Below are 113,452 nucleotides of genomic sequence, written 5' to 3'. Positions count from 1 at the left end.
CGAGGTTAAGGCCCGATATCCGGTCGATGTCATCGCCTCTTGCCGTGAGCAGCAGCACCGGAACCTGGCTCAGCTTCCTGATCCTTTGCAGGACCTCGATCCCGTTCATTCGGGGCATCATGATATCGAGCACGATCAGGTCCGCCGCTTTGCGCGCGGCGGCGGCAATCGCCGTGCCGCCGTCCGTGCCTGTCGCCACGTCATACCCTTCTTCGACCAGGTATTCCTGCAGCAGCGTCGTCAACTCGACATCGTCGTCGATGAGGAGGACCTTGTTCATTCCATTCCGTCCGTCATTCATGCCGGCCCCTAAGGCACAAATGCGGGCGGGCGGCGGGATTTTAACCAACTTAACACAACTTGACTGCGTTTAACGTCCACCCGGCCAAGCATGGAGCGGCGACACGGGTCGCGTTCAACCACCGCTGCGGTTCGTCGGTTGCACGGCCGATGGCGTCGGCCTTGCCATGCCTGGCCAAAGGCCTGCAAGACGCCGCCATCTCACCCCACCGAACGTGCCGCTGCCCGGCCCGCGCTGCGGCCCGAGAAGATGCAGCCACCCAGGAACGTGCCTTCGAGCGCCGCGTAGCCGTGCACGCCGCCGCCGCCGAAACCGGCGGCTTCACCGACGGCATAGAGGCCCGGTACCGGCTGGCCGTCGGGACCCAGCACGCGGCTGTCGAGATCGGTCTGCAGGCCGCCCAGCGTCTTGCGGGTCAGGATGTTGAGGCGCACCGCGATCAGCGGTCCGTTCGCCGGGTCGAGCATCTTGTGCGGCTTTGCCGTGCGGATCAGCCGGTCGCCAAGATAGGCGCGCGCGCCGCGCAGCGCGGTGATCTGCATGTCCTTGGAGAACGGATTGTCGAGCTGCATGTCGCGGGCGCGGATCTCGCGCTCGACCCCTGCTACATCGAGCAGCGGTTCGCCGCCGGCCAGCGCGTTCATGCGCGCCACCAGCTTCGAAAGATCGGCCTCGACGATGAAATCCTCGCCCTTTTCCATGAACGCCTTGACGGGACCGGGGATGCCCGACGTGGCGCGGCCGAGCACCTGGCGCCAGCTTTTTCCCGTCAGATCGGGGTTCTGTTCCGAGCCCGACAGCGCGAATTCCTTCTGGATGATTTTCCTGGTCAGGATGAACCAGGAATAATCGAAGCCGGTACTCATGATGTGGCTGAGCGTGCCCAGCGTGTCGAACCCGGGATAAAGCGGCACCGGCAGGCGTTTTCCCCGGGCATCGAGCCACAGCGAGGACGGTCCGGGCAGGATGCGGATGGCATGATCGGTCCAGATCGGCGCCCAGTTCTTGATGCCCTCGACATAGTGCCACATACGGTCGCGGTTGATGATCGAGCCGCCGGCCTGTTCCGATATGGCCAGCATGCGGCCATCGACATGGTCGGGCACGCCCGTGATCATGCGCTTCGGTGCCGTGCCCAGCCGCTTGGGCCAATTCTCGCGGACAAGCTGATGGTTGGCGCCAATGCCGCCGGAGGCGACGATCACCGCCTGGGCATGCAGTTCGAAGTCGCCTGACACATCGCGCGAACTCTTGTGGCCACGCTCGACAGTGCTCGGCTGCAGGATGTCGCCACGCACGCCGGTCACGGCCGCACCCGTCCGCGTCAGCTCATTGACCCGATGGCGGAACCTGAAGTCGATCAATCCGCGCTTTTGCGCCTCGCGCACGCACTGGACGAACGGCTCTAGCACGCCGGGACCGGTACCCCAGGTGATGTGGAAGCGCGGCACCGAATTGCCATGGCCGATGGCATTGCCGCCGCCGCGTTCGGCCCAGCCGACGACAGGAAAGAATTTCAGGCCGCGCTGCAGGAGCCAGGAGCGCTTCTCGCCGGCGGCAAAGCCGACATAGGCCTCCGCCCATTTGCGCGGCCAGAAATCCTCCGGCCGGTCGAAAGCGGCGGTGCCCATCCAGTCCTCGAGCGCCAGATCATGGGAGTCGCGGATGCGCATGCGCCGCTGCTCCTGCGAATCGACCAGGAAAAGCCCGCCGAACGACCAGAACGCCTGGCCGCCCAGCGATTGCTCCGGCTCCTGGTCGACGATGATGATTTTCTTGCCGGCCTCGGCAAGCTCGGCGGCGGCAACCAGCCCGGCAAGGCCGGCGCCGACAATGATCACGTCCGCGTCGTCAGCCATTTGTTCCCCCCAGAATTAGCCGGTTAAGCAAGCAATTCCAGGAAAAGTGTGAGGCGGTTTTCCGTCCGGAATTGCGTCAAACAATGGCTCAGACGGTCTCCCAGCCGCCCTTGTTGTCGCCGGCGCGGAAGATGGCGTCGATGACTTTCTGGTTGAGCACGGATTCTTCCAGCGTGAAGACCCGCTCCTTGCCGCCCTGCGCCGCCCGCGCGAAGGTCTCGACCTCGAGCCTGTATTGCTGCGTGCCGGGAAAGCGGAACACCTGCGCCTCGGTGTGGTTCTGGTTGTGCAGTTCGACGCGGTGATGGTCGTACAGCCCGGCATTGAACGGCGAGAACACTTCGATGAAACCCTTCTCACCGTGGAACACCATCACCTGGCGTGCCGCCATCTGGGTCGACAGGTAGAAGGACAGTTCGAAATCGCCGAAATCGGCGCGGATCGAGGAATAGATGTCGGTGCCGAATGTCTTGTCGCGCTCGATCGTCGCCTGTACGCGCAGCGGCTCCTTGCCGGTCGAAAAGCGTGTCGACACGGTCGGGTAGACGCCGATGTCGGGCAGCGCGCCGCCGCCGAGATCGAGCTTGTTGCGCATGTTGTTGGGATCGACATTGTAGTAGGAGAAAGCGCCCTGCACATGGCGCAGCCGGCCGATGGCGCCGCTGGCGATGAGATCACGCACCTTGATCCATTGCGGATGGTAGATGACCATGAAGGCTTCGCAGACCAGCACCTTTTTGGCATCGCGCAGCTTGATCAGGGGCGCGATGTCCTTGGCGTCGAGCGCCAGCGGTTTTTCGACCAGCACATGCTTGCCGGCCTCGATGGCCTTGGCCGTCCATTCGACATGCTGCGAGGTCGGCAAGGGGATATAGACGCCGTCGACTTGGTCGGAAGCGAGCAGCTCCTCATAGGAGCCGAAGGCATGGCGCGCGCCGAAGCGGTCGCCCAATGCCTTGGCCTTCGACAGGTCGCGGCTGGCGATCGCCGACAGCACGCCGTTCTCCGCCTCGACGATTGCCGGCAACAACTGCTCGCGGCCGATCTTTGCCGTCGACAACACACCCCATCGGAACATCGCGCTTCTCCTTGTCGGTTACAGGCAAGGAGGTTTGCCCGAAATCGCCGGAAAAGCCAATGCGGGTGCTCTGTCCCCCGCCCCACGAAGCTGTGGCGAGGAAACAGGTCGCGCCTAGCCCCTTCTCCCAGTCAGCGTCATGTCGAAATCGACGACGTTGGAATAGAGCGGCGTGCCGACATCCATGCCGTAGTGCGAGCGCAGCACCTTGCCGGTGACATGGAATTTGATCGCCCCGCCCTTCAACCCGTCGAGCTCGGCGGTGAATTTTTCCGGAAACGTCTTGCCGCGCGCCGTCAGCCGACCGGTGACGAGCGCCGTCGTGTCACCGGTGCGGCTCACGCTTGTCGAGCGGAACTGGATTTCGGGACTGTTGGCCGCATCGAACACCGCATCGGAGCGCAGGAAGGCATCGATGCGGCCCTGGCCGGTGCCGACACTTTCGGGATAGATGGTGAGGTCGACTTTCGAGCGCCCGACATCATTGTTGTCGATGCGGATCGTGCCCTTGAAACGGGCAAAGGCGCCATCGAAGCCGCCGCCGCCGGCCTTGCCGATGGTGAAGCGGATCGCGGAACCAGCCTGGCTGATCGTATAGCTGCCGGCGGCATCGCCGAGTACGACTGCCGCATAGACGGGCATGGCAAGACAGGCGGCGGCAGCCGCCAATCCGAGGATTCGCGCACGCATTGGATTGTTCCTTGTTCGGAGGCAACGCTCTCTCGCGTCCTCACCCCACCAACGAGATCAAGGCCCGTTCTATTCCCCGGTTGACGAAGGCGTGATCATGCGTGTCAGCACGCTGTCGCGCAGCAGGAAATGATGGCGCAGGGCCGCGCAGACATGCAGCGCAACCAGTGCGATGCCGGCATAGGCGAGATACCAGTGCGCCGACGCCCAAAAACTTTCGGCGGCGTCGGATTCGGGTAGCGGCAGGTTGGGCATGACGAACAGGTTGAACGGCATGCTGGGGATTTCCAGCGTCGAGACCGAAACCAGCGCCCAGCCGGACAAGGCAGGGCCAGCTGGAAGACATAGAGCGCCAGATGCGCCAACGGCGCCGAGCGGCGCTCCAGGGCGCCGACAGAAGGCGGCAAGGGCGGTGCGGCGTTGCCGAGCCGCCAGGCGATACGCAGGATGATGAGCCCAAGCAGCAGAAAGCCCAGTGATTTGTGCAGCTGGATCAGCTCGAAGGCGGTACGCTGGCTCTGGGTCCTGACCATGACGAAGCCGAGTGTGAACTGGCCGATGAAGATGATCCCGATCAGCCAGTGGAGGACGATGGTTGCCCAGCCATAGCGGGTCGTGGTGTTGGTGATGGTCTGCATGGGAGGCGAACGTTGGCGCGGTCAGCTTTCTTCCCCTTGCCGCCAAGGGGCAGAGTTGCCTACCCGCTCACCCTGAAGAAATCGACGAAAGCCCTCAGCGCCGGCCGCATCTGACGGCGGCTGGGGTAATAGACGAAGAATCCCTCAAAGGGCGGGCACCAGTCCTCCAGCACGCGGATCAGCCGGCCGTCGGCGAGCGGCGCGCGGACATAGTCCTCGAAGACGAAGGCGAGCCCGGCGCCGTCGACCGCCGCCTGGGCGATCAGATGGTCCTCGTCGAGGATCAGCGGTCCTTGCGCGGCAATTTCGATCTCCTCGCCGTCCTTCTCGAATTCCCAGCGGTAGAGGACGCCGCTGGAGAAACGGAAGCGGATGCAGCGATGGTCGGCAAGCTCGCGCGGATGGCGAGGTTTCGGCATCTTCGCGAAATAGGACGGCGCGCCGACGACGGCGCCGCGAAGATCGGGCCCGATGCGCACCGCGATCATGTCGCGCTGCAGGCTTTCGCCGAGCCGCACGCCGGCGTCGAAACCGCCTTCGACCACGTCGGTGAAGCGGTCCTCGATGACGATCTCCAGCACGATCTCGGGATAGGCGGCGGCAAAGGCGCCGAGCCGCGGCGTCAGCGTCAGATGCGCAGCCGTGCGCGGGACGGTCAGCCGCAGATTGCCGGCAGGCCGGTCGCGCGCCTCGACGGCCGTTTCCAGCGCCAGGTCGATCTCGGACAGCGCCGGCCGCAACCGTTCAAGCAGCCGTGCGCCTTCCTCGGTCGGAGCGACGCTGCGCGTGCTGCGCGCCAAAAGTCGCACGCCAAGCCGTGCTTCCAGGCTGGAGACTGCGTGGCTGACCGCCGAAGGCGCGATCGCCAGTTCCCTGGCCGCGCCGCGAAAACTGCCGCATTGGGCAACGGTTGCCAGCACCGCAAGCTGTGAGAGATGCGCTCGGTTCATTGATCTATTTCTTGGAACGACCCGTACTAAGAAGAGCCGATTATCGAACGGACCGCAAGGCATTATTTCTGCCGCATCACAACAAGGAGACGCGTGATGAAAACCCGCAAACTCGGTACTGAACTTGAAGTCTTCCCGGTCGGCCTTGGTTGCATGGGCATGAGCTTTGCCTATGGCGGCCAGCCGGAAGCCGAGGCGATCGCCACCTTGCACCGCGCCGTCGAGATCGGTGTCACCTTCTTCGACACGGCGGAGGTCTACGGCCCCTTCGAGAACGAGATCCTGCTCGGCAAGGCGCTGAAATCGGTTCGCGGCAAGGTGACGATCGCGACCAAATTCGGCTTCAAGATCCTGGAGGAAGGCACCGGCATGGATCGCATGGCCGGTGTCGACAGCCGTCCCGAGCACGTCAAGGCTGTTGCCGAGGCGTCGCTGAAGCGGCTTGGCACCGATGTCATCGACCTCTACTACCAGCACCGTGTGGATCCGAACGTGCCGATCGAGGATACGGTCGGCGCCATGGCAGAGCTGGTGCGTGAGGGCAAGGTGCGGGCGCTGGGCCTGTCGGAGGCGAGCGCCGCCACCATCCGCCGGGCACACGCCGTACACCCGATCGCGGCCGTGCAGAGCGAATATTCGCTGTGGAGCCGCGACCCTGAAGACGATGTCTTCGCTGTCTGCCGCGAGTTGGGCATCGGCTTCGTGCCCTACAGCCCGCTCGGCCGCGGCCTGCTCACCGGCACCATCGCCAAGCCGGAGACCTTGAGCGACGATGACTGGCGCCGTGTCCTGCCGCGCTTCCAGGCCGATGCCATGGCCGCCAATGCCGAGGTGATCGCCACGCTGGAAAAGATGGCGGCCGACAAGGGCGTCACCTCGGCGCAACTGGCGCTGGCCTGGGTGCTGCACCAGGGCGACTTTATTGTCCCCATCCCTGGTGCACGAAAAATCCGCCATCTCGAGCAGAACACGGCGGCGGCCGCGATCGAGCTAAGTGCGGCCGAGGTGGCGGCGATCGGCGATGCGCTGTCACCGGATAAGGTGATGGGCAAGCGCTATACGGAGGAACTGCTGACGCTGGTGAATGGGTAGATTTTTCGGCATCCGCTAGCTTTCAGACGCTGGCGCGAGGCGCCCCCTCTGTCCTCCGGGACATCTCCCCCACCAGGGGGAGATTGGATGTCATTTCGGCCTTCGCCAATCGCCGACGTCGAAAGAGGGCGAGACCGCCAAGCTGCCGATCTCCCCCCAAGTGGGGGAGATGGCCGGCAGGCCAGAGGGGGGGCGCCTTGCGCCAGCGCCCTACCAAGGCACCACCGTAATCTCCGGCCAGTTCTCCTTTGCCCGCGCACCCTTCACTTCATGCGTCCGCTGGTTGTCCATCACCCGGTTCGGCGTGATGCGAAACGAGAAGAGATCGTCGAGTCCGAACGGCGCCACCAGCTCCAATTGCCCATCGGCGCCGTAGCGCACCCCGACCGCATGTGTCTTCGAGGCGAAATAGCTGACGGACTCACTGGAACTCGTATAACGCGGGCAGGGCTGTCCGAACTTCCGCGGATACCACAGATGCACGCGGGCCTGGTTGCGCACTTCGACCGGCAGCGGCAGTCCCTCGAAATACCGAGCCGCCCGGCGGATCACCGCGTCCTCTGCCTCATAGGACAGGTCGGAGTCGTCGAAATAGAAGAGGTCGACATCCCTGATGCCGTAGCCCGACGACTTGCCGGTCAGCTGGTTCCAGACGCTGTTGTAGAGCGCGCCGGAAACCACCAGCCAATCCGGCAAGGCAAACGCGCGCACTCGTGCCAGCGTTTCGACAAGCAGCGGATCAGCCTCGACGATGCCGAGAAACGCACTTCGTTGTTTCTCAAACGGGAGCCCGGAATGACGCAGATGGTTCATCACCCTTTGGAGGGCGATTCGCCATCTACCCGCAATCCTTTATCCCCGCAGCACGCCACCCGTTTGCTTGCCGACATTCTCGACGATGCGCTTGGCCAGCGCCTCGAAATCCTCGTCGGTCAGTGTCTTCTCGACCGGCTGGATAGACACTTCGACGGCAATCGATTTTTTGTCGGCTCCGAGCGACCCACCCTCGAAAATATCGAAGACCGAGACGCCGGTGATCAGCTTCTTGTCGGCGGCCAGTGCGGCGCGAACAAGCGTGCCCGCCTCGACCGCCTTGTCCACGACGAAAGCAAAATCGCGCTTCACCGCCTGGAAGGCGGAGAGTTCCAGCTTCGGCTTGGTCTTGGTCGGCTTTACCTTCGGCTCGGGCACGGCGTCGACGAACACTTCGAAGCCGCATAGCGGCCCGGAGACGTCGAGCCCTTCCAGCGTCTTCGGATGGAACTCACCGAACGTGCCGAGCACGGTCTTCGGACCGAGCTTGATCGTGCCGGAACGGCCGGGATGATACCAGGCCGGTCCGCCGGCCTCGATCTGCAGCCGTTCGACCGGCGCGCCGCAGGCTTCGAGTGCGGCGACCGCGTCGGCCTTGGCGTCGAACACCCCGACCGGACCGGAATTGCCGGCCCAGTTGCGGCCGGAGCCGTCGAGCTTGGCCGTGCCGCGGCGCACGCCGGCGGCGACGCGCCGCTGCTGGTCGGCGCCATCGCCCTCATAGGTGCCCGAGACCTCGAACAGCGCCACGTCGCCGATGCCCTTGTCGGCATTGCGCTGCGCAGCCGAAATCAGCCCCGGCAGCAGCGAGGGCCGCATGTCGGACATGTCGGCGGCGATCGGGTTGGCGAGTTTCAGCGCCGTCTGGCCGCCGCCGAACAGTTCGGCGTGTTTGGCCGGAATGAACGACCAGGTGACGGCCTCCATCATGCCGCGCACGGCAAGCGAACGCTTGGCGGCACGGGTGCGGATCTGCAGTGTCGTCAGGATCTTGCCGTTGACCACGTCATGCGCGCCGAGCGGCTGCGGCGCGATGTTGTCGACGCCATGGATGCGCATGACCTCCTCGACCAGATCGGCCTTGCCGTCGACATCGGGACGCCAGGAAGGCACGGTCACGTCGACGACGTCGCCCGATCCCTGCGCGTGGAAGCCGAGACGCGACAGGATGTCGAGGCTCTCCGCCTTTGGCACTTCGATGCCGGTCAGCCGCTTCACTTCCGACAGCGGAAGGGAAACGATCTTCGGCTGATGCCCGGCATAGCCGGCCACCTCGGTCTCCGTCGGTGTGCCGCCGCAGAAGTCGATCACCAGCTTGGTGGCCAGTTCGATGCCCGGAACCATGAATTCAGGATCGACGCCGCGCTCGAACCGGTAGCGCGCATCGGTGATGATGCCGAGCGTGCGCCCGGTGCGGGCCGTGGTGATCGGGTCCCACAGAGCGGATTCGATCAGCACGTCCGTCGTGGTCTCGTCACAGCCGGAATGCTCGCCGCCCATGATGCCGGCAATGGATTCGACGCCATTATCGTCGGCGATCACGCACATTTCCGGCGTCAGCGTGTACTCGCGCCCATCGAGCGCCTGCACCTTTTCGCCATCCCTGGCGCGGCGCACGACCAGATTGCCGGCGACCTTGGCGGCGTCGAAGACGTGCAGCGGTCGGCCGCGGTCGAAGGTGACGTAATTGGTAATGTCGACCAGCGCGCTGATCGGCCTCAGCCCGATGGCGATCAGCCGCTGCTGCAGCCATTTCGGCGACGGCCCGTTCTTGACGCCCTTGACCAGCCTGAGCGCGAAGCCCGGGCAAAGCTCCGGCGCCTCGATCGTCACCTTCACCGGGCACATGCCGCTGCCGACATGCGGCATGATCGCGCCGCCGACGAGGCGGCCGAGGCCGCTCGCCGCCAAATCCCGGGCGATGCCAAAGACGCTGGTGGCATCGGGCCGGTTCGGGGTCAGATTGATCTCGATGACCGGATCGTCGAGATGGGCATAGGACGCAAAGCTGGTGCCGACCGGCGCATCCTCGGGCAGGTCGATAATGCCATTATGTTCGTCGGACAGTTCCAGCTCGCGCTCGGAACACATCATGCCGTGGCTTTCGACGCCCCTGATCTTGCCGACCGTCAAAGTGACGTCGATGCCGGGCACATAGGTGCCGGGCGCGGCGAAGGCGCCGATCAGGCCGGCGCGAGCGTTGGGCGCGCCACAGACGACCTGCACCGGCGGCTTGCCGTCACCGGTATCGACGGTCAGCACCCGCAGCCGGTCGGCGTCGGGATGCTGCACTGCCGTCAGCACCTTGGCAATGACGAAGGGTTTCAGGCCTGCCTTGTCGTTGACATGCTCGACCTCGAGGCCGATCGAGGTCAGCCGCTCGACGATCTCGGCCAGCGTGGCGTCGGTTTCAAGGTGATCCTTGAGCCAGGAGAGGGTGAATTTCATTGGGCTGTTCCGTAATGGCTGGCGGCAGGAGTCTTCAGGGGTGTCACGCGCTCAAGCCTCCGAACAGCGTCGGCATGTCCAGCGGCCGGAAGCCGTAATGCGACAGCCAGCGCACATCCGCGTCGAAGAAGGCGCGCAGGTCCGGCATGCCGTATTTCAGCATGGCGATGCGGTCGATGCCCATGCCCCAGGCAAAGCCCTGGTATTCGTCGGGGTCGAGCCCGCCGGCCCTGAGCACATTGGGATGCACCATGCCGCAGCCGAGAATCTCCATCCAGTCGGAGCCTTCGCCGAAGCGCACCTCGCCTGGCCTTGAGCGGTCGCACTGGATGTCGACCTCGAGGCTCGGTTCGGTGAACGGGAAGAAGGACGGCCGGAAGCGCATCTTGACTTGCGGCACTTCAAAGAAGGCCTTGCAGAACTCTTCCAGCACCCACTTCATGTTGGCGACGTTGGCCGACTTGTCGATCACCAGCCCCTCGACCTGATGGAACATCGGCGAATGGGTGGCGTCGGAATCCTGGCGGTAGGTCTTGCCGGGAATGACGATGCGGATCGGCGGCTTCTGCTTCTCCATGGTGCGGATCTGCACTGGCGAGGTGTGGGTGCGCAACAGCTTGCGTTCGCCCTTCTCGTCCGGCTGGAAGAAGAAGGTGTCGTGCATCTCACGCGCCGGATGGCCCTCCGGGAAATTCAGCGCGGTGAAATTATAGTAGTCGGTCTCGATGTCGGGACCTTCGGCGATGGCGAAGCCGAGATCGCCGAAGATCGCCGCGATCTCGTCGATGACCTGGCTGATCGGATGGATGCGGCCGCGCTCGGCCGGCGACTGCCGCACCGGCAGCGTCACGTCGACCTTTTCGGCGGCCAGCCGGGCGGCGATCGCCACATCCTTCAGATCAGCCTTGCGGGCCGTCAGCGCCTCGGTGACGCGGTTCTTGAGGCCGTTGATGGCGGGGCCCTTGACTTGGCGCTCCTCGGCGGTCATGGCGCCAAGGGTTTTCAGCATCTCGGACACGGTGCCCTTCTTGCCGAAGGCAGCGATGCGCACGGCCTCGATGGCCGGCTCATCGGCGGCCGACGCGATCTCAGCCATCAGGGAATTTTCGAGCGTATCCAAGCCGGTAGTTGCGTCGTTCACGGTCAAACTCGCTACGTTGGAAGTCAGCTTTAAAGTGAAAGTCACTTCTAAGTTGAAAGTTCAGGCATCAGAGACAAAAGAACCCGCGCCAGCCGTGCCAGCGCGGGTTCCCCAAATCAGAATTGCGAATGCTTGGGAAGCGCTGGGCTCGGAGCCCGATCCCGAAAAGTTGCAGACTTTTCGGAAAAGATCGCGCTCCTCGCTAATTTCCCTGGAGCATGATGTTGTCCAAAAAGTCAGAAACTTTTTGGCATCATGCTCTAGGCGACAGCGCTTTCAAAAGCGTTCGGCGTGGTGTTCTTCAGGTATTCGAGCGCGACCTTGGCCTTGGCGACCAGGGCGGCGAAAGCCTGCGGCTCGTGGATGGCCATGTCGGACAGGATCTTGCGATCGATCTCGATGCCGGCCTTGTTCAAACCGTCGATGAAACGGCCATAGGTCAGGCCGTGCTCGTGGGTCGCGGCGTTGATGCGCTGGATCCACAGCGCGCGGAACGAGCGCTTGCGGTTCTTGCGGTCGCGATAAGCGTACTGCAGGGACTTTTCCACCGCCTGCTTGGCGATGCGGATGGTGTTCTTGCGACGGCCGTAAAAACCCTTGGCGGCTTTCAGGACCTTCTTGTGCTTGGCGTGCGAGGTGACGCCTCTTTTTACGCGTGCCATGTCATGATCTCCTTAAAACTTAAAGGCCGTTCGGAAGAAAATTCTTGATGACCTTCTTGCCATCCGGTTCAGCCAGAACCATCGTGCCGCGGGCATTTCGAATGAACTTGTTGGAACGCTTGATCATGCCGTGACGCTTGCCGGCCGCAGCCGACAGCACTTTACCCGTACCTGTGATCTTGAACCGCTTCTTGGCGGCCGATTTGGTCTTCATCTTGGGCATTTTGCTACTCCGTATTGTTGGCGCACGATCGCGCTTCTTGTTCGCTCCAGGCCGACCAAAGCCCGAAAAGCAAATGAAACCGCCACGGCATGCCCTGCCGGGCGGTTTTCTTGGAACGGCGGTGCTATAGATCAAAGATGGCGCGGGCGCAACACCTCAGGCCGTGCGACGCACTGTCCCCTCTCAGGGCAGCCTGAACCACACCGGCAGCACGCCCGACAGTTGCGCGCCGTCGATCAGTTCGAAAGCCGGCAGCGCAATGAGAAACACCAGCCCGTCGAGCAGTGTGGTCAAAAGCAGGCGCGGCTTGAAGCTGCCGGTGTCGCCTTCCTGGTAGAGCGAAAGCTTGGGGAAGAAGCGCGGCACGCGCGCCAGATAGTCCGCATAGGGTGCGCCGAGCGCCTCCTTGAGGAATTTCTCCTCGCGCAGGATGACGATATGGAAGGCACCGGCGCACAGAACCGCGAAAAGGATGATGCCGGAGAACGAGCCGATCTGCGCGCCGACGCCGGCGGCGGCGACGGTCGAGAACACGTAGAGCGGATTACGGGTGATCGAGTAGGGGCCGCCGGTCACCACCTCGGACGACTTGCGTCCGCCTATATAGAGCGTCGCCCACAGGCGCCCGACGATGCCGAGGAAAATCAAGAGCACGCCGAACATCTCGATCGATTCATGGACCGGCGTGTCCGGCGGGAAGGTCGACTGGCCGAAAAGCAATGCCAGAAACAGCACCACCACGAGCACGGCAAGCACCAGCCGGCGCATCTGCTGGTAGTTGCCCAGCCCGTGTTTGTATTCTGTGTCCAAGATTGGGATCCGATCGTCGAGGAGCCTGGCCGGCGATCGCAGCTCTAGCCAGGAATGGCGTCCCGCCGATCGCCGGGACGCCTCTGTAGCACAATTCAGGCGGATTTTGGCGCGATGACGAGGCCTGACGTCATCGTGATCCAAGCGGGTTCCGCAAAAGTGTCCACGGTTTTGCGGTGAGAATCCGCGACAACCATGGAAACTATGCAGACGACGCGTTGCGAAGCGAGCGGAGTCTGCTTAGCGCGGCGCCAGCACCATCATCATCTGGCGACCTTCGAGCTTCGGCTCGGCTTCCACCTTGGCGATGGTCGCCACTTCCTCGCGCACCTTGTTCAGAAGCTGCATGCCGAGTTCCATATGCGCCATCTCGCGGCCGCGGAAGCGCAGCGTCAGCTTGACCTTGTCGCCTTCCTCGAAGAAGCGGCGAACCGCCTTCATCTTGGTCTCGTAGTCATGGCTGTCGATGTTCGGGCGCATCTTGATCTCCTTGATCTCGATGACCTTCTGGTTCTTGCGCGCCTCGGCCGCCTTCTTCTGGTTGGCGTATTTCAATTTGCCGAGATCGAGGATTTTTACGACGGGGGGCACCGCGTTGGGCGATATTTCGACCAGATCGAGCCCGGCCTCTTCGGCGAGCAGCAATGCGTCGTTGATGGAAACATCGCCGCGGTTCTGGCCTTCGGCGTCGATAAGCTGGACCCGGGGAACCCGGATGTCACGGTTGGAGCGCGGCCCATCCTTGGTCGGCGCCGCTGCTTTGAAAGGTCTGCGAATGGTCGTGGTCTCCTTGGCCGTTTCGTTCAGGGTTCGCATGAATCTGTGTGCGGACGCGCCAATGTGGGAAGCGCGCGGCGCAAGTCAATAGCACAGCGTTCTCAAGAAATCACCTGATCACGAGCCTGTGCCAAGCAAAGAAACATCGCGAGCACTTTCCGTCTTGCCTTTGGCCGTGCCAAAAGCGACGCGTGAAAAAAACCGGGACCGCCCCACAGCCATGACCTCCGCTCCGACCTTTCTTGATGTTGATGGATCCGATATCGCCGTGCGCCATGCGGGTGGCTCGACGCCCGGCATCGTCTGGCTCGGCGGCTACAAGTCGGACATGCTGGGCACGAAGGCCGAGACGCTGTCGGACTGGGCGGCACGGGAAGGCCGGGCCTTCCTGCGCCACGACTATTCGGGCCATGGCGAATCCGGCGGCGCCTTCGCCGACGGTACGATCTCGAAATGGCTTGCGCAAAGCCTTGCGGTTTTCCGGCATTTCGCCAAGGGCGATCAGGTCCTGGTCGGCTCGTCGATGGGTGCCTGGATCGCGCTGCGCATGGTGCAGGAGTTGCGCAAGGCGGGCGATGCAAGCGTCGTCGGCCTGGTGTTGCTGGCGCCGGCACCCGATTTCACCAGCGACCTGATCGAGCCGGTGCTGACCGAGGCGCAGAAACGCGACCTCGCCGAAAAGGGGTTCTTCGCGGAGCCGTCGGACTATTCCGCCGAGCCTTACGTCTACACGCGCGCGCTGATCGACGACGGGCGCGAAAACCGGGTGATGACCGGGCCGATCGACACGCATTGCCCGGTTCACATCCTGCAGGGGCTGGCCGATGCGGACGTGCCATCGAGCCACGCGTTGAAGCTCGCCGCCCTGCTGCCGGCCGACGATGTCACGCTGTCGCTGATCCCCGACGGCGACCATCGCCTGTCGCGCCCGCAGGATCTCGACATGCTGGTGCGGGCGGTCGGCGACATCGCCGGACGAGGCAAGTGACGATGCGCCTTTCCATCCCGATCTCCGCTTTTGTCGCGGCAATCGTCGGTTTCGGCGGCACGCTGGCCATCGTCATCGCCGCCGCCAAGGCGGTCGGCGCGACGCAGGTCGAGACGGCGAGCGGTGTGACGGCGATCTGCCTGGCCATGACGGTCGAGTGCTTGTTGCTGTCATGGCGCACGAAAATGCCTGTCATCACTGCCTGGTCGACGCCGGGCCTGGCACTGGTCGCCGCCTCGAGCGGCTTTTCGATGGGCGAGGCCGTCGGCGCCTATATCGTCACGGGCGTGCTGTTGGTCGCGACCGGCCTGTTTGGGCCGCTGACCCGGCTGATATCGAGAATACCGGCTTCGGTCGCCTCAGGCATGCTGGCCGGCATCGTCGTCACCTTCGCCATCAATGCGATGAAAGCCATTCCGGCGGACCCCTGGCTCATCCTGCCGCTGATCGCGGCATTCTTTGTCATCCGGCTGTTCAATCCGGCGCTGTCGGTACTGGCGGTGCTGGTCGGCGGCGGCCTTGCCGCCTTCCTTACCGGCCGTGTCGGCGGCTTGCCCGCGCCCGAACTGTCGACGCTGACGTTTATTGCTCCCCATTTCACCGCCAAGGCGATTATCGGGCTGGCGCTGCCGCTTTATCTCGTCACCATGGCCTCGCAGAACCTGTCGGGGCTGGCGGTATTGCGGGCGGCCGGCTACCACCCTGAACCTGGGCCGCTGATCGGTATCACGGGCCTGTTTTCGCTGCTGTCGGCGCCGTTCGGGGCCGGAACCACCAATCTGGCGGCCATCTCGGCGGCCATTTGCACCGGACCTGACGTTCATCCCGACCCCGCCGAGCGCTGGAAGACGGGTCCGTTCTATGCGCTTGCCTATCTGATCTTCGCGATTTTCGGCGCTTCGCTGGTGGCGATCTTCGCCGTCCTGCCGCAGAGCCTGATCGTGCTGGTGGCGGGCCTGGCGCTGATGGCCTCGCTGGCCAACGCGCTGGCGATTGCGCTCAAGGACGAAGGCAACCGCATGGCCGCCACCGTCACCTTCGTCGTCACCGCCTCCGGGCTGACGCTGTTCGGCGTCGGCGCGGCTTTTTGGGGCCTTGTCGCCGGGCTGGTCGTGCTTTTCCTCGATATGCTCAAAAAGCGATAATCATTTCAGAACCTTGTCCGGTTTTGGCGGACATTGTCTTGAATCGCCGTTTTCGCCTTCCCATTTCGATTCCACGCAGCCGGTCCTGGCTGTCTCCAACCGAAGGAATGGGAGAAAATGAACACATCTGCATTGATCCGCCCGGCCTGGACGCCGGCGACCATCGCGTTGATGGTGATCGGCTTCATGGTGTTCTGGCCGCTCGGCTTCGCCATGCTCGCCTACATCATCTGGGGCGACCGGCTCGAGGGCTTCAAGCGTGACGTCAACCGTGCGACCGACGGCATCTTCGCCGGCTGCCGCCGTGGTTCCGACAAGGCCGCGCGCTGGGGCAATGGCTCCGCCCGCACCGGCAACGTCGCTTTCGACGATTGGCGCGAAAAGGAGCTTGAGCGTCTGAACGAAGAGCGCCGCAAGCTCGACGAGATGCTGACGCAGTTCGACGAATACGCTCGTGAATTGCGCCGCGCCAAGGATCAGGACGAGTTCGACCGGTTTATGGCTAACCGCAACAAGTCGACGGCTCCGGCGAAAACCGACCCGAGCACCGGAACGGCCCCCACCAAGCGTGGCAAAGGCTCGAACCTGCTCGACGACTGAGGCCCAGCGACAGGGCCAAGGTATGATGACGGCGTCGCGCGAGCGGCGCCGTTTCTTTTTTGTTCTATTCGTTTTCCTCGAATCGCGTATCGTCCGGCCATGACCATCGGGTTCTTCCGCAATCTGACGAAGCCCAAGCCCACGCCTGCCGTGGAACGGGAATACTGTGTCGCCGGGCGCACGCTGCCGCTCAAGATCGTCGAGAGCGCCAGGGCAAAGCGCCTGACGCTGCGTATCGATTCCGGCGGTCAGGGCCTGCGCATCACCGTGCCGCCGGGCCTGCGCCGCGGCGAGGTGGACAGGTTCCTCGACCGCCACCAGGACTGGCTGGAGCAGCGCCTGGCCAAGGTGCCGGCTCGTCCTCAAGTAAGACCAGGTATCAAGATCCCGGTGCGCGGCGTGCCGCACCGCATTGTCCACGAACCGTCAAAGCGCGGCACCGTCACCATATCGCGCGACGAGCGCGGCCCGCTGCTGATCGTGCATGGCGAGCGCATCCATCTGCCGCGCCGCATCGCCGATTTTTTGAAGCGCGAGGCCAAGAAGGATATCGAGAAGCTGGTGGTCAGGCATACGGAAGCGCTCGGCAAGCGCGCCAAGGCGATCCGCTACAAGGACACTTCCAGCCGCTGGGGCTCCTGCACCTCGGAAGGCAATCTGTCCTTCTCCTGGCGCATCATGATGGCGCCGCAGCCTGTCATAAACTACCTCGTCGCGCATGAAGTGGCGCATCTCAAGGAGATGAACCACGGCCCGAAATTCTGGAAATTGTGCGAAAAGCTCTGCCCCGACACGGACCGCTGCAAGGATTGGCTGAAGCGCAACGGCGGCGCCCTGCAGGCGATCGTTTTCGAATAGGGATAGCGGACGGCGGCGTTTCAGCTACCGGCCACGCACTCAATCGTCATTCGCCGCATTGAGCTCATCCGGCCGCAACCCTTCATCGCCATGATGCGGCCAGGGCAGAAAGTTGCGGTCGAAGGCATCGCCGCCAAAATAGTCCAGAGCCCGATGTGCTTCGGCGCCGTTGAAGGCGGCCTTGTCCATGAGATGCGCGATGACCTCGCGCGCCTGCGCGATCTTCTGCTTCAGTTCGGCAACGGTCTGGTCGGCCATGGCTGTGCTCCCGCCTTGCATGCTGTCCATCCATAGGTAGCGCCTTTGGCCTTGCCGGCAAACAGCATGCTTTTTCTCGACTCTTGGCGCTTTTCATGTCAATTCCCGCGCCATGGCGCTCGATATCAAGATCTGCGGCTTGAAGACCGACCAGGCAGTGGCTGCGGCCCTTGCCGGCGGCGCCAGCCATGTCGGGTTCATTTTCTTCGCCAAAAGCCCCCGCTATGTCGAACCGGCCGAAGCCGGCCGTCTGCGCGAAGCGGCGCGCGGCAAGGCCCTGGCGGTTGCCGTCACCGTCGACGCCAATGACGCCTTCCTCAATGAAATCGTGGAAAAGATGCGGCCCGACATGCTGCAATTGCACGGCTCCGAAACCCCCGAGCGAGTGGCCGAACTGAAAGCCCGCCATGGCCTGCCGGTGATGAAGGCGTTGCCGCTCAGCGAGGCTGCCGATCTCGAACGGATAAAGCCGTTCGTCGGCATCGCGGACCGCTTCCTGTTCGACGCCAAGCCGCCGAAGGGCTCGGAACTGCCGGGCGGCAATGGCGTCGCCTTCGACTGGCGTATCCTTGCCGGCCTTGACGCCGGGATCGATTACATGCTTTCCGGTGGGCTCAACGCCGCCAACATCGGCGATGCCCTTCGGCTTGCAAACCCGCCCGCAATAGACATTTCCTCGGGCGTGGAGAGCGCGCCGGGCGTCAAGGATCCGGCGCTGATCGAACAGTTTTTCCGGGCCGTCAGGGCCGCGCGGGACGACCGCGCCGCCTGAACAAATTTCGAACCCTGAGCATGTCCCGGAAAAGCGGGAACCCGGTTTTCCGACAGGGACATGCTCAAAGTACAGATCTAGGAGATCGGCGATGAACAAGCCGGCGACACCCAATTCCTTCCGTACTGGACCCGACGAGCAGGGCATGTTCGGCATTTTCGGCGGCCGTTTCGTTGCCGAAACGCTGATGCCCCTCATCCTCGACCTGGAGAAAAACTGGAACGAGGTCAAGAACGATCCGGATTTCAGGGCCGAGCTGACCGATCTGTCCACCCACTATGCCGGGCGGCCGTCAAAGCTGTATTTCGCTGAAGGCCTGACGAAGCATCTTCGTGACGTTTCCTCGGCGAAGGGCCTCGGGGGCGGCGCGAAAGTCTATTTCAAGCGCGAGGATTTGAACCACACCGGCTCGCACAAGATCAACAATTGCCTCGGCCAGATACTGCTGGCGAAGCGCATGGGCAAGAAGCGCATCATCGCCGAGACCGGCGCCGGCCAGCATGGCGTGGCGTCCGCGACCGTCGCCGCCCGCTTCGGCTTTCCCTGCGTCGTCTATATGGGCGCGACCGACGTTGCCCGCCAAAGCCCCAATGTCTTCCGCATGAAGCTGCTAGGCGCCGAAGTGCGGCCGGTGACCGCGGGCCACGGCACGCTGAAGGACGCCATGAACGAAGCCCTCCGCGATTGGGTGACCAATGTCGAGGACACCTACTACCTGATCGGTACCGCCGCCGGCCCGCATCCCTATCCGGAACTGGTGCGCGACTTCCAGTCGGTAATCGGCACCGAGGCACGCGCGCAGATCCTCGAACAGGAAGGCCGGCTGCCCGACACCATCATCGCCGCCGTCGGTGGCGGTTCCAATGCCATCGGCATGTTCCATCCCTTCCTCGATGACAGGCAAGTCCGCATCATCGGTATCGAGGCCGGCGGGCGCGGTCTCGACGGCATCGAGCATTGCGCCTCGATGAATGCCGGCTCTCCCGGCGTGCTGCACGGCAACCGCACCTATCTCCTGCAGAACGCCGACGGCCAGATCATGGACGGCCATTCGATCTCGGCCGGCCTCGATTATCCCGGCGTCGGTCCGGAGCATTCCTGGCTGCGCGATTCCGGCCGTGTCGAATACGTGCCGATCCTCGACGACGAGGCGCTCGAAGCCTTCAAGCTGACGACGCGCGTCGAAGGCATCATCCCGGCGCTGGAATCGGCGCACGCCATCGCCCATGCGGTCAAGATCGTACCCGCCATGGACAAGGACCAGATCGTCATCGTCAACCTGTCCGGCCGTGGCGACAAGGACGTGCACACGGTGGCCTCGATGCTGGGCATGGAGATCTAGGCCCTTTGGACAGTTTCGATTTGGGAGTTGATTATGAGCAAAATTCGTCCAAAGGGCCAGACATGACCACCCGCATCGACCGCCGCATGGCGAAGCTGAAGACCGAGGGCCGCCCGGCGCTCGTCACCTATTTCATGGGTGGCGACCCCGACTATGCAACCTCGCTGTCGATCATGAAGGCGCTGCCCAAGGCGGGCGCCGACGTGATCGAGATGGGGATGCCGTTCTCCGACCCGATGGCCGACGGCCCGGCGATTCAGGCCGCCGGCCTGCGCGCACTGAAGGGCGGCCAGACGTTGGTGAAGACGCTGAAATTGGCGTCCGACTTTCGCGCCGGCGATGACGAAACGCCTATCGTGCTGATGGGCTATTACAACCCGATCTACATCTACGGTGTCGATCGCTTCCTCGTCGACGCCAAGGCGAGCGGCATCGATGGGCTCATCGTCGTCGACCTGCCGCCGGAAATGGATGAGGAACTGTGCATTCCGGCGCTGAAGGCCGGCATCAACTTCATCCGGCTGGCGACGCCGACAACCGACGACAAGCGTCTGCCCAAGGTGCTGCAGAACACCTCCGGCTTCGTCTACTACGTCTCGATGACCGGCATCACCGGTGCGGCACTCGCCGACACCGGCAAGGTGGCGTCGGCGGTCAAGCGCATCAAGGGTCACACCGACCTGCCTGTCTGCGTTGGCTTCGGCGTCAAGACCGCCGAACAGGCGCGCGTCATCGGCGCCAACGCCGACGGCGTCGTCGTCGGCACGGCGATCGTCAACGCGGTCGCCAATGTGCTGGGGCCGAAGGGCGAAAAGACCGCCGATCCGGCCGAGGCCGTCGCCACGCTGGTCAGCGGCCTGGCGCAAGGCGTGCGCTCGGCCCGCCTTGCTGCTGCCGAATAGTTTTCCTACGTCTTTACCCAACTCTTCGTCAGGACAGGAGCCGAAGCGATGAACTGGATCACCAATTACGTTCGCCCGAAGATCAACTCGATGCTCGGCCGGCGTACCGACATGCCCGAGAATCTCTGGATCAAGGATCCCGAGACCGGCGAGATGGTGTTCCACAAGGATCTGGAATCCAACCAGTTCGTCATCCCGTCCTCCGGCCATCACATGAAGATCTCGGCCAAGGAGCGGCTGAAATTCTTCTTCGATGACGGCAAGTACGAGACCCTGGACAACCCCAAGGTCATGCAGGATCCGCTGAAATTCCGCGACGAGAAGCGCTATGTCGACCGGCTGAAGGACGCCAAGGCCAAGACCGGCCTGGAAGACGCCATCATCAATGCGCTGGGGACCGTCGAGGGCCTGCCGGTGGTGGTGACGGTGCAGGATTTCGCCTTCATGGGCGGCTCGCTCGGCATGGCGGCGGGTGATGCCATCGTACATGGCTTCGAGGTCGCCTTGCAGCGCAAGCGGCCGCTGATCCTGTTCGCCGCTTCAGGCGGCGCCCGCATGCAGGAAGGTATTTTGTCCCTCATGCAATTGCCGCGCACCACGGTCGGCGTCGACCGGCTGAAGGAAGCCGGCCTCCCTTATATCGTCGTGCTGACCAATCCGACCACCGGCGGCGTCACCGCCTCCTACGCCATGCTGGGCGACGTGCACATTGCCGAGCCCGGCGCGCTGATCGGTTTTGCCGGGCCGCGTGTCATCGAGCAGACCATCCGCGAGAAATTGCCGGACGGCTTCCAGCGCTCCGAATATCTGATGGAGCATGGCATGGTCGACATGGTGGTGTCCCGGCTGGAGATGCGCCAGACGATCGCGCGTCTGCTCAAGATGCTGCTCAAGATGCCGGAAGAGCAAAAGCCGCTGGAACCGGAAATCCTGCCGCCGGCCGTGCTTGCCGCCGAAGCCCGGCCACAGGCTTGACGCTACGATGGCCGGAGGTGACCCCGGCCTGGCGCGACATTGGCCGCCGCGAACAGCGATTGCGCGCCGCCCATGACGCGCTGTAGCCTTTTGATAGCCGTGGTCATTGCGGGAGCGATTCTGGCTCTCGGGCCATGCGCCGGGATTGTGCCATGACGACGCTTGCCGCCGACCGCGAAATCGAAGCCCTGATGGCGCTTCACCCGAAAGGCTTCGACCTTTCGCTCGATCGCATCACGCGGCTGCTGGAGCGGCTGGACAATCCGCAGGATTTGCTGCCGCCGGTCATCCACATTGCCGGCACCAACGGCAAGGGCTCCTGCGCCGCCTTCTCGCGGGCGCTGCTGGAAGCTTCCGGCCGCCTCGTCCACGTCCACACTTCGCCGCATCTGGTCAGCTGGCACGAGCGCTACAGGCTGGCCGCCGAGGGCGGCGGCAGGCTGGTCGACGATGACATCTTCGCCGAGGCTATCGCCCGCGTCGCCAAGGCCAATGCAGGCCAGAAGATTACCGTCTTCGAAATCCTCACCGCCGTCACCTTCATCCTGTTTTCGGAACATCCGGCCGATGCCGCCATCATCGAGGTCGGTCTTGGCGGCCGCTTCGACGCCACCAATGTCATCGCGCGGCCGGCCGTGTCGGTGATCATGCCGGTGTCGATGGACCATGAGGCCTATCTCGGCGACCGTGTCGAACTGATCGCCGCCGAAAAGGCCGGCATCATGAAACGCGGCTGTCCCGTGGTCATCGGCGCCCAGGAAAGCGAGACGGCGCTGCAGGTGCTGATCGACACCGCCGAGCGGCTGGAATGCCCGACCCTCGTCTATGGCCAGGATTTTCTCGCTTTCGAGGAAAACGGCCGCATGGTCTACCAGGACGATGATGGCTTGATGGACCTGCCCTCGCCGCGCCTGCCCGGTCGCCACCAGTTCGCCAATGCCGCCGCCGCGATCGCCGCGGTCAAGGCCGCCGGCTTCGAGATCAGCCACCGCGCCGCCGAGAAGGCGATGACCAGTGTCGCCTGGCCCGGCCGCATGCAGAAGCTGGGGCAGGGCAGGCTGGCGGAACTGGCGCCGAAGGGCGCCGACATCTGGCTCGATGGCGGCCACAATCCGGGCGCCGGCGTGGTCGTCGCCGAAGCGCTGGCCGAGCAGGAAGAAAAGAACCCGCGCCCGCTCTTCCTCATTTCGGGCATGATCAACACCAAGGACCAGAGCGGCTATTTCCGCGCCTTCAAGGGCTTGGTCAGGCATGTCTACACGGTGCCAGTGAGCCAGAGCGATGCCGGCGTGCCGAACGACGAACTGGCGGTCCGCGCCACGGAAGCCGGACTGACGGCCGAACCGGTAAGCTCCGTCGCCAGCGCGCTCATGCTGCTGCGCGACACCTGGGACGGCCCGCCGCCGCGCATCCTGATTGGCGGGTCCCTCTATCTGGCCGGTGCGGTGCTGGCCGAAAACGGCACGCCGCCGACTTGATAGGCTGACAATGTGCGCCTTGCCCGATTCAGAAGTCCCACGGCGAGATCATCTCGAGGCTGGTGGCACCAAAGTCGCTGGGATTGCGTGTCGCCAACCGGCCTCCATTCACGCGCGCTATCGCTGCGATCATGCCATCGGGCGCTGACATGTCGCGACCTTGGCGCGTCGCGGCTCCCATAATCTCGCCGTAAGCCAAGGCCGCCTCTTCCGTCAGCCCAAAAATCCGGTCGGCAAATCGATGGCGCCATCGTGAAAGTCCCTGCTCCAGCCGATCGGCTCGCTCATCGGGCCGTATCTTTTGAATGCCAAAGGCGATTTCCGCAATCGTCACCGTGGGAAGGGCCAGTTCGGCGTCGTTGCGGACGAGCCACGCCAGCACGGCCGGGTTCGGCGCCTTCTTGAAGGACTCCGAAATCACGTTGGTATCGACGAAAATCAAAGCTCAAGCCCTGAATGAACCTGGCGAGCTTCGTGAATAACTTCCTCCAGATCGATGTCGACGCCGGCGCTCGCGATCAGGCTGGCATAGAAGGTTGATGCGGGTTCGCGGCCCGCTTCACGGATTTCGTATGATTCAAGCGCACGTTCGACCACATCGGCTATCGAACGATTTTCGCGACGAGCAAGTCTGTGAGCCAGGTCGCGTGCTTTTGCGCTGCGGACTGAGAGCTGTGGTTCGGCCATGTCAAACTCCCGTTTGGAAAGAGATATAGACCGATCAGCACCTGCCATCAAGATGGCAGGGGATGGCATGCCAGCACATCGTGCCGATCAGTCGATGAATTTCCCGGTGTAAACTATCGGCGAGCGAATGGCCCTATTTCAGCTCGATCTCGATAAAAGCGTACTCGCCATCATTGGCGCTGATGACGTCGTGTTCGACGCCCTCCTTGCGGAAATAGGGGGAACCTTTCTTCATCTCGGCGAAGGTTTCGCCGTCCTTGGTCACCAGCTTCAGCTTGCCGTCCATCAGCGGCACCACGACATAGTCGTGGCCGTGGCGATGCCAGCCAGTGTTGTCGCCCGGCTGGAAGCGGTATTCGGTGACGATGACGCGCTCATTGTCGATGAAGACTGTGGCCTTGGCGGATCCGGTCATTTCTCTCTCCTGCTTCTGCCGCCAACAGAAGACATGGAAGCCCCCGACGTGAGTGCCAGAGAGGCGCACCGATGGCGCCAACAAAAAGCCCGGCGCGATGGCCGGGCTCAATGCTTCGAATTCAGATGGTATCAGGCGAGATTGCCATTGACCCAGTGCGACAGCGCGGTCTTGGGCGCGGCGCCAACCTTGATGTCGGCCACTTCGCCGCCCTTGAAGATCATCAGCGTCGGGATCGAGCGCACGCCAAACTGGGCGGCAAGCTCGGGATTCTCGTCGATGTTCAGCTTGGCGATCTTGACCTTGGCGCCGAGTTCGGTGGCGATGTCCTCAAGCGCCGGTGCGATCATCTTGCAGGGGCCGCACCACTCCGCCCAGAAATCGACCACGACCGGTACCTGGGCATTCAGCACATCGGTCTGGAAATTGTTCTTGTCGACCTTGACGGTGGTCATGCGGAAATCCTTTCGAAATTTGTCGTCGCACCAAATGTGGTGGTTGCCGCGCCCTTCTTCAAGCAGTTCTTGTGTCACGCTCCCGTGAGTCGGGCAAGGGCGTCGTCCATGGCCCGGGCCGGGAGCTCGATCAGCCTCGGCGCTTCGGTGAACAGGAGGGCCGCCTTGATTTCCCGCCCGGGATAAAGCGGCTGCAGCAGGGCGCGATAGAGCGCGAGCTGAAGCAGATAGGCCGGCGGGACTTCGGCCGGGGAGGCGGGTGCGGGCCTGTTGGTCTTGTAGTCGACGATCGAAACCGTATCCGCTGTCACCGCCAGCCGGTCGATCTTGCCGGAGATGGAGCGGATTTTGCCCTTGACCTCCAGGCTGCCCATGATCGCGACCTCCGCACGCGACGACGGCGCGAACAGTTGACCGAGGCCGGGATCGGCAAGGATGGCCATGACCGATGCCAGGGCCCTTTCGCGCTCGGCTTGCGGCCACCCCGCACCCGTTCGCGAGAGGTAACGCTCCGCCGCGCTTTGGCGGCCGCTCTCGGCAATGCCGGGCAGCATCTGCAGCAGTTTGTGCAAAGCGAGCCCGCGCATCACCGCAAAACCCGGCTCGGCATCGGCGTCCAGCACCGGCGAGGCCTTGTCGACAACCGCTTCCTTGCCTTCCTCGATCAGCGCCGAGGCGCCCGATGGCGACAACGGTCGCGGCAGGTCCTCGAAAGGCGGCAAGGGCCGGAACAGGGTCGCCGGCAGCGGGCCGAAAGCATCGGCTTGCCGCGCCTGTTCACTGACGTCTGGCGCGACCGGCGGCAAGTTGGTGACATGGAAACGATGCACCGGCTCGCCGCCGGCGGGGTGCGGACGCTGTTCGCTTTCCGGCGCACCGATCAGCGCGCGGCTGACGATCGAATGCCAGGTTCCGGTGTTCGGCGCCCGCTTGCCGTGATAACCGCAGACGATCAGCCGGTCCTCCGCGCGCGTCATGCCGACATAGAGCAGCCGGCGGTATTCATCGTCGGCGAGTTCGCGGGCGCGAGCAGCCGCCGTTTTCGAAAAGCCGTTGGCGACGTCGCTGGCCGAACGCCAGAGATAGCCCTTGCCGTCCCAATGCCTGCCCGATCCCTCGAAAGGCATCAGGCGCGGCAAATGCTGGTCGCTGAAGGGAGCGGAACCGCCGTCGACCAGGAACACCACCGGCGCCTCCAGGCCCTTGGCGGCGTGCACGGTCATGACCCGGACCTCGTCGCGGGTCTGATCCATCTCGCGCTTGATCTCGGGGCCGGCGTTTTCCAGCGTCGACAGGAAGGCTTCCAGCCCGGGCAGGCCGGTCCGCTCGTCCGCAAGGCAGAAGCTCAGGAACTCATCGAGAATATCGCCGGCTTCCGGCCCGAGCCGGGCGACCATCTTGCGGCGCACGCCATCGCGCGCCAGCAGGCCGGCATAGAACTCGAACACCGGCTTGAAGGCGGCCTCATCAGCCCAGAGGTCAAGCTGAGCGACGACCTTTGCGAGGGCTTCGTCGTCGCCGGCTTGCTGGCGCAGCGATGCCGCCAGCGACACGCCGGCCGGCCTCTGCGCGGCGAGCGTGAACAGCCTCTCCTCCGGCAGGTCGAAGATCGGGCTGCGCAGGACGGCGGCGAGCGACAGGTCATCCTGCGGCTGGATCAGCAGATGGCCGAGCGCGATCAGATCCTTGACCGCGATATGGCCGGGCAAGCTCAGCCGGTCGGCGCCGGCGACCGGAATGTCGCGACGCTTGAGCGCGCGGGTCAGCGCGTGGACGAAGCTGTCGCGCTTGCGCACCAGCACCAGCACGTCGCCCGGCTGCAGCCGCTTGCCACGGCCCTCGATGATTTCGCCCATGCCGATCCACCCGGCAATGGTGGCCGCGACATGCTCGGCGACGCGCACCGCCGGCGCATGGGCATGGTCGATCGCTTGCGTCCAGTCGTCGGGCTCGTCGACGGCCTCGGCACCGATCGACGGCCACACCTCGACATAGCCCGGCGCATCGGTGCGGATCGCCTTGTGGTCCAGCGGATCGGGGTCGTGGCTGATGCCGCGCCGCACGGTCGGATCGGCAAAGACGCGGTCGACGGCGGCCAGCACATCGTCCGTGGAGCGGAACGACCAGGTCAGCTTGAGGTCGGCGAAGGATGCATCGGCCTCGCGCACCCGCCCGGCGAACAACAGCCGGCTGTCGGCGAAGGAGTCCGGGGCGGCACCCTGGAAGGAATAAATCGACTGTTTCTCGTCGCCGACGGCAAAGACCGTGCGGTGCACCCGATCGCGCGCACCGAAGCCGGCAAAGAATTCTTCCGCCAGCCTCTTCACCACTTCCCATTGATCCGGGCTGGTGTCCTGCGCCTCGTCGAGCAGGATGTGGTCGATACCCTGGTCGAGCTTGTACTGCACCCATGGGCCGGCATCGGGCCGCGCCAGAAGGTTCACCGTGCGGGTGATCAGGTCGTTGAAGTCGAGAAAGCCGCGGCTGCGCTTCAGCACTTCGTAGCGCGCGATCAGCCAGTCGGCGATGGTGAGCGCCGCACGTGTGCCTTCCAGCATCCGGAACAGCGCCAGGCGGTCGACGGTCTCCACGATGGCGCCGGCCGCCGAGAGATAGCGCTCGGCAAGGTCCGGCAGCCGGTCGGCCAGCGCCTTCTTGAAGGCCTTTGCCGGATCATAGGGATCGCCATCGGTCTTGAGGAAGGCTCTTGCCAGGAGTTGCAGCCGACGAACGGGATCGCCCTCGGCGAAAGCCTGGCGCGCATAGGGCAGGATGTTGTTCAGCACCGATCTGGCGTCGGTGGCTTCGGCTGCCTGGACAAAGCCGGCAAAATAGTCCGGCAGGAAGCCGGGCAGCGGCCATATCGACGCCGCTATGCCTTCGGCGGTCTGGCCGGGGCGGAAATGGAACTCATCGAACAAGGGCTGGAAGCCGTCGCGCCCGACGGCATCGAGGAAATCGCGCAACCCGTCGCGCTTGCGCACGATCTCGCCGAGCAGGGCGTCGAGACCAGCTTCGCCGCCGCGCTCCAGGACCGTGGCGAAGGCCTCGGCCAGGGCCCTGTCGCCGGCGGCCGAGATCATCTCGCGGCGCGCGGCGGCAAAAAGCGAGGCCTCCATCTGGCTGTCGAGCATTTCGAAATGGGCGGGGATGTTAGCTTCCAGCGGGAACTGATGCAGCACGGATTCGCAGAAAGCGTGGATCGTCTGGATCTTCAGCCCGCCAGGCGTTTCCAGGGCCTCGGCGAACAGGCGGCGGGCTCTGCGCATGGTATCGCGATCGGGCCGGCGCCCCTCCAGCGCCCCGACTTTGGAAGCCAGCTCCGCGTCGCCAAGCGTCGTCCACTCCGACAGCGTGGAAAAAACCCGGTTCGACATGTTGGCGGCCGCGGCGCGCGTATAGGTCAGGCACAATATCTTCGACGGGTCGGTGCCGTTGAGCAGCAGCCGGATGACGCGCTGGGCAAGCACATGGGTCTTGCCCGATCCCGCATTGGCCGACACCCAGGCGGAATTGCCGGGATCGGCGGCGCGGGCCTGGCTCGAAGCCGTGTCGGTCGGGATCGGATAGGCTTTCTTCATGCCTCTCCGCCCTCGTCCCCGGCGTCTCCGCCGGCGGACCATTCGAGTACGCGGGCGAGGTGGTCGTAGTCGCCGTCGGTTTCGCCTTCGCGAAACGGCAGCGCGCGCGACAGATAGCCGGTCGCCGGGTCGGCATAATGGATCAGCAGCTTTTCCAGCCGCGCCCAGGCCTCTTCGGCGAGATCGGCCGCGGTGCGTGGCTGGCGGTTGTGTTCGAGTATGGACTCTTCGAACACCTCGCCATTCGGCTTCAGCCTGATGAAGGCCAGTTGCGACGGTTCGCGCATCCCCAGATCCTTGAACGCGCCACGCCTCAGCAGCGCGCCTTCCAGCGCCAGTTGAGGCGCCAGCAGCGTATGCGCCTGCGCCTTCGAAGGCGAGGAACCCGTCTTGTAGTCCAGAATGTCGGCCATGCCGCCGGCCAGCAGGTCGACCCTGTCGGCGTAACCGGACAGCGTCACCCCGGACTGTCCGACGACGGTTTTCCCAGCCCTCTCCTCGGCATGCCGCTGGACCACCGCATCGGCGCGCGTGCGCTCCCATTCGATGATGTTGGCGGCGAGCTTTTCGAAACGCGGCCACCACACGGCCTCGACATCGGCCGGAAGCGCCGCCTCGGCAAAACAGGCGCGGCCGGCGGCGATGAGCCCGGCCAGCGCGTCCGGCGCGCGCGGGTCGGCCACCTCGGAGGAGAAGAGATGCAGGATGGCGTGAAACAGCGTGCCGCGCTCGGCCGCGCCCGGATCACGGATGAGCGGATCGAGCGGCATCAGGCCGAGGATCCTTCGGGCGTAGATGGCGTAGGGGTCGCGGCGCAGCGTCTCGATCTCGGTAACCGAGAAATGGCCCGGGCGAACCGGCAATGGCGGTTTCGGCTGCGGCCGCGGCGCGAAATCCCGCTTCGGCCCTGTGTCGAGCGCGCGTGCCCAGGCAAGCAATTCATCGCCGCGCCGGCGCAGCGCTGTCGCCTGGTCGTTGCCGATGAAGGTGAGCAGCCGCTGCAACCAGCGCGACGGCACGGCGGGCGCGTCGCCGGCGCGCGCCGAGCGCGCCAGCAGCACCTTCCTGGCACCCATGGCCATCTGGAAGTCATGCGCGGCGAGGCCGATGCGCCGCTCCGGCGGTTCGAGATCGATGCCGGTCTTCATCAGCCGCGACATGAAGCGGTCGCTCTCCGGCTTGCGCGGCCAGACCCCTTCGTTGAGCCCACCGATGACCAGTGTGTCGACATGCTGCAGCCGGGCTTCCAGCGCGCCCCAGATGGCGATGTTCCTGTCGGTGCCTTGCGCCGGCTTGACGGTCTCGGGCGCGATCAGCGCCTGCATCACGTCAGGCCATTCGATTGCCGCGAACGACAGCGGCGCCGAAGCCGCGACCAGCCCGCGCAAAAGGTCGGCGAGCTTTTCGCCGGCATCGCCGGCGTAGAGTTCGCCAAGGCCGCCATCGGCGGAACTGCCGAGATTCTCCAGGGCAACGACGCTGGTCTCGACCAGCGCGGCAAGGCCGGCTTCCGCCTGGCCGCGAAAGGCTGAAAGCGGCGCCAGCGCTTGCTTGAGACGTTCAAGCAAATTCCGCGCGCCTTCGATGGAGCGCACGGTCAGCCGGGCAAACCAGAAGGGCGGCCGGCTGTCATCGCCAAGGCCGGTGAGGCGGGCCTCGAAAAGGTCCGGCAGCGACGCAATGTCGGGGCGGCCGGTGCCGCCGCGCAGCGCCACCAGTTCGACCAATTCCGCCGCGTGGCGCACATCGCCGCGTTCCAGGCCGAGGCCGAGCAATGGATGCTTGAGCAGCGACAACAGGCCGACCGGATCTCCCGGCCGGAACACCGCCTCGAGCGCCAGCCTGAGCAGGCTGGCCGCCGGCGTGTTGGAAAGCGGCGTGCCGCCGGAATCGTCGGCAACGAGACCGAAGCGCTTGAGCTCGACACTGACGCGGCGCGCCAGCGCGCGGTCGCCGGTCACGAGAGCGGCCCTTTGGCCGGGTTCTTCTACGGCCTGCTTGAGCGCGACCGCGATCGCGACGGCCTCGTCGCGCTCGCTTGCCGCTTCGAGCAGCGTCACGTCGGCGAAGGCGGCGGCAATATCGGACGCTGAAAACCCGTTTCGCGTCTCCGCCCACAATTCGGTGGTCTCGGCCGGCCGCAACGCCTCGCCGACAAGGGCCGCGCGGAGCGCGAGCTTCGGCTCGGCCGCGCCGATCTCCTCGACATCGCCGCGCAGCACGCCAATCTTGCCGATCAGCTTCGCCAGGCCGTATTGCGGATGGCCAAGCACGGCTGGACGCGCGCCTGGCGCCACGAGCGCCTGGAAGGAGGCTTCGTCCAGTAACTGGTCGAGCCCGGGCAACACGATGGCGCCACCGGTGAGGCCGGCGATGGTCGCAAGCAGCTCCGCCGTGGCGGGGATGGAACCGGTGGACCCCGCGGCTATGACCGGCCCGGCGGGCGGATTGCGCCGCAGCCGCGCGGCCTCGGCGCGGATCAAGGCGCTGCGATGCGCTGCCGGGTTGGAGCGGTCGCTTTCTTCGAGGAATTTCGGCCAGGCATCGGTGACGATGCCGAGGAATTCGAGCGTCACCTGCCACCATCCGGCAAGGTTCCCGCTCACCAGGCCGGCAAGTTTGGCCCAGTCGGTGCCTTCCGTCTCGATCTCGTCCATCAGTCCGGTCAGATCGCGCGCCAGCCAGATCGCGTCGGCGGTGGAGGCAGGCACAACGATCTCCTCGGCGAAGAGCGCCGCGACATGGGCGGGCAACCGGCGTTTCCACGCCCGCACCAGCGGCGTCAGCAGCAACAGCCGTTCGGTGGCGGCGATCGGCGGCGCCAGATCGATTGCCGCCGATGGCTCGGCCTCGAACAAGGCTTCATCCTCGTCGAATTCGCCGAGCGGACGGATCACCGGCAGGATCGCCGAACCGCCGCCGCCACGCGCCTTCAGGCTGTCGACGAACACGCCGCGCAGGGCACGTGCGGCACGGCGCGTCGGCACATAGATGGTGACGTCGGCCAGAGCGAGCGGATCGCCGTCGAAACGAAACCCGGGGACAAGCCGGCCGGCAAGCAGCGCCTCGGCCAGCGTCGGCAGAAACGGCGCTCCGGAGGGAATGGAGAAAACGCGGCTTGAGCCGCTCATTGCGATCCGATGAGTGCGCCGGCCACCGCGTCTTCGGCGAGCGGAATGGCGTCGGGCGTGCCGACGGTTATCCAGTGGCCATGCATCGGCATGCCGAACAGGCGGCCGCCGGCAATCGCCCTGTCGAAATAGGCGTTGAGCGAATGCGGTTCGGCGGGTGCGTCCTTGAACAGGCGCGGATGGATGATCGCGGCCCCGGCATAGATCAGGCCGGCAGGATCGCCTTTCGAACGCCGCAGCGCGCCGTCCGGCGCCACCAGGAAATCGGTGCTGCCACAATGGCCTGTCGCCTGATGGAGATCCGCCAGCATCAGCAGAATATCCATTTTCCCCGCGTCCCATGCAAGGGCGAGCCGCCTGAGATTGAGCGGGCCGTGGTCGATCCAGAATGTATCGGCGTTGAGGATGTAGAACGGCTGTTGGCCGAGTTCCGGCAGCGCCTTGACGATGCCGCCGGCGGAATCGAGCAGCCGGTCGCTTTCATCGGAAATGACGATGCGCGGCGCGCGGCGCGCGGCGACATGGGCGACGATCTGTTCCGGAAGGTAATGGACATTGACCACCGCCGTGCCGACGCCGGCCGCGGCCAGGCTGTCGAGGCCCCAGTCGAGCAGCGTCTTGCCGGCGATCCGAACCAGCGGTTTGGGGATGGTGTCGGTGATCGGCCGCATGCGCTTGCCAAGCCCCGCGGCAAGTACGATGGCGGTGTCCGGTCTCATTGTCACAGCGCTCGTTCCTCCAGCAACCCGTGCGCGCCGTAGAAATCCCGCAGCTCGGCGAGCGCGGGATGCGACAGCGCCCGCCTGAGATAGTCGCGGATGCGCGGCAGGTGCTTGAGATAATAGGGTTTGCCGTCGCGTTTTTCGAGGCGCACGAAAATGCCCAGGATCTTGGAATTGCGTTGTGCGGCCATGATTGCGTAGGCTTCGAGGAAGCCTGCTTCATCGAAGCCGCCGGCTTTGTGACGCGCCGCGACATAGGCAGCAAGCGTCCGCTTCTCGATCTCGGGCGGGATGGTGACGCGGGCGTCCATGGCAAGCGAGGCGACATCATAGGCGGCGGGACCGATCAGCGCGTCCTGCACGTCGACGATGCCGAGCCGGTCGAGGCCGGACCGCTCGCCGCGCCAGATGATGTTGGGTGAATGGAAGTCGCGCAGCATCAACGTGTATTCGCTGCCTTGCAGCCGGTCGACAAGCGCGTTCCATGTCCTGTGGTAGCCGGAACGCAGCGCGTCGCTCGCCGGGCCGCCCGATATCGCCGGCACGTACCAGTCGATCAGCAGGTCCGCCTCGATCAGCATGGCATCGCGATCGAAGGGCGGCACGTCATGAACGACGCCGGGAGCGGCCTCCATGCGATGTGGCCACGCCTTGCCATGCATCATGGCAAGCAGTTCGGCCGCTGCCTCGTAGCGTTCGGCGACTGGCTCGCCATTGCCGGCGAGAAAGCCTTCCGAGCCCAGATGCTCGAGCAGCAGGAAGCCCTGGTCGAGATCCTGCGCGTCGATCCTGGGCACCGCGACGCCGGCGGCCTGCAGCGCACGGTCGATGGCGACGAAAGCCGACACCGACTGCGCGGTGTGGGCGATCACGGCATAGGGCTTGCCGTCGCGCACGGGAGGGCCGAGCACCAGCCGCGGCGAATTCATCAGCACGCGCGGCGCCTCGCCGGCAAGCGAGACGATCTCGTAGGAGCGGGCCGAGGCATCGCCGATGAAATGCCGGCGCCGCGCTTGCCCCCATCCGGCGTTGTCGAGGAAGCCGCGCATGGCCAGCGAGCGCGCCACACGGTCGAAGCTCGCGCCTTGCCCCGACAGGCGCGCCAGCCGGCCCTCGCCGTGCTGGACGAGTTCGATCAGCACCGTCGTCTTGGGCAGATAGCCCTCAGCCCGTTCGGGCCACTCGATGAGGGCGGCACCTTGCGCGAATGCTTCCTCGAAGCCGAGCTCGTCGAGCTCGGCCGCCGAGGACAGGCGGTAGAGATCGAAATGATGGACCGGGATGCGTGTGTCGTAGCTCTGAACCAGCGTGAAGGTCGGGCTCGGCACTTCGAGATCGGCATCGTCGGCCAGTGTTCGGATGAGCGCTCTTGCCAGCGTCGACTTGCCGGCGCCGAGATCGCCCTTTAGCGCCAGCACGTCGCCGACGCGCAGCGCCAGCGCCAGATCCTCGCCCAGTCGCGCCGTCTGGGTCTCGTCGGCGAGCAAACGCTCCAGCACCGGTTCCGTCATCGAGCGCGCTACTCGGCCGCTGCGCGGATACCCGGCATGTCGGGAAAGGTGCAGATGACGGTCGTGCCCTTGTCCTTGCCGGTTTCGATGCGAACGGCGCCGCCATGCAGTTCGACAAAGCTCTTGACGATCGACAGGCCGAGGCCGGCGCCGCGGCGGCGGCCGCCATTGGTGCGCGGCTCGAAGCGGCGGAACACCGAATCGAGCACATCAGGCGGCATGCCGGGCCCATCGTCGTGAACCGAGAACTCGACTCCGTCCGCCAGCTGGCGGCAGGCCAGCCGGATGGTGCTGGCCTCCGGCGCGTAATTGGCGGCGTTGCTCAGCAGATTGTAGAGGATCTGGCGGATGCGGGTTTCGTCGCCATGGAACGTCTTCGGCGCGGCGGCGGCGTCGACCGCAAGCCGGATCGAATGCTCCTCCAGCCGGTCGGCGACCAGCTCGGCGGCGGCCGCGATGGTGCGGTCGACATGCACTTCGGAAATGTCGAGCTGCATGATGCCGGCATCGACGGTCGCAAGGTCCAGTATGTCGTTGACGATGGTCAGCAGCACCGAGGAGGACGAGCCGACATGCTCGACATATTCGCGCTGCTTCTGCGTCAACGGGCCGGTTGCTGGCAGCGACAGCAGCTCGGTGAAGCCGATGATGTTGGTCAGCGGCGAACGCAGTTCATAGGACACATGCTGGACGAATTCGTTCTTGAGCTGGTCCGATTTCTCGAGCGCCTCGTTCCTGTCCTTGAGCGCGCGTTCGACGTGGACGCTGTCGGTAACGTCGACGAAGGTCATCATCACTTGCCCGTTGGGCAGCGGAATCACGGCGTACCGCAGCACGGTGCCGTTGTTGAGCTCGGTCTGGCCGTGGCGGTCGCGGCGCTCGTCGTCGAAGCCGGTGATGGCGGCGACGAAGCCGGGCCAGGGGCTCTCGACCGCTTGTCGGTCGGAGAGCTCGCGTATGGCCGATACGTGCACATTGGGCTTGGCGGCTTCCGCGTCCAACCCCCACAGCGTGGCGAAGGCCGGGTTCGACAGGCGCAGCCGGCCGTCGGGGCCGAACACCGCGACGCCTTCCGCCAGATTGTCGAGCGTTTCGCCCTGGACCCGAACCGCGGTGCGGTAGCGGCTTTCGAGATCCATCTTCTCGGTCAGGTTCTCGAACACCCAGGTGACGCCGCCCTTGGGTTGCGGATTGGCGACGACACGGATCGTCTTGCCGTCCGGCAGATGCCACCAGTGCTCCTGCGATTCGACGGCGCGGTAGGCGCCGAGCAGGCCTTCCTTCCAGCGGCGCCATTCCGGCTGTTCGGCGATCTTGCCCTCGCTGCGCAGGCGGTCGAGCAAAAGGGCGTTGTCGGGCGCGCTGTGCAGGAAGCCGCTGTCGAGCCCCCACAGTTTCTGGAAAGCCTGGTTGAAGAAGCGCAGCTTCTCGTCGGTGTCGAAGATGGCGACCGCGGTGTTGAGCTGGTCGAGCGTATCGGCGTGGCTGCGCACAGTCCGCTCGTATTCGCCGCGGATGGCCTCGATGGCGCTGGTGTCGCAGGCAAGGCCGGCCGAACCGTCGGCGCCGGCAAAATCGGTCACGGCGAACACGCGGCGGTCGCCTTCGATCACCGTCGAAAGCGACTGCTCGAACACCGGATGCGATTTGTGCTGCGTGGCGATGGCGTCGCGCGCCTGGCCGCCGAGGAACTCCTTGGCGTCGCGCACGGCGGCTTCCGCGCTCTCGGCTTCGACGGCGTCGGCATAGGCCCGGTTGACCCATTTTAGGCGGCCATGCTCGTCACGCAGCCATGCCGGCATCTTCAGCGCTTCGAGCAGGCCGATCATCGTGTCATGGTCAGCGGCCAGCCGCTGGTTGTCGATCTTGAGCCGGGCCTGGCTGCGCTGCGTCTCGGACAGCGAGACAAACCGCACCAGCACATGGGCCGCGCTCTTGCGGCCATGCACCTCCAATGGAGCGCCGGCCTGGGATTCGATCACCAGGTCGAACGGCCTGCCTTTTTCGCGCAAACCCGCCACGGCATGTTCGAGTGCCGCCGCCGAACGCGGCATCAGCCAGCGGCCAAAGGCGAGGAACGCGGCCCGTTCCTCCGGCGCGCCGCTTTCGGTCGGCAATGTGCCGATGAGTTCGGGCTTCTTGTTTTCCGAGGCCCAGACGACGACACGCTGGTCGCGCAAATTGAGCAGCGCTTCCGAACGCCGCAATGCCGCGCTGACATCGGCGACGCGGCTTCTCAGCTCGACATTCTCCGCCGAGGTACGCGCCCGTTCGCGGATGAGAACGATGGCCGACAGGAATGCCGTACCCGTTACGCCGACGAACACCGCCAGTTGTACGACCTCGACGGTGCTGATCGAAAGACCGGCCACCGCGGCGCCGGCCGCCTGGGCATGCGCGACCGCCCCCGCCAAGGGGCAGGCAAGAGCTGAGCCGGCGAGGAGCAATCCCGCACGGGCGCGCCAGGAAAGGCGCTCGCCGCGTGCGGCGGAGCCCATGATCCCCGAATCGTCGTGGCCGCCGGAAACGGCCTGTCCCGCGTGAAGCGGGTTTTCCCCCGGCATGTCTTGGTCCTCTTCGCCGCCTGAATGCAAGACCGCCCTGACGCGTGCGCCGGTCCTCGCCCCTGGACCCGCGAATCACAACAATAGCGCCTGCTGGAATCGGCGTGAAGAATCATTCGGCGCAAAAATAAAGCCGGGCGAAAAGTCAATCGCCCGGCATCAATATCTTGTAGCAAATTCGGCTTTGGTTAATAGCGGTAGTGTTCCGGCTTGAACGGACCCTGCGGCGTGACGCCGATATAGGCGGCCTGCTCGCCCGACAGCTCGGTCAAGCGGGCGCCGAGCTTGTCGAGATGCAGGCGCGCGACCTTCTCATCGAGATGCTTGGGCAGCACATAGACTTGGTTCTGGTACTGCTCACCCTTGGTGTAGAGCTCGATCTGGGCCAGCACCTGGTTGGTGAAGGACGCCGACATGACGAAGCTCGGATGGCCGGTGGCGTTGCCGAGATTGAGCAGGCGGCCCTCCGACAGGAGGATCATCCGCTTGCCGTCCGGGAAGGTGATCATGTCGACCTGCGGCTTGACATTGGTCCATTTCAGATTGCGCAGCGACGCGACCTGGATCTCGTTGTCGAAATGGCCGATGTTGCCGACGATCACCATGTCCTTCATCGAGCGCATATGGTCGAGAGTGACGACATCCTTGTTGCCGGTGGTGGTGATGACGATGTCGGCGGTCGGTGCCGCATCTTCCAGCGTGACCACTTCAAAACCGTCCATCGCCGCCTGCAGCGCGCAGATCGGGTCGACTTCAGTGACCTTGACGCGGGCGCCCGCGCCCTTGAGCGAGGCCGACGAGCCTTTACCGACATCGCCATAGCCGCAGACGACCGCGACCTTGCCGGCCATCATCGTGTCGGTGCCGCGGCGGATGCCGTCGACCAGCGATTCCTTGCAGCCATATTTGTTGTCGAACTTCGACTTGGTCACCGAGTCGTTGACGTTGATGGCGGGGAAGGGCAGCAGGCCCTTCTTCTGCAGCTGGTAGAGCCGGTTGACGCCGGTCGTCGTCTCTTCGGTGACGCCGCGGATCGCTTCCTTCTGCTTGGTGAAGAAGCCCGGCGAAGCCTTCAGGCGCTTCTTGACCTGGGCGTAGAAGTATTCCTCTTCCTCGCTCTGCGGATTGGACAGCACGTCCTCGCCGGCCTCGGCGCGGGCGCCGATCAGGATGTACATGGTGGCGTCGCCGCCGTCATCGAGGATCATGTTGGAGAGGCCGCCATCGGCCCACTGGAAGATCCTGTCGGTGTAGTCCCAGTACTGTTCGAGGCTTTCGCCCTTGACGGCGAAGACCGGAATGCCGGCCTCGGCAATCGCCGCGGCGGCGTGATCCTGGGTCGAGAAGATGTTGCACGAAGCCCAGCGGATATCGGCGCCGAGCACCTTCAGCGTCTCGATCAGCACCGCCGTCTGGATGGTCATGTGCAGCGAGCCGGTGATGCGCGCGCCCTTGAGCGGCTTCTTGGCGCCGAATTCCTCGCGGCAGGCCATCAGGCCCGGCATTTCGGTCTCGGCGATATCGAGTTCCTTGCGGCCCCAGCCGGCAAGCGAGATGTCGGCGACCACATAGTCCTTGCTACCCGTCATGGCAGTACTCCGATGCGAATTGTTATGCGTGCGAATTGTTTGCGGATGCGCCCGTGCCGGAAGACATTTCCAAGGGCGCGAATTGCCGGCCTGACTAGCAGATCAGGCTTCACACGACAATGGGATATAAAGAAATCTTTATTCGTGCATGTCCCGGAGGGCTGATTTCGGGGTCAGCACTCCTCGCCGAAACGGGAGGCGACGAGCTGCTCCAGCGCATCCATGACCTCGAGCGCCTCCGGGCCGCTGGCGGTGACGCGGATCGAGTATCCCGGGCTGGCGGCCAGCATCATCAGGCCCATGATCGACGTGCCGCCGACCTGGACGCCGTCCTTCTCGACATGGACAGAGGCGTTGAAGCCGCTGGCGAGCTGGACGAATTTCGCCGAGGCGCGCGCATGCAGGCCGCGCTGGTTGACGATCGGAAACTCCCGGACGATCTGGTCTTTTTCCGGGAATATCGCGTTCATTTGCTGCTCAGAAGCTGGCTGGCGACATTGATGTATTTGCGGCCCGCGGCCTGCGCTTCATCGAGCGCCGCCGCCATGTTGTCGCCCTTGCGGATCGACGACAGCTTGATCAGCATCGGCAGGTTCATGCCGGCGATCACTTCGGTGCGGCCGGACTCCATCACCGAGATGGCCAGGTTGGATGGCGTGCCGCCGAACATGTCGGTCAGCACGATCACACCTGCCCCTGTATCGACACGGGCGACCGCGTCGACGATGTCGCGGCGACGCTGCTCCATATCGTCGTCGGCACCGATCGCCACGGTTTCGAAATTGTCTTGTGGCCCGACGACATGTTCGACGGCATGTCGGAACTCGGTGGCCAGTTGACCGTGCGTTACAAGCACGAGTCCGATCATTCTTTGGTGGCTCCCGTCATCGCCGCTTCACAGGCGCATTTTATGCTCGCCAGCCAATCCAGGCGGCGGGAGCGCTATCTTGTCGACGCGCGGCCCGTTGACAAGCCCAAAATTGCGCCGGCCCATGCCATTTTGACGCATTGCAGCAAAAAACCCAGGGCGGATCATAGAAAAGGCGCGATCGACAGCCGCGCCATGATGGCCGGCAAGGCCGTGGCGGCGTTGCGCTCCGCAAGGTCGATACGCGGCACCGGGCAGCCTGCGACCGGCTCACTGAGTTCCTCCTGGAAACGGGCCATTTCCGCCTTCGGCACAAGCCGCACATGCAGGTCGATCACGCCGCCCGGCTCGAATGGTAGCGGGCGCGGCATGAACCCAGGCACCTCGGCGAGACCGGCGATGGTCGGCGGCACGCGGCAGACCAGCCGCCCGGCGTGTGCCGAGGCAAGCAGCCTGTCGTCGCCGATCAGCCGCGAGAACAGCGCGCGCGCCCGGCAATGGTCCAGGAGCGTCAGCGCCAGTGTCGTCTTGCCGGCCCCGGACGGGCCGGTGATGAGGACGCCGCGATCGCCGATCAGGATCGCGGTTCCGTGGATGTTTTCAGGCTGCGCGGCGGCTTCGGGCATGGTTATATCAGGGCCAAGGTCATCCCTCGGCCGGCAGCGTCACGACGAAGCGTGCGCCCTTGATCTCGCCGGGCTTGGTGCCGGGAATGTTTTCAGCGGTCAGCGTGCCGCCATGGGCCTCGACGATCTGCCTGGAGATCGACAGGCCAAGCCCCGAATTCTGGCCGAACGCCTCGCCGGCCGGCCGGTCGGTGTAGAAGCGTTCGAAGATGCGGTCGATCGTGTCGGCGCGGATGCCGGGCCCATTGTCGTCGACGGTCAGGATGTTGAACTTGCCGGCGCGCGCCAGAGACAGGCTGATGTGGCCATGATCCTCGGGCACGAAGGAGCGGGCGTTCTCGATCAGGTTGGTGATGACCTGGCCGATGCGCAAGTCATGGCCGACGACGACATAGCCCTTGGCGCCCTGTGGCAGCTTGGCAACCTTGAGCTCGATCTCGACCGCCTTCTTGTTGCGCGTCGTTTCACGCGAAACAGCGACGAGGTCGGTGACGAATTTCTTCAGGTCGACGGTTCCCGCGTCCTCGCGCGCCAGTTCGGCGTCGAGGCGGGAGGCATCGGAAATGTCGGTGATGAGGCGGTCCAGCCGTTTGACGTCATGCTGGATGATCTCCATCAGACGTGCGCGCGAGGTATCATTTTTCGCCAGGGGCAATGTTTCGACGGCGCTGCGCAACGACGTCAGCGGGTTCTTCAGCTCATGCGAAACATCGGCGGCGAAACTCTCGATCGCCTCGATGCGCGCATAGAGCGCGTTGGTCATGTCGCGCACGGCTATCGACAGATTGCCGATCTCGTCCTGGCGGTCGGAAAAGTCGGGGATTTCCTCGCGGCTCTTGACGCCGCGGCGCACCCGCACGGCCGCCGCCGACAGCCGGCGCAGCGGGTTTGCGATGGTGGAAGCCAAAAGCATCGACAGGATTGCGGTGACGAGCGCCGCGATGCCGAAGACGCGCAGGATCGCCTTGCGTTCGGCGGCGACGATCTTGTCGATATCGCCGCCTTCGGTCGACAGCATCAGCACACCGAGAACGGCGCGAAAACGCTGGATCGGCACCGCCACCGAGACGATCTGCTCGCCCTGTTCCGAGACACGCACGATGGTCGACGGGCTGCCGGTCAGCGCCTTGACCACTTCCGGAAAGGCGGCGCCGTTGCCGCCCGGCTGTTCGTGATAGACCGGCAGGTCGGTGTTGCGGAAGAAGTCGAAGATGAATTTCTGGACGCGCTCGACAAGGTCGGGTTCTTCCTCTTCGACCGGCGGCAGGTCGTAGCGCAGGATCTGGCCGCGCGAATAGAGATGGCGTGAATCGAGCAGCAGGTTGGCGTCGCGGTCATAGATGCGGGCGCGCGTGCGGGTCGGCGAGATCAGCCGCCGCAGCACCGGCGCCACGCGCTCCGGGTTGATCGGAAAATCCAGATTGTCGAGCTGGTCCGAGCCGGGTCCCAGGCTTTCGCCGGCCTGCAGCTCGAGCAGCTTTTCCGGGTCGATGCTGATCGAATCCGTCTCGACCGTCGCCGACGCCGCGATGGCGCCGGCGATGATCTCGCCCTGCGTCATCAGGCTTTCGACGCGCGCGTCGATCAGACCGTCGCGGAAGGTGTTGAGGTAGAGGATGCCGGTGACGAGCACCGCCAGCCCGGCGAGATTGAGGAAGAGGATACGCCGCGTCAGGCTGGAAAAGATATGGTGGCCGAGGAATCGGCGCATAGGCACCGTGAATTTCGACACGAAGGACGGCATGATGCGCGACGGCCGCCTGGCAGCGGCCGCCGGTCTGCTTCGTTGTGCTTCCACTGCCATCGAATAGCAGCTCCTGCCTAGGCTTTACGCTTCGCGGAACCGGTATCCGACTCCGTAAAGGGTTTCGATCATTTCAAAGTCGTCGTCGACGGCCTTGAACTTCTTGCGCAGCCGCTTGATGTGGCTGTCGATCGTGCGGTCGTCGACATAGACCTGCTCATCATAGGCCGAATCCATCAGCGCATCACGGCTTTTTACCACACCGGGGCGTTGCGCCAGCGAATGCAGGATCAGGAACTCGGTGACGGTGAGCGTTACCGGCTCGCCCTTCCAGGTGCAGGTATGGCGCTCCTGATCCATGACGAGTTGGCCGCGTTCGAGCGAGCGAGCCTGCTGGCTGGGCGCTTTTGCCGCGGCCTCGCGGGCACTGGCCCGGCGTAATACGGCGCGCACCCGCTCGACCAGCAGGCGCTGCGAGAACGGTTTGCGGATGAAGTCGTCGGCGCCCATCTTGAGACCGAACAATTCATCGATCTCATCGTCCTTGGAGGTCAGGAAGATCACCGGCAGGTCGGATTTCTGGCGCATCCGGCGCAGAAGCTCCATGCCGTCCATGCGCGGCATCTTGATGTCGAGGATGGCGAGATTCGGCGGCCGCGCCGCCAGGCCTTCCAGCGCGGACGCACCATCCGTGTAGGTCTCGACACGATATCCCTCGGATTCGAGGGCGATCGACACCGACGTCAGAATGTTGCGGTCGTCGTCGACAAGCGCGATTGTTGCCATTTCAAGCGGCTCCCTCATGAGCTGTCCCTTCTTTCGTAGAGAAGGGGCTTTTGCAGGACAAATTAGGTACAAAATGTGGCGTAGGCCTTGTCCGCTGTCACGAGCAAGGGTGCCGCCGGCCACAATTCAACCTCGACACGGATTGGACGAACGAACATCGCCAATCCTTTGGGCAACCACGAAACTTTTCGCATATATAAACGATTTAAACAACTTTCAAAATATTTAAATCGATTAATGATTTGATATCATTTGGCTTTTCTGGTTCTGACCATGCTGGCCTGCTTGGCGGGTGTGCCGGAAATACGCCGGCAAAGATGCGGCAAATCTTGAGAAAGGTCTCCAATGTCGGAAATCGGCAAACGCAATCGTGCCTGCGCGATCGATCGTATCGGTCTGAAAACCTCCGGCATGGTGCGCTACAATTTCGGCGCGGCCGCCCTCTATGAGGAAGCGATCCGGCGCGGCGAAGCCCGGCTGACCGCCCATGGCGCGCTCGTCGCCGAGACCGGCCAGCACACTGGCCGCTCGCCCAAGGACAAGTTCGTCGTTCGCGACGGCGCCACCGAGCCGCATGTCTGGTGGGACAACAACAAGGCGATCTCGCCGGCTCAATTCGACGTTTTGCTCGCCGATTTCCAGGCCCACGCCGAGGACAAGGATCTCTATGTACAGGATCTGGTCGGCGGCGCCGACGAGGAGCTCAAGCTGCCCACCAGGGTGATCACCGAATTTGCCTGGCACTCGCTGTTCATCCGCAACCTGCTCATCCGTCCCGACGCGGCCGAACTCGAACAGTTCGTGCCCGGCATGACGATCATCGACCTGCCGTCCTTCCGCGCCGATCCCGCCCGCCATGGCAGCCGCACCGAAACGGTGATCGCCGTCGACCTGACCCGCATGATCGTGCTGATCGGCGGCACCTCCTACGCCGGCGAGATGAAGAAGTCGGTGTTCACCATGCTCAACTACCTCCTGCCGGAGAAGGGCGTGATGCCGATGCACTGCTCGGCCAATGAAGGACCGGCCGGCGATGCCGCCATCTTCTTCGGCCTGTCGGGCACCGGCAAGACGACGCTGTCGGCCGATCCGTCCCGCACATTGATCGGCGACGACGAGCATGGCTGGGGCCCGCACGGCATCTTCAATTTCGAAGGCGGCTGCTACGCCAAGACGATCAAGCTGTCGGTGGAAGCCGAGCCGGAGATCTTCGCCACCACGCAACGCTTTGGCACGGTGCTGGAAAATGTCGTGCTAGATGCCGACGCAGTGCCGGATTTCAATGACGGCAGGCTCACCGAAAACACACGCTGTGCCTATCCGCTCGACTTCATCCCCAACGCCTCGAAGACCGGGCGCGCCAGTCATCCGAAGAACATCATCATGCTGACCGCCGACGCTTTCGGCGTGATGCCGCCGATCGCCCGGCTGACGCCGGCGCAGGCCATGTATCATTTCCTCTCCGGCTACACGGCCAAGGTCGCCGGAACCGAAAAAGGCGTCACCGAGCCCGAGGCGACCTTCTCGACCTGTTTCGGCGCGCCCTTCATGCCGCGCCATCCGTCGGAATATGGCAACCTTCTGCGCGAACTGATTGCCCGCCATGGCGCCGATTGCTGGCTGGTCAACACCGGCTGGACCGGCGGCGCGCATGGCACCGGCAAGCGTATGCCGATCAAGGCGACGCGCGCGCTGCTCGCTGCCGCCCTCGACGGCTCGCTGAAGGCAGGCGCTTTCCGCACCGACGCCAATTTCGGCTTCGAGGTGCCGGTGGCGGTGCCGGGCGTCGACAGCGCCATTCTCGACCCGCGCTCAACCTGGGCGGACAAGGCGGCCTACGACCGGCAGGCGGCAAGGCTGGTCAGCATGTTCGCCGTCAATTTCGAGAAATTCGAAAGCCATGTCGACGCCGTGGTGCTGGGGGCAGCACCTCGCATGCAGGAAGCGGCGGAGTAATCGCCAAGCCGCTCAGCATCATTGCCGCGTGGCACCAGTGAAGGCCCGGTTTCGATCGGGCCTTTTCTTTTTCGGTCCGCCGCGCCATGACTGCGGCATGCCGATCGACGACGACATCATCATCTCAGGCGAGGCCGTGATCCACCCGGGCGACTTGCACGAGGATTTCATCCGCTCGTCCGGTCCCGGCGGCCAGAACGTCAACAAGGTGGCGACGGCGGTGCAGCTTCGCTTCGACGCGCAGAACGCCGAGGGCCTGTCGGACCGTGTGCGCGAGCGGACCATAAAACTTGCCGGCCAGCGCGCCACCAAGGACGGTGTCATCGTCATCGAGGCCGGACGCTTCCGTACCCAGGAACAGAACCGCGCCGATGCGCGGGCCAGGCTCACGGCACTGGTCGCCAAGGCCGCCGAACCACCGCCGCCGCCGCGCAAGAAGACGCGGCCGTCGAAAGGCGCGGTCGAGCGGCGGCTCAAGACCAAGGCCGGGCGATCGACAGTGAAGAGGCTGCGCGGTCGGGTGGAGAACGATTAAGCAGCACGCCAATCGTGCCCGTCAACCGCCTTTGGCCAATCGGGCAAACGAATTCACCGCGCGTTCTGCCCGGGCAATTTCAGTGAAAAACGACGACGGCTTTCGGGTCGCCCTCTGCCTGTGATGGTGGCATCTTGCGGCTCCGAACATTAGCAAGGTGAACCAGTCCATGCTCGTTCTGCCCAAAGGCGTCCGCCACATGCCGGCCCATCTGTCCCGCGCCGTCCAGGAGACGCTGGTCGAGGAGGTGAGGAGCATCGTCCAGCAAGCGCCGTTGTTCGTGCCGGCCATGCCGCGGACCGGCAAGGAGATGAGCGTGCGCATGACAAATTGCGGTCCGCTCGGTTGGGTCACCGACAAGGAACGCGGCTATCGCTACCAGCCGACGCATCCGCTGACCGGAGAGCCATGGCCGCCTATCCCCGACAGCCTGCTCGACCTGTGGCGGCAGGTGTCGGGCTATCCGAATCCACCGGAGGCCTGCCTGATCAATTTCTACACGCCCGACGCAAAGATGGGCCTGCATCAGGATCGCGACGAGGCCGATTTCTCGGCTCCCGTCGTCTCTGTCTCGCTGGGCGACGACTGTCTGTTCAGGGTCGGCCAGACAACGCGCGATGGCGCTACCAAATCGTTCAGGCTGAAAAGCGGCGATGTCGTCGTGCTTGGCGGCGAGGGCCGTCTTGCCTTCCATGGCGTCGACCGCATCTACCCTTCGACCTCCGCGCTGCTCAAGAACGGCGGCAGGATCAATCTGACGCTGCGGCGGGTGACGAAGCCCGGCGAGACCTCCACATAAGCCGATCTTAACGCGCGTCGCTTATCAAGGCGGACAGGGTCTTGGAAACAGCGCAATGGCACAGGCCGATCAGACTGCCCGCAATCGATCCGATTTCCGTTTCGCGGCACTTGTGCTGTGCACCGGAATCCTGATCGGACTGCGCTACCATCTTGCCTTGTGGACCTTCGACGAGCACGGCTTCTCCGAACTCAGTGACCGGCTGCCTTATTGGGATTTCACCAATCTGTGGGCCGGCGGACGCATGGCGCTCGACGGCCATGTAGCCTGGCTGTTTGACGTCGACAGCTATCGCGCGGCCTTGCGGCGGATGTTTTCGCCCGATCTTCCCAACCAGGAATGGAGCTACCCGCCCAGCATCCTGGTCTTCGGCGTGCCGCTCGCGCTGCTGCCGATCTTTGCGGCCTATTTCATCTGGACTTTCGGCACCGTCTTCTGCCTCTGGCTGGCGGTGCGGCCGCTGAAACTGGGCAAGCTGGCCGAAGCGGCCGTCCTTGTGTGTCCGGCCGTCTTCATCAACGCCATCTTCGGCCAGAACGGTGCCCTGACCACCGCTCTTCTCATTGGCGGACTGGCCGTGGCGCCAAAACGGCCAATCCTGGCCGGGCTGCTGTTCGGTCTGCTGACGATCAAGCCGCATCTGGGCATTCTGGTGCCGTTCTGCCTGCTGGCCAGCGGCAACTGGCGTGCCATCGCCGCAGCGGCTCTGTCATCGGCGGCTCTGTTCATTTTGACCGGGCTCTCACTCGGATTCGACGTCTGGCATCTGTTCTGGACCGAAACCCGCCCCCTGATGACGGCGATCCTGGAGGCACCCTATCCCCAACCCTACCAGGCCAATGCCGCAACCATGTTCTTCCTGGCGCGCGCATGCGGCGCCGGGCTGACAGTGGCCTATGCGATGCAAGCCGCTGCGACCATTGCCGCGATCTGCGCCGCCATCTGGGTCTGGTTGCCACGGCGGCAGGTCGTGCATGGCGAAAGAGTGGTCCTCACCGCCGTGCTGGCAACGGTCGCGACGCCGTACGGCTACAGCTACGACACCGTCGGTCTCGCCGTTGCCGTCGCCTACCTGTTTTCGAGGCGCGCCAGCATGCCCCGGATTTTCCTGGCGCTCGTCTGGCTCTATCCTGCCATCGCTCATCTGGTGAACGGCATCGGGCTTGGCATCGGCGTGTTGGTGCCCTTGTCGCTGTCGGCATGGATGCTTGCCGACATAAGGGCTCGCGAACGCGTGACCTCGACGATAGCTGACGGCCGGATATCATCGCCACGGTGAACCATTGCCGTGCCCTCGGCTCTCTTCCGCGGGGTGTCCATCGGGCTCGATCCGCTCGTGCCGCCATCGCGACCCTGGCGGGTGAACTCCGATATCTCAGCGCAGCGGCGAAAAGGTCGCCGAGACCAGATGGAAAGGCAATGCGCCATAGGCGGCGACCGTCGCCTGGTCATCCCATTGGCGGAATTGCCGCGACGGCCGCGCCTCCAGCGTCAGGGCATGCTGCCGGCCGTCGACTGTAACCTTGCCGCGAAAGCGCAGCACCCTTTCCCCACCGGACCGGCTGATGGCCATCGCACGCAGACGCGCGACGTGGTCGTCACCCCGGTTGATCTCCATTTCGATACGGCGCCGGACCGGCGGAACGCTGATCCTGACCGTGATGTCCAGCATCATCTCCCCTGCCGTCGGCGGGCAAGGTATGGTCTGCGAGAACACCAGGGGCGACGGTGCTTCCGGCTGCTCGCGGCGGGCCGGCCCGTCGCGCCATGCTTTTCCGCGCCATGCCCTGGCGGGCGGCTCCTGCCGAAGCCGGCCGCTCTTGCGTCGCAGACGCAACTGCTTGGCAAAGCCGCGCGACAACCAGACCAGCCTGCCGAAGTCGGTCCGTGGCTTGGCTTGCAGCATGGCCGACCAGCGCGAAAGGCCTGTACGGTCGGCCATCTCAAGCAGGCGCGCCAGCACCCTGTCCGGCGCCGCCACGCCTATTTCGAGCGCGAGGTAGGAGAGCGCCACCGCTGCGGCAACGGCAAGGCCACGCCTGGCGACAACGTCGAGGAACACGTCCCAGTCGACGTCGCCGACGCGAATGGCTACCGCGCAATCGACCAGCCAATCGCTGTGCGTGTGGGCGTCGAGCCCGCCATGCGCGATGGCCAGCGCGATGCGGTCCGCCGGCGACGGCACCAGCACGCCGACACCACTGAATTCGGCCGCCGCCGCCCGCCGCCAGATCGCCTGGTCGTCCTCGTCGCTTTGCTGGGAACCGTCATAGGCAAGCTGGTGCAGGTCGATGTCGCCATAATTGCCCTTGAAGAAGTTCATCGACCGCAACGACGCCAGTCTTGTCCTCAGATATTGCGGGCTCACCCCGGTGGCGATCTGCCAGTCGCGGTCGCGCAGCACGTCGAACGCCGTTCCCATGTCCTGCGGCCGCACCAATATGTCGATGTCGTGCGCCACCCGGCCACGCTGCGCCGACGCGTCCAAGGCAATGCGACTGGCGCCCTTGATCAGCATCACAAGGCATCCGGCGTCCGTCATCGCCTGCAGCGCCGGTTCGGCCTCGCGCATCGCCATGCGCGACTTGGTCCACAGCATCTTTTGCAGACCGACAAGACGTGGATAGGCGGAATGGCCGGCCAATTTCCGGCCGAACCGGTCGCAGATGGCGGCAAGCAGCCGATGCTCCCTGAAGGAGACGAGATCGATGTCGTTGGCGCTCAGCCACTCCATCGCGCAACCGGCGGCCGCGTCGTCGTCGGCAAGAAGCGCGGCCTTGAGCAACTGGTCGAGCCCGCCCGTCGGCCAGGGCCAGCCATAGTCCGGGAAACGGCGGCTGATGCGGCGGATGCGCGCCATCAGCCCGCGCCGGTCTTGTTTCGGACCCGTCGGAGCATGGCCAGCCGCGCCACTTCGAGATAGCCGCGGTCGCGCGTCGCATCGCGTCCGTACGACAGGCTGCCGGGCCTGATGCGGCGCAGCGCCAACACCTCTTCCATCATGTCGAAGGCAAGGCCCGCCTCGCGTGCCCGCGCGATCCAGTCGATCATTTCGCCGCGACCGCCCGGCGGATCGACAACCGGACCGACGGTCTCGGCGACCTCGCGCCGGATCAGCATCGTGGTCCGCGACCAGCCGGGCACGACCGCATCCTCGGGTGCATCGGGCCGGTCATTGCGGAAGTTTCGCAAATGGCAGAAGACGCCCGATGTGCCGGGCAATCCTCGCAGATATGCAAGCTGATCCTCGATCTTGGTCGGCAGCCAAAGGTCGTCGGCGTCGAGCGTCGCGATGAACGGCGTCGACAGCGCGGCGATGCCTCTGGTCGTGGCGCTGCCCGGTCCGGCATTTGCCTGGCGCAGCAATTGCAGCGGCAGGTCCGTTCCGCCGATCGCCGCGGCGAGATCGTCGGTTGATCCGTCGTCGACGATCACCACCAGGTCCGGCCGCACCGTCTGCGCCGCAACCGATCGCAGCGTCTCGGCGATGGTGCCGCTGGCGTTGAAGGCCGGTATGACGACGCCGTATCCGTCCATCACAGGGCACGCCAATCTGACAGTTTGTCGAGCTCGAAGATCCCTTCGATCGGCCGCAGCGACGGGTCGGCCTTGCGCCGCTTCATGGATTTGTAGATAGCGCGCAGGAATTCCCGCGACTGGACGTCCTCTTGCCTCGTCATGTTGCCCGCATGCCGTCTGTAATAGAGCGCGACCGTGTCGGGAAGCACGTATCTGGGGCCGATCTCAAAACCGCGCAGCAGGTAGTCGGTATCTTCGGCCTGGACGAAATCCTCGTCGAAATCGCCTATCCGCGCGACGAGGCGGCGCGCGAAGATCGCCGCCGACAGGTGAATGCCGCGAACCGTGATGCTGTTGCTGTCCGCCATGGGCTCCAAGGTCCCATCATCGATTTTGTCGACCAGCATCATCCTCGAATAGGTCAGGTCGAGATCGGGATTCTTCCGGAAAAGCTCGACATCGGCTCCGAAGCGCCCCGCTGGCGAGATGTCGTCCGAATCGAGGAACGACACCAGTTCCGCCTCGGGCTTGAGCTGCCTGAGCCCGCTGTTGCGCGCTCGGGTCACCCCCATGTTTTCTTGCCGGAACAGCCGGATGCAGGAATGATCATCCATCATCGCGCGCACGGCCTCGACCGAGCCGTCGGTCGAACCGTCGTCGATGACGATGATGTCGAGATCGGCGGCATCGCCTTGCCTGAGCAGCGAGCGCAGCGCGGCGCCGACATAGGCCTCGCGATTGTAGACCGGCATGATCACGCTCAGCCTCATCCTCGGCCTCGCGGCCGCTGCTGCACCACCCGTTTTGATCGCGAGATATCCCGCATCAAAACAGCCGCCAGTCGGGCGTGCTCTTGAGCTCGAAAATGCGGGGAATCTCACGCAGGGACGGGTCGGCCCTGCGTCGCCGGGTCGAATTGTGGATCGCCCGCATGTGGTCGCGGAGCCGGCCCTCGCGCTTCCGGGTGATATTGCCGGCGTGGCGCCTGTAGTAGATCGCGACGGTCTCCAGAAGACGGTAATTCGGACCCGTTTCGAAGATGCGCAGCAGATAGTCAGTGTCCTCGCACTGGTCGAATTCCTCGTCGAAACAGCCTATGCGATCGACAAGCGCCCGGCTGAACAGTCCGGTGCTCATTGAAATGCCGCGCAGCGTTACAGTGCGGCTGCCCGCTACCGGCTCCATCGTGTCATCGTCTATCTGCTCGGCCAGGGTCATCAGGGAGTAGGTCAGGTCAAGGCCCGGGTCGGCCTCGTAGCAAGCCAGATCCGCCTTGAAGCGCCCGGCAAGCGAGATGTCGTCGGAATCGAGGAACGACACAAATCCGGCATCCGGCGGCAACTGTCTCAGCCCGGCATTGCGCGCCCTCGCGACACCCATATTGGGTTGCAGAAACAGGCGGATGCAGGGCGCCTCGCGCATCGTCGACCGTACTGCCTCCACCGAGGCGTCCGTGGAGCCATCGTCGATGACGATGATGTCGAAGTCGGCGTCAGCGCGCTGCCTGATCAACGAGCGCAGCGCCGGGACGACGTAGCGCTCGCGATTGTACACAGGCATGATCACGCTGAGCTTCACCGGGCGCCTCGTGTCAGGACGTCCTCGATCGTGCCGGCGATCTCCGCCGGGTCGGTGCCGAGGGACAAACGAAAGCACGGCAGGCGGCGCGTCAATTCGCTGAAGAAGCGAAAGCCGCTTTCGCGTTCGCCCGGCATCTGTGCGATGCCGGACGGCGCCAAGGCAATCATGGCATCCCTGCGCGACACCGGCATGATCGAACTTGCTCCGCCACCGCTAATATGTGGCACCATCAGCGCAACGATGTCCAGCATGGCGGGTACCGGCCTGGGCGCGATGTCATCGACGTGAAACATGTGCTTGCCCTGCCAGTTCAGCGGGCCTTGCGCCGTTAGCCGCTTTTGCAGGCCCAGCCGCGTGAAACCTTGCGCGTCCTGCTTCAAGGTCGAGAAAAGGGGCCGCGCGGTCACGCCTCCGGCGAGATCGATCAGCACATAGTCGTCGCCGACACTGTCTAGTCCGTTGAGCAGGCCGGCGGCGACGGTGCCGGATTTCCCGGCTCCACCCGAGCCGGCAAGGAGGATACCCTTGCCATCGATGCCGAGCGTGCCGGCATGGGTCAGCCGCATGCCGCGTGCGGCATATTCCCAATGCAGGAAGGCGCGCAGCGGTGCCCCCGGCTCCCAAGGCGGAAAGGCATCGGCCGAGGCCATCAGCTGTACGCCAACGCAACGTTGCGGATCGTAGATCTGCCAGAAATCTAGATCGTGGAAATAGTGGCCGCGTAACCCGGCTTCGGCGAGCCGTTTGGCAAAGCCGTGCTCGGTGAAATGCGCGTCGCCCCATCGCGCCGGCTCCGGGATGCCGTCGATGCCGGGATGAGCGATGAAGATGCGGCAGGTGGACGGTTCCGGCTGATCGTGAGCGGCCTCGACAAATGCATGGCTCAGGGCGTCGGCGAGCACACCGTGACCCAGATGCACGGCCAGTTCCAGCCCGGGCAGCCGAACCCGCCGGATGGTCGGATAGCGCGAGGCAGCGCCTTCAGCGGCGGCGATGAGATACCGGGCGTAGTCCGGCAGGGTTTCGAGCGTGACGCGCGGCATCAAGCGCCTTCCATCACGGCTGCGGCCGGCCGATCAGGAAGCCTGCTTGACCGCCGGCCAGCCAAGGGGTTCCTCGACCTCATGGATGGGATCAACGACGATCAGGTCCGCGAGGTCGTCGTGGATGCTGACATTGAGCGGCTCGCTGGTGGCGGCAAGCTCGGCTTGCAATTCGCCCGGCAGTGGCTGCGCCGTCGCTTCAGAACGCACCAGCAAACCCAGTTCGAGCAGCTGCGATATGAAGTGTTCGAGTTCGGCTTGGCTTATTGTCGAGCCGCCCGCGGCCAGCCCGATCAGAGCCTGGGCATCCGCTCCGGACGAAAGCACCTGCCACGCCTTGCTGCCGGAATCGGAGAAGCCGAAATATTTGCCATTGGCAAGGTTGAGCACCACGGCCTCGCCATCGAAGGATTCGAAAACGATATCCCGGCTCGCAACCGCATAGGCATGGGATTCATGCTTCATTGTTGCCCCGCTTTACATCCCTGCCCGCCAGCAGGACCGATTCCACCGACAACGCCTGTAGACTTTCGGTCGTTCCTTGGCAAGGTAACCTTTGCCGGCAAGGCGCCGACATTTCCGGGATCAGACGAAGGACGGGCGGATCAAGCCTCGATTTCCAGCGCCGACAATGGCTTGGAACAACAGGCCAGGATGAAGCCGTCGTCGATCTCATGATCGAGGATGCCGCCATTGTGGCTCATCTCGACGCTGCCGGAGACTTTCTTCACCTTGCAGGTTCCGCACAGGCCGAATTCGCAGGCCGCCGGTATTCGCACGCCCGAGGCGCGCGCGGTCTGCAGCACGGTCTGGCCGGCGACGCAGTCGGCGTCGACATCCGAAAGCGCGAAGCGGATCGGCGTCGCGGCTTCGACGGAAATTGCCGCGCCGTCTTCAGCCGGCGCGGCAAACGGTGCCGGGACTTCGTCCACGGTCGGCGCGGCAAAGCTTTCCTGATGGTACTTTGCCATGTCGAAGCCGGCGGCTTCGAGCATGCCGCGCACGGCGCGCATGAAGGGATCGGGCCCACAGCAGAAGATTTCGCGTTCGCGGAAATCGGGTGCCAGGAGCGGCAGCCGGATGGCGTCGATGCGGCCCATATGGCCGTACCAGCCCTCGCGGCTCGACCGTTCCTCGATCATGAAGCCGAGCGACAGGCCAGGCATGTGGCCCCCGAGCAGTTCGAGTTCCTTGCGGAAGATGATTTCTTCCGGGCGCCGCGCGCAGTTGACGAAACCGACATCGGTCCATGGCGCACAGTCGTTCAGCCAGCGCAGCATCGACATCATCGGCGTCACGCCGGAGCCGGCCGAGACGAACAGATATTTCGCCGCCGGATGGCTGTGCAGTGAAAAGTCGCCGCCCGGTCCATAGGCCTTGACGTGCGAGCCGGGCGCCAGGTGATCGAACATCCAGCGTGTGCCGATGCTGCCCGCCTGCGCCTTCACCGTCACCGCGATCGAGAACGGCCGCGACGGCGACGACGACAGCGTGTAGGTGCGCATCAGCGGCCCATCTGGCGTCGGCAGCTCCAGCGTCACGAACTGGCCCGGCTTGTAGCGGAACCAGGTCTGGTTGTCGGACCGGAAGGTGAAGGTCTTGACGTCGGGCGCCTCATCGCTGACACCGGTCACTTCCAGCACCTGCAGTCTGTCGTTCCAGGGCGCCATCTGGTCGAGATGGCGATAGAGGCCAAGGTCGGTCATCGCATTCATCCCTGCATACCTTTCATTTTGCGCATGTCGTGATCCCAAAACCGCTGCACACTTTTGGGTGACATGCGCTAGGCGACGCTGCGCAGCGCCGGCCGCCCGCCTTCGGCCAGGCGCGGACCGATGAAGCGGGCATACCAGTCGACGAACTGGATGACGCCGCCTTCATGCAGCTCCGAATACGGGCCGGGTTCATAGGCCGGCGACAGGATACCGAAAGCGTTCTCCTCGACGATGCGGCGATCCTGGTCGTTGGTCTCGGTCCAGACATGGGTGAGTTCGGCGAGATCGTAGTCGACACCCTCGACGGCGTCCTTGTGCACCAACCACTTCGTCGTCACCGCCGTTTCGGTTGCGCTGACCGGCAGCACGCGGAAGGTGACGGCATGATCAACGAGGATGTGGTTCCAGGTCGTCGGGTAGTGATAGTGCATCAGCGTGCCGATGCGGTCGGCCGAAACGCTGTCGGACAGGTCCTTCCTCACCGCCCGCTTGCCGGTCATCGTGTAGCTCTGGGCATCGCGCAGCAGCGGCGCGCGGGTGGCGCGGTATTGCCCGGCCGGGTCGATGCGGAATTTGCTGGGCAGGCCAACAGCTTCGCACTTCGCCCAGTGCGCCAGCATCTCCGGATCGCTGTCGGCGCCTTGCACGCCGGTCACGGTCGGTGCTTCCGGGAAGGTCCTGCACAGTTCGGGATGATTGCCCGCGCAATGATAGCATTCGCGGTTGTTTTCCCAAACCAGCTTCCAATTGCCCTTCTCGATGATCGTGCTCTCGAAGGCGATCTTGGCCTCGCTCAGCCGGTGCGGCTTGAGATAGGGCTCGATCATTGCCCGCATCGGCGCGAAGTCGGCCGGCTCCTTGGCTAGGCAGATGAAGACATAGCCGGCGACGCTTTCGCAGGCGACCGGCTTCAGCCCGAACTGGCTCTTGTCGAACCCCTCGGCCATCTGGCGGGCGAACAGCAGACGCCCGTCCAGCTCATAGGTCCACTGGTGATAGGGACAGACCAGTTTGGCGGCCATGCCCTTGTCGCTGTTGCAGACGCGGCTGCCACGATGGCGGCAGGAATTGTGGAAGGCGTTGATCTTGCCCTGCTGATCGCGCACCAGCACGATAGGATAGTCGCCGACCTGCACGGTGATGAAGCTGCCCGGCTTGGGCAATTCGCAATCATGGCCGATGAACAGCCAGTCGCGATACCAGATCAGCTCCATGTCGAGCTTGAAGTAGTCCGGGTCGGTGTAAAAAGGCTGTTCCAGCGAAAAGCCTTGTCTGCGGCTGTTCAAGAGCCTCAGCATGTCGTTGCGCGCGTCCATGTCCTGTCCTCATTTTCAAGGACTGAACTGGTGGTGATTGAGGAAGGACTGGACGCAGATCGGCGCAAAGCCGGACAAACACCATCCGCCTCTTGACCGCCCACCGCGATCAGTCGAGTTCTAGCGATCTCGGGCTGGTTTCCGGGCTCTGGAGTCGTCCTTGCGGACCATCGCGACACCTTCCCAGGCTTTCGCCCAGTGGTCTCCCGTTGCGACTTGAACTCCACCACCGTTGCGGGGGCAGCGCCGGAATCTGACCGGCTTCCCAATTCTCCGCTCCGTCGTCACGCAGCGGCACCTGAGATGCCTGATCTAATCACGACAGGCTTTGCGACATCGGCACGAAAGCGACATCGCATCCATGCGGCGCGACACGCATGCTGGATCGTCATGACAGGGTCGTAGGCGTTGGAATCGCATTCTGTCGCCTGGCGCGCAGGCGCCGTTTTCGCCCCCTTTGCCGGGGGCAAAAGGGTTAACAGTTTCAAAAAGTGACTATTAGCAGATTCTAAAATCGAACCGAACGGTTCGTTTCTGTTGACGGTGCGTGCAGGACGGTGTGAACGCCGAGCCTCCGATACAGTTGGTGATCGGGGTGTCATTTTTAGCTAACTGGTTGATATAACGACAGAAAATAACCGATGTGGAAATCGCTGGTACAATTTCAAGTGGTAGAGTCATGGTCCACGCTGAACAACTTCGTGATTGGAAACAGCAGAGGTGCTCTCCCACATCGGGGCGGTCCGAACGACGCGATTTTAATCCCAAGACACGCCGCTAGACGGACGGAAAAATACTGGAGTACCCAAAATGAAAAAGATTGTTCTCACTGCCGCCGCCCTTCTGGCCATTTCCGGCAGCGCCTTCGCTGGTAGCGACCATTACGGTTCGAACGCCGCCACCCCCGCTGCCACTGTCGACAGCTCGTACACCGCTTCGACCAGCAAGTCGGAGCCGGCTGCTCAGACGCCTGCCCAGGGCGCCGACCACAATCTCTTCGGCAACAACTAACAGCCGATCCCCGGCCTGCGGCGGGGCGACCCTGCCGCGCGGGGTGGATGCCACAAATTCAGGAGTACCTAAAATGAACAAGATCCTCATTGCCGCCGCCGCCGTCCTGGCCCTCTCCGGCAGCGCCTTTGCCGGCAGCGACAACTACGGTTCGAGCGGTGCCAACCAGGCGGCTGTCACGTCGACCGACAACGCGAACACCGCGTCGATCGGCAAGTCGGCTCCGGCCACCGAGGCGCCTGCCCGGCCGGGTAGCGATCGCAACCTCTTCGGCCGTTGACGCCTGTTGCGAGTGGCGGCTTGCCCGCCGCTCGTGGAATTCAAGACATCAGGAGTATTGGAAATGAACAAGATCCTCATTGCTGCCGCCGCCGTTCTGGCCCTCTCCGGCAGCGCTTTCGCCGGCAGTGACAACTATGGCTCCAATGGCGCCAATCAGCCCACTGCATCGTCGACCGTCAATGTCGATACGTCGCATACGGGTTCGGTCCGCAACAGCGACTCACCCATCTACAAGCTGCTCAACTCGTCCGGCGACGTGCAGAAGTCCGCCCCTCACGGCGCAGACCGCAATCTCTTCGGCAACAACTAACCAGCCGTCGTGATGTATAAAAAGAGAGCGGCGGGCCTGCCCGCTGCTCTCTTTTTTTGTTGTCGAGACATGGCTGGCCTCAGGCGGCTTTTGCTTCCGCTTCGTGCAGCGCGAACGACCGTCCATCCGCATCGAAGATATGAAGGTCGCCGGCATTGGCGGTCAACTGCAGCGTCGAGCCGCGCTTGACCTCGACATTGCCCGGCAGCTTGGTCACCAGCGGCAGGTCGGCACGGCCGATGTCGATATAGACCAACTGAACCTCGCCGAGTTGCTCGACATAATCGACCGTCCCCTCGAACAGATAGTCCGCACCACTGGCGATCGCGAGATCTTCCGGCCGCACGCCGAAGCTGACCGCCGCTCCCTTTGCCGAGGGAGGCGTCGCGATCGGCACCGTCGCCTTGCGGCCGCCGACATGGCTGATGATGGTCGGGTTGCCCGTCTTGTCGACCGTGGCCGGCAGGATGTTCATGGCCGGCGAGCCGATGAACTGGGCGACGAATAGGTTGCCGGGGTTCTTGTAGAGCTCCATGGGCGTGCCGACCTGCTCGATGTGGCCATCCTTCAGCACCACGATGCGGTCGGCCAGCGTCATCGCCTCGACCTGGTCGTGGGTGACATAGATCATGGTCGTGTTGGGCATCGATTCCTTGAGCTTGGCGATCTCGATACGCGTGGCGACGCGCAGTGCCGCGTCAAGGTTCGACAGCGGTTCGTCGAACAGGAACACTTTTGGATTGCGCACGATGGCGCGGCCGATGGCGACACGCTGACGCTGGCCGCCCGACATCGCCTTGGGCAGGCGGTCGAGATATTTGGTCAGCTGCAGGATTTCGGCGGCCTGCCGCACCCGTTTGTCGATCTCGGCTTTGCTTTCCTTGCCGATCTTCATCGAGAAGGCCATGTTGTCGTAGACTGTCATGTGCGGATAGAGCGCGTAGGACTGGAACACCATGGCGATGCCGCGCTTCGATGGCGGCACGTCGTTGACCACCTGGCCGTCGATCTTGAGTTCGCCCGAGGTGATTTCCTCAAGCCCGGCGATCGAGCGCAGCAAGGTCGACTTGCCGCAGCCCGACGGGCCGACGAAGACGATGAATTCGCCCGATTTGATGTCGAGGTCGATGCCGTGGAGAATGTTGAGATTGCCGTAGGACTTCTTCACTTGTCTCAAATTGACATCGGCCATTGATTTCCTCCCAGTGGTTCCTCAGATGTTCAGCCTATGCGCCCGAACCAGACGCCGTAACCGCCGAGTTCGACCGTACCGGTGCTTGCCTGCCCGGAAAATCCGTGTCCCGCCAAAGGTTGCAGGGTTCGGTTGCCGAGGTCAACCTTCGCTGGCGCAGCGCCCAGATTGAAGACGCAGACGATCTCCTCATTGCCCGCCCGGCGGGTGAAGGCGACGGTGTCGCCCTGGCTTTCGATGAAGCTGATGTCGCCCTTGGCCAATGCCGGATGGGCGCGGCGGAAGGCGAGAAAGCGCCGGTAATGCTCAAGCAGCGAGGTTTCGTCACCTTGCTGCACGTTGACCGCCTGTGACAGGTGCTTGGCCGGCACCGGCAGCCAGGGCTTTGCCTGGGAGAAGCCGCCATTGCTGGCATTGCCGTCCCACACCATGGGTGTGCGGCAGCCGTCGCGGCCCTTGAATTCCGGCCAGAAGCGGATGCCGTAGGGGTCCTGCAGGTCCTCGAAGCGCAGGTCGGCCTCGCCGAGCCCGAGTTCTTCGCCTTGGTAGATGCAGACCGAGCCGCGCAGCGACATCAGCAATGCCGAGATAACCTTGAGATAAGCGGTCGGGTCGGTTTCGCCGGCGGCCCAGCGCGAGGCCGGGCGCATCACGTCATGGTTGGAAAACGCCCAGCACGACCAGCCGTCGCTGGCCACCTCGCCAAAAGCTTCCAGCACCGAGCGGACCTTGGCTGCGCTGATCTTTTCCGGCGCCAGGAAGTCGAAGGAATAGCACATATGCACGCGCTTGCCGCCCGCTGTATAGGCGGCGACCACGTCCAGCCCGCGCTGCGAATCGCCGACTTCGCCGACCGCGGCGGTCGCCGGATACTCGTCGAGCAGCGCCCGGAAACGCTCGAGGAAGGCGAGGTTCTCCGGCCGGCTCTTGTCGTAGATATGATCCTGGTAGTTGTAGGGATTGACCGCCGGCGCGGTCTGGTCGTTGCGCTCTTCCGGTGGCAGCGGCGGGTTGTTTTCCAGCCCCTGGCTGTGGAAGTAGAAATTGATGGTGTCGAGGCGGAAGCCGTCGACGCCGCGCTCCAGCCAGAAGCGGGTGACGTCGAGCAGCGCGTCCTGGACTTCCGCGTTGTGGAAGTTGAGGTCGGGCTGCTCGGCCAGGAAATTGTGCAGGTAGTATTGCTGGCGGCTGGTGTCCCATTGCCAGGCCGAGCCGCCGAAGATCGACAGCCAGTTGTTGGGCGGCGTGCCGTCGGGCCTTGCGTCCGCCCAGACATACCAGTCGGCCTTCGGATTGACGCGGCTCGAGCGGCTTTCCTTGAACCAGGGATGGATGTCGGCGGTATGCGACAGCACCTCGTCGATCATCACCTTGAGGCCCAGCCGGTGCGCCTCCGCCGTCAGTGCGTCGAAATCCGCCAGCGTGCCGAACATCGGGTCGACGTCGCAATAATCCGAGACGTCGTAGCCGAAATCCTTCATCGGCGATTTGAAGAAAGGCGAGATCCAGATGGCATCCGCGCCAAGGGCGGCAATGTAGGGCAGCCTGCCGATGATGCCTTTGAGGTCGCCAATGCCGTCGCCATTGGAGTCCTGAAAGCTGCGTGGATAGATCTGATAGATCACCGCGCCCCGCCACCAGTCGCGGTCGATGGCGGGGTCTGGTTTCGAAGTCGCCTTCAAAGCCGATTGCATGGTCTCAACCTCCTTTCACCGAGCCGGCCAGCAGCCCGCGGACGAAATAGCGCTGCAGCGAGAAGAAGACGATCAGCGGCACGATGATGGTGATGAAGGCCGATGTCGTCAGGATCTCCCAGTTGCCGCCGCGCGAGCCGAGCAGCGCATTGAGCTTGGCCGTCAGCACGATCTGATCGGGCGCCGTTCCGAGGAAAACCATTGCCACCAGCAGATCGTTCCATACCCACAGGAATTGGAAGATCGCGAAGGAGGCAAGCACCGGGAAGGACAGCGGCAGCACGATCTTGACGAAGATCTCGAAATCGCTGGCGCCGTCGATGCGGGCCGATTCCATGATCTCGCGCGGCAGGCCGGCGATATAGCTGCGCAACAGGTAGATGGCGAAGGGCAGGCCGAAGCCGGTATGCGCCAGCCAGATGCCGAGATAGGTCTTGGACGGCACGCCGAAGAAAGTGCCGACGCCGTTGTAGAGCCTGAGCAGCGGGATCAGCGACATCTGCAGCGGCACCACCAGGAGGCCGATGATGACCGCTATCAGCAAGGCGCGTCCGGGAAACCGCATCCAGGCCAGCGCGTAGGCGGCAAAGGCCGCGATCAGGATCGGGATCACGGTCGCCGGGATGGTGACCGTCAGCGAATTCATGAAGGAGCGGCCGATGCCTTCGGAGAACAGCACGGTCTGGTAGTTGTCGGTGGTGAATTTCGGCGGCGCCGACGAGGCGTAGTAGACGCGCTGGCCGCGATCGCCTTCGAAGGCCTTGGGCGATGCCATGACGAAGCTGCCGTCGGCATTGACCTGCAGGGTCACGCCGTCACCGAGGTCGGCTGATGTGCCGGCCGGATATTGTGTAGGTGCTGCTGCCTTGACGCCGAAGGCGCTGATGTTGCGCTTGACGCCGTCGCCGAAAATGTTGCCCTCGAGGACGAACTTGCCGTCCTTCTGGGTCTGCGCCGAGGCGGCCGGCAGGCGCCCGGCCTCGGTCTGGCTGGAACTGGCGAACGAATTCCACCAGCCCGAGGCGACGATCTGGTCCTTGTCGCGCAGCGACGAGACGAGGATGCCGAGCGTGGGGATGGTCCAGATCGCCACGAAGACGAGCACCGCGATATGGACGCCGAAACGGCTTGCGAAGGAATTTCCGGTCGCCACGGCCATATCAGTGCCCTCCCGTCTCTTTGTTGGCCTGGCGGATGTTCCAGATCATGATCGGAATGACCGCGATCATGATGATGATGGCAATGGTCGCGCCGCGGCCGAAGTCGCCGCCGCCGCGGAACATCCAGTCGAACATCAGATTGGCCAGCACCTGGCTGTTCCATTGGCCGTTGGTCATGGTCAAGACGATGTCGAACACCTTCAGCACCAGGATGGTGATGGTGGTCCACACCACCGCGATGGTGCCCCAGATCTGCGGCACCATGATCTTCCAGAAGATCTGGAACGGGTTGGCGCCGTCTATGACGGCGGCTTCCAGCGTTTCTTCGGGGATGCCGCGCAGCGCCGAGGACAGGATGACCATGGCGAAACCGGTCTGGATCCAGATCAGGATGATCATCAGGAAGAAGTTGTTCCAGAACGGCAGCGATATCCAGACCTGCGGCTGGCCGCCGAAATGCTGGATGATGGCGTTGAGCAGGCCGATCTGGATCTGGCCGTCGCCACGATATTCGTAGATGAACTTCCAGATCACGCTGGCGCCGACGAAGGAGATGGCCAGCGGCAGGAAGATCAGGCTCTTGGCGATCGTGCCCCACCATATCTTGTCGGTAAGCACGGCGATGATCAGGCCGAGGAAGGTGCAGGCCGCCGGCACCACCGCCAGCCACAGGATGTTGTTCATGATCGCGTTTCGCAGATCCGGATCGCGCAGCGCCCATTCGTAGTTGGCGAACCCGACGAAACTCGTGCCGCCGCGGTCGAAGAAAGACAGCCACAGCGTCGCGATCACCGGATAGATCAGGTAGATGGTCAGGATGATCAGCGCCGGACCCACGAACAGCCAGGGCCGCACCAATCCCTGCCGGCGCAGATTGTTGACGGCGGCCGTCCCGGACACCCCGCGCGAGGGGAAGATCAAATCGAGCAGTTTGTTGGCGCCCCAGAAATAGGCGACGCAGCCGCCGACGCCGATGATGATGACGAATATTGCCGAGAAAATCTGAGTCGCCATGGGTCCCTCTCCCTGCGCATGACCGGCCAGCGATGCTGGCGATCGGATGCACCGACTTTCAGTTATTCGGAACAATCGAAACGTGAAGGCTTCCGGCGAGCACCGCCGGTCGGATCCGGGCCGTGGCCCGGATCCAGCAGGAGGATTGGAAGGTGTTAGGTCGCCCCGCTATTTGATAGCGTCCCAGCTCTTCTGGATGTCGGTGGCGACGTCCTGGGCGGACTTGCCGCCGACCAGGTCGATCATGCCGGTCCAGAACGAGCCGGCACCGACCTTGCCGGGCATCAGGTCAGAGCCGTCGAAGCGCACCGTCGTGGCGCCGACCAGGATCTCGCCCTGCTTCTTCAGCGCATCGCTGCCATAGGCGTCCTTGTTGGCTCCCTTGAAGGGGGTGACGAAGCTCTTCTGCGCCATCCACAATTCATGCGCGAGCGGCATCTGCAGGAATTTGATGAATTCGCGCGACGCCTTGGAATCCTTGGTGATCATCACCAGCGTCCCGGCCACTTCCAGCGGGGTTCCCAGTTCCGGCTTGGAGGCGTAAGGCGGGTAGGGGAAGAAGTCCGCATCCTGGCCGAGCTTCACGCCCTCCGGGAAGAAGGAGGGGATGAACGATGCCTGATGGTGCATGTAGCACTTCGGCGGCACGGTGAAGAGGCCCTTCGGGCTGTCGCGGAAGTCGGTCGCCGCGACTGCCTTGGCGCCGCCGTCCACCATCTTGTCGTCGGTGGCGATCTTGCCGAAGATGTCGATGGCGTTGACCACCGCCGGATCGGTGAACGGGATCTCGTTCTTCACCCACTTGTCGTAGACTTCGGGCGGCTGCGTGCGCAGCATGATGTCCTCGACCCAGTCGGTCGCCGGCCAGCCCGTCGCGCCGCCCGAACCAAGCCCGATGCACCACGGCTTGCCGCCATCGGCGATGATCTTCTTTTCGAGCTCCGCCAGTTCTTCCTGCGTCTTCGGCACCTTGTAGCCGGCTTCCTCGAAATTGTCGGGCGAGTACCAGACCAGCCCCTTCACGTCGATCTTGTAGGGAAAGGCATAGAAGCCCGGCTTGCCGTCCTTGCCACTGTAGGTGCCGAGCTTGGCCCAGGAGTCGCCGGCGGCGTAATTCTCCTTGACCCAGGCCGCGACGTCGTCGCCCAGCGGGGTCAGGACGCCCTTGGAAGCAAGGTCCTGGATGAGGCCCGGCTGAGGCAGCACGGCGATGTTGGGCGGGCTGCCGGCCTGGGTGTCGATGACGATCTGCTGCTCGTAATTCTCGGACGAGGAATATTTGACCTCCGCGCCGGTGGCTTCGGAGAAATAATCGAGTACCGACCGCACAAGCGTCTCGTCCTCGCCACGCCACGGTCCGAAGATCGACAGAGTCTCGCCCTTAAGGTCGACTTTCTTGAGATCTTCGTAATTCGCCCAGTTGAAGCGCTTGTCCTCGCCCGGCTTGAACTTCAGTTCGGCATGCGCGGGCGCGCTCAGGGCGAATGCGGCAGACGCAACACCCAGCAAAAGCATTTTCTTCATCGGTATTCCTCCCAGTGGGTCACACACTCACCGGACGGAACCTCCATTCCGCCCGCCGACGCCGCAGGACTGTGACTCAGTCGCAAGGGAACCGCAACCTTTCGAAGAGTCTTCCAAAGCGCTTTGGCTTCGCCGATCTCGCCATTGAATCGATCAGGAGTCAAGAGGGCCTGCGGACTAATCGATTTAATTGCCTGCAGCCAGGGCTCGAAAAAGTGCGTCGCAACATACTTTTTTGGCAATGCAACAGCAATTCTTGTTTCAAACCCAACCCCGGCACGCTTATGGTCTCTGCGATATGGCCGCGTCGCGGACGGTGGTTGGGTCGATTCAATCTAAAAGCGCTTTGAGGCAGGGAGGCCTCTCGTGAACCTCAAGCAACTTGCCCATATGCTGGCGCTTTCGCAGACCACGGTTAGCCGGGCGCTGAACGGCTACCCCGAAGTCAACGAGGAAACCCGCAGGCGCGTCAAGGACGCCGCCAAGCGCCACGGCTATCGCCCCAATCCGAGCGCGCGCCGGCTGGCCACGGGCAAGTCCGGAATGATCGGCTATGTGCTGCCGACGGGTGCGGCCGTCGACATCGACCCGCACTTCGTCGAATTTCTGTCCGGCCTGGGCGACTATGCCCGCTCGCACGAACTCGACCTCGTGTTGTCGCCGGCTGATGCCGACGATCAGGAGACGACCTACCGGCGTATCGTCGCCAACCGGCAGGTCGACGCCGTCTACATCTCTTCGCCCAGGCCCGCCGACCGGCGCGTGGCGCTGGTCAACACGCTCGGCATTCCTTTCATCGTCCATGGCCGCAGCGAGGGTTTCGATTTCGACTATCCCTATCTCGACATCGACAATGAAGGCGCTTTCCACGAGGCGGCCCGGCTGCTCGTCCAGCTCGGCCATCGGCGGCTGGCGCTGATCAACGGCGATGACAGGGAAACCTTCGCCATTCACCGCGAGCGCGGCCTGCGCCGGGCGCTGGCCGCGAGCGGCCTGACATTGGGCGATCGCCATGTCTGCTCCGTCGTCATGACCGAGGAGAATGGCTATCGCGCTACCCGGCGCCTGCTCGAACAGGACGGCGCGCCGACGGCAATCGCCTGCTCCAGCCTGATCATGGCGCTCGGCGTCGTGCGCGCGGTGCGTGATCTCGGGCTCAGCATTCCCGGCGACGTCTCGCTGATTGCCCATGACGACGTCTTTCCCTGGCTGAAGCCGGAGAATTTTTCCGTGCCGCTGTCCACGACGCGCTCGTCGATCCGGCTGGCCGGCGCACGCATTGCCGAGCGGCTGGCGGCACGCATATCGGGGCTGGAGGAGGGCGCCCGCGGCGAGGTCTGGCCGGTCGACCTGGTGGTGCGGGGGTCCGTGGCTGGCGCGCCTGCCTAGCCCGCGGATTTGAGATGATCGATGAAGGCGCGCAGCTTCGGCAGGACCTGGCGCTTGCCGGGATGATAGAGGAAGACACCCGGCGTCGTCGCCGAGAGGCCCTCTAGAACGGGCTTTAGTTTTCCCTGGGCAATCGGACCCTCGGCAATGGGTCGAGGCGTTTGCGCCAATCCAACGCCTTGCATCGCGGCCCCCAGCAACGTCGGATAGTCATGCGCGATCAGCGGGCCCGAGACGATCGCCTCGATCGTTTCGTTGCCGTCGACGAAGGACCAGGGCGCGATGGCGCCGTTCGAGCGGCGCAAGCGCAAGCAGGCGTGGTGGCGGAGATCCTCGACATGCGCGGGATAGCCATTGTGCTCAAAATAGTCCGGGCTGCCGACGACGACGAAGCTGAACGGCGGCGTCAGCCGCACCGCGACCATGTCAGGCGCGACGAATTGGCCGAGGCGGATGCCGGCGTCGAACCCGCCGTTCGCGAGATCGACCATCTCGTCGCTCGCGGCGATCTCCAGCTCGATCTCGGGATAGGCTCGGCAGAACGACGCGATCATCGGCTCCAGGATCAGCGGCACGACGGCCCGGGGCACGGACAGGCGTAGCAGTCCGGTTGGCCGCTGGCCGACATCTCGGGCGGCTTCGCCGGCCGAGACGAGTTCTTCGAAGGCAGGGCCGGCGCGGTCAAGAAACCGCTGACCGGGCTCGGTCAAGCCGACGCTGCGCGTCGTGCGGACGAACAGCGCGGTGCCCAAGCGCGCTTCCAGTGCCCGCACCGCCTGGCTCACGGCGGACGGCGTCACGCCGAGATCCGCGGCGGCGCGGCGGAAGTTGCGGTGCCTGGCGACAGCCAGGAACGCCTCGACGCCTTCCAGCGCACCATGACGAACTGTGTAGTTCTGCTTCATAGGTCGTTGTGATTACAGGGGATAGTCGAATTATGGAAGCGGGCTTAGGTAGCAGGTCGAAGCACGGAGACATCTTTCAATGACCAATGAACTCGATAGGGTGCGCGACCATTATCGCGCGACCGGCCTGACTGAGCGGCTGAAGACCGTACTGGCCGCCCTTGGTCCGGCGGACCAGCTTCTCACGCCACAGCAATTGGGTACCCTCGACCAGTTTCACACGCGTGGGCTTGCTGCCACCGCCGAGCTTGCCCAATTGGCGGGGGTCGCCGCCGATATGTCGGTCCTGGACGTCGGCTCGGGCATCGGCGGGCCGGCGCGCTTTCTGGCTGCGACCTATGGCTGCCGGGTTACTGGCGTGGACCTCAGCGAGCCTTTCGTGGAAGCCGCACGCTATCTGACCGAACGCACGGGACAGAGCGGGCAGCTGTCGTTCCAGACTGCCAATGGCCTGGAGCTTCCGTTCGACGACGGCCGTTTCGACATCGTGTTGCTGCAGCATGTGGCGATGAACATCTCCAACCGGGCGCGGCTCTATCACGAGACCAGGCGCGTATTGAAGTCAGGCGGCCGGTTTGCCACCTTCGACGTCGCATTGGGCAAGGGTGAACCGCACTATCCGCTCCCCTGGGCACGAATGCCGGCGACGAGCTTCCTCCTGACAGCCGACGCGACGCGCGCGGCGATCGAAGCGGCCGGCTTCCGCATGCTCGCATGGCAAGACGACACTGAGGCCGCCAGAGCCTGGTTCGCGCAACTGCGCGCATCGGGGCCGCCGCCTTCGCCAAATCTCGGCGTGGTGATGGGGCCGGACTTCGCCGAGCTTACGACCAACCTAGGTCGAAATCTCATGCAGGGCCGGCTCGGCATCCTGACCGCGGTGTTCGAAGCAGTGTGAACCGGCTGTCGGGAAGACCTCAGATGTCCACGGAAGTCCTATTTCAAACCCATCTCGTTCTGGGCTATGTCGCATGGCTGCTTTGCTTCGGCGCGTATATCTGGCCCTGGCTCCGGCAAATGGACCCGGTCGCAGCACAACGCGCCATCGCCACCCTGCACAGCTTCCGCTTCTTCGGCCTCGTCTTCATCCTCCCGGGCGTCGTGGGTTCCAACTTGCCTGCCGGCTTCGCCGCATTCGCCGCCTACGGCGACTTCGCAACAGGGGTGCTGGCCATGCTGGCATTGCTCACGGTGCGGATACCTCGGCTCTTCTGGCCGTTCGTCGTCGCCTTCAACCTTTTCGGGATGGTCGATCTGCTAGTCGACTATTATCATGCCACGCAGCTCGGCCTTCCCGCACACGCGGAACAATTCGGCGCCACCTATGCGATCCCGATCATCTATGTGCCGCTGCTGATGATCACGCACATCGCCGCGTTCTGGTTCTTGGTCCGTCCCGGGCAACGCGCGGCCTGAGCCGTCACGGGCTACTCCTTCGCCGTCTGTGCGGCCTTGATGTCCAACAGCCCAAAGCCGAAATCATTGTCGCGGCCCTTCGGGCCAAGATCCCTGGCGGTGGCGGCCAGTGCCTTCTCGATGTCGTCGGCCGAGCGTTCGGGGGCGGCATGGATGAGGTTGGCGATGGCGCCGCTGACGATTGCCGCGGCAAACGAGGTGCCCGTGACGACGTCCGAGCCGGCCCCGCTCGGCGCCACCATCTCGACCCCCGGCGCCGAGATGAAGACATAGGCGCCGCGATTGGCCTGCGGCATCAATCCGTCCTTGGCGTCCGTGGCCGTCACCGCAATGACGCCGTCAAAGGCGGCCGGGTAGCCATAGGGCGCCTTCGGCCCGTTGTTGCCGGCCGCCGCGACCAGCACCATGCCGAGCGCGCGGGCATTGCGGCAGGCAGTACCGAGCAGGTCGTTCTTCGGGCCGACGAAGCTCATATTGATGATGCTGACATTCTGGTCCGCCGCCCAGTCGAGCGCCGACAGGATGACGTCCATGGTCGACTTGCCGCCCTCGAAGGCGCGTGCGTGGTAGATCCTGGCGCCCGGCGCCATGCCTTCCAGCGCGCCGACGCCGGCAATCAGCCCGTCGACCGAGGTGCCGTGATCGCGCTTTTCGATCGGCACGCCGGGCATCGCATCGAACTGCACGGCGATGACGCCTGCCAGAGCCGGATTGGTGTCGTCGATGCCGGTATCGATGACGGCGACACGGACGTTTTCGCCACTGGCCTGTTTGGCGTCGAGCGCGATGCGGTCGAAGGCATAGTTGACGATGCCGGCCGCTTGCTGCAGCGAATAGATATGGTTGGGCTCGCGGCGCTGCGTGCGGACGTCGGCGGCAAGCTGCGCCAGCACGACGCCGACCGGGCGGCCGTCGGGAATGCCGAAGCGCACCAAAGTCGTGCCAAGCAGCCGGGACTGGCGCTGCGAGCGCACTTCGAGGCCGAAGGAGGCGGCGATCTGCTGCACCGCGCCGGCATCGCCATCGACGGTCACCAGCACCTCGTCGGGCACGAATTCGCCGGTCACGGCGCGCGGCGGCTGAACGGCGATGAGATCGGTCGGCGAGACGATCGCTCCGCCCGACGGCGGGCCGGCCTGGTTGCCTGCAACTGGTGCCGCGGGCTCCGGCCGTGGTGTCGGCACCGGTGCCGGGGGAGCGGCCGGGTTGGGGAAGAGGTCGACGATCAGGGCGGGCAGAAAAACGGCGCCGGCCTCTGCCGCACCCGACCCGCCCTTGGCGCCGCCGTCCTTGACGCAGTCGGCTGCCGTCACATTGGCCTCGTCGCTACAATCGATTTTCGCCCGGTCCGGATTGGTGGCGTTGGTCTGCGCCGACGCAGGCACGGTGACGATTGCCATCGCCGCCAAAGCAATTCCAAGAAAAGTGCGTAGCGGTTTTCTCGGGAAAAGCGCAAAGCGCTTTCCCTTGGGAATTGCATCAAAACAAGAAGATGGAGCAGTCGATCGTTTTCGCGAAACGGTGAACCGCTCTCGCATTGCCGCAAATCGAATGACCGCCTTAGCCGCCATCAACGGGCTTCCTTCCCTCGATCACGGTCTCCGCGAAAGGCTGGGCTGCAATAAGGCCGCGCGCCTTCTCGTAGTCGGCGGCGGTCGTCGCCGGAATGGCGAGCCTGAAGACGCCGTCGGCGGTCGGACCACCGATGATCTTGAGCTTGTTGGTGTCGAGGAAGACGGCAATATCGGCCATCCTGGCGTCCGGCTTGAACTTGACCAGGGCGAACGGCATCTTCGCCAGATCGTCTTCAGTGCCGGCGATCTCGAAATTGCCGCCCTTGCCGCCTGGCTGCACCAGCGATTGCACCGCGATCAAGGCCAGCAGGACCGCGGCCGTCGCCCAGGCGACGCCAGCCGGCACCGCCATGAAGCGGTCCCAGGCCCGCGCCAGCCAGGACGCGCTTGCCGGCGCCCGAGTCGGCCCTGCCTCCGCGTCCAGCGCCTTGGCGAAGCGGCTGAGCGCATCGGCCGGTGGACGGATCGCCTCGTTGGCCGCGGCCGTGCCGGAGAACTCGGCTTCCGCCTCGCCAAGCGCGGCAAGTGCCGCGGGATCGTTGGCCAGCCATTCTTCGATGGCTTCCAGATCCGAACCTTCGAGCGAACCGTTCAGGTAGAACGGCAGCAACGTTTCCATTTCGTCGCGGCGCGACATCTTTTCAGCGGCGCTCATGGCCACCCCCTGTCGTAACCGGCGGCCTTCAGGGCTTCGCCGAGTTTCTTGCGGGCATAGAACATCCGGGTCTTGACGGTCGCGACCGGGATGTCGAGCACCTGCGCGATCTCGGTCACCGATTGCCCTTGATAATAGGCGAGGTCGATCACCGTGCGGTGCTCCTCGGGCAGGGCGTCGATGAGGCGGCGCAAGGCGGCCGCCTTGTCCTCCTTCATGGTGACGACCTCGGGCGTATCGGCGCTGTCGGGCACCGCGGCGGCGGCCTCGTCGTCGATCCAGTCTTCCTTCTTCTTGCGCAGCAGCGAGAGCGCCTTGAAGCGGGCGATGCCGAGCAGCCATGTCGAGACTTCGGAGCGCCCTTCGAAGCCCGGCGCCTGGCGCCACAGTTCGAGGAACACCTCGTTCGCGATATCGTCAGCCATCAATTCCGATCCCGTCTGGCGCGCCACGAAGCGGTAGATCCGCGCGTGGTGACGCATGAACAGGAGCCGCACGGCAGCCCGGTCGCCCTTCGCGACCCGGTCGACAAGCGCGCGATCGGTCTCCGCCGCCGCCGTCATGGCCGGTTGAGCCGCCTGGCCCCTGTCTGCTCTGTCGCCGATCGGTCCAAAAAGGTTCATCCTCCGCCAAGGAATTTTCGGAGGCTATCCGAAGAAAGTTTGTCTTGCCAGAGCCGCGCATTTTTCCTTCTCCCCTTGTGGGAGAAGGTGTCGCCGAAGGCGACGGATGAGGGGTGTTCCAGCGGAGTGAGGCGTTGGTGTTTCCTGGAACACCCCTCATCCGTCTCGGCGCTCCGCGCCGATCCACCTTCTCCCACAAGGGGAGAAGGGAAGATCGCCGCACTAATCCAAAAACGGCTTGGCCTTCATCGTCTCGGGTATTGCCACGCCCAGCCGCTTCAGCACGGTCGGTGCAAGCTGCAGCTGGTCGAGCAGCGTGTCGGCCTGCGGTCCCTTGCCGGCGCCGAAATAATAGAGCGCGAAATCCTGCATCTCGTCGTCATGGCCGCCATGGTGGCCACGGTCGGTCTGGCCGTGGTCGGCGGTGACCATGACCTCGTAGCCGGCCTCGATCCAGCCCGGCAGGAAGGCCGCCAGCATGCCGTCCATGGCGTAGCAGGCATAGTCCATCTCGTGGCAGTCATGGCCGAAACGGTGGCCCATCGAGTCCAGCGTGCAGGTGTGCAGGATGCCGTAGTCGATGCCATGGCGCCGGGTGAGCATGGTAAGCGTCGCGAACAGGTCGACATCGCTCGGCGTCATCTGGTTCTTGAGATTGTAGCCGGTCATGGTGTGGAAGCGGCCATGCGTGATCGGCCCACCAGGCTCATCATACTCCATGTCCTCGACGAGGTCGAACGGGTAGGAGCGGAAGAATTCGGACCAGTAGGAATGGGTGACCGCACCTGTCTTGCCGCCGGCCTTGCTGACTTCCGAGAAGATGTCGGGCTGCCCGACGCGAAACCGTTTCTCGTTGGACAGGATGCCGTGCACCTGCGGCGACACGCCGGTGTGGATCGAGGCATAGCAGCAGGCCGAGGTCGACGGCAGCACCGAGCGCATCTTCCACACCCGCGCCTCGCCCGACTGCACCCAGCCTTCGAGATTGCCCATCAGCCGGCGCCAGTTCCGGTAGGGAACGCCGTCGAGGATGATCAGCAGAAGCTTGGATCGGATCGCCACGGGCTGCTCCATGCGATTGTTTGTTGAAACGAGTGCGCCGCGTGTCGTCAGGACACGCGGCGCTTTTCACTATGAGAGGGATGTCAGGCGTTCAGCCAGCACTCGGCGAGCGCGTAACCATCCATCATTTCGCCGATCGGGCTCTTGGCGAAGCCGCCGATCTTGTTGGTGGCGGCGGCGTCGATGAACTGGTTGAAGAACGGCACGATCAGGCCGCCTTCGTCGCGCATCAGCACCGCCATGTCGTGGTAGATCGCCTTGCGCTTGTCCTGGTCGAGCTCGCCGCGCGCCGCAAACAGCATCTTGTCGAACTCCGGCCGCTTGAAGCGTGTGTCGTTCCAGTCGGCGGTCGAGACATAGCCGGTGGAGTACATCTGGTCCTGCGTGGCGCGTCCGCCCCAATAGGAGAGCGAGAAGGGCTGCTTGTTCCAGACTTCCGACCAGTAGCCGTCGCCCGGCTCGCGCTTGATCTCAATCTTGATGCCGGCCTTGGCGGCGCTCTGCTGGTAGAGCTGGGCCGCATCGACGGCACCAGGGAAGGCGACATCGGAGGTACGCAGCAGGATCGAACCGCTGTGGCCGGACTTCTTGTAGAGCGCAGCCGCCTTTTCCGGGTCGAACTTGCGCTGTTCGATGGCGGTAAACAGGGGATAGGCCTCATTGATCGGGAAGTCGTTGCCGACCGAACCATAGCCGCGGAGGATCTTCTCCAGCATCTCGTCACGATCCATGGCGAGCTTCAGCGCCATCCGGAGATCGTTGCTGTCGAAGGGCGCCGTGTCACAGAACATGTTGAACGGATAATAGCCCTTGCCGGACGCATTCTCGATGCTGACGCCGGGAATGCGCTTGACCAGGTCGACGACCTTTGGCTCAACGCGGTTGATCATGTGGACCTGGCCGCCCTGCAGCGCGGCCAGACGGGCCGTCGCGTCATTGATGACGACGATCTCGACCTGGTCGGCATGGCCGGCCTTGTCGCCCTGCCAGTAATTGGCGAAGCGCTCGCCGCCATGGCGAACGCCCGGCTGGTTGACGGTCACCTTGTAAGGCCCGGCGCTGATGCCGGCATTCGGGTTGTCCTTGCCGCCATTCGGCTGGATGACGAGGTGGTAGTCGGCCATCAGATATGGGAAGTCGGCATCGGCGTCGCCGAGCGTGAAGATAACTTCCTTGCCGCTCGCCTTGACGCCCTTGATGTTCTTGAGAATGCCGAGCGCGCCCGACTTCGATTTCTCGTCGGCATGGCGCTCGATGGTGGCGGCGACGTCCTCGGCGCCAACCGTCTTGCCGTTATGGAATTCGATGCCGTCGCGAATCTTGATCGTCCATGTCTTGGCATCCTTGGAGGCGCCGATATCCTCGGCGATCAGGTTCACCAGCTTGTTGTCGGGGGTGAGACGGACAAGATACTCGCCCCACTGCTTGCCGAAGCTGAAAGTGACCTGGCTGAGGTTCAGCGCCGGGTCGAGGCTGTTGGTCGTTCACCGCCTTGCAGGCCGGCCTTGAGGATGCCGCCCTTGACCGGGCTCTGCGCGAAGGCTTTCCCGGCCAGCGTCGTTGCCAGCGCGGCGGACACGCCAAGTGCCGCTGTGCGGCCAAGAAAGTCGCGACGCGATATCCGGCCCTGGCCAGCGAGATCAGCGAGATGGTCGAGTTCAGTCTTCATGTCCTGCCCCTTGTTGAAAATAACGTCACACCAGTGGCGCCCGTCCGGAGGACGTGTGGCGCCCTAGTGCTGCATGCGGATGACGGCCGCCATCTCCCCGGCTGGCGGCAGCTGGCTGATTAGTTCCCCGCGCTGGCCATGCGCCGCCCCTTGATCGCCTTTTCCAACCAGCCGATCTCCATCTCCGGAACGGACGACAACAACAGGTCGGTATAGGCGTCGAAGGGCGGTGTGAGCACCTTGCTCTTGGAGCCGTAGCGCACCACTTCGCCGCGATACATCACCGCGATCGAATCGGCGATCGACTTCACCGTCGCCAGATCGTGGGTGATGAACAGGTAGGCGACCTTTTCGTGCTGCTGCAGGTTGAGCAGCAGCTTGAGGATGCCGTTGGCCACCAACGGGTCGAGAGCCGATGTCACCTCGTCGCAGATGATCAGCTTCGGCTTGGCGGCGAGCGAGCGGGCGATGCAGACGCGCTGCTTCTGGCCCCCCGAAAGCTCGGCCGGATAGCGGTCGACGAAGCCCTTGCCCATCTCGATCTCGTCGAGCAGCTCGGCCACACGCCGGTCGCGTTCCCTGCCGCGGATGCCGAAATAGAATTCGAGCGGCCGGCCGATGATGGTGCCGACGGTCTGGCGCGGGTTCATCGCCACGTCGGCCATCTGGTAAATCATCTGCAACTGGCGCAGATCCTCCTTCGGCCGGTCGGCAAGCCGGTTGGCCAGCGGGCGCCCGTCGAAGGTCACATTGCCTTGCTCGGGCGGCAACAGGCCGGTGATGGCGCGCGCCAGCGTCGATTTACCGGAACCGGATTCGCCAACCACGGCCAGCGTCTGGCCCGGATAGATGTCGACCGAAACGTTCTTGAGCACTTTGACCTGGCCGCCGCCATAGGCGGCGGTGACGTTCTTGACCGACAGGAACGGTGTCGCGCCCGGATTCTGTTCGGCATGCTCTATCTCGTGCACCGAGACCAGCGCGTTGGTGTATTCCTGGCGAGGCTCCTTGATGATCTGGCGGGTGCCTCCCCATTCGACCAGCCGGCCGTGGCGCAGCACCATGATCTCGTCGGAGACCTGGGCGACGACGGCAAGGTCATGGGTGATGTAGAGCGCCGCCACATGCGTGTCGCGGATGGCGTCCTTGATCGCCGACAGCACGTCGATCTGCGTCGTCACGTCGAGCGCTGTGGTCGGCTCGTCGAAGACGATCAGGTCGGGTTCGGAGCACAGCGCCATCGCCGTCATGACGCGCTGCAGCTGGCCGCCCGACACCTGGTGCGGAAAGCGTTCGCCAATGGTTTCCGGATTGGGCAGGCTGAGCTTCTTGAACAGCGCGACGGCCCGCTTCTCGGCGTCCGCGCGCGTTGCCGTGCCATGCAGCAGCGTGGCTTCCACAACCTGGTCCATCAGCCTGTGCGCCGGATTGAAGGCGGCTGCCGCCGATTGCGCGACATAGCAGACCTCGCGGCCGCGCAGCTTGCGGAATTCGTCCTTGCCGCCCTTCAGGATGTCACGGCCGTTGAGAATGACTTCGCCGCCGGTGATGCGCACGCCGCCGCGGCCATAGCCCATCGACGACAGGCCGATCGTCGACTTGCCGGCGCCGGATTCGCCGATCAGGCCCAGCACCTTGCCCTTCTCCAGCGTCAGCGACACGTCGTGGACCAGCGTGATGGTCTTCGGCGCCTCACCAGGCGGATAGACCGTCGCCTCGATGCGCAAATTGCGGATGTCGAGCAGGGGAGTGGACTTTGCCTTGCCGTCAGCCATCAGCCGCGTCCTCCCTTCAGGCTTGTCGTGCGGTTCAGTACCCAGTCGGCCACTAGGTTGACCGAGATCGCCAGGGCCGCGATCGCGGCCGCGGGAATGAGCGCGGCGGCGATGCCGAAGACGATGCCGTCCTTGTTCTCCTTGACCATGCCGCCCCAGTCGGCGTCTGGCGGTTGCACGCCGAGACCGAGAAAGGACAGCGTCGACAGGAACAGCACCGCGTAGATAAAGCGCAGGCCGAGCTCGGAGACCAGCGGCGACAGCGCGTTGGGCAGGATCTCGCGGAAGATGATCCAGGCGCTGCCTTCGCCGCGCAGCTTGGCCGCTTCGACATAGTCCATGACGTTGATGTCGACGGCGACTGCGCGCGCCAGGCGATAGACGCGCGTCGAATCGAGAATGCCCATCACCAGGATCAGCGTCACCAGGTTGGTCGGCAGCACGGAGAGCACGACCAGGGCCATGATCAGTGTCGGGATCGACATCAGGAGATCGACGAGGCGGGACAGGATCGTGTCGAACCAGCCGCCGAACACAGCCGCCGAAAAACCCAGTATGGCGCCGAGCGAGAACGACAGCGCGGTGGCCAGCACGGCGATGAACAGGGTGATCCGGGCGCCGTAGATCATGCGCGACAAGAGATCGCGGCCGAGATTGTCGGTGCCAAGCCAATGCGCCGCCGACATCGGTTCCCAGACGTCGCCGACGATCTCGGCATTGTCGTGGGGCGAAATCCACGGCGCGAGGATCGCCGCGAGCACGAACAGGGCTGTCAGCACCAGGCCGATCAGAGCGGGGATGGGGATGCGTTTTATATCGAGCATGCCCGCCCCCTCACTTTGGATGTCTGAGACGCGGATTGGCGACGATCGCCGCAATGTCCGCGATGATGTTGAGGCTGATGTAGACGGCGGCGAAGATCAGGCCGACCGCCTGCACCACCGGCACGTCGCGCTTGGTGACGTGGTCGACCAGATACTGTCCCATGCCGGGATAGACGAAGATCACCTCGACCACGACGACGCCGACGATGAGATAGGCGAGGTTCAGCATGACGACATTGATGATCGGCGCGATGGCATTCGGGAAGGCGTGCCTGCGGATGACGGAGAAGGCTGAAAGCCCTTTGAGTTCCGCCGTTTCGACATAAGCCGACTGCATGACGTTGAGGATCGCCGCACGCGTCATGCGCATCATGTGCGCGAGCACTACCAGCGTCAGCGCCGTGGCCGGCAGCGCGATGGCCTGCATGCGTTCGCCGAAAGGCATGCCGTCATAGACAGTCGAGATGGCGGGAAAGATCTGCCATTTCACCGCGAAAAAATAGACCAGGAGATAGCCGATGAAGAATTCCGGGAACGAGGTCGAGGCAAGCGCCAGTCCGGAGATCAGCTTGTCGACCCAGCCATTGCGATAGCGCACCGCGATCAGCCCAAGGATGATTGCCAGCGGCACGGCCACGATCGCCGCCCAGAAGGCGAGGAACAGCGTGTTCCACAGCCGGCCCTTGATTGAGGTTGCGATATCCTGCCCGCTCGACATCGCCGTGCCGAGGTCCCCGGTCAAGACGCCGCCGAGCCAATGGAAGTACCTGATATAGGCGGGGTCGTTCAGTCCAAGCTGCTCGCGCAGATTGGCGAGCGATTCCGGTGTCGCCGATTGTCCCAGAATGGCTTGCGCGACGTCGCCGGGCAGGATTTGCGTGCCGGCAAAGATCAGGACCGAAATGGCCAACAAAAGGAGGATGCCCAGCGCGATGCGCTGGGCGATTAGTTTCAGGATGGGTGAAGACATATCCGCAAAGCCGGACTCAGGCCTGCAGCCAGCACTTCGCCAGGGCGTAGCCGTTCATCAGCTCCTGATGCGGGTCGTCCACCCAGCCATCGACCTTGGCGCCGGTGGCGTCGATGAACTGGTTGAACATCGGCAGGATCAGACCGCCTTCGTCGCGCACCATGACCGCCATGTCGTGGTACATCTGCTTGCGCTTGGCCTCGTCGAGTTCGGCGCGCGCCGCCAGCACCATCTTGTCGAAATCCGGGCGCTTGAAACGCGTGTCGTTCCAGTCGGCGGTCGACAGGTAGGCGGTCGAGTACATCTGGTCCTGCGTCGAGCGGCCGCCCCAATAGGAAGCGCAGAAGGGCTGCTTGTTCCAGACCTCGTTCCAGTAGCCGTCGCCGGGCTCGCGCTTGAGCTCGATCTTGATGCCGGCCTTGGCAGCACTCTGCTGGAAGAGCTGCGAGGCATCGACCGCGCCCGGGAAGGCGACGTCGGAGGTCCTCAAAAGCACGGTGCCATCATGGCCCGACTTCTTGTAGTGGAATTTCGCCTTGTCCGGATCGTACTTGCGCTGTTCGATTTCGGTGAACAGGGGGTAGGCGGAGTTGATCGGGAAGTCGTTGCCGAGCGAGCCATAGCCGCGCAGCACCTTGTTCAGCATCTCCTCGCGGTCGATCGCCAGCTTCAGCGCCATCCTGAGGTCGTTGTTGTCGAACGGCGCCGTGTTGCAATGCATGATGAACACGTAGTGGCCCGGACCGGCGTGGTTGCGGATGGTCACGCCCGGCACGCGCTTGATCAGGTCGACGATCTTCGGCTCGACGCGGTTGATCATGTTGACCTGGCCGCCCTGCAGGGCCGCCGTGCGCGCAGTCGCATCGTTGATGACGATGATCTCGATCTGGTCGGCATGACCCATCTTGTCGCTTTGCCAGTAATTGGCGAAGCGCTCGCCGCCATGGCGCACGCCGGGCTCGTTGGTGGTGACCTTATAGGGTCCGGCCGAGATGCCGGCGTCGGCCTTGTCCTTGCCGCCGTTCGGCTGGACGATCAGGTGATAGTCGCTGAGCAGGTAGGGAAGGTCGGCATTGGCCTCCTTCAGCGTCAGCACCACTTCCTTGCCGCTGGCCTTGATGGTATCGATGCCCTTCATGTAGCCGAGCGCGCCGGATTTCGATTTCTCGTCCGAATGGCGCTCGAGCGTCGCGGCGACGTCCTCGGCGGTCACTTTCTTGCCGTTGTGGAATTCGACGCCGTCGCGGATCTTCAGCGTCCAGGTCTTGGCGTCCTTGGACGAGCCGATCTCCTCGGCGATGCGGTTCTCGAGCTTGCCGTCGGGCGACAGCTCGACGATCATTTCGCCCCAGCACTTGCCGAAGGCGAACGGCACCTGGGTCATGAACAGGGCCGGATCGAGACTGTTGGTGGATTCACCGCCGACCAGGCCGGCCTTCAGCGTGCCGCCCTTGACCGGACCGGCCGCCCGCGCCGCGCTTGAAAGCAGCGAGTTGGCGAAGGGTGCGGCGATGCCGAGCGCTGCCGCCCGGCCGAGAAAATCACGACGGCTCAGCTTGCCTGCTGCAACGCGCCGGCTAAGGAATTCGAGTTCATTCGACATTTTGAGTTCCTCACTCTGTTGGTTCGACTCTGTGGTCGATTTTCTTGCTTCTTGTGAGGGGAATAATGACCGCAAGGGAAAGCGGTAAGCAAGACCGAATGCGACATGCCGTGGCGTAAATCGCACGTCGCATTTGGACCAACGGTTTCAGCACTCAGACCAGCGCGCGCGGGACCCTTTCGTCGAAATCGCGCTCGAAGACGAGGTTTTCGCCTTCGTAGGCCTCGATTCTGGCGCTGACGATGAAGTTTTGCGCATCCGACCGCATCTGCGCCCATGTCTCGGTACGGACCGACCATCCATTTCGCGACAGGGTCTGCGTCCAATGTGTTTTCCCGGAGGCTGACAGAGGATCGTCAGGATGGATGGTCCAGGTTTCGCGGGCGATGCTGCCGTTGACAAGGCCGTGGTCGAGATCACGCACCTCGCCGAAATCATCCGCAATGGAAAGCGTGACGATTCCCGTCTTTTCGTCGCGGTCGACATGGCGTTCGGACTTGGCGGGTCGAACCGTCTCGGTCGCCCAGGGCGTGGCGCCTTCCGGTTCGCCGAAGACGACTTCGTCGCCTGTTGCGAGCAGGCGCAGCGGCACTGATAGCGAGGCCGCCGACAAGGTCAGCCGTACCGGCTCCGGCGAGGGCCAGATGGCAGGCCAGTAGGCGGTCGAAACGGCGACGCGCAAACGATGCCCGGCCGGCACGCGGTAGGCACATTGATCGAGCACGACACGCGCCGAAACCGTCTCCCCTGGGACCAGCGCCTCGGGGAATTCATGCGACTTGCGGTGCGTCAGATTGAGCACGCCATAGGAGATAAGTTCCGAGGCGCCGTCGGGATGCACGTCGCAAAGCCGGACCGCGATGTTGGCCTGGGGCCGATCGGAGGCAAACTGGATCTCAAGCTCCGGCGCGCCGACGATCTCGATCGGCTTGGTGAGCTCAGGCTGGTCGAAACACGCCGACAGCCCGTCGTCAGGGCGCTGGTCACCAGGCAATTCCGGGCCGAAGGTGAAGGGAAAGTATTCGCCGCCGGCAAGCCCGCAGGTCTGCGGCGAAGCGACGATGGAAGGTCCTGCATCAGCGGAAACGAGTTCGATCGTTTCAATCGTTATCTTGGACGACGGCCATTCCTGCTCGGCTATCCAGCGGCCGGGCCGCTCCGGATGCCAGCGAGCGGGGCGCACGCTGTCCATCACATAGGCGCGATAGTCGGGATCGGCCTCGACGCCGGTCTCGGCGCCCTTCAGCCAGTGGTCCCACCAGCGCAGCGCTTCCTGCAGGAAGCCGATGGCCGGCTTGGGGCCCGCATAGTGCGGGTATTTGTGTATCCACGGTCCAACGATGCCCTTGACCGGTGCCTCGATGTTGGTGACGAGGTGCGAGATCGTGTTGCGGTAGCCGTCATGCCAGCCGCCGATCGACAGCACTGCGGCTTTGATTGCGGAAAAATCCTCGCAGATCGAGCCGCGCTTCCAATAGGCGTCGCGATGCTGGTGGCTGAGCCACAGCGGCAACAGGAAGGACTGGTTCTCCAGCCGCGCCAGCCAGAGATCGCGCCAACGGTTATCGCCGGCAATCAGCGGATCCGGTGGCCGCGACGAATAGGACAGCATGGTCGAGGCCCAGCCGAAATTCTCGTTCAAAAGGCAGCCGCCCTTGTAGTGAATGTCGTCGGCATAGCGGTCGACGGTCGAGCACAGGCTGATAACCGCCTTGAGCGCCGGCGGCTGTTTGGCCGCCACCTGCAGGCAGTTGAAGCCGCCCCAAGAGATGCCCATCATGCCGACATTGCCGTTGCACCAGGGCTGCGCCGCCGCCCAGGCGATGACATCGCAGGCGTCCTGCAGTTCCTGCTCGGAATATTCGTCGTCCATCAGCCCTTCGGAATCGCCATTGCCGCGCATGTCGACGCGGATCGAGGCGTAGCCGTGGCCGGCGAAATAGGGATGGGTAAGCTGATCACGAAAGATCGTTCCGTCGCGCTTGCGGTAGGGCAGATGCTCGAGGATGACAGGTACCGGATCGTCGCCCGCATCCTCCGGCATCCACACCCGCGCCGACAACCGGCAGCCATCGGGCATGACGATGCCCATGTCGGGAAATTCGACGACCTTACGGGGAAATTCGGTGATGGTTTTCATGGCAGGCATAACGCTCCGCGGCACGAAAACTTTCAATCGCCATTCGCGACTGGAGCAGCGAAATATGCGACCTGTCTCATACCATCAACTCAGCGGAATGTCGTTTGCGGCCTTGTTCGCCTGATAGGCGTCGGACAACTCGTCATAGCGTGCGGAAATCCTGCCGATCCGCGTCTCCAGCCTCGCGCGCTCGGCCTCGGGGAGGGCCCGCACCAGCCGACGGATCGAAAAACTCTTCCAATAGGCGTTCTCGGCATTGTACCCGCCGGGGTCGAGCGTGAAGACCTCTTTCAAAATCTTGAGATCATGCGGGATGGCAAAACTGTCGCGCGAGTCCTCGTGGCTGAACAAATAGTAGAAATTGTCGAAACCGGTCCAGGTGATCGCCGACAGGCAGAGCGAGCAGGGCTCATGCGTGGCGATGAAAATGGCGTCTTTCGTGTCGACCCGTTCGGCCTTGGGCATTTCGTAAAAACGCTTCAGGCAATGCACCTCGCCATGCCAGAGCGGGTTTTCTATCTCGTTGTTGGTCTCGGCCAGCACCAGCGACCGGTCGTCCTTGCGCAGGATCGCCGCGCCGAACAGCTTGTTGCCATGGGCGACGCCTTCTGCCGTCTTCGGCACGATGTCGTGCTCGATCACGTCGAGCAGGCGGTCGATCAGCGAAATGTCGGTCATGATGAAATCACGGGCTTTCTGGGAAGGTGGATTTCGTAAGGGTGCGAGAAGTGAAACTCTTCGAGGTTGGAGCCATCGCCGCCGCGATCGACGATGAGGAAATCCTGTTCCTCGCCGATCGGCGTCAGCACACCGTGCCAGAGATTGCGCTTGTAGTTGATGCCCTGTCCGGGCGCGGCGATGAAGCCATGCGGTTCGCCCGGCCCGTCCTTGGTATCGTGGCAGACGACGACCAGAAACGGCCGTGGCGACAGCGGGATGAAAGCCTGGCTGCCGAGCGGATGGCGCTCGACCATGGTCAGCTTCAGCGGCATTTCATAGGGTGTGCCGCGCACCATCGAGATCAGCACGCGCGCATTCGGCCCAGCGGCCTCGGCGGTGGCGAGATCATGATAGCGGATCGCCTTGCCGCCATTGATTGGGTAGCGGTTGTCGCCGCCCATATCGATGACGTCGCCGAAGGGCGCGAAGTTTTCGCGGCTCAGCGGCTGCGCGACGATGCGGCTCACCGCGCGCGGCCCCCGAGATAGCCGCCGAGCTTGGCGTGCCGGTTGACGTCCTTGTAGAGCAGATAGCGGAATTTTCCGGGGCCGCCGGCATAGCAGGCCTGCGGGCAGAAGGCGCGCAGCCACATGAAGTCGCCGGCCTCGACCTCGACCCAGTCCTGGTTCAGCCGGTAGACCGCCTTGCCTTCGAGCACGTAGAGCCCATGTTCCATGACATGGGTTTCGGCGAAGGGAATGACCGCGCCCGCCTCGAGCGTGACGATGGTGACGTGCATGTCGTGGCGCATGTCGTCCGGATCGACGAAACGCGTCGTCGCCCAGCGGCCCTCGGTGCCGGCCATCGGCGTCGGCGCCACCTGCTGGTCGCTGCTGAAGAAGGCTTCCGGCGTGTCCAGGCCGTCGACCACCTCATAGGCCTTGCGGATCCAGTGGAAGCGGACGGCAGCGCTGCTCTCGTTGCGCACCGTCCAGCCGCTTGCCGGCGGCAGGAAGGCAAAGCCACCGGCGGCAAGCACATGCTTTTTGCCGGCGAGCGATACGGTGAGTTCCCCCTCGACCACGAACAGCACGCCTTCGGCGCCGGAGTCAGGTTCCGGCCGGTCGCTGCCGCCGCCCGGCAGAACCTCGACGATATACTGAGAAAACGTCTCGGCAAAGCCCGACAGCGGCCTTGCGATGATCCAAGCCCTGGTCTTGTCCCAGAACGGCAGCGGGCTGGTCACGATGTCCTGCATCACGCCTTTGGGGATGACCGCATAGGCCTCGGTGAAGACGGCGCGCCCGGTCAAAAGCTCGTTCTGGCCGGGATGGCCCCCCTGTGGGGCATAATAGGTTCGCTCGGGCATCCTGATCGTATCCATGGGTTTAAACCTATTGTGGAAGCATGTCCTTGAGGCGCAACAGCGCAATGCGCTCGACCTGTTTGCAGGCGGTTTCGAATTCGACGCCGCGGCCGTTGCCGATACGGGCTTCGAATTCGGCGAGGATTTCCTCCTTTGTCTTGCCTTTCACCGCGATGATGAAGGGGAAGCCGAAGGTGGTGACGTAGGCGGCGTTGAGCTTGGAGAACAGTTCGCGTTCCTTGTCGGTCAGCGCGTCGAGGCCGGCGGAAGCCTGTTCCCGGGTCGATTCCGCCGTCAGCCGCCTGGCCTTGGCCAGTTTGCCGGCGAGGTCGGGATGGGCGTTGAGCACGCCGAGCCGTTCGGTTTCGCTGGCGGCGCGGAAGATGCGGCAGAGCGCATTGTGCAGGCCCCCCGCCGTGTCGTGTGCCGGACCGAGCTCCAACTCGTGGGCCCGTTCGGCAATCCAGGGCGAATGTTCGAACACGCCGCCGAAGGTGTGAACGAACGTCTCGAATTCCATCTTCGACGGGCGCAGAGCGGCCGGTTTGTAGGGATGGTTCTCCTGCCAGTGCTTGGCGATGTCGATGCGCCGCGCCAGCCAGACCTTGTCATGCGATTTGACATAATCGACGAAGCGTTTCAGCGCCGCCACCCGGCCCGGCCGCCCGACAAGGCGGCAATGCAGGCCGATATTCATCATGCGCGGCCGGCCTGCCTGGCCCTCGGCATAGAGCGTGTCGAAACTATCCTTGAGATAGGCAAAGAACTGGTCGCCCGAATTGAAGCCTTGCGGCGTGGCGAAGCGCATGTCGTTGGCATCGAGCGTGTAGGGGATGATGAGCTGCGTGCCGCCGCTATGCTCGAACCAGTAGGGCAGTTCGTCGTCATAGGTGTCCGAGACGTAATCGAAGCCGCCTTCCTCTGCCACCAGGCGCACCGTGTTGACCGAAGTGCGGCCCGTATACCAGCCGGTCGGGCGCTGGCCGGTCACCTCGTAATGCAGCTTGATCGCCGCTTCGAGGTCGCGGCGCTCGTCCTCGGCATCGTGGTCGCGGTAGTCGATCCATCTCAACCCGTGCGAGGCGATTTCCCAGCCGGCTTCCTGCATCGCCGTGACCTGGTCGGGGGAGCGTGCGAGCGCCGTGGCGACGCCATAGCAGGTCACGGGCACTTGCGACTCGCTGAACAGGCGCAGCAGCCGCCAGAAGCCGGCTCGCGCCCCATACTCGTAGATCGATTCCATGTTCCAGTGGCGCTGGCCCACCCAGGGCGCCGCGCCGACGATTTCCGAGAGGAAGGCTTCCGAAGCCTTGTCGCCGTGGAGCACGCAGTTCTCGCCGCCCTCCTCGTAATTGACGACGAACTGCACGGCGACATGCGCGCCGCCAGGCCATTTCGGATCCGGCGGATTGGCCCCGTAGCCACGCATGTCCCTGGTGTAACGCATCGTCCCTCCGCGCCCGGCATCACCGGAAGTATGATCAGAATATCGAAAGGGTGCTTCTCGCATTCCCCTCAAAATTTTTGAAAGTGTTTTTGTCGCACTCCGCTCGACCGAGACTTATGCATCGCCTTTAATTGGCGCACAATTCATCAGCAGTGCTCGATAGTACCGGCCAATTTGTTCGTACTGGAAATGGGAGGCGGCCAATGGCAGAAACGTCGAAAGCCGATGGCGGGCGTCTGACGACCCATGTCCTGGATACCGCGACCGGCAGGCCGGCGGCGGGATTGTCGATCGCGCTCTACCGTGTCGATGGTGCTGCTCGCACCCTTCTGAAGACGGTCGTCACCAATGCAGACGGCCGCTGCGACGCGCCGCTGCTGGCAGGCGCCGACTTCCGCACCGGCGAATACGAACTGGTGTTCGCGGCTGGCGACTATCTGCGCGGCCAGGGCACGAAGCTGCCCGCACCTGCCTTCCTCGACAGCGTACCGATCCGCTTCGGCATGGCGGAGGCGGTGCACTATCATGTACCATTGCTGATCTCGCCCTACGGCTATTCCACCTACAGGGGGAGCTGAGGCATGGCCAAGGTCAATATCCGCAACGAAATCCGCTTCATTCTGAATGGCAGGGATGTCGCGCTGTCATCCGTGGCGCCCGACGCGACCCTGCTCGACTGGTTGCGGCTCGACCGCTCGCTGCGCGGCACCAAGGAAGGCTGCGCCGAAGGCGATTGCGGCGCCTGCACCGTGCTCATCGGCAGGCTTTCGGCCACGGGGCTGGTTTATGAAACCGTCAACGCCTGCATCCGCTTCCTCGGCTCGCTCGATGGCACCCATGTCGTGACGGTCGAGCATCTGCGCGGTGTGTCAGGCCAGTTGCATCCCGTGCAGCAGGCGATGGTCGATTTCCATGGCTCGCAATGCGGCTTCTGTACGCCGGGCTTCGTCATGTCGCTCTATGGCTTATGGATGAAGTCACCGGACCCGTCGGACGCGGCCATCGAAAAAGCCTTGCAAGGCAATCTCTGCCGCTGCACCGGCTATGAAGCGATCATGCGCGCCGCGCACGCCATATCGAGCTATGGCAAGGCGGCGAAGGACCCGCTGGCGGCGGAGCGCCGGGACATCACGATACGGCTGCAGGCGTTGCGCGATGGCGCCAGGGTCGAGCTTGGGTCCGGCAGGACGCGGCTGGTCGTGCCGGCCGATGCCGACGATTTCGCTTCTGTCTTCGAGAAGGAACCCACCGCGACGGTCGTCGCCGGTTCGACCGACGTTGGCCTGTGGGTGACCAAGCACATGCGCGACATCTCGCCGGCGATCTTCATAGGCAATCTGCCGGGGCTTTGCGCCGTCACGGAAGAAAACGGTGTCATATCGATTGGCGCCGGCGTCACCTACACCGAAGCCTTTTCGACGCTGTCGAAACGCATCCCTGCGTTGGGGCCGTTGTTCGACCGCATCGGCGGCGAACAGGTCCGCAACATGGGCACGATCGGCGGCAATGTCGCCAACGGCTCGCCGATCGGCGACACGCCGCCGCCCTTGATCGTGCTCGGCGCACGGCTGATATTGCGCAAGGGCAAGAAGCGGCGCACGATCCCGTTGCAGGATTTCTTCATTGCCTATGGCAAGCAGGACCGCCAGCCGGGCGAGTTCGTCGAGGCCGTGCACGTGCCCGTACCGGCAAAGGACGTGAAATTCGCCGTCTACAAGGTCACCAAGCGCCGCGACGAGGACATCACCGCGACCCTGGGTGCCTTCTGTCTGGCCCTGGCCAAGGACGGCACGGTGGCCGATATCCGCATCGCTTATGGCGGCATGGCGGCAACGCCGAAACGGGCGTCGGCTGTTGAGAAGGCGCTGATAGGCAAGGCCTGGAACGAAGCCACGGTGGAGGCCGCGATGGCCGAATACGTCAAGGACTTCACGCCGCTCACCGATATGCGCGCGACCGCCGAATATCGAGCGCTGGCAGCGAAGAACCTTTTGTTGCGCTTCTACGTGGAAACCACCGGCACCAAGGCGCCGTTCCAGGTATCACGCAACGAGGCGGCCTGATGAACAAGCACGCATCATCAAACCTCAAGGCCGAGAAGATCGTCGGCGGCGTCGCTACCGACCAGCGGCATGATTCCGCCCACAAGCATGTCAGCGGCGGCGCCGTCTATATCGACGACATGCCGGAGCCGGCCGGCACCCTGCATGCCGGCCTTGGCCTGTCCAAGGTGGCGCATGGCGTTCTGAAAAGCGTCGACCTCTCGGCGGTGCGCGCGGCCCCTGGTGTCGTCGACGTGCTGACTTATGCCGACGTGCCGGGTGAGAACGATGTCTCGCCCAGCAACATGCATGACGATCCGGTTCTGGCGGAAGGCAAGGTGCAGTTCTTCGGCCAGCCGATCTTCGCGGTGATTGCCGAGACGCGCGAGGCAGCCCGGCGCGCCGCGCGCCTGGCCAGGATCGAATATGACGAGCTTCCCGCCGTGATCGACATCTGGGACCTTGATCCGGCGAAGGACAAGCAGGTGACCACGCCGCTGATCTTGCGGCGCGGCGATGCGGCTGCGGCAATCAAGGCAGCGCCCCGCCGCATCAAGAACCGGATGTGGCTTGGCGGCCAGGACCATTTCTACCTCGAAGGCCAGGTGTCTCTCGCCATCCCCGGCGAGGACGACGAGGTCACCGTCTATTGTTCGACCCAGGGGCCGAGCGAGACGCAGCATCTGGTCGCCCACACGCTTGGCGTGCCGAGTAACGCGGTGACGGTGGAAGTGCGCCGCATGGGCGGCGGCTTCGGCGGCAAGGAAACGCAGGCCAACCAGTGCGCCGCGATCGCCGCGATCGCCGCCAAGAGGCTGAAGCGGGCGGTCAAGATCCGGCTCGACCGCGACGAGGACATGACCGCCACCGGCAAGCGGCACGATTTCGCCATCGACTACGAGGTCGGCTTCGACGACGAGGGCAATATTCTCGGCGTCGATTTCACTTACGCCTTGCGCTGCGGCTTCTCCGCCGACCTGTCCGGCCCGGTCGGCGACCGTGCGCTGTTCCACTGCGACAACGCCTATTTCTATCCCGCGGTGCTGGCCAAGTCCGCGCCGCTCTACACCAACACCGTCTCCAACACCGCGTTCCGCGGCTTCGGCGGCCCGCAAGGCATGGTCGGCGCCGAGCGTGTCATCGACGAGGTCGCCTTCGCGGTCGGCAAGGATTCGCTCGAAATCCGCAAGCTGAATTTCTACGATCCGATGGAAGCGATCGGCGGCCGCAACGTCACCCCTTATCACCAGAAGGTCGAGGACTGCATCATCCAGCGCATCGTGGCGGAACTGGAAGACAGCGCCAACTATGCGCGCCGCCGTCGCGAGATTTCCGCATTCAACGCCAACAGCCGCTTCGTCAAGCGCGGCCTGGCGCTGACGCCGGTCAAGTTCGGCATCTCCTTCACCAAGACCGAGGCCAACCAGGCCGGCGCGCTGGTGCATGTCTATGCCGATGGTTCGGTGCACATGAACCATGGCGGCACCGAAATGGGGCAGGGCCTGCATCTCAAGGTGGCGCAAGTCGTGGCGGAGGAGTTCCAGATCGACCTCGATCGCGTGAAGATCACCGCCACCACCACCGCCAAGGTGCCCAACACCGCGCCGACGGCTGCGTCCTCGGGCGCCGACCTCAATGGCATGGCGGCGCAGAACGCAGCGCGCCAGATCCGCCAGCGGCTGACCGACTTCGCCGCCGAGAAGTACCAGGTGCCGGTTGACCAGGTGGTGTTCCTGCCCAACCGCGTGCGCGTCGGCAACCAGGAGGTCAGCTTCAACGATCTGGTCAAGCAGGCCTATATCGCGCGCGTGCAGCTCTCCGCCGCCGGTTTCTACAAGACGCCGAAGATCCACTGGGACCGCACCAAGGGCCAGGGCCACGCCTTTTATTACTACGCCTATGGCGCGGCCTGCGCCGAAGTGTCGGTCGACACGCTGACCGGCGAATATGTCGTCGAACGCGCCGATATCCTGCACGACTGCGGCCGTTCGCTGAACCGGGCCATCGACCTCGGCCAGGTCGAGGGCGGCTTCATCCAGGGCATGGGCTGGCTGACGACGGAGGAACTGTGGTGGGACGACAAGGGCCGGCTGCGCACGCACGCGCCGTCGACCTACAAGATTCCGCTGGCGTCGGACCGACCGAAGATCTTCAACGTGGCGCTGACCGACTGGTCGCAGGCCTATGAGCCGACCATCCATCGCTCCAAGGCGGTCGGCGAACCGCCGCTGCCGCATGGCATGGCGGTGCTGCACGCGCTGTCGGACGCAGTGGCCAGCGTCGCCGACCACAAGATCTGCCCGCGTCTCGACGCGCCGGCGACACCCGAACGCGTGCTGATGGCGATCGAGCGGCTGAAGCGGGAGGCTTCAGAGCCTTCCTGAGGCCAAAACGTGCAAATCGCGCCGAAAAATACTATATTTCCTGGATGGAAGTGCAGGCGATGAACTCGAAGGTTCAAGAGCTGAAAGTGTTTCTCGACCATGCCGGTCGGGTCGCGCTTGTCGAAGTTGCGGCGGCAAAGGGTTCGACGCCGCGCGAGGCCGGTGCGTTCATGCTTGTCTCGCCATCGGCGATTTTCGGCACCATTGGCGGCGGTCAGCTCGAATATATGGCGATCGATAAGGCGCGGCAGATGCTGGGCTCTTTGCGCTCCGCATCTTTCAGCGAGTTTGCCGATGTCGGCGCCGCCCCTCATCCGCCTGCCGGCACCTTCTCCCCGTATAGTGACTGGGAGAAGGGAAGCGGCCGTAACGCCGGCGACCCCCTCTCCCCGTCCTTACGGGGAGAGGGTAAGGGTGAGGGGCAGCGCGACGCTGACGAAGCTGGCGTCACGCTCGACGTTCCGCTCGGGCCGGAAATCGGCCAGTGCTGCGGGGGTCGGGTCAAGGTGTTGATCCGCTTGGTCGACGGCACAATCGAGGAAAAGCTGATGGCGCACGCTGAATCGGAGGAGGCGCATCTGCCGCATGTCTATATCTTCGGCGGCGGCCATGTCGGCCAAGCGCTCGCGTCGACCATTGCGCTTCTTCCCGTGCATGGCGTCGTCATCGAGACACGCGCCGAGGCATTGGAAGGCATGCCGGAAACCGTCGAGACGCGGCTGACGCCGATGCCCGAGGCTGAGCTGCGCAACGCCCCGGCCGGCACCGCCTTCGCCGTCCTCACGCATGACCACGCACTCGATTTCCTGATCGTCGCCGAAGCGCTGAAACGCGACGACGCGGCCTATGTCGGCATGATCGGTTCGAAGACCAAGAAAGCGACCTTCAGGAACTGGTTCCTGAAATCGGCCGACGGCACGGACGCCGAATTCGCCCGCCTCGTCTCGCCGATCGGCGGCGACGCCGTCAAGGACAAGCGTCCGCCGGTTATTGCCGCGCTCGCCGCCGCCGAGATCATGACGGCGCTGGTCGTCCACAAGGCGGCCTCGAACTCAGAGCATCACGCTCCGCATGACAGGGTGACCGCCGGCTAGCTCGGTCGCCTGAGGCCCAGATGCGCGCGCAGCGTGGCGCCTTCATACGCCTTGCGGAACAGGCCGCGCCGCTGCAGTTCCGGCACGACCAGCGTGGCAAAGGCATCGAGTTCGCCGGGAAAATAAGACGGCATGACGTTGAAACCGTCGGCGGCACCGCCTTCGAACCGCGCCTGCAACTCGTCCGCGATCTGGGCAGCGGTTCCCACGATGCGCCAATGGCCGCGCGCCCCGGCGAAATGCCGCGCCAGCTGGCGAATGGAAAGGCCATCGCGGCGCGATTGCTCGACGACCAGGGCCTGCCGGCTTTTCATGCCCTCGCTCTCGGGCAAGTCGGGCAGTGGACCGTCGAGCGGATGGCGCCAGAGGTCGGATATGCTGAGATAGCTGGACAGCAGCGCCACGCCGACGTCGTCGGGGATCAATTCCTGCAATTCCTCGAATTTTTCGCTGGCCTCGGCTTCGGTCTCCGCCACCACGGGCGCGACACCGGGCATGATCTTGATGTCATCGGGTTCACGCCCATACGCCGCCATGCGCCCTTTGAGGTCGTCGTAAAAGGCCTTCGCTTCCTCGAAGGTCTGTGCCGCCGTGAACACCACGTCGGCGGTGCGGGCGGCAAGCTCTCGGCCGACGTCGGAAGCGCCGGCCTGGACCATGACAGGCGCGCCTTGCGGCGAGCGCGGCAGGTCGAGCGGATCGCGCACCGAAAAGCTCTGGCCGTCATGGCTTGAAGCCTTGCCGCGCCACAACCCTGTCACCACCTCGGCGAATTCGCGCGCCCGCTCATAGCGGTCGGCATGAGGCCTGAGGCCGGTTGCGCCGAAATTGGCGGCTTCGATCTGACTGGCTGAAGTGACCAGGTTCCAGCCGGCCCGGCCGCCGCTCAGGTGATCGAGCGACAGGAAGGTCCGCGCCAGGCCGTAAGGTTCGTTGTAGCTGGTCGACGCGGTGGAAACGAGGCCGATGCGGCTGGTCTGGACAGCCAGCGCCGAAAGCAGGCTGATCGGCTCGAAGCCGATCGAGCGCGACGTCTGGCTGGCAATGTCGACATTGGCCTCGCGCAGGCCGGCGGCATCCTCGCAGAAGATCATGTCGAACTTCGCCGCTTCAGCCGTGCGCGCCAGCGCGATGTAGTGATCGATGTCGATGCCAGCTTTCACATGCGCCTTCGGGTGGCGCCAGGCGGCGATGTGATGGCCCGTCGCCCACAGGAAGGCGCCGAGCTTCATTTGCGCGGTCATTGGTCACCTCCGCCGGCAAGGCCGAGATGCGAGCGCAAGGTGGTGCCGGGATGGTTTTCTCGAAGCAGCCCGCACCGCCGCAACTCCGGAAGAACACGATCGATCAAATCGTCGAACACCGAAAGCTGCGCCGGCAAGCGGATGTTGAAGCCGTCGCAGCTCTTAGAGAAGGATTTTTCTTCCAGTCTGTCGGCCAGCCCGCTGACGCCGTCAGCGGTGAGCGAGATATCAGCCAGTATCTTCACCGCATCCGGCTCGCGCCCACAGGCGGAAACCCGGCGCTTCAAATCACCATGACACGCCTTGTCTTCTGCCGCCGCCCGTTCGTCCAGCAGAACGACATCGGCGGTGCGGGCGGCAAAGTCGAGGTCGCCTTCGGTGAGATCGGACAGCACCAGCACCGGCGCGTCCTGCGGCGACCGCGCGACATTCAGCGGCCCGCGCACGGAGAAGAACTCGCCCTTGTGGTCGAGCAGGTGCATTCCTTGCGGATCATGGAAGCGGCCGCCGTTCCTGTCGAACAGCAGCGCGTCCGCGTCCCAGCCCTGCCAGAGCCCTTGAACGATGCCGATATATTCCTCCGAGCGGCGGCGAAAATCATCGGCTGAAAACCCGTCGGGTCGGCTGAAATTGGCGGCCTCTCGCGGTGTCTGCGCCAGCGTCGCGTTCCAGCCCGCGCGGCCATGGCTGATCATGTCGAGCGAGGCAAAGCGGCGCGCGAGATTGTAGGGCTGGTGAGCGATCGTCGAGGCGCTGGCGACGAGACCGATCTTTTCGGTCACGGTCGCCAGCGCGGCGATGAGAGTGGTCGCCTCGAACGGACTGCTCGGCGCGGCGCCATGCGGCGCGGAGTCGTCGAGGATGATCATGTCCAGCCCCGCCGCCTCGGCCTCCCGGGCGAAGCCGGCCAGATCGCTGAAAGTGAGCGCTTGCCCGGTTGCGAGGGCAATGTTGAGCGAAGCGGCGAGATGCGTTGTGGCGCCGTCGGTCATGGATGGTTCCTGGGGGAAGGCATGCGGGAACTATGTTCGCCGCATGCCCCAATGGCAACCGCTGGCGCTGGGCCAACCGCCGGCCATGTGCCGGCCAGCAGTCACGTTTCGGCTGGCTCTCAAACACCTCGAAAATTAGCTGAAACATCCGCCGCGTCGTCATCCACGGGCGGAGCAGCCGCGAAGCGGCGTCGCGCAGACCCGAGGATCCATGCCGCGGCGTCAAGGCGCTGCCACGGTGCAGAATTCTGCTCCGTTGCACTTTACGGCGAAAGTCACGGAATGGATCCTCGGGTCTGCGCTCCGCTTCGCGTCGCTCCGCCCGTGGATGACGAAGTCGCGGGCCTTCGGCCGATCCCGTAGCAACGCGACCGCCCCTCACTTGCCCGCCAGAATGTCCTTGATCAGCCTTTGGCAACGCTCGGCCATGAAGTCGAGCAATAGCCGCACCTTGGGATCCTGCAGCTTCTTGTGCGGATAGACGGCGGCGAACTGCACCGGCGTTGGCGGGGTGCTGGTCAGGATCACTTTCAGCCGCTGGTCGCGGATGAACGGCTCGACCTCGAAGCGCGGTTTGTTGATGATGCCGCGCCCCGACAGCGCCCAGCCGGTCAGCACGTCGCCATCATCGGTGTCATAGGGCCCATGCACCTCGAATTTCTGCGGGCCGGTGGGCGTTTGCAAGGTCCAGACATATTCGCGCGCGCCGGAATAGCGCAGCATCAGGCAGTCATGCTTCCTGCCGATCAGCTCCTGCGGCTCCGTCGGCTCGCCGCGCGCTTCCAGATATTTGGGTGCGGCGACCAGCACGCGCTCGCATTCCATGATGCCGCGCATCCTGAGGCTGGAATCCTCGATGATCCCTAACCGGAAGGCGACGTCGATGCCTTCCTTCATGATGTCGACATTGTGGTCCGAGAGCCTCAGCCGCACCTCGACGTCAGGGTATTTGTCGTGAAAATCGGGAATGCCCGACGCCACCAGCCGGCGCCCGAGGCCGAGCGGTGCGGTGACGCGGATGGTGCCACGCGGCTGGCCGGACAGCGCCGAGACGGCCGCTTCCGCCTCGGTGATCGCCTCCAGCACCTGCTTGGCGCCGGAATAGAAAACAGTGCCGTGCTCGGTCGGCATCAATTGCCGGGTGGTGCGGTTGAACAGCCGCACGCCGAGATGCTTCTCCAGTTCCTTGATGCGGTTGGAGGCGACCGCCGGCGAAATGCGCATGTCGCGGCCGGCCGCCGACAGATTGCCGAGCTCGACGACGCGGACAAAGACGGCGATGTTGTCGAGATAGGCCATGCGGATCGGCACCCTTCACCGGTTTGCGGTGATCAACCTAGTATTTTCCATTTTTTTTTGAAAGTCATCGTACACCTCGCCTCTTTTCGTTTGCGCCCCACACCGTAAAGTCATCGGATCGGCAGGGACGATTTCAATGATGGATTTCGCGATTTTCTGGGACTGGCTGAGCTTCGCCGTGCGCTGGCTGCACGTCGTTACCGGCATCGCCTGGATCGGCTCGTCCTTCTACTTCGTCGCGCTCGATCTTGGCCTGCGCCAGCGGCCCGGCATGCCGGTCGGCGCCTTCGGCGAGGAATGGCAGGTGCATGGCGGCGGCTTCTACCACATCCAGAAATACCTGGTGGCGCCGGCCGAGATGCCCGAGCACCTGACCTGGTTCAAATGGGAATCCTATGCCACCTGGCTGTCCGGCTTCGCCATGCTGTGCGTGGTCTATTACGCCGGAGCCGATCTGTTCCTGATCGATCCCAATGTGCTGCCGATGTCGGTGCCGGTGGGCATTCTGTTGTCGATGGCCACGATCGGCGTCGGCTGGGTGGTCTATGATCTCCTGTGCCGCTCGCCGCTTGGCAAAAGCGACACCGGCCTGATGCTGGTGCTCTATTGCGTGCTGGTCTTCATCGCCTGGGGGCTGACGCACCTGTTCACCGGCCGCGCCGCCTTCCTGCATCTGGGCGCGATCACCGCGACGATCATGTCGGCCAATGTCTTCATGGTCATCATTCCCAACCAGAAGATCGTCGTCGCCGACCTCATCGCCGGCCGCAAGCCTGATCCGAAATACGGCAAGATCGCCAAGCAGCGCTCGCTCCACAACAATTATTTGACGCTGCCGGTACTGTTCCTGATGCTGTCGAACCACTATCCGCTGGCATTCGGGACTGAGTTCAACTGGGTCATCGCCTCGCTGGTGTTCATCATCGGCGTCCTCATCCGCCACTATTTCAACACCGTGCACAAGCGTGCCGGCAACCCGCACTGGACGTGGCTCGGCGCCCTTGTCCTGTTCATCATCATCATCTGGCTGTCGACCGTGCCGAAGGTGCTGACCGGTGAACCGAAGGTGTCCGCCTCGGCGCAGGTCTATATCGCCTCGGCGCATTTCCCGGCGGTGCGCGACACCGTTCTCGGCCGCTGTTCGATGTGCCATGCGGCCGAGCCGGTCTATGAAGGCATCTATCATGCGCCCAAGGGCGTGATGCTCGACACCGACGCCGGCATCGCCGACCATGCCCGCGAGATCTATCTGCAGGCCGGCCGCAGCCACGCCATGCCGCCGGCTAATGTTAGCCAGATCACCGACAAGGAACGGGCGCTGCTGGTCGCCTGGTTCGAAGGCGCGGGGAAATAAGCATGACCTCGACACTTCTGCGCGGCCGCACCCTGTCCTTCGTGCGCTGGCCGCAAACCATCGACGACCACTCAGCCTGGCGCTACGAGGAGGATGGCGGCCTGCTGATAAGCGATGGCAGGATCGTTGCATCAGGCGCCTATGCCGATGTCGAGAAACAGGCCGGCGAGGGCGTCAAAAAGATCGACCATCGGCCGCATCTGCTGCTGCCGGGTTTTATCGATACGCATGTGCATTTCCCGCAGATGCAGGTCATCGCCTCCTATGGCGCCGAACTGCTCGACTGGCTGAACACCTACACCTTTCCCGAGGAAACAAAATTCGCCAACGCGCAGCATGGCCGCCGCATCGCGCGGCTGTTCCTTGATGAGACGGTGCGTCATGGAACCACGACGGTTGCCGCCTACTGTTCGGTGCACAAGGCCTCGGCGGAAGCCTTCTTCGCCGAGTCGCACGCGCGCGACATGCTCAACATCGCCGGCAAGGTGATGATGGACCGTAATGCGCCCGAAGGCGTGCTCGACACGCCGCAGACCGGCTATGACGACACCAAGGCGCTGATCAAGGAGTGGCACGGCAAGGGGCGGCAGCACTATGCCATCACGCCGCGCTTCGCCATCACCTCGTCACCGGAGCAGATGGAGATGGCCGGCGCGCTGTGCCGCGAACATCCCGACCTGCACATGCAGACGCATCTGTCGGAAAATCACGCCGAGATCGCCTTCACGCAACAGCTTTATCCCTGGTCGCGCGACTACACCGACGTTTACGAGCACTATGGGCTGCTGGGCAAAAAGAGCCTTTTCGGCCACTGCATCCATCTGTCGGAGCGCGAGGCGGACGCGCTGGCGGACAGCGGTTCGGTGGCCGTGTTCTGTCCAACCTCGAACCTGTTCCTCGGCTCGGGCCTGTTCGACTACCAGCGCTTTCGCCGCCGCGACAAGCCGTTGCGCATAGCGGCCGCCACCGATGTCGGTGGCGGCACCAACTATTCGATGCTGCGCACCATGGACGAGGGCTACAAGGTGATCGCCCTGAACGGCGAGAAGCTCAACCCTTTCCAGTCCTTCTGGCAGATCACGCGCGGCAATGCCGAGGCGCTATCTGTCGTCGAGAAGATCGGCACGCTGGAGGAAGGCACCGATGCCGACATCGTCGTGCTCGATGCGAGGGCAACGCCGGCCATGCGGCTCAGGATGGAAACGGTCGAGACGCTGGCGCAGGAACTGTTCCTGCTGCAGACGCTGGGCGATGATCGAGCCGTGCGCGAGGTCTATGTCGCGGGGCGAGCGGCCAAGAGCGACATCGCAATTTAGCGCTGCGGTGTGTTGCCTGCTTGACCCGGCGGCAGCCATCGGTCAAAGCGTGCGGCGAAGTTGACAGGGGAACGACATGACCGTTGCTGACGACATCGCTCTGATCAAGAAACAGGAAGAGACCCTTGTCTTCACGGCCTTCGACGAGGCCGTCGCCTTCAAGCTCGGTTCGGCGATCCGTGATCGCGCGCTGGCTGAGAACCTGCCCGTTATCGTCGACATCAGGACTTTCGACCGGCCGCTCTTCTATGCCGCCATGCCGGGGTCGAATGCATCCAATCCCGACTGGGCGCGGCGCAAGATCAATGTCGTCAAGCGCTACCTCAAAAGCACCTACCGTCTGGTTCTGGAGCAGCAGCGTCCCGACCGCACCTTCAAGATCGGCGAGGGGCTGGATATTGCGGACTATGTGCTCGCCGGCGGTGGCTTCCCGGTCGCGGTCAAGGGTGCCGGTGTCATCGGCGTGATCGCGGTGTCCGGCCTGCCGGAGCGCCAGGATCATGGCGTGGTGGTCGATGCGCTGTGCGATCACCTGGGCATAGACAGGCGCAAGCTGGCGTTGTCCGCGGACCCCGAATGACCGTGCCCGATCCCAAGGTTTTTCTTACCTCGATCTTCAATGCCGCCGTCGCCGCCGCCGATCCGGAGCGAACCATCCGCGACCATTTGCCGTCCAGACCCAGGGGCCGCACCATCGTCATCGGCGCCGGCAAAGGCTCGGCACAGATGGCGGCGGCCTTCGAGAAGGTCTGGGACGGTCCGATCGACGGGCTGGTCGTCACCCGCTACGGCTATGGCGCCAGATGCGAGCGCATCGAGATCATCGAGGCCGCGCATCCGGTGCCGGACGCCGCCGGGCTCGAGGCCTCGCGGCGGCTGCTGGAGAAAGTGCAAGGGCTGACAGCGGACGACCTGGTCGTGGCGCTGATTTCCGGCGGCGGTTCGGCCCTGCTGCCGTCTCCGGCCGCCGGCCTGACGCTGGCCGACGAAATTGCCGTCAACGAGGCGCTGCTTGCTTCCGGCGCGCCGATCGCGGCGATGAACACCATCCGCAAGCATCTCTCCGCCATCAAGGGTGGCCGGCTGGCCGCTGCCGCATGGCCGGCCAAGGTGGTGTCGCTGGTTGTCTCCGACATCCCCGGCGACAATCCGGCCCTGGTGGCGTCCGGCCCGACCGTTCCCGACACTGGCAGCCGTGACGACGCGCTGGTCTCGATATCCGCCTATGGCATGAAATTGCCGGACGCGGTCATGGCGCACATCCAGTCACCGGCGGCCGACGCACCAGATCCCGACGATCAGCGCTTTGCGCGCAACGAGGTGCATTTGATCGCCTCGGCCGGCGTGTCACTGGAAGCGGCGGCGGCTGAAGCGAGGCGGCAAGGCATCGAAGCCGTCATACTCTCCGACGCCATTGAAGGCGAAGCACGCGAGGTCGGTGGCGTCCATGCGGCAATCGCCCGCGAAGTGGCGACGCGCAATCGGCCCTTCCAAAAGCCGGTGCTGATCCTTTCGGGTGGTGAGACCACCGTGACTTTACGGGCAAAGGGCAAAGGTGGCCGGAATTCGGAATTCCTGCTCGCCTTCGCCATCGGCATCAATGGCGTAGAGGATATTCACGCCTTTGCCGCGGATACTGACGGCATCGATGGCTCCGAAAACAATGCCGGCGCCTTCGCCGACGGCTCAACCGTTTCGCGCATGCGGGCGGCGGGTGTGGATGCCAAGGCAATGCTGGCCGGCAACAATGCCTGGACGGCCTTCAATGCCGTCGGCGATCTCTTCGTGCCCGGCCCGACCGGCACGAACGTCAATGATCTCAGGGCAATTCTCGTCCGTTAAAGGCTGGTGCGTCCCCTCTCCCAAACGCAAGCGCTGCCCCTCATCCGCCTGCCGGCACCTTCTCCCCGTATAGTGACGGGGAGAAGGAAGCTAACTGCGTCTTGGAGCTTTTTCTTGCAACGATGGTGATTGACGAAAGCGCAGGGCACAGCCCCTTTCTCCCCGTCACTACACGGGGAGAAATGTCCGGCAGGACAATGAGGGGCGGCGCCAACCGCTCGATCCTTATCCAGCGCTCGGACCTGATGGATCAAGTCGACATAAGCTTCCTCACCTGCTTCATATCCTGCAAAAACCGCTCGCGTTCGGCTTCTTTATCGGCGTGATCCCGGATCCGCAGGATGAAGGAGGGGTGGATGGTGATGAAGACGCGCAAGCCATCCTCGCGTTCGATCACCTGGCCGCGCATCTTGGTCACCGGGAACGCCTTGCCAAGCAGCGACAGCGCCGCCGTCGCACCGAGCGCCACGGCGAGATTCGGCTTGATCAGGTCAAACTCTTGGTCGATCCACCAGCGGCAGGCTTGAACCTCGCCGGCATTCGGCTTGGAATGGATGCGGCGTTTTCCGCGCGGCTCGAACTTGAAATGCTTGACCGCGTTGGTGACATAGACCTTCAGGCGGTCGACCCCGGCATCGTCCAAGATCGCATCGAACACCTTGCCCGCCGGGCCGACGAATGGCTGGCCGGCGAGGTCTTCCTGGTCGCCCGGCTGTTCGCCGACGAAGATCACCTTGGCATTGTCGGGTCCCTCGCCGAATACAGTCTGCGTCGCATCGCGCCAAAGCGGGCAGCGGCGGCAGCCCTTCGCCGCTTCGCGCAACTCGGAAATCGAGCTGGCGTCATCTTCTTCGGAGATCTCCGCCGGCTGGGGCTTCGGCCAATGCTTTGCCTGCACCTTGGCGTGGTGCGGCGCGGGCGTTGTCGGCATCTTCGCAATCATATCTCTGGCGGCCTTGTCCGCTCCCGCGATCAAGTCAGGAATGAGCGAGGCCTCGGGAAGGTTCCGCCAATATTTCTTCGGCATCTCCTTCTGCATGGCCTTCACCTTCAGCCGCGCCGGATTGAAGATGTTCGCGAAATAGGTCCGCCACAACATCTCGGTGTCGTCCTGGTCAGGCGCGTCGGTCTTGGCGGCGCCCGGTCCGATCGCTAGCCTTTCGCCATCCCAGTCGGCGGAGGCGTAAGGCGTCAGGATCGTCCAGCGCATGCCGGTAAAACGCCGGACGAAGAAATCCGCATTGCGCTCGACGATGAAATGGTCGGGCTCGAACCAGGCGACATAGCGTTCCTCCTCGCCATCGCCGATCTTCCGGAAGCGGACGAAGGCATGCATCTTGTGGCTATCGCGCCGCACCGCCTTTTCCATCGCCTCGAGCCGCCTGGTATCGGGATCCGATGCGATCGCCAGCAGCTTGGGCTCTGTGCGCAGCCGCCACAACAGCCGGTAGAGGAAGGCGAAACGGCGGGGGTCGCAATGGCAGAAGGCGGTTTCAGCGTGGCCGATGAAATCGCGCGGCACAACGAGCTGCGCGCCCTGCGGCACGTCAGGCAAATCGCTTTGCGGCCGGTCGCAACCGGCTGCGACATGCCAGCCGATATCCTCGGGTCTGATCTCATTCAGCGCCAGCCGTCGAGCCGCATCGCGCCAGCCGGCGAAATCGATCTGGCTTTCAAGCCAAACTGTGTAGCGGGTGAGGTCGAGCTCTGCCGGCCGCATGGTCAAAACAGCGCCAGTTGTTCGCAGGATCGCTCGATCTGGCCGCGCAGGCCGGCCTTGTCAGTGAGCGCGCCTGGCGACCAGCCTTCGGCGATGATGAAGGGCCGTAGCTTGGCGATCGAATGGCAGAGCCGGCCGACATCCTCGAGCCGCAGCCGCCGATGGCGGCGGGTTTCCAGAATCTTCGCCACCACCTTGGTTCCCAGGCCAGGCACCCGCAGCAACGCTTCGCGATCGGCGCGGTTGACGTCGACGGGGAAGCGTCCCCGGTTGCGCAGTGCCCAGGCAAGCTTCGGGTCGATAGCGAGATCGAGCATGCCATCGCTGCTGCCGGCCAAGATTTCCGGTTGAGAAAATCCGTAGAAGCGCATCAGCCAGTCGGCCTGGTAGAGCCGGTGTTCACGCATCAGCGGCGGCTTCTGCAACGGCAGCGAAGACGAGGCATCGGGGATCGGACTGAAGGCCGAATAATAGACGCGCCGCAGGTGGTAACTGCCATAAAGCCGGGCGCTGGTGTGCAGGATGCCGTCGTCGGAGGTCTTGTCCGCGCCGATGATCATCTGCGTCGACTGGCCGCCCGGCGCGAAGCGTTCGCGCTTTTTGGTCCGCAGCGTCGGCTCGGCCTTCTCCTCCATCTTCCGGCGCAGGTTGGCCATCGAGAGCCGGATTGTCTCCGGCCTCTTTTCCGGCGCCAGCTTCTTCACGCCCTCGTCGGTGGGCAATTCGATATTGATCGACAAGCGGTCGGCATAGAGCCCGGCCTTCTCCACCAGGTCCGCCGAACTCTCGGGGATGGTTTTGAGATGAATATAACCGGAGAATTTTTCCTCCAGCCGCAGCCTCCGCGCCACCTCGACCATTTCCCCCATCGTTTCATCAGGCGAGCGGATGACGCCCGAGGACAGGAACAGGCCTTCGATATAATTGCGCCGGTAGAAATCCATGGTCAGCTTCACCACCTCGTCGATGCCGAAGCGGGCGCGCCGGACATTCGACGACGAGCGGTTGATGCAATAGCTGCAGTCGTAGATGCAGAAATTGGTCAGCAGGATTTTCAGCAGCGAAATGCAGCGGCCGTCTGGCGCGTAGGAGTGGCAGATACCCATGCCTTCGGTGGAGCCGATGCCGCCGGACTTCAGCGAATCCTTTTTTGCGGAGCCCGATGAGGCGCAGGAGGCATCGTACTTGGCGGCGTCGGACAGGATTGCCAGTTTTTCAGGGATGGTGAGAACACTCATTTGTTCATGATATGTTCTGATCAATCATCACGCCATCTCATTTGATGGTGACGGCGAAAAAGTGAACGCCGCCGGGTCGCCCAGCCGTCAGACTTCGTGCAGGTAGAGGTGATAGTCCAGTTCACTGACCGTGCGGGCCACGCGCAGGTATTCGGACTGCTTGATCGCAACGAAGGTGCGGTGCAGGTCCTCGCCGAGCGCGCCCTTTAGGAAACTGGACGCCCTGGCCGCTTCGATTGCCGCGCGCCAATCGGCTGGCATCGTCGTACGGGTGACGGCAGCCTCATAGCCATTGCCGGTCGTTTCGGGGCCCGGATCGAGCCCTTCGTCGAGGCCTTTGACGATGCCGGCGAGCACCGTCGCGGCGATCAGATAGGGATTGGCGTCGACGCCGGACGGCCGGTGCTCGATGCGCCGGTTTTTCGCATCGCCCGCCGGCACGCGCAGCGCCACCGAGCGGTTGTTGACGCCCCAGGTCGGCGCCACCGGTGCGTAGGATTGCGAGACGAAGCGGCGCCAGGAATTGGCGTGCGGCGCAAACACGAGCATCGATTCCGCCATGGTCTGGATCAGGCCGCCAAGGCCACGCAGCAGCGGCAGCGACCAGTTCTCGCCGGTGGCTTCCGAAAAGACGTTTCGGCCATCCTTGTCCTGCAGCGACACGTGGAAATGCATGCCGGAGCCGGCATATTTCTCGATCGGCTTGGCCATGAAGCAGGCGGTGACACCGTGACGGCGCGCCTGCGCCCGCACCAGCCGCTTCAGCATGACCAGATCGTCGGCCGCCCGCATCACGTCCTTGCGGTAGTTCAGCGTCAGCTCGTACTGGCCAGGCGCATATTCCGAGATCACCGTCTCGGCCGGAATGCCTTGCGCCTTGGCGGCGGCGTAAATGTCGGAGAACAGCGGCTCCATGCCATGCAGATGGTCGACGGAATAGACTTCGGTCTTGCCCGAGACGCGGCCATCGAGCACCGCGCGCGCCGGCTGCACCTTGCCATCGGCATCACGCTCATTGGCCAGCAGAAAAAACTCGAGTTCGAAGGCGCCGGCCGGATGGAGGCCCTTGGCAGCCAGTATGTCGACCTGCCGGGCAAGCGCCAGCCTCGGGTCCGACGACATTGGCTGGCCGTCGAGATGATACATCGCCATCAACACCTGGCCGCGCGGCGGATTCGTACCGTAAAGCGGCACCAGCGTGCCGGGAATTGGCCAGGCCCGGAGATCGCCGTCGCCGCTGTCCCAGATCAGCCCGGTTTCGTGCACATCCTCGCCGGTGATGTCGAGGCCGAGGATGGAGATCGGCATATGCCGGCCGCCTTCGAAAATGCTTTTCAGCTCATGCCGGCGCACGATCTTGCCGCGCCCGACGCCATTGGCGTCGGTCAGCACGATATCGAAGGCCTCGATCTCGAGATGAGCGTCGAGGAAGGCTTGCGCCTCGGTGGGCGTCGAGCCCGAAGGTGAAGTCATGATGGAACTCGTATTGGCTTGCGCGCCTGTCTGCTGCGTGGCTTGTCTCATGCCGCGAGCTTTGCCGCAACCGCGCCAAAGGCGCTGATCAGCCGGTTGACCTGGGCACCTGACGTCGCCGGCGAGATCAGCATCATGTTGTGGAAGGGTGCGATCAGCACGCCGCGATTGACCAGCGCGACATGGATGGCGGCTTCGAGTTCCGGCGCATGCGCACCCTCCGCCTCGGCGCCATTGCGCAGCGGACCGGGCGCGCAGATGAACTCGACACGGGCCCCGACACGGGCGACATGCCAGGGCAGGCGGTAACGGTCGATCACGCCGGTCAGCCCGGCATCGAGCCGGCGCGCCAGATGATCCATGCGGTCGTAATTCTCCTGCGTCATCACCTCCTCGAGCGTGGCGCGCATGGCGGCGAACTGCAGCGGGTTGGCCGACAGCGTCGTGCCCATGCCGGAATAGCCAGGCTCTTTCGTCCTGTTGTAGTCGGCATAGCGCGAAGCGACTTCATGGCTCATGCCCCAGACGCTCGTCGGCACGCCGCCGGCAATCGGCTTGCCCAGAACGAACAAGTCCGGCTCCAGCCCATATTTCCTGGTGTAACCGCCCGGGCCGGTCGAGATCGTATGCGTCTCGTCGATCAAAAGCAGCGTGCCGGCAGCACGGGTCAACTGTCGCAGCGCCTCGTGGTACCCGGGATCGGCAAGCACCATGCAGGAATTGGTCAGCACCGGTTCGGCGATGACGCAAGCGACATCCCTGTCGTTGAGCGCGGCTTCCAGTGCGGCGACATCGTTGAACTCGATGACCTTGGCCGTGCGGGTCAGGTCGCGGAATTCGCCCGCCAGTCCTGGCCGGTTGACCTGGATACCGTCGATCAGCCGCACCATCGTCTCGTCCACCGAGCCGTGATAGCAGCCATTGAAGACCAGGATTTTCTCTCGTCCAGTGATGGCGCGGGCGACGCGCAGCGCGAAGCGGTTGGCGTCGGTCGCCGTCGTCGCGATCTGCCAGAACGGCAGGCCGAAGCGCTGCTGCAGCAGCGGTCCGATGGCCAGCGCATCTTCGGATGGCAGCATATAGGTCAGGCCGCGCCCGGCCTGGCGGCGAATGGCGCGTGCCACTGCCGGCGGCGAGTGGCCGAACATCGAGCCGGTGTCGCCGAGGCAGAAATCGTCGAGCCTGTTGCCGTCCACGTCGGTGATCGTGGCGCCCCTGGCGCTGTCCACCAGGATCGGAAACGGCGTCGGCCAGTCATTCATCCAGTGCATTGGTACGCCGCCGAAGAAACCGGGCAGGCCGTTGCCGACCTTGGCCTGCGATTTCGGCCGCGCCTTGCGGAAGGCAGCCCCTTCCGTCTCGCGCAAGTGCGCGATGCGGTCGCGGCTGATGCCGCCGATGGTCTTTGAGCTATCGCTGCTGTGCATGAAAACCCCTCTGGCTCATTCCTCTTAGCCAATCCACCTCCGCAACGGCAATTGGCCGTGCGTCTGTTCTGCATTGGCTCAGCCCTTGCCGGCGGCGCTTGACGCTCCGTGCGAAGTCGGCGCCAATGTGGACGGCAATTGGGCAAGGGAAATGCGGACGATCATCTGCGTGACGATACTGTTCCTGTCGGCCGGTGCGGCGTTCGCCACCGGCGGCATCTGGTGCTCAGTCGATGATCCACAGGTCAAATTCCAGGTCGATGCCGGCGTCACCACCGGGATGGGCGGCCCGACCTTCAATTTTCGCGGTGATCTCGAAATCAAGGCCAGGCCCGCCGGCGATCAGCTGCGAAAGACCATTTTTGAGAACTCCAACCTCACCCAGTACTGGCTGGACAACAAGGAACTGCGGCTGAACATCTACCATGAGCAGGAGGTGGCCAAGACCTACAGTTCGGTCGAACTGACGATCCTGACCAAGGGCAGCGACGAAGGCGTCTATGATGGAGATTACAAGCTCGCCGTCTATGACAGGACGGCCGACAAGGACAGCGATGGCAAGCCGGTCGATCTGACCGGCAAGGTTTCCTGCGGCGCCGAGTAATCCGTTGTTTCGAAACTACGCAGTGATGTCGATGACGCCGCAGTCGCCGGCGGCACTGCCGAAGGCGACGCGGCGTTCTTCCTTGTCCCACATCATCGCGGTGATGGCGCCCTTGCCCGGGCGCCGCAAAAGCACTTCCTTGGCGTCGGAAAAGCGCACGGCCATAACCATGCCGTCATCATAGCCGACGGCGACGACATCCTGGCTCGGGTGGCAAGCAACCGCCGTCACCATGGCGTTGCCGCGCGTGCCGAGTTCCAGCGGCGCCTTGCCCATCGGCCCGTCCTTGGCCGAAAACGGCCAGACGATCGCCGCCGGCGCGCCGGAACTGGCCAGCCACTTGCCTTTGACGCTCCACGACAGGCTTTTGACCTTGCCGGGATAGCCGCTCATGCGCATGTGCTTGCCGTCGGCGAGCTTCCAGCCATGCAGGGCGTTTTCCTGCATGGTGGTGACCAGAAAGGCGCCGTCCGGCGAGAAGGTGATGCCGGTGTGGGCGCCGGCCCATTCGAGCTCCACCGGCTTGCCTTCGGCGGCCGGGAAATGCAGCGTCGCGCCATTGTAGCGGGCGACGCCGAAGCGCATGCCCTTGGGCGAGAAGGCCAGCCCCTCGACGGAGCGCGGATGGGCAAATTCCCGGATCTTGCCATCGGCGAAGCGCACGAAGGCCGTCTTGCCCGTGGCATAGGCGATGGCGCCTTGCGGCCCGGCGGCAACGCTGGTGATCCATTTCTTGCCGGCGCTCGCCACCTCCCGGTTCTCACCGCCGGCTTTCACGGCAAACACCTTGCCGTCCTCGCCGCCGGTGATCAGCCGGTCGTTTGCCGCGTCATGGAAGGCCGCGAGCAGCCCATCATTGGCCTGCACGGTCTTGTGGCCATTGTCGAGCCGGTGGATAGCGCCATCGGCCAGCGCGAAATGCGGCACATCGCCAAGGAAGACGGCGGCGACGCAATGGCCTTCGAGATCGAGCGGGGCGACTGTGGGCATGATTATCTTTGTTCAGCTAGATGACAGTACAGAGGCGGCTTACTCGACGTTCGCGGTTCCGGCAACCGGAGGATCAGCGAAGTGCGAGAGGCTGTCATCAAAGCAGCCCCTTCGCCCGCAGATCGGTTGCGAACGTCGCCAATGGCATCACCAGGGTCAGATTCGATCCTTGGAGGCGCTCGGCTCCGTAGCTGGCATACCATCTTGCGGCCCCCTCGCTCTTGGCATCGATGATGAGCAGGATTCCGCCACCTTCGCCGGCCAGTCGCAAGCAGCGCAATGCCGCGGCGGCAAGCAGCTGACTTCCGAGCCCCTGTCCGGCGACTCTGCGGTCGGTCGCCAGCCGGGCAAGTTTGAAGCCGGAAACCTCGTGCCGCGCCAAACCTCTCGTCATCGCCTCGGGCATGGCTTCATGAGCAACGGCTGAAGGTGCGATCGTATAGAAGCCGAGGATCTGCTCCAAAGCCGCATCGTCGATCGCACAGAAGGTCTTGGCGGCATTTTGTTCGTGGCTTTGCCGCGCGTACCGCCGCAGAAAATCGTTCATCTGCGCATCGCCGCAATCGAACGAGGCCCGATCATGGCGTTTCGCGATCGGCTCCTCGTGCCAGGACGGAAGTGTCACAGAGTATCCGGCAAGGCCGCGATCGCCGCTCGGAGCTTGGCATTTGGTTTCGGCGGGTTCTCCAACAGGTCGAGTATACGTGTGAAATCGCGGTCGGATACTTTCGCAACCTCGGCTGCTTCGATTACCGCCTGTGCTTCGGGAACCACCTTGTTGAGAATGAAGTCGGTAACGTCCTGATGAGACAGTGCGGCAGCGCGCGCGATCATCGCCTTCTGCGCAGGCGCGATGCGGATTTGATAGCGCTCAGTTTTATTGTCGGCCGACCTGGGCATCGGAAATCTCCTCAAACTCATGTACACATTCTATGTGTACATGAAGTCGACATCAACCCTTCAAGATCATCAATACGACTTTACGATGCCTGGCAGGCGTCAAAGCTCTTCTTCAGCCGTTCGGCGTCGAGTTCGCGGCCGATGAACACCAGCCGGCTCTCATGCTTTTCTCCGTCTTTCCAGGCGCGCTGGTGGTCGCCCTCGATGATCATGTGCACGCCCTGGATGACATAGCGCTCGTCATCGCCCTTGAGCGCGATGATGCCTTTCAGCCGCAGGATGTTGGGGCCTTCCATCTGAGTGATCTTCTCGATCCACGGGAAGAATTTCTTCGGGTCCATTTCGCCGCCGCGCAGCGACACCGACTGCACCGTCACGTCATGGATATCGGACGGATGCGCGTGATGGTGGTGGTCGTGCCCATCGTGGTCGTGATGATGATGGTCGTGATGATCATGATCGTGGTCATGGTGATCATGGTCGTCATGCGCCTCGAGGAAATGCGGGTCGTTTTCCAGCGCCCTGGACAGGTCGAAGGCGCCGCGGTCGAGCACTTCCGACAGCGCCACGCCGGCGCGTGTCGTGCGGTGGATCCTGGCTGCCGGATTGATGGCGCGGATCGTCGCCTCGACCTTGGCGAGTTCTTCGGGGGTGACGAGGTCGGTCTTGTTGAGCACGACGACGTCAGCGAAGGCGATCTGGTCCTCGGCTTCCTTGGAATCCTTGAGCCGCAGCGGCAGGTGCTTGGCGTCGACCAGCGCCACCACTGCATCGAGCTTGGTCTTGGAGCGTACGTCGTCGTCCATGAAGAAGGTCTGCGCCACCGGCACTGGATCGGCGAGCCCGGTGGTTTCGACGACGATGGCGTCGAAGCGGCCGGGCCGCCGCATCAGGCCTTCGACGACGCGGATCAGGTCGCCGCGCACCGTGCAGCAGACGCAGCCATTGTTCATCTCGTAGATTTCCTCATCGGATTCCACGATTAGCTCGTTGTCGATGCCGATCTCGCCGAATTCGTTGACGATGACGGCGTAGCGCTTGCCGTGGTTCTCCGACAGGATGCGGTTGAGCAGTGTCGTCTTGCCGGCGCCGAGATAGCCGGTGAGAACGGTTACGGGAATCTGCGTCTGTGCGTCGCTCATGGCTTGCCTCGAAATGACTGGGCCCTGAAATCCAGGCCGCGAAAAGGGATTGTCGGTTCCATATAGGATGTGCGCCGGGTTTTTGCACGGGCAAACCATCGGCCAAAAGACCGGCTGGGATTCGCCCTGACATCGTGGCCGCGAAAAGCCGTCGCCGCCCCCGGCGATGGAAGATCAAGGAGACGTCCTGTCCGGGGCCGCCGGTCGTGGGATCGCAGCCGCAGCGAATCCGTTCCCCGCCAAACTCGTTTGTCATCTAACTGAAATAAACATCTGGCATCACCACGGCGGACACCGCAATGCTTGCCGGCAAAGCTGTTTCGAATGCCGGAATCTTTCGATCGTCGATTGCCAACCGGCCGGCTGCGTCTATGCTGTGCGCACCGGTACGGCCGAAGAGGGATGACCATGGCCAAGGCGGACAAGACTGCAACGATGAGCCGGCTGCATTCAGCGGCAAGGCTGGCAAGGACCGCGCTGGCGGCACGGCTCCTGGCACATGGCTTCTACGCCGGCCAGGACCAGATCATGCTGGCGCTGGACCGTGAGGACGGCCAGACACCGGGCAATCTCGCCGGGCGTCTCGGCGTGCGCCCGCCGACCATCACCAAGACCATCAACCGGCTGCAGGCGCAGGGTTTTCTGGAAAAACGCGCGTCGGAATCCGATGCCCGCCAGGCGCATATCTTCCTCACCGATACCGGCCGTGAAACCATCCGCGCCATCGAGAAGTCGGTGAAGAAGACCGAAAAGCAAGCGTTGAAAGGCCTCGACAAGAAGGACCAGAAGGCGCTGTTCAAGCTGCTCGCCCGCATCGAGGCCAACCTCTCCAACGAGGAACTGGTGCTGATCGACGACGACGCCGAGTCGGACGACTGATCTCTTCGGCACTCAGGCTGCCGCGGCAGCTCCGTGGATCAAGGACGACCAGCGTCCCGGTGTCAGGCCGAACGCTTTCTTGAATTGCCTGTTGAAGTGGCTCTGGTCGCTGAAGCCGGCTTCGATCGCGATCTGCGCCAAGGGCTCGCCGGCGGCGATCATCCTGCGCGCGCGCTGAAGCCGGCGCATCACTAGGAAACGATGCGGACTGGTCGAGAAGGCCGCGCGGAAATGTCTCGACAGGGCATAGCGGTCGAGACCCGTGACGGCTTCCAACTCACCCGAACGCACGGGCCGGTCGAGGTTTTCCGTCAGATACTCACGCGCCAGCGTCGCCGCCCGCCGCGCCGTCCCGGCTATCGGCTTTGCCGGCTGGCCGGCGTGCCTGGCCAGGCTTTGCATCAGCTGCGCCAGGAAGTCGTCGACGAACAGCTCGTCGAGTTCCTGCTCCAACGGCCCGAGCGCCGAAAGGAGCGTCGCGCAGAAGGCATCGTCCGTCACCACCCCGTCCCCGACGAACGGCAGCGCCGTGCCGCCGAGACAGTCGAGCATCAGTGACGGCTCGAGATAGAGCATCCTGTAGCGCAGGCCTTCCTCGGTGCCCGCGCCGCCATCGTGCAATTCGTCGGGATGCAGCACGATGACCTGGCCAGGCAGGCTCAGCCGTGTCGCGCCGCGATAGCGGAAGGTCTGCACGCCGCGCAGCGTCACCCCGATCGCATAGGTGTCGTGGCGATGCGGATCGAAGGCGCTGCCGTGAAACCGGGCCTCGATGCGCTCCATCCCGGCGGGATCGGGAGCCGAGATGATGCAGTTTTCAGCGGCATCTGCGCACAAACGTCCAAGACCCTCGAAGGCCTGGCTGCCTAGATCGTGCGACATCGTCTCCTTCACAGCCTCGCTATCGGGGCCCAACCTCGAATGGCCATTTTGTCATGTTCGATACGAAATTTGCAATCGTACTGCGAGAAGACTTGCCCGTCTGGCAGAAACTCAACGTCACCGCCTTCCTGACCAGCGGCATCGTCGCGCAATTCCCCGACATCATCGGCGAGGCCTATCGCGACCGCTCAGGCAATCTCTACAATCCGCTGTCGATCCAGCCGGTCATCGTGCTCTCGGCCGACCAGGCGACGCTCGGTGCGAGCCACCGGCGTGCGCTGGAACGCGGCGTCACCACCTCGCTCTATGTCGAGGAGATGTTTTCCACCGGCTTCGACGCCGCCAACCGCGCCGTATTCGCCGAATTCGCGCCCGAAGACGCCAAGGTGGTCGGCATCGCGCTGCGCGCCGAGAAGAAGGTTGTCGACAAGATCACCAAGGGCGCCCGTATGCATACATAGCGTCCGCGGGCTAAGCCTGACGGCGGCTGTTGTTGTGCCAGCGACCCCAGGCGCGGCAGCGGGCGACAATTGGCTTGCCGGCAAGCGACAATTCCCGCAAAGGTGGGCTCCAGCCCAGCTTTTCCTCCGGCCTGCACGTGAATCCTTCCCAAAAACAGTCAGAAAGCGCGACGCCGCCGGTGGCGATCTTGTGCATGCTGGCCACCTACGTCTTCTTCACCTTCCTCGACACCTCGAGCAAATATCTCGTCCTGGCCGGCGTCTCGGTCCTGATCGTCGCCTGGGTGCGCTTTGCCGTGCATGTCGTGCTGGTCGGGGCGCTGCTGCGTGGCTGGCGCGAGCCGGCGCGGTTTCGCCCGGTCAACCTGCCGGCGCATGTGATGCGCGGCGCCTTCCTGTTCGGCTCGACCATGTTCAACGTCCTGGCGCTGCGCTCCCTGCAACTGGCCGAGACGACGTCGATCTATTTTTTCGGGCCGATGGTGATCACCGCCCTTGCCGGCCCGCTGCTCGGCGAATGGGCCGGCTGGCGGCGCTGGTTGGCGATCCTGGCCGCTTTCGCCGGAGTTTTGATCATCACGAGGCCGGGTGTCGGTGTTTTCGGCATCGGACACCTCTTTGCGCTCGGCTCGATGCTGTCGAACTGCTTCTATGTCATCATGACGCGCCGCATGTCGGCCACCGAGACCTCGGAAAGCCTGATCCTGTTCTCGGCGCTGGCGCCGGCGGTGCTGCTGTTGCCCATGCTGCCGTTTTCCTTCTCCCTGCCGCACGATGGCTGGCACTGGTTCGTCCTGCTCATGCTTGGCGTGTTCGGCGGCGTCGGCCACTGGCTGCTGGTCCAGGCCTATCGGCGGGCAACGACCACGGCGCTCGCCCCCTATCCCTATTCGCAGATGGTGTGGATGATCCTTTCCGGCTGGCTTGTCTTCAAGCAGTTCCCCGACCGCTGGACGCTGGTCGGCGCCGCCATCATCGTCGCCAGCGGCCTCTACATCGTCCATCGCGAACACCGGCTTCGGCTGCGCAGCCGCGCCGCCTCGGATGTCGAGGCCGAGGCGCTGGCAAAAAAACTTTGATTTGGCCCCGATCGATGGCATAAGGCCGCCCTTAAACAGTTTAAAAAACGACGGGGAGCGAAAGCCTGGCACAGAAAATCAAGCTGTCGACGATCGCGGATGCGCTTGGCGTGTCCACGGCCACCGTGTCACTGGCACTGCGCGACAGCCCGCTGGTTGCCGGCTCGACGCGAGACCGCATCAAGGAACATGCGCGCGCCATCGGCTATATCTACAACCGGCGCGCCGCCAGCCTGCGCACCTCGCGCTCGGGCATTGTCGGTGTCGTCGTGCACGACATCATGAACCCGTTCTTCGCCGAGATCCTGCGGTCGATCGAGAGCGAGCTCGACCGTAGCCGGCAGACCTTCATCCTGTCCAATCACTATGATCAGCTCGAAAAGCAGCGCACCTTCATCGATACGCTGCTGCAGCTCGGCGCCGACGGCGTCATCATGTCGCCCGCCATAGGCACGCCCGCGTCCGACATCGTCATGGCCGAGGAGAACGGCCTGCCGGCGGTGCTGATCGCACGCACCGTCGAGGGCGCCGACGTGCCGGTGTTTCGCGGCGACGACTCTTATGGAACAGGCCTCGCCACCAACCATCTGATCTCGCTCGGCCACAAGCGCATCGCCATGATCGGCGGCACCGACCAGACCTCGACCGGCCGCGATCGCTACCAGGGCTATGTCAACGCCATGGAGGCGGCGGGGCTCGAAGTCAGATCGTCCTGGCGCATCGCCGGTCCGCGCACCAAGCAGGCGGGTTTCGAGGCCGCGGGGCAATTCCTGGCGCTGAAGGACAGGCCGACCGCCGCCTGCTGCTGGAACGACCTCGTCGCCATCGGCCTGATGAACGGCATTGCGCGCGCCGGCTTGGTGCCGGGCATCGACATCTCCGTCACCGGCTATGACGATCTCGAGGAGGCGGCGATCGCCACGCCGGCGCTGACCACCGTCTGGAACGGCCAGCGCGAGGTCGGCCGCCGCGCCGCCAGCGCGCTGCTCGACAAGCTCAATGGCCAGACGGTGCGGCCCTCGCAGGAATTGATCAAGCCGGAACTGCATGTGCGCCAGTCGACCGGCAAGCCTGTGGAGCGTGCATGACCAGGGCCGAAGATCTGCAAGCCGTTGCCATTCTGGTGCCGGCGGATTTCAGCGGCCATGCCGCCGATCGCATCGACCGGACATTCAGGCGCGTCGGCATCGAGCGCACCGATCCGGCGCTGGTCACCGACGAGATGCGCCGCACGGTGCGTGGCATTGCCTCGTTTGCCGGCATCAGCGCGGCGATGATGGATGCGTTGCCAAATCTCGAACTCATCGCCTCTTTCGGCGTCGGCTACGATTCCGTCGATGTCGGCCATGCGGCGGCGAAGAACATCATGGTCACCAACACGCCTGACGTGCTGACCGAGGAGGTCGCCGACACCGCGATCGGGCTGCTGATCAACACGGTGCGCGACCTGCCGCGCGCCGAGACCTGGCTGCGTGACGGCAGTTGGATGCGCAAGGGCAACTATCCGCTGAGCCGGCTCACCTTGCGCGCGCGCCGCGTTGGTATTTTCGGCATGGGCCGCATCGGGCAGGCCATTGCCGGGCGGCTGGAGGCCTTCGGCCTGCCGGTCGCTTACCACAACCGGCGTCGTGTCGAAGCCCTTGCCTACCAGTACCATCCGACGTTGAAGGGCTTGGCCGAGGCGGTCGATACGCTGATTTCGGTGGCGCCCGGCGGAGCTTCGACGCAGAAAGCGGTCAATGCCGAGATCCTGTCGGCACTCGGCGCGAATGGCGTCTTCGTCAACATCGGCCGCGGCAGCACGGTCGACGAAGCGGCCCTCGCGGCCGCCCTTGCCGACGGCACCATTGCCGCCGCCGGGCTCGATGTCTTCGCCGACGAGCCGAATGTCCCCAAGGCGTTGCTCGACTTGCCAAACACGTCTCTGCTGCCGCATGTCGGCTCGGCTTCGGAGCACACACGCCGCGCCATGGCCGATCTCTGCGTCGACAATCTGGTCTCCTGGTTCAGCGAGCGCCGGGCGCTGACGCCGGTGCCGGAGACGGTCAATGTGAAGGCTCGCCCTTGAGCGGTCGGGCTGCCATATTTATTAACGTCTGCTTAACCCTTTGAAATCATTCTTCATCCTGTCTGTATGCATGGGTGAAGATCAGTATGAAGGCGCTTTCCGCGGTAATCGCAGCCGCAGCCTTGGTTGGCGGCGTTCAACTGTTTCATGACGGCAATGGCGAAAGCGTCGCCCTAGAGGCTACGCCGTCCAACACCTACAGGCTGGTCGCCAATGGCGACGGGGGGGCCTGCGCGGTCACGCGCGGCGCCTCGGTCTCGGATGGTCTGTCGCTGTTGACCGTGGCTCCGAATTGCCGACGGCTCCTGCCAGGCATCGAGCAGGTGAAATTCTGGCGCCAGCAAAACGACGGAACGGTCGCCTTCAGTGCCGACGGCGTCGATCCGATCGTCACCTTTGCCGTGGCTGACGGCGATGGCTACGAATCCTATGCCCCGGCGCTACCGTTGTTGTCGCTCGCGGCGGATGGTGACTTGAAGCCGCGAGACTGAACTACTCCGCCGCGGCCCGCGCGCCGGCTTTCGCGGCGGCGTGCAAACGCACCGCATCGCCGAAGGCGCGGAAAATCTTGGCGGAATTGCTGTCCGACTTGACCCAATATTCGGGATGCCACTGGACGCCGACGGCGAAGGCGCGGGCGCCCTTGACCGAAACCGCCTCGACCGTGCCGTCGGTGGCGACAGCCTCGATCTCGAGCTTCGACCCCAGCCGCTCGATCGCCTGGCGATGCAAGGAATTGACCTTGATGTCGCCGGCACCGAACACGCCGGCCAGGCAACTGCCCGGCTTGATCGAAATGGTCTGGTGAATGGCGAAGCGCTCGTCCTGTTTGTCGCTCATCGCCGCACGGTGGTCCAGCGATCCCTCGCGCTCCTGGATCTCGGTGCCCAGCGTACCGCCAAGCGCCACGTTCAGCTCCTGAATGCCGCGGCAGATGGCGAGCAGCGGCACGCCGCGCTCGATCGCCTTGCGGATCAGCGGCAGCGTCGTGGAGTCGCGCGCGGTGTCATAGGGGCCATTGGCTTCGCTGGCATCGCCGCCATAGAGCGAAGGGTCGACGTTGGATTTCGAGCCGGTGAGCATGACGCCGTCGACCGACGACAGGAGTTCGTCGAAGTCCAGCCGGTCGCCGAACGAGGGCACGAGCAGGGGGAAAACACCGGCACCCGCGATCGCCGCTTCCAGATATTGTTGCGGCGCGGCATGCCAGGTGTAGTTGTCGAATTGACGGACGTCGGTCGATATGGCGACGAGCGGCTGCTGCATTTTGGGTCTGTTTTCCATCTGGCAAGGAATGTCCTGCCCTCAAAATAGGCGATGTCAGGGCATTTTTCCATGCCAAGTTTCAGCGTGTCGCATAGGCCACGAAATCCCCTGTTAGACTATAGTTGCAGGCCCCCATGGCCCCGTCGCCAAATACGGTGGCCGTGCTGGACTCGACCCCCTGCCTGTGTATTGTTTCGCCAGCCGATGCGGGTACGGAGGATGTCTCCGGCGTCGGTCTGTTGATCCAAAAGGGAGGAACTGCATGGATCGTCGTTCATTCATCCGCAAGGCCGGCGTGACCGGCGTCGGTGCAGCCGCGGCGGCGGCCACGCTCGCCGCACCGGCCATAGCCCAGTCCAACCCCAAGGTGACATGGCGGCTGGCGTCGTCCTTCCCGAAGTCGCTCGACACCATCTATGGCGGCGCCGAAGTGTTCTCCAAGATGCTGTCTGAAGCCACTGACGGCAATTTCCAGATCCAGGTCTTTGCCGCCGGCGAGCTCGTCCCTGGCCTGCAGGCCGCCGACGCCACCACGGCCGGCACGGTCGAGGCCTGCCACACGGTGGCATATTATTACTGGGGCAAGGATCCGACATGGGCGCTGGGTGCCGCCGTGCCCTTTTCGCTCAATGCGCGCGGCATGAATGCCTGGCATTATCATGGCGGCGGCATAGACCTGTTCAACGAGTTCCTCGCCACGCAAGGTCTGTTCGGCCTACCGGGCGGCAACACCGGCGTGCAGATGGGTGGCTGGTTCCGCAAGGAGATCAAAACCGTCGCCGACCTCTCCGGCCTCAAGATGCGTATCGGCGGCTTTGCCGGCAAAGTGGTGCAGAAGCTCGGCGTCGTGCCGCAGCAGATCGCCGGCGGCGACATCTATCCGGCGCTGGAAAAGGGCACCATCGACGCCGCTGAGTGGGTCGGCCCCTATGACGACGAGAAGCTCGGCTTCTACAAGGTCGCGCCCTATTACTACTATCCCGGCTGGTGGGAAGGCGGCCCGACCGTCCACCTGATGTTCAACAAGGCGAAATACGAAGAGCTTTCGCCGACCTACAAGTCGCTGCTGCGTACATGCGCCCAGGCCGCCGATGCCAACATGCTGCAGAAATACGACTACGTGAACCCTCCGGCGGTGAAGCGGCTGGTGGCCGGCGGCGCCAAACTGCGCCCGTTCAGCCAGGAGATCATGACCGCGTGCTTCGAGAAGGCAAACGAGGTCTATGCCGAAATGGAAGCCTCGAACGCGCCCTTCAAGAAGATCTGGGAATCGATCAAGGGCTTCCGCAAGGAGCACTATCTCTGGGCGCAGGTTGCCGAATACAATTACGATACGTTCATGATGGTCCAGCAGCGCAACGGCAAGCTGTAGGGTTGAGCCTTGTCCCTTCTCCCCGTCACTATACGGGGAGAAGGTCCCGGTGTCCGAACCGGATAGATAGGTAACAGAATGGACCGATAGCATGGGTGACAGTTTTCTTGTCCGCCGGGAGGACCGGCGATGGTTTGGCGAGAAACTGGGATCATGGACGAGCGGCTACGGTTTGT

Annotated in this window: 105 protein-coding genes, 2 pseudogenes and 1 riboswitch (1 of these 108 cut by a window edge); of the genes and pseudogenes, 36 read left to right on the top strand and 71 right to left on the bottom strand. The window is 63.9% G+C overall.

The annotated features are described in order from the left end of the window. The 6 genes and pseudogenes from EN808_RS23895 to EN808_RS23870 form a co-directional block, all read right to left on the bottom strand. A protein-coding gene (locus EN808_RS23895) for a response regulator (RefSeq protein ID WP_127278796.1) crosses the window boundary here: on the bottom strand, positions 1–280 show its start. Its footprint begins 407 nt before the window's first position; the window shows 280 of its 687 coding nt (coding positions 1–280); the start codon lies at positions 278–280; its stop codon lies beyond the left edge, outside the window. A 221-nt stretch (positions 281–501) separates the two neighbouring features. Continuing rightward, positions 502–2,160, bottom strand: coding sequence for an FAD-binding dehydrogenase (locus EN808_RS23890; protein ID WP_127873313.1), 1,659 nt, complete (start codon positions 2,158–2,160; stop codon positions 502–504). A gap of 88 nt (positions 2,161–2,248) precedes the next feature. After that, complete coding sequence (locus tag EN808_RS23885) at positions 2,249–3,238, bottom strand: Gfo/Idh/MocA family oxidoreductase (RefSeq protein WP_127873314.1); 990 nt, start codon at positions 3,236–3,238, stop codon at positions 2,249–2,251. A gap of 114 nt (positions 3,239–3,352) precedes the next feature. Further along, positions 3,353–3,928, bottom strand: coding sequence for a YceI family protein (locus EN808_RS23880; protein ID WP_127873315.1), 576 nt, complete (start codon positions 3,926–3,928; stop codon positions 3,353–3,355). A 69-nt stretch (positions 3,929–3,997) separates the two neighbouring features. Further along, positions 3,998–4,566, bottom strand: a pseudogene (locus EN808_RS23875) (cytochrome b). A gap of 59 nt (positions 4,567–4,625) precedes the next feature. After that, positions 4,626–5,516 (bottom strand): LysR family transcriptional regulator, encoded by an 891-nt coding sequence (locus EN808_RS23870; RefSeq protein ID WP_127873316.1) that lies wholly within the window; start codon positions 5,514–5,516, stop codon positions 4,626–4,628. A gap of 96 nt (positions 5,517–5,612) precedes the next feature. On the opposite strand from EN808_RS23870, the gene EN808_RS23865 reads away from it, so the two are divergent. Further along, the gene (locus EN808_RS23865) at positions 5,613–6,608 is read left to right on the top strand and encodes an aldo/keto reductase (RefSeq protein WP_127873317.1); all 996 of its coding nucleotides are present in this window, start codon (positions 5,613–5,615) and stop codon (positions 6,606–6,608) included. Between the two features lie 210 nt (positions 6,609–6,818). Here the strand turns inward: EN808_RS23865 and EN808_RS23860 are convergent, their stop codons facing one another. From EN808_RS23860 to infC, 7 genes are all read right to left on the bottom strand, one after another. Beyond that, positions 6,819–7,421, bottom strand: coding sequence for a nucleotidyltransferase family protein (locus EN808_RS23860; RefSeq protein ID WP_127873318.1), 603 nt, complete (start codon positions 7,419–7,421; stop codon positions 6,819–6,821). A 39-nt stretch (positions 7,422–7,460) separates the two neighbouring features. Continuing rightward, on the bottom strand, positions 7,461–9,869 hold the full coding sequence (gene pheT / locus EN808_RS23855) for a phenylalanine--tRNA ligase subunit beta (RefSeq protein ID WP_135917036.1): 2,409 nt from the start codon (positions 9,867–9,869) through the stop codon (positions 7,461–7,463). Between the two features lie 43 nt (positions 9,870–9,912). Beyond that, positions 9,913–10,965 carry a phenylalanine--tRNA ligase subunit alpha gene (gene pheS / locus EN808_RS23850; protein WP_245511840.1) on the bottom strand — a complete coding sequence of 351 codons (1,053 nt, stop codon included), beginning with the start codon at positions 10,963–10,965 and terminating at the stop codon, positions 9,913–9,915. A gap of 305 nt (positions 10,966–11,270) precedes the next feature. Beyond that, complete coding sequence (rplT, locus tag EN808_RS23845) at positions 11,271–11,672, bottom strand: 50S ribosomal protein L20 (RefSeq protein WP_006201247.1); 402 nt, start codon at positions 11,670–11,672, stop codon at positions 11,271–11,273. 19 nt (positions 11,673–11,691) lie between these two features. Beyond that, positions 11,692–11,895 (bottom strand): 50S ribosomal protein L35, encoded by a 204-nt coding sequence (gene rpmI / locus EN808_RS23840; RefSeq protein ID WP_006201248.1) that lies wholly within the window; start codon positions 11,893–11,895, stop codon positions 11,692–11,694. Positions 11,896–12,078: 183 nt separating this feature from the next. After that, entirely contained in the window at positions 12,079–12,705 is a 627-nt protein-coding gene (locus EN808_RS23835; RefSeq protein WP_127873321.1) for an isoprenylcysteine carboxylmethyltransferase family protein, read from the bottom strand. A 240-nt stretch (positions 12,706–12,945) separates the two neighbouring features. Then, positions 12,946–13,482, bottom strand: coding sequence for a translation initiation factor IF-3 (infC, locus tag EN808_RS23830; protein WP_010912915.1), 537 nt, complete (start codon positions 13,480–13,482; stop codon positions 12,946–12,948). A gap of 220 nt (positions 13,483–13,702) precedes the next feature. Here infC and EN808_RS23825 point away from each other — a divergent pair, with 220 nt between their 5' ends. From EN808_RS23825 to EN808_RS23810, 4 genes are all read left to right on the top strand, one after another. Then, positions 13,703–14,470, top strand: coding sequence for an alpha/beta hydrolase (locus EN808_RS23825; protein WP_135917035.1), 768 nt, complete (start codon positions 13,703–13,705; stop codon positions 14,468–14,470). A gap of 2 nt (positions 14,471–14,472) precedes the next feature. Further along, positions 14,473–15,615, top strand: coding sequence for a benzoate/H(+) symporter BenE family transporter (locus EN808_RS23820; RefSeq protein WP_135862529.1), 1,143 nt, complete (start codon positions 14,473–14,475; stop codon positions 15,613–15,615). A gap of 117 nt (positions 15,616–15,732) precedes the next feature. Then, positions 15,733–16,215, top strand: coding sequence for a DUF2852 domain-containing protein (locus EN808_RS23815; RefSeq protein ID WP_015314375.1), 483 nt, complete (start codon positions 15,733–15,735; stop codon positions 16,213–16,215). A gap of 99 nt (positions 16,216–16,314) precedes the next feature. After that, on the top strand, positions 16,315–17,073 hold the full coding sequence (locus EN808_RS23810; protein WP_127873325.1) for a M48 family metallopeptidase: 759 nt from the start codon (positions 16,315–16,317) through the stop codon (positions 17,071–17,073). Positions 17,074–17,112: 39 nt separating this feature from the next. Here EN808_RS23810 and EN808_RS23805 read toward each other — a convergent pair whose 3' ends face one another. Beyond that, positions 17,113–17,331, bottom strand: a complete 219-nt coding sequence (locus EN808_RS23805) for a hypothetical protein (RefSeq protein WP_135862525.1) — start codon at positions 17,329–17,331, stop codon at positions 17,113–17,115. 112 nt (positions 17,332–17,443) lie between these two features. Between EN808_RS23805 and EN808_RS23800 the strand changes: the two genes are divergently transcribed. The 5 genes from EN808_RS23800 to EN808_RS23780 all read left to right on the top strand — a co-directional run bounded on the left by EN808_RS23800 (position 17,444) and on the right by EN808_RS23780 (position 22,800). Next, positions 17,444–18,103, top strand: coding sequence for a phosphoribosylanthranilate isomerase (locus EN808_RS23800; protein WP_127279845.1), 660 nt, complete (start codon positions 17,444–17,446; stop codon positions 18,101–18,103). A gap of 91 nt (positions 18,104–18,194) precedes the next feature. Further along, positions 18,195–19,445, top strand: a complete 1,251-nt coding sequence (gene trpB, locus EN808_RS23795) for a tryptophan synthase subunit beta (protein WP_135862522.1) — start codon at positions 18,195–18,197, stop codon at positions 19,443–19,445. Positions 19,446–19,507: 62 nt separating this feature from the next. Further along, the gene (trpA, locus tag EN808_RS23790) at positions 19,508–20,347 is read left to right on the top strand and encodes a tryptophan synthase subunit alpha (protein WP_135917034.1); all 840 of its coding nucleotides are present in this window, start codon (positions 19,508–19,510) and stop codon (positions 20,345–20,347) included. A gap of 48 nt (positions 20,348–20,395) precedes the next feature. Next, entirely contained in the window at positions 20,396–21,322 is a 927-nt protein-coding gene (gene accD / locus EN808_RS23785; RefSeq protein ID WP_127279848.1) for an acetyl-CoA carboxylase, carboxyltransferase subunit beta, read from the top strand. 152 nt (positions 21,323–21,474) lie between these two features. After that, positions 21,475–22,800 (top strand): folylpolyglutamate synthase/dihydrofolate synthase family protein, encoded by a 1,326-nt coding sequence (locus tag EN808_RS23780; RefSeq protein WP_135862515.1) that lies wholly within the window; start codon positions 21,475–21,477, stop codon positions 22,798–22,800. 28 nt (positions 22,801–22,828) lie between these two features. On the opposite strand, the gene EN808_RS23775 is transcribed toward EN808_RS23780, so the two are convergent. The 15 genes from EN808_RS23775 to EN808_RS23700 form a co-directional block, all read right to left on the bottom strand. Further along, positions 22,829–23,242, bottom strand: coding sequence for a type II toxin-antitoxin system VapC family toxin (locus EN808_RS23775; protein WP_135882766.1), 414 nt, complete (start codon positions 23,240–23,242; stop codon positions 22,829–22,831). Continuing rightward, the gene (locus tag EN808_RS23770; protein ID WP_127280589.1) at positions 23,239–23,487 is read right to left on the bottom strand and encodes a plasmid stabilization protein; all 249 of its coding nucleotides are present in this window, start codon (positions 23,485–23,487) and stop codon (positions 23,239–23,241) included. Before EN808_RS23770 ends, EN808_RS23775 begins: the two co-directional genes overlap by 4 nt. A gap of 133 nt (positions 23,488–23,620) precedes the next feature. Beyond that, positions 23,621–23,902, bottom strand: a complete 282-nt coding sequence (locus EN808_RS23765; protein ID WP_127873332.1) for a cupin domain-containing protein — start codon at positions 23,900–23,902, stop codon at positions 23,621–23,623. 131 nt (positions 23,903–24,033) lie between these two features. Then, positions 24,034–24,357, bottom strand: coding sequence for a thioredoxin (gene trxA / locus EN808_RS23760; protein WP_135917033.1), 324 nt, complete (start codon positions 24,355–24,357; stop codon positions 24,034–24,036). 74 nt (positions 24,358–24,431) lie between these two features. Then, positions 24,432–27,938, bottom strand: a complete 3,507-nt coding sequence (addA, locus tag EN808_RS23755) for a double-strand break repair helicase AddA (protein ID WP_135917032.1) — start codon at positions 27,936–27,938, stop codon at positions 24,432–24,434. After that, on the bottom strand, positions 27,935–31,069 hold the full coding sequence (gene addB / locus EN808_RS23750) for a double-strand break repair protein AddB (protein WP_135917031.1): 3,135 nt from the start codon (positions 31,067–31,069) through the stop codon (positions 27,935–27,937). Before addB ends, addA begins: the two co-directional genes overlap by 4 nt. Next, positions 31,066–31,788 carry a nucleotidyltransferase family protein gene (locus tag EN808_RS23745; protein WP_189524163.1) on the bottom strand — a complete coding sequence of 241 codons (723 nt, stop codon included), beginning with the start codon at positions 31,786–31,788 and terminating at the stop codon, positions 31,066–31,068. The genes addB and EN808_RS23745 overlap by 4 nt, the downstream gene beginning before the upstream one ends. A gap of 2 nt (positions 31,789–31,790) precedes the next feature. Further along, positions 31,791–33,302: a tRNA (adenosine(37)-N6)-threonylcarbamoyltransferase complex ATPase subunit type 1 TsaE gene (gene tsaE / locus EN808_RS23740; RefSeq protein ID WP_135917029.1), complete on the bottom strand. Its 1,512-nt coding sequence runs from the start codon at positions 33,300–33,302 to the stop codon at positions 31,791–31,793. An 8-nt stretch (positions 33,303–33,310) separates the two neighbouring features. Further along, a complete protein-coding gene (locus EN808_RS23735; RefSeq protein ID WP_135917028.1) occupies positions 33,311–35,866 on the bottom strand; it encodes a PAS domain-containing sensor histidine kinase in 2,556 nt (851 codons plus the stop codon). A 188-nt stretch (positions 35,867–36,054) separates the two neighbouring features. Continuing rightward, the gene (gene ahcY / locus EN808_RS23730) at positions 36,055–37,455 is read right to left on the bottom strand and encodes an adenosylhomocysteinase (protein WP_127279621.1); all 1,401 of its coding nucleotides are present in this window, start codon (positions 37,453–37,455) and stop codon (positions 36,055–36,057) included. 173 nt (positions 37,456–37,628) lie between these two features. After that, positions 37,629–37,925: an HPr family phosphocarrier protein gene (locus tag EN808_RS23725; protein ID WP_127275650.1), complete on the bottom strand. Its 297-nt coding sequence runs from the start codon at positions 37,923–37,925 to the stop codon at positions 37,629–37,631. After that, positions 37,922–38,323 carry a PTS sugar transporter subunit IIA gene (locus EN808_RS23720; RefSeq protein WP_010912939.1) on the bottom strand — a complete coding sequence of 134 codons (402 nt, stop codon included), beginning with the start codon at positions 38,321–38,323 and terminating at the stop codon, positions 37,922–37,924. The genes EN808_RS23725 and EN808_RS23720 overlap by 4 nt, the downstream gene beginning before the upstream one ends. A gap of 164 nt (positions 38,324–38,487) precedes the next feature. Next, complete coding sequence (locus EN808_RS23710) at positions 38,488–38,949, bottom strand: HPr kinase/phosphorylase (RefSeq protein WP_135862503.1); 462 nt, start codon at positions 38,947–38,949, stop codon at positions 38,488–38,490. A gap of 19 nt (positions 38,950–38,968) precedes the next feature. Further along, entirely contained in the window at positions 38,969–40,753 is a 1,785-nt protein-coding gene (locus tag EN808_RS23705) for a sensor histidine kinase (RefSeq protein WP_127275653.1), read from the bottom strand. A gap of 24 nt (positions 40,754–40,777) precedes the next feature. Next, positions 40,778–41,479 (bottom strand): response regulator transcription factor, encoded by a 702-nt coding sequence (locus EN808_RS23700; protein ID WP_010912942.1) that lies wholly within the window; start codon positions 41,477–41,479, stop codon positions 40,778–40,780. 345 nt (positions 41,480–41,824) lie between these two features. Between EN808_RS23700 and EN808_RS23695 the strand changes: the two genes are divergently transcribed. From EN808_RS23695 to EN808_RS23680, 4 genes are all read left to right on the top strand, one after another. Then, entirely contained in the window at positions 41,825–43,435 is a 1,611-nt protein-coding gene (locus EN808_RS23695) for a phosphoenolpyruvate carboxykinase (protein WP_135917027.1), read from the top strand. A 97-nt stretch (positions 43,436–43,532) separates the two neighbouring features. Next, a complete protein-coding gene (gene arfB / locus EN808_RS23690; protein WP_127275655.1) occupies positions 43,533–43,970 on the top strand; it encodes an alternative ribosome rescue aminoacyl-tRNA hydrolase ArfB in 438 nt (145 codons plus the stop codon). 169 nt (positions 43,971–44,139) lie between these two features. Continuing rightward, entirely contained in the window at positions 44,140–44,769 is a 630-nt protein-coding gene (locus EN808_RS23685) for an alpha-ketoglutarate-dependent dioxygenase AlkB (RefSeq protein WP_127275656.1), read from the top strand. Positions 44,770–44,824: 55 nt separating this feature from the next. After that, complete coding sequence (locus EN808_RS23680) at positions 44,825–46,048, top strand: glycosyltransferase family 87 protein (protein WP_245521005.1); 1,224 nt, start codon at positions 44,825–44,827, stop codon at positions 46,046–46,048. Positions 46,049–46,144: 96 nt separating this feature from the next. Here the strand turns inward: EN808_RS23680 and EN808_RS23675 are convergent, their stop codons facing one another. The 8 genes from EN808_RS23675 to EN808_RS23640 all read right to left on the bottom strand — a co-directional run bounded on the left by EN808_RS23675 (position 46,145) and on the right by EN808_RS23640 (position 53,943). Then, positions 46,145–47,629, bottom strand: coding sequence for a nucleotidyltransferase family protein (locus tag EN808_RS23675; RefSeq protein ID WP_167531525.1), 1,485 nt, complete (start codon positions 47,627–47,629; stop codon positions 46,145–46,147). Further along, complete coding sequence (locus EN808_RS23670; protein ID WP_135862493.1) at positions 47,629–48,306, bottom strand: glycosyltransferase family A protein; 678 nt, start codon at positions 48,304–48,306, stop codon at positions 47,629–47,631. Before EN808_RS23670 ends, EN808_RS23675 begins: the two co-directional genes overlap by 1 nt. Next, complete coding sequence (locus tag EN808_RS23665) at positions 48,306–49,058, bottom strand: glycosyltransferase (protein ID WP_135862491.1); 753 nt, start codon at positions 49,056–49,058, stop codon at positions 48,306–48,308. Before EN808_RS23665 ends, EN808_RS23670 begins: the two co-directional genes overlap by 1 nt. A gap of 55 nt (positions 49,059–49,113) precedes the next feature. Further along, the gene (locus tag EN808_RS23660; RefSeq protein ID WP_189343549.1) at positions 49,114–49,866 is read right to left on the bottom strand and encodes a glycosyltransferase family A protein; all 753 of its coding nucleotides are present in this window, start codon (positions 49,864–49,866) and stop codon (positions 49,114–49,116) included. Continuing rightward, positions 49,863–50,912 carry a serine kinase gene (locus EN808_RS23655; protein WP_135882775.1) on the bottom strand — a complete coding sequence of 350 codons (1,050 nt, stop codon included), beginning with the start codon at positions 50,910–50,912 and terminating at the stop codon, positions 49,863–49,865. Before EN808_RS23655 ends, EN808_RS23660 begins: the two co-directional genes overlap by 4 nt. Before the next feature lie 33 nt (positions 50,913–50,945). Then, complete coding sequence (locus tag EN808_RS23650; RefSeq protein WP_135882776.1) at positions 50,946–51,377, bottom strand: PqqD family protein; 432 nt, start codon at positions 51,375–51,377, stop codon at positions 50,946–50,948. A 140-nt stretch (positions 51,378–51,517) separates the two neighbouring features. Further along, positions 51,518–52,618, bottom strand: coding sequence for a hybrid-cluster NAD(P)-dependent oxidoreductase (locus EN808_RS23645; RefSeq protein WP_127275663.1), 1,101 nt, complete (start codon positions 52,616–52,618; stop codon positions 51,518–51,520). A gap of 77 nt (positions 52,619–52,695) precedes the next feature. Continuing rightward, positions 52,696–53,943: an aromatic ring-hydroxylating dioxygenase subunit alpha gene (locus EN808_RS23640; RefSeq protein ID WP_135917026.1), complete on the bottom strand. Its 1,248-nt coding sequence runs from the start codon at positions 53,941–53,943 to the stop codon at positions 52,696–52,698. A 114-nt stretch (positions 53,944–54,057) separates the two neighbouring features. Continuing rightward, positions 54,058–54,260: riboswitch (cobalamin riboswitch) on the bottom strand. A 493-nt stretch (positions 54,261–54,753) separates the two neighbouring features. Here EN808_RS23640 and EN808_RS23635 point away from each other — a divergent pair. The 3 genes from EN808_RS23635 to EN808_RS23625 all read left to right on the top strand — a co-directional run bounded on the left by EN808_RS23635 (position 54,754) and on the right by EN808_RS23625 (position 55,546). Next, a complete protein-coding gene (locus tag EN808_RS23635) occupies positions 54,754–54,954 on the top strand; it encodes a DUF680 domain-containing protein (protein WP_127275665.1) in 201 nt (66 codons plus the stop codon). Positions 54,955–55,027: 73 nt separating this feature from the next. Next, positions 55,028–55,234: a DUF680 domain-containing protein gene (locus EN808_RS23630; RefSeq protein WP_127275666.1), complete on the top strand. Its 207-nt coding sequence runs from the start codon at positions 55,028–55,030 to the stop codon at positions 55,232–55,234. Positions 55,235–55,297: 63 nt separating this feature from the next. After that, positions 55,298–55,546 (top strand): DUF680 domain-containing protein, encoded by a 249-nt coding sequence (locus EN808_RS23625; protein ID WP_127275667.1) that lies wholly within the window; start codon positions 55,298–55,300, stop codon positions 55,544–55,546. A 79-nt stretch (positions 55,547–55,625) separates the two neighbouring features. Here the strand turns inward: EN808_RS23625 and ugpC are convergent, their stop codons facing one another. From ugpC to EN808_RS23600, 5 genes are all read right to left on the bottom strand, one after another. Next, positions 55,626–56,738 (bottom strand): sn-glycerol-3-phosphate ABC transporter ATP-binding protein UgpC, encoded by a 1,113-nt coding sequence (gene ugpC, locus EN808_RS23620; RefSeq protein WP_135917025.1) that lies wholly within the window; start codon positions 56,736–56,738, stop codon positions 55,626–55,628. A gap of 29 nt (positions 56,739–56,767) precedes the next feature. After that, on the bottom strand, positions 56,768–58,432 hold the full coding sequence (locus tag EN808_RS23615) for an alpha-glucosidase (RefSeq protein WP_135917024.1): 1,665 nt from the start codon (positions 58,430–58,432) through the stop codon (positions 56,768–56,770). A 4-nt stretch (positions 58,433–58,436) separates the two neighbouring features. Beyond that, entirely contained in the window at positions 58,437–59,591 is a 1,155-nt protein-coding gene (locus tag EN808_RS23610; protein WP_127275670.1) for a carbohydrate ABC transporter permease, read from the bottom strand. Between the two features lies 1 nt (position 59,592). Beyond that, the gene (locus EN808_RS23605; protein ID WP_127275671.1) at positions 59,593–60,606 is read right to left on the bottom strand and encodes a sugar ABC transporter permease; all 1,014 of its coding nucleotides are present in this window, start codon (positions 60,604–60,606) and stop codon (positions 59,593–59,595) included. Positions 60,607–60,774: 168 nt separating this feature from the next. After that, positions 60,775–62,130, bottom strand: a complete 1,356-nt coding sequence (locus tag EN808_RS23600) for an ABC transporter substrate-binding protein (RefSeq protein ID WP_135917023.1) — start codon at positions 62,128–62,130, stop codon at positions 60,775–60,777. Positions 62,131–62,496: 366 nt separating this feature from the next. On the opposite strand from EN808_RS23600, the gene EN808_RS23595 reads away from it, so the two are divergent. Further along, positions 62,497–63,519, top strand: coding sequence for a substrate-binding domain-containing protein (locus tag EN808_RS23595; RefSeq protein WP_135917022.1), 1,023 nt, complete (start codon positions 62,497–62,499; stop codon positions 63,517–63,519). On the opposite strand, the gene EN808_RS23590 is transcribed toward EN808_RS23595, so the two are convergent. Then, on the bottom strand, positions 63,516–64,424 hold the full coding sequence (locus EN808_RS23590; protein ID WP_135917021.1) for a LysR family transcriptional regulator: 909 nt from the start codon (positions 64,422–64,424) through the stop codon (positions 63,516–63,518). The two genes, EN808_RS23595 and EN808_RS23590, sit on opposite strands and share 4 nt — an antisense overlap. Before the next feature lie 79 nt (positions 64,425–64,503). Between EN808_RS23590 and EN808_RS23585 the strand changes: the two genes are divergently transcribed. Then, positions 64,504–65,322, top strand: a complete 819-nt coding sequence (locus EN808_RS23585) for a class I SAM-dependent methyltransferase (protein ID WP_135917020.1) — start codon at positions 64,504–64,506, stop codon at positions 65,320–65,322. 23 nt (positions 65,323–65,345) lie between these two features. Continuing rightward, the gene (locus tag EN808_RS23580) at positions 65,346–65,840 is read left to right on the top strand and encodes a hypothetical protein (protein ID WP_135917019.1); all 495 of its coding nucleotides are present in this window, start codon (positions 65,346–65,348) and stop codon (positions 65,838–65,840) included. An 11-nt stretch (positions 65,841–65,851) separates the two neighbouring features. On the opposite strand, the gene EN808_RS23575 is transcribed toward EN808_RS23580, so the two are convergent. From EN808_RS23575 to puuE, 14 genes and pseudogenes are all read right to left on the bottom strand, one after another. Beyond that, the gene (locus EN808_RS23575; protein ID WP_135917018.1) at positions 65,852–67,240 is read right to left on the bottom strand and encodes a S8 family serine peptidase; all 1,389 of its coding nucleotides are present in this window, start codon (positions 67,238–67,240) and stop codon (positions 65,852–65,854) included. 160 nt (positions 67,241–67,400) lie between these two features. Next, positions 67,401–68,069, bottom strand: a complete 669-nt coding sequence (locus EN808_RS23565; RefSeq protein WP_135917016.1) for an anti-sigma factor — start codon at positions 68,067–68,069, stop codon at positions 67,401–67,403. Further along, complete coding sequence (locus EN808_RS23560) at positions 68,066–68,632, bottom strand: sigma-70 family RNA polymerase sigma factor (protein ID WP_135917094.1); 567 nt, start codon at positions 68,630–68,632, stop codon at positions 68,066–68,068. Before EN808_RS23560 ends, EN808_RS23565 begins: the two co-directional genes overlap by 4 nt. Before the next feature lie 282 nt (positions 68,633–68,914). Further along, positions 68,915–69,754: an alkaline phosphatase family protein gene (locus tag EN808_RS23555; protein ID WP_127275726.1), complete on the bottom strand. Its 840-nt coding sequence runs from the start codon at positions 69,752–69,754 to the stop codon at positions 68,915–68,917. Positions 69,755–69,837: 83 nt separating this feature from the next. Then, positions 69,838–71,423 (bottom strand): annotated as a pseudogene (locus tag EN808_RS23550) (ABC transporter substrate-binding protein). Between the two features lie 119 nt (positions 71,424–71,542). Then, positions 71,543–73,198 carry an ABC transporter ATP-binding protein gene (locus tag EN808_RS23545; protein ID WP_135862473.1) on the bottom strand — a complete coding sequence of 552 codons (1,656 nt, stop codon included), beginning with the start codon at positions 73,196–73,198 and terminating at the stop codon, positions 71,543–71,545. Beyond that, the gene (locus tag EN808_RS23540; RefSeq protein WP_127275728.1) at positions 73,198–74,022 is read right to left on the bottom strand and encodes an ABC transporter permease; all 825 of its coding nucleotides are present in this window, start codon (positions 74,020–74,022) and stop codon (positions 73,198–73,200) included. Before EN808_RS23540 ends, EN808_RS23545 begins: the two co-directional genes overlap by 1 nt. 10 nt (positions 74,023–74,032) lie before the next feature. Beyond that, positions 74,033–74,992 carry an ABC transporter permease gene (locus EN808_RS23535; protein ID WP_127275729.1) on the bottom strand — a complete coding sequence of 320 codons (960 nt, stop codon included), beginning with the start codon at positions 74,990–74,992 and terminating at the stop codon, positions 74,033–74,035. Positions 74,993–75,008: 16 nt separating this feature from the next. After that, complete coding sequence (locus EN808_RS23530) at positions 75,009–76,595, bottom strand: ABC transporter substrate-binding protein (protein WP_135917015.1); 1,587 nt, start codon at positions 76,593–76,595, stop codon at positions 75,009–75,011. A 154-nt stretch (positions 76,596–76,749) separates the two neighbouring features. Continuing rightward, the gene (locus EN808_RS23525) at positions 76,750–78,735 is read right to left on the bottom strand and encodes a CocE/NonD family hydrolase (protein ID WP_135917014.1); all 1,986 of its coding nucleotides are present in this window, start codon (positions 78,733–78,735) and stop codon (positions 76,750–76,752) included. Between the two features lie 84 nt (positions 78,736–78,819). Then, the gene (locus EN808_RS23520) at positions 78,820–79,413 is read right to left on the bottom strand and encodes a nucleoside deaminase (protein ID WP_135917013.1); all 594 of its coding nucleotides are present in this window, start codon (positions 79,411–79,413) and stop codon (positions 78,820–78,822) included. Continuing rightward, a complete protein-coding gene (locus EN808_RS23515) occupies positions 79,410–79,922 on the bottom strand; it encodes an ureidoglycolate lyase (protein ID WP_127275733.1) in 513 nt (170 codons plus the stop codon). The genes EN808_RS23520 and EN808_RS23515 overlap by 4 nt, the downstream gene beginning before the upstream one ends. Then, entirely contained in the window at positions 79,919–80,779 is an 861-nt protein-coding gene (locus EN808_RS23510; RefSeq protein WP_127872920.1) for a bifunctional allantoicase/(S)-ureidoglycine aminohydrolase, read from the bottom strand. Before EN808_RS23510 ends, EN808_RS23515 begins: the two co-directional genes overlap by 4 nt. A 10-nt stretch (positions 80,780–80,789) precedes the next feature. After that, positions 80,790–82,208 (bottom strand): allantoinase PuuE, encoded by a 1,419-nt coding sequence (gene puuE / locus EN808_RS23505; RefSeq protein WP_135917012.1) that lies wholly within the window; start codon positions 82,206–82,208, stop codon positions 80,790–80,792. 203 nt (positions 82,209–82,411) lie between these two features. Between puuE and uraH the strand changes: the two genes are divergently transcribed. Genes uraH through xdhC form a run of 4 tightly spaced genes read left to right on the top strand, consistent with a single transcriptional unit; the run spans position 82,412 to position 87,728 of the window. Next, a complete protein-coding gene (gene uraH / locus EN808_RS23500) occupies positions 82,412–82,786 on the top strand; it encodes a hydroxyisourate hydrolase (RefSeq protein ID WP_135917011.1) in 375 nt (124 codons plus the stop codon). A 3-nt stretch (positions 82,787–82,789) separates the two neighbouring features. Beyond that, positions 82,790–84,271: a xanthine dehydrogenase small subunit gene (gene xdhA / locus EN808_RS23495; protein ID WP_135917010.1), complete on the top strand. Its 1,482-nt coding sequence runs from the start codon at positions 82,790–82,792 to the stop codon at positions 84,269–84,271. Continuing rightward, positions 84,271–86,634, top strand: a complete 2,364-nt coding sequence (gene xdhB, locus EN808_RS23490; protein ID WP_135917009.1) for a xanthine dehydrogenase molybdopterin binding subunit — start codon at positions 84,271–84,273, stop codon at positions 86,632–86,634. The genes xdhA and xdhB overlap by 1 nt, the downstream gene beginning before the upstream one ends. A gap of 59 nt (positions 86,635–86,693) precedes the next feature. Next, the gene (gene xdhC / locus EN808_RS23485; protein WP_135917008.1) at positions 86,694–87,728 is read left to right on the top strand and encodes a xanthine dehydrogenase accessory protein XdhC; all 1,035 of its coding nucleotides are present in this window, start codon (positions 86,694–86,696) and stop codon (positions 87,726–87,728) included. Here xdhC and EN808_RS23480 read toward each other — a convergent pair. From EN808_RS23480 to EN808_RS23470, 3 genes are all read right to left on the bottom strand, one after another. Further along, positions 87,725–88,972, bottom strand: coding sequence for an LLM class flavin-dependent oxidoreductase (locus EN808_RS23480; RefSeq protein ID WP_135917007.1), 1,248 nt, complete (start codon positions 88,970–88,972; stop codon positions 87,725–87,727). The two genes, xdhC and EN808_RS23480, sit on opposite strands and share 4 nt — an antisense overlap. Continuing rightward, positions 88,969–89,964 (bottom strand): LLM class flavin-dependent oxidoreductase, encoded by a 996-nt coding sequence (locus tag EN808_RS23475; protein ID WP_135917006.1) that lies wholly within the window; start codon positions 89,962–89,964, stop codon positions 88,969–88,971. The genes EN808_RS23480 and EN808_RS23475 overlap by 4 nt, the downstream gene beginning before the upstream one ends. Before the next feature lie 378 nt (positions 89,965–90,342). After that, a complete protein-coding gene (locus EN808_RS23470; protein ID WP_127872927.1) occupies positions 90,343–91,263 on the bottom strand; it encodes a LysR family transcriptional regulator in 921 nt (306 codons plus the stop codon). A gap of 136 nt (positions 91,264–91,399) precedes the next feature. On the opposite strand from EN808_RS23470, the gene EN808_RS23465 reads away from it, so the two are divergent. The 4 genes from EN808_RS23465 (at position 91,400) to EN808_RS23450 (ending at position 95,775) form a co-directional block, all read left to right on the top strand. Next, entirely contained in the window at positions 91,400–92,617 is a 1,218-nt protein-coding gene (locus EN808_RS23465) for a urate hydroxylase PuuD (protein WP_127279466.1), read from the top strand. Between the two features lie 2 nt (positions 92,618–92,619). Continuing rightward, a complete protein-coding gene (gene guaD / locus EN808_RS23460; RefSeq protein WP_135917005.1) occupies positions 92,620–93,933 on the top strand; it encodes a guanine deaminase in 1,314 nt (437 codons plus the stop codon). Between the two features lie 76 nt (positions 93,934–94,009). Then, positions 94,010–94,513, top strand: coding sequence for a heme-degrading domain-containing protein (locus EN808_RS23455; protein ID WP_135882803.1), 504 nt, complete (start codon positions 94,010–94,012; stop codon positions 94,511–94,513). Then, positions 94,510–95,775: a glycerate kinase gene (locus EN808_RS23450; RefSeq protein WP_135917004.1), complete on the top strand. Its 1,266-nt coding sequence runs from the start codon at positions 94,510–94,512 to the stop codon at positions 95,773–95,775. The genes EN808_RS23455 and EN808_RS23450 overlap by 4 nt, the downstream gene beginning before the upstream one ends. Before the next feature lie 250 nt (positions 95,776–96,025). On the opposite strand, the gene EN808_RS23445 is transcribed toward EN808_RS23450, so the two are convergent. From EN808_RS23445 to EN808_RS23430, 4 genes are all read right to left on the bottom strand, one after another. Beyond that, a complete protein-coding gene (locus tag EN808_RS23445; RefSeq protein WP_135917003.1) occupies positions 96,026–97,495 on the bottom strand; it encodes a UdgX family uracil-DNA binding protein in 1,470 nt (489 codons plus the stop codon). 2 nt (positions 97,496–97,497) lie between these two features. Further along, the gene (locus tag EN808_RS23440; protein WP_135917002.1) at positions 97,498–98,733 is read right to left on the bottom strand and encodes a putative DNA modification/repair radical SAM protein; all 1,236 of its coding nucleotides are present in this window, start codon (positions 98,731–98,733) and stop codon (positions 97,498–97,500) included. 87 nt (positions 98,734–98,820) lie between these two features. Next, the gene (locus tag EN808_RS23435; RefSeq protein WP_135917001.1) at positions 98,821–100,206 is read right to left on the bottom strand and encodes a glutamine synthetase family protein; all 1,386 of its coding nucleotides are present in this window, start codon (positions 100,204–100,206) and stop codon (positions 98,821–98,823) included. Between the two features lie 47 nt (positions 100,207–100,253). After that, positions 100,254–101,633: an aspartate aminotransferase family protein gene (locus EN808_RS23430; RefSeq protein WP_135917000.1), complete on the bottom strand. Its 1,380-nt coding sequence runs from the start codon at positions 101,631–101,633 to the stop codon at positions 100,254–100,256. Positions 101,634–101,784: 151 nt separating this feature from the next. On the opposite strand from EN808_RS23430, the gene EN808_RS23425 reads away from it, so the two are divergent. Then, complete coding sequence (locus tag EN808_RS23425) at positions 101,785–102,237, top strand: hypothetical protein (protein WP_135916999.1); 453 nt, start codon at positions 101,785–101,787, stop codon at positions 102,235–102,237. 15 nt (positions 102,238–102,252) lie between these two features. Here the strand turns inward: EN808_RS23425 and EN808_RS23420 are convergent, their stop codons facing one another. From EN808_RS23420 to EN808_RS23405, 4 genes are all read right to left on the bottom strand, one after another. After that, positions 102,253–103,227, bottom strand: coding sequence for a WD40 repeat domain-containing protein (locus EN808_RS23420; protein ID WP_135916998.1), 975 nt, complete (start codon positions 103,225–103,227; stop codon positions 102,253–102,255). 97 nt (positions 103,228–103,324) lie between these two features. Next, positions 103,325–103,852 carry a GNAT family N-acetyltransferase gene (locus EN808_RS23415; protein ID WP_135916997.1) on the bottom strand — a complete coding sequence of 176 codons (528 nt, stop codon included), beginning with the start codon at positions 103,850–103,852 and terminating at the stop codon, positions 103,325–103,327. Beyond that, entirely contained in the window at positions 103,849–104,127 is a 279-nt protein-coding gene (locus tag EN808_RS23410; RefSeq protein WP_027142795.1) for a DUF1778 domain-containing protein, read from the bottom strand. The genes EN808_RS23415 and EN808_RS23410 overlap by 4 nt, the downstream gene beginning before the upstream one ends. Before the next feature lie 80 nt (positions 104,128–104,207). Continuing rightward, positions 104,208–105,269, bottom strand: coding sequence for a GTP-binding protein (locus EN808_RS23405; RefSeq protein ID WP_135862446.1), 1,062 nt, complete (start codon positions 105,267–105,269; stop codon positions 104,208–104,210). Positions 105,270–105,677: 408 nt separating this feature from the next. Here EN808_RS23405 and EN808_RS23400 point away from each other — a divergent pair, with 408 nt between their 5' ends. Continuing rightward, positions 105,678–106,148, top strand: a complete 471-nt coding sequence (locus tag EN808_RS23400; protein WP_127278016.1) for a MarR family winged helix-turn-helix transcriptional regulator — start codon at positions 105,678–105,680, stop codon at positions 106,146–106,148. A 12-nt stretch (positions 106,149–106,160) separates the two neighbouring features. On the opposite strand, the gene EN808_RS23395 is transcribed toward EN808_RS23400, so the two are convergent. Beyond that, a complete protein-coding gene (locus tag EN808_RS23395; protein ID WP_135916996.1) occupies positions 106,161–107,030 on the bottom strand; it encodes an AraC family transcriptional regulator in 870 nt (289 codons plus the stop codon). A 53-nt stretch (positions 107,031–107,083) separates the two neighbouring features. On the opposite strand from EN808_RS23395, the gene EN808_RS23390 reads away from it, so the two are divergent. Then, entirely contained in the window at positions 107,084–107,491 is a 408-nt protein-coding gene (locus tag EN808_RS23390; RefSeq protein ID WP_135916995.1) for a DUF2000 family protein, read from the top strand. A gap of 10 nt (positions 107,492–107,501) precedes the next feature. Here the strand turns inward: EN808_RS23390 and EN808_RS36400 are convergent, their stop codons facing one another. Beyond that, positions 107,502–107,687: a hypothetical protein gene (locus tag EN808_RS36400; RefSeq protein WP_189524158.1), complete on the bottom strand. Its 186-nt coding sequence runs from the start codon at positions 107,685–107,687 to the stop codon at positions 107,502–107,504. Here EN808_RS36400 and EN808_RS23385 point away from each other — a divergent pair. From EN808_RS23385 to EN808_RS23370, 4 genes are all read left to right on the top strand, one after another. After that, positions 107,686–108,570, top strand: coding sequence for a DMT family transporter (locus tag EN808_RS23385; RefSeq protein WP_189524157.1), 885 nt, complete (start codon positions 107,686–107,688; stop codon positions 108,568–108,570). The two genes, EN808_RS36400 and EN808_RS23385, sit on opposite strands and share 2 nt — an antisense overlap. 65 nt (positions 108,571–108,635) lie before the next feature. Continuing rightward, a complete protein-coding gene (locus tag EN808_RS23380; RefSeq protein WP_127278020.1) occupies positions 108,636–109,658 on the top strand; it encodes a LacI family DNA-binding transcriptional regulator in 1,023 nt (340 codons plus the stop codon). Further along, entirely contained in the window at positions 109,655–110,638 is a 984-nt protein-coding gene (locus EN808_RS23375; RefSeq protein ID WP_135916993.1) for a 2-hydroxyacid dehydrogenase, read from the top strand. Before EN808_RS23380 ends, EN808_RS23375 begins: the two co-directional genes overlap by 4 nt. 86 nt (positions 110,639–110,724) lie before the next feature. Beyond that, positions 110,725–111,129 carry a hypothetical protein gene (locus tag EN808_RS23370; protein WP_135916992.1) on the top strand — a complete coding sequence of 135 codons (405 nt, stop codon included), beginning with the start codon at positions 110,725–110,727 and terminating at the stop codon, positions 111,127–111,129. A 1-nt stretch (position 111,130) separates the two neighbouring features. Here EN808_RS23370 and EN808_RS23365 read toward each other — a convergent pair whose 3' ends face one another. Continuing rightward, positions 111,131–111,904 carry a gamma-glutamyl-gamma-aminobutyrate hydrolase family protein gene (locus tag EN808_RS23365; protein WP_135882814.1) on the bottom strand — a complete coding sequence of 258 codons (774 nt, stop codon included), beginning with the start codon at positions 111,902–111,904 and terminating at the stop codon, positions 111,131–111,133. Positions 111,905–112,166: 262 nt separating this feature from the next. Here EN808_RS23365 and EN808_RS23360 point away from each other — a divergent pair, with 262 nt between their 5' ends. Further along, entirely contained in the window at positions 112,167–113,276 is a 1,110-nt protein-coding gene (locus tag EN808_RS23360) for a TRAP transporter substrate-binding protein (RefSeq protein WP_127278183.1), read from the top strand. Positions 113,277–113,452 lie beyond the last annotated feature (176 nt).

The organism is Mesorhizobium sp. M8A.F.Ca.ET.165.01.1.1, from assembly GCF_004792065.1.
In the GTDB taxonomy this organism is placed as follows: Bacteria; Pseudomonadota; Alphaproteobacteria; order Rhizobiales; family Rhizobiaceae; genus Mesorhizobium.
Note: the sequence above shows the minus strand (reverse complement) of the source record. Positions and strands in the feature narration are given on the sequence as shown.

Coding starts and splice junctions, on each gene's coding strand:
- tsaE (WP_135917029.1), bottom strand. CDS start 33,302: ATGACGGAACCGGTGCTGGAGCGTTTGCTCGCCGACGAGACCCAGACG.
- EN808_RS23705 (WP_127275653.1), bottom strand. CDS start 40,753: ATGGCAGTGGAAGCACAACGAAGCAGACCGGCGGCCGCTGCCAGGCGG.
- EN808_RS23560 (WP_135917094.1), bottom strand. CDS start 68,632: ATGACGGCGGCGGCGGAGACCGATCGCGCGCTTGTCGACCGGGTCGCG.
- EN808_RS23700 (WP_010912942.1), bottom strand. CDS start 41,479: ATGGCAACAATCGCGCTTGTCGACGACGACCGCAACATTCTGACGTCG.
- EN808_RS23810 (WP_127873325.1), top strand. CDS start 16,315: ATGACCATCGGGTTCTTCCGCAATCTGACGAAGCCCAAGCCCACGCCT.
- EN808_RS23665 (WP_135862491.1), bottom strand. CDS start 49,058: ATGAGGCTGAGCGTGATCATGCCGGTCTACAATCGCGAGGCCTATGTC.
- EN808_RS23670 (WP_135862493.1), bottom strand. CDS start 48,306: ATGGACGGATACGGCGTCGTCATACCGGCCTTCAACGCCAGCGGCACC.
- EN808_RS23680 (WP_245521005.1), top strand. CDS start 44,825: ATGGCACAGGCCGATCAGACTGCCCGCAATCGATCCGATTTCCGTTTC.
- rpmI (WP_006201248.1), bottom strand. CDS start 11,895: ATGCCCAAGATGAAGACCAAATCGGCCGCCAAGAAGCGGTTCAAGATC.
- EN808_RS23720 (WP_010912939.1), bottom strand. CDS start 38,323: ATGATCGGACTCGTGCTTGTAACGCACGGTCAACTGGCCACCGAGTTC.
- pheS (WP_245511840.1), bottom strand. CDS start 10,965: ATGGCTGAGATCGCGTCGGCCGCCGATGAGCCGGCCATCGAGGCCGTG.
- EN808_RS23525 (WP_135917014.1), bottom strand. CDS start 78,735: ATGAAAACCATCACCGAATTTCCCCGTAAGGTCGTCGAATTTCCCGAC.
- EN808_RS23630 (WP_127275666.1), top strand. CDS start 55,028: ATGAACAAGATCCTCATTGCCGCCGCCGCCGTCCTGGCCCTCTCCGGC.
- EN808_RS23800 (WP_127279845.1), top strand. CDS start 17,444: ATGGCGCTCGATATCAAGATCTGCGGCTTGAAGACCGACCAGGCAGTG.
- EN808_RS23575 (WP_135917018.1), bottom strand. CDS start 67,240: ATGGCAATCGTCACCGTGCCTGCGTCGGCGCAGACCAACGCCACCAAT.
- EN808_RS23890 (WP_127873313.1), bottom strand. CDS start 2,160: ATGGCTGACGACGCGGACGTGATCATTGTCGGCGCCGGCCTTGCCGGG.
- EN808_RS23385 (WP_189524157.1), top strand. CDS start 107,686: ATGCTGGCCACCTACGTCTTCTTCACCTTCCTCGACACCTCGAGCAAA.
- EN808_RS23820 (WP_135862529.1), top strand. CDS start 14,473: ATGCGCCTTTCCATCCCGATCTCCGCTTTTGTCGCGGCAATCGTCGGT.
- EN808_RS23465 (WP_127279466.1), top strand. CDS start 91,400: ATGATGGATTTCGCGATTTTCTGGGACTGGCTGAGCTTCGCCGTGCGC.
- EN808_RS23585 (WP_135917020.1), top strand. CDS start 64,504: ATGACCAATGAACTCGATAGGGTGCGCGACCATTATCGCGCGACCGGC.
- trxA (WP_135917033.1), bottom strand. CDS start 24,357: ATGACCACCGTCAAGGTCGACAAGAACAATTTCCAGACCGATGTGCTG.
- EN808_RS23440 (WP_135917002.1), bottom strand. CDS start 98,733: ATGAGTGTTCTCACCATCCCTGAAAAACTGGCAATCCTGTCCGACGCC.
- guaD (WP_135917005.1), top strand. CDS start 92,620: ATGACCTCGACACTTCTGCGCGGCCGCACCCTGTCCTTCGTGCGCTGG.
- EN808_RS23825 (WP_135917035.1), top strand. CDS start 13,703: ATGACCTCCGCTCCGACCTTTCTTGATGTTGATGGATCCGATATCGCC.
- EN808_RS23420 (WP_135916998.1), bottom strand. CDS start 103,227: ATGCCCACAGTCGCCCCGCTCGATCTCGAAGGCCATTGCGTCGCCGCC.
- xdhA (WP_135917010.1), top strand. CDS start 82,790: ATGGCCAAGGTCAATATCCGCAACGAAATCCGCTTCATTCTGAATGGC.
- EN808_RS23650 (WP_135882776.1), bottom strand. CDS start 51,377: ATGAAGCATGAATCCCATGCCTATGCGGTTGCGAGCCGGGATATCGTT.
- uraH (WP_135917011.1), top strand. CDS start 82,412: ATGGCAGAAACGTCGAAAGCCGATGGCGGGCGTCTGACGACCCATGTC.
- addA (WP_135917032.1), bottom strand. CDS start 27,938: ATGAAGAAAGCCTATCCGATCCCGACCGACACGGCTTCGAGCCAGGCC.
- EN808_RS23675 (WP_167531525.1), bottom strand. CDS start 47,629: ATGGCGCGCATCCGCCGCATCAGCCGCCGTTTCCCGGACTATGGCTGG.
- EN808_RS23745 (WP_189524163.1), bottom strand. CDS start 31,788: ATGAGACCGGACACCGCCATCGTACTTGCCGCGGGGCTTGGCAAGCGC.
- EN808_RS23655 (WP_135882775.1), bottom strand. CDS start 50,912: ATGCCGCGCGTCACGCTCGAAACCCTGCCGGACTACGCCCGGTATCTC.
- EN808_RS23425 (WP_135916999.1), top strand. CDS start 101,785: ATGCGGACGATCATCTGCGTGACGATACTGTTCCTGTCGGCCGGTGCG.
- EN808_RS23390 (WP_135916995.1), top strand. CDS start 107,084: ATGTTCGATACGAAATTTGCAATCGTACTGCGAGAAGACTTGCCCGTC.
- EN808_RS23880 (WP_127873315.1), bottom strand. CDS start 3,928: ATGCGTGCGCGAATCCTCGGATTGGCGGCTGCCGCCGCCTGTCTTGCC.
- EN808_RS23610 (WP_127275670.1), bottom strand. CDS start 59,591: ATGGCCGTGGCGACCGGAAATTCCTTCGCAAGCCGTTTCGGCGTCCAT.
- trpB (WP_135862522.1), top strand. CDS start 18,195: ATGAACAAGCCGGCGACACCCAATTCCTTCCGTACTGGACCCGACGAG.
- EN808_RS23520 (WP_135917013.1), bottom strand. CDS start 79,413: ATGACCGACATTTCGCTGATCGACCGCCTGCTCGACGTGATCGAGCAC.
- trpA (WP_135917034.1), top strand. CDS start 19,508: ATGACCACCCGCATCGACCGCCGCATGGCGAAGCTGAAGACCGAGGGC.
- EN808_RS23635 (WP_127275665.1), top strand. CDS start 54,754: ATGAAAAAGATTGTTCTCACTGCCGCCGCCCTTCTGGCCATTTCCGGC.
- EN808_RS23735 (WP_135917028.1), bottom strand. CDS start 35,866: ATGCCGGGGGAAAACCCGCTTCACGCGGGACAGGCCGTTTCCGGCGGC.
- addB (WP_135917031.1), bottom strand. CDS start 31,069: ATGAGCGGCTCAAGCCGCGTTTTCTCCATTCCCTCCGGAGCGCCGTTT.
- EN808_RS23685 (WP_127275656.1), top strand. CDS start 44,140: ATGCTCGTTCTGCCCAAAGGCGTCCGCCACATGCCGGCCCATCTGTCC.
- EN808_RS23395 (WP_135916996.1), bottom strand. CDS start 107,030: ATGTCGCACGATCTAGGCAGCCAGGCCTTCGAGGGTCTTGGACGTTTG.
- EN808_RS23360 (WP_127278183.1), top strand. CDS start 112,167: ATGGATCGTCGTTCATTCATCCGCAAGGCCGGCGTGACCGGCGTCGGT.
- xdhB (WP_135917009.1), top strand. CDS start 84,271: ATGAACAAGCACGCATCATCAAACCTCAAGGCCGAGAAGATCGTCGGC.
- xdhC (WP_135917008.1), top strand. CDS start 86,694: ATGAACTCGAAGGTTCAAGAGCTGAAAGTGTTTCTCGACCATGCCGGT.
- EN808_RS23625 (WP_127275667.1), top strand. CDS start 55,298: ATGAACAAGATCCTCATTGCTGCCGCCGCCGTTCTGGCCCTCTCCGGC.
- EN808_RS23405 (WP_135862446.1), bottom strand. CDS start 105,269: ATGAGCGACGCACAGACGCAGATTCCCGTAACCGTTCTCACCGGCTAT.
- EN808_RS23400 (WP_127278016.1), top strand. CDS start 105,678: ATGGCCAAGGCGGACAAGACTGCAACGATGAGCCGGCTGCATTCAGCG.
- EN808_RS23710 (WP_135862503.1), bottom strand. CDS start 38,949: ATGCCCGAAGCCGCCGCGCAGCCTGAAAACATCCACGGAACCGCGATC.
- EN808_RS23865 (WP_127873317.1), top strand. CDS start 5,613: ATGAAAACCCGCAAACTCGGTACTGAACTTGAAGTCTTCCCGGTCGGC.
- EN808_RS23370 (WP_135916992.1), top strand. CDS start 110,725: ATGAAGGCGCTTTCCGCGGTAATCGCAGCCGCAGCCTTGGTTGGCGGC.
- EN808_RS23870 (WP_127873316.1), bottom strand. CDS start 5,516: ATGAACCGAGCGCATCTCTCACAGCTTGCGGTGCTGGCAACCGTTGCC.
- EN808_RS23445 (WP_135917003.1), bottom strand. CDS start 97,495: ATGCGGCCGGCAGAGCTCGACCTCACCCGCTACACAGTTTGGCTTGAA.
- EN808_RS23780 (WP_135862515.1), top strand. CDS start 21,475: ATGACGACGCTTGCCGCCGACCGCGAAATCGAAGCCCTGATGGCGCTT.
- EN808_RS23860 (WP_127873318.1), bottom strand. CDS start 7,421: ATGAACCATCTGCGTCATTCCGGGCTCCCGTTTGAGAAACAACGAAGT.
- EN808_RS23885 (WP_127873314.1), bottom strand. CDS start 3,238: ATGTTCCGATGGGGTGTGTTGTCGACGGCAAAGATCGGCCGCGAGCAG.
- EN808_RS23580 (WP_135917019.1), top strand. CDS start 65,346: ATGTCCACGGAAGTCCTATTTCAAACCCATCTCGTTCTGGGCTATGTC.
- EN808_RS23605 (WP_127275671.1), bottom strand. CDS start 60,606: ATGGCGACTCAGATTTTCTCGGCAATATTCGTCATCATCATCGGCGTC.
- rplT (WP_006201247.1), bottom strand. CDS start 11,672: ATGGCACGCGTAAAAAGAGGCGTCACCTCGCACGCCAAGCACAAGAAG.
- EN808_RS23410 (WP_027142795.1), bottom strand. CDS start 104,127: ATGCCCAGGTCGGCCGACAATAAAACTGAGCGCTATCAAATCCGCATC.
- EN808_RS36400 (WP_189524158.1), bottom strand. CDS start 107,687: ATGCACAAGATCGCCACCGGCGGCGTCGCGCTTTCTGACTGTTTTTGG.
- EN808_RS23600 (WP_135917023.1), bottom strand. CDS start 62,130: ATGAAGAAAATGCTTTTGCTGGGTGTTGCGTCTGCCGCATTCGCCCTG.
- ahcY (WP_127279621.1), bottom strand. CDS start 37,455: ATGACGGGTAGCAAGGACTATGTGGTCGCCGACATCTCGCTTGCCGGC.
- EN808_RS23805 (WP_135862525.1), bottom strand. CDS start 17,331: ATGGCCGACCAGACCGTTGCCGAACTGAAGCAGAAGATCGCGCAGGCG.
- EN808_RS23695 (WP_135917027.1), top strand. CDS start 41,825: ATGTCGGAAATCGGCAAACGCAATCGTGCCTGCGCGATCGATCGTATC.
- EN808_RS23480 (WP_135917007.1), bottom strand. CDS start 88,972: ATGACCGCGCAAATGAAGCTCGGCGCCTTCCTGTGGGCGACGGGCCAT.
- accD (WP_127279848.1), top strand. CDS start 20,396: ATGAACTGGATCACCAATTACGTTCGCCCGAAGATCAACTCGATGCTC.
- EN808_RS23770 (WP_127280589.1), bottom strand. CDS start 23,487: ATGGCCGAACCACAGCTCTCAGTCCGCAGCGCAAAAGCACGCGACCTG.
- EN808_RS23365 (WP_135882814.1), bottom strand. CDS start 111,904: ATGCAGCAGCCGCTCGTCGCCATATCGACCGACGTCCGTCAATTCGAC.
- EN808_RS23430 (WP_135917000.1), bottom strand. CDS start 101,633: ATGCACAGCAGCGATAGCTCAAAGACCATCGGCGGCATCAGCCGCGAC.
- EN808_RS23470 (WP_127872927.1), bottom strand. CDS start 91,263: ATGGCCTATCTCGACAACATCGCCGTCTTTGTCCGCGTCGTCGAGCTC.
- EN808_RS23565 (WP_135917016.1), bottom strand. CDS start 68,069: ATGAGCGCCGCTGAAAAGATGTCGCGCCGCGACGAAATGGAAACGTTG.
- EN808_RS23475 (WP_135917006.1), bottom strand. CDS start 89,964: ATGACCGACGGCGCCACAACGCATCTCGCCGCTTCGCTCAACATTGCC.
- EN808_RS23545 (WP_135862473.1), bottom strand. CDS start 73,198: ATGGCTGACGGCAAGGCAAAGTCCACTCCCCTGCTCGACATCCGCAAT.
- EN808_RS23435 (WP_135917001.1), bottom strand. CDS start 100,206: ATGACTTCACCTTCGGGCTCGACGCCCACCGAGGCGCAAGCCTTCCTC.
- EN808_RS23530 (WP_135917015.1), bottom strand. CDS start 76,595: ATGTCGAATGAACTCGAATTCCTTAGCCGGCGCGTTGCAGCAGGCAAG.
- EN808_RS23765 (WP_127873332.1), bottom strand. CDS start 23,902: ATGACCGGATCCGCCAAGGCCACAGTCTTCATCGACAATGAGCGCGTC.
- EN808_RS23725 (WP_127275650.1), bottom strand. CDS start 37,925: ATGAACGCGATATTCCCGGAAAAAGACCAGATCGTCCGGGAGTTTCCG.
- EN808_RS23375 (WP_135916993.1), top strand. CDS start 109,655: ATGACCAGGGCCGAAGATCTGCAAGCCGTTGCCATTCTGGTGCCGGCG.
- EN808_RS23815 (WP_015314375.1), top strand. CDS start 15,733: ATGAACACATCTGCATTGATCCGCCCGGCCTGGACGCCGGCGACCATC.
- EN808_RS23455 (WP_135882803.1), top strand. CDS start 94,010: ATGACCGTTGCTGACGACATCGCTCTGATCAAGAAACAGGAAGAGACC.
- EN808_RS23450 (WP_135917004.1), top strand. CDS start 94,510: ATGACCGTGCCCGATCCCAAGGTTTTTCTTACCTCGATCTTCAATGCC.
- pheT (WP_135917036.1), bottom strand. CDS start 9,869: ATGAAATTCACCCTCTCCTGGCTCAAGGATCACCTTGAAACCGACGCC.
- EN808_RS23540 (WP_127275728.1), bottom strand. CDS start 74,022: ATGCTCGATATAAAACGCATCCCCATCCCCGCTCTGATCGGCCTGGTG.
- arfB (WP_127275655.1), top strand. CDS start 43,533: ATGCCGATCGACGACGACATCATCATCTCAGGCGAGGCCGTGATCCAC.
- EN808_RS23615 (WP_135917024.1), bottom strand. CDS start 58,432: ATGCAATCGGCTTTGAAGGCGACTTCGAAACCAGACCCCGCCATCGAC.
- EN808_RS23590 (WP_135917021.1), bottom strand. CDS start 64,424: ATGAAGCAGAACTACACAGTTCGTCATGGTGCGCTGGAAGGCGTCGAG.
- EN808_RS23510 (WP_127872920.1), bottom strand. CDS start 80,779: ATGGATACGATCAGGATGCCCGAGCGAACCTATTATGCCCCACAGGGG.
- puuE (WP_135917012.1), bottom strand. CDS start 82,208: ATGCGTTACACCAGGGACATGCGTGGCTACGGGGCCAATCCGCCGGAT.
- ugpC (WP_135917025.1), bottom strand. CDS start 56,738: ATGGCCGATGTCAATTTGAGACAAGTGAAGAAGTCCTACGGCAATCTC.
- EN808_RS23640 (WP_135917026.1), bottom strand. CDS start 53,943: ATGGACGCGCGCAACGACATGCTGAGGCTCTTGAACAGCCGCAGACAA.
- EN808_RS23535 (WP_127275729.1), bottom strand. CDS start 74,992: ATGTCTTCACCCATCCTGAAACTAATCGCCCAGCGCATCGCGCTGGGC.
- EN808_RS23645 (WP_127275663.1), bottom strand. CDS start 52,618: ATGACCGACCTTGGCCTCTATCGCCATCTCGACCAGATGGCGCCCTGG.